The organism is Lachnospira hominis (ex Hitch et al. 2025) (genome assembly GCF_040096395.1).
In the GTDB taxonomy this organism is placed as follows: Bacteria; Bacillota; Clostridia; order Lachnospirales; family Lachnospiraceae; genus Lachnospira; species Lachnospira hominis.
This window is the reverse complement of sequence record NZ_JBBMES010000002.1, coordinates 228,557-343,899: the sequence shown is the minus strand read 5'-3', so window position 1 is coordinate 343,899 and position 115,343 is coordinate 228,557. Positions and strand designations below refer to the sequence as shown.

At 36.0% G+C, this 115,343-nt stretch carries 101 protein-coding genes, 1 tRNA gene, 3 pseudogenes and 2 riboswitches (2 of these 107 running past the window's edge); of the genes and pseudogenes, 9 read left to right on the top strand and 96 right to left on the bottom strand.

Annotation, left to right across the window (positions count from 1 at the left end; genetic code table 11):
* The 13 genes and pseudogenes from WMO38_RS03600 to WMO38_RS03540 form a co-directional block, all read right to left on the bottom strand.
* Positions 1-138 carry the 5' end (the start) of a lipopolysaccharide biosynthesis protein gene (locus WMO38_RS03600; RefSeq protein WP_349161496.1) on the bottom strand. It extends 1,275 nt beyond the left edge of the window, so the window shows 138 of its 1,413 coding nt (coding positions 1-138); it begins with the start codon at positions 136-138; its stop codon lies beyond the left edge, outside the window.
* A 33-nt stretch (positions 139-171) separates the two neighbouring features.
* Positions 172-1,110 (bottom strand): GT-D fold domain-containing glycosyltransferase, encoded by a 939-nt coding sequence (locus WMO38_RS03595; RefSeq protein WP_349161494.1) that lies wholly within the window; start codon positions 1,108-1,110, stop codon positions 172-174.
* On the bottom strand, positions 1,103-2,206 hold the full coding sequence (locus WMO38_RS03590; protein ID WP_349161493.1) for a polysialyltransferase family glycosyltransferase: 1,104 nt from the start codon (positions 2,204-2,206) through the stop codon (positions 1,103-1,105). The genes WMO38_RS03595 and WMO38_RS03590 overlap by 8 nt, the downstream gene beginning before the upstream one ends.
* 307 nt (positions 2,207-2,513) lie before the next feature.
* A pseudogene (locus WMO38_RS15285) lies at positions 2,514-2,666 on the bottom strand (DapH/DapD/GlmU-related protein); the annotation flags it as partial.
* Positions 2,667-2,940: 274 nt separating this feature from the next.
* Entirely contained in the window at positions 2,941-4,176 is a 1,236-nt protein-coding gene (locus WMO38_RS03580) for an O-antigen ligase family protein (RefSeq protein ID WP_349161490.1), read from the bottom strand.
* 34 nt (positions 4,177-4,210) lie between these two features.
* Positions 4,211-5,242: a glycosyltransferase gene (locus WMO38_RS03575; RefSeq protein WP_349161488.1), complete on the bottom strand. Its 1,032-nt coding sequence runs from the start codon at positions 5,240-5,242 to the stop codon at positions 4,211-4,213.
* A complete protein-coding gene (locus WMO38_RS03570; protein WP_349161487.1) occupies positions 5,223-6,191 on the bottom strand; it encodes a glycosyltransferase family 2 protein in 969 nt (322 codons plus the stop codon). The genes WMO38_RS03575 and WMO38_RS03570 overlap by 20 nt, the downstream gene beginning before the upstream one ends.
* Positions 6,184-7,461 (bottom strand): beta 1-4 rhamnosyltransferase Cps2T, encoded by a 1,278-nt coding sequence (gene cps2T / locus WMO38_RS03565; protein WP_349161486.1) that lies wholly within the window; start codon positions 7,459-7,461, stop codon positions 6,184-6,186. Before cps2T ends, WMO38_RS03570 begins: the two co-directional genes overlap by 8 nt.
* Positions 7,461-8,909 carry a sugar transferase gene (locus tag WMO38_RS03560; protein WP_349161484.1) on the bottom strand — a complete coding sequence of 483 codons (1,449 nt, stop codon included), beginning with the start codon at positions 8,907-8,909 and terminating at the stop codon, positions 7,461-7,463. Before WMO38_RS03560 ends, cps2T begins: the two co-directional genes overlap by 1 nt.
* Before the next feature lie 157 nt (positions 8,910-9,066).
* Positions 9,067-9,783 (bottom strand): polysaccharide biosynthesis tyrosine autokinase, encoded by a 717-nt coding sequence (locus WMO38_RS03555; RefSeq protein ID WP_186835788.1) that lies wholly within the window; start codon positions 9,781-9,783, stop codon positions 9,067-9,069.
* A 24-nt stretch (positions 9,784-9,807) separates the two neighbouring features.
* Positions 9,808-10,794, bottom strand: coding sequence for a YveK family protein (locus WMO38_RS03550; protein ID WP_349161482.1), 987 nt, complete (start codon positions 10,792-10,794; stop codon positions 9,808-9,810).
* 57 nt (positions 10,795-10,851) lie between these two features.
* Positions 10,852-11,598, bottom strand: coding sequence for a CpsB/CapC family capsule biosynthesis tyrosine phosphatase (locus WMO38_RS03545; RefSeq protein WP_349161481.1), 747 nt, complete (start codon positions 11,596-11,598; stop codon positions 10,852-10,854).
* A gap of 294 nt (positions 11,599-11,892) precedes the next feature.
* Positions 11,893-12,042, bottom strand: a pseudogene (locus WMO38_RS03540) (MATE family efflux transporter); the annotation flags it as partial.
* Positions 12,043-12,312: 270 nt separating this feature from the next.
* On the opposite strand from WMO38_RS03540, the gene WMO38_RS03535 reads away from it, so the two are divergent.
* Entirely contained in the window at positions 12,313-13,500 is a 1,188-nt protein-coding gene (locus WMO38_RS03535; RefSeq protein WP_349161480.1) for an iron-containing alcohol dehydrogenase, read from the top strand.
* A 254-nt stretch (positions 13,501-13,754) separates the two neighbouring features.
* Here WMO38_RS03535 and WMO38_RS03530 read toward each other — a convergent pair whose 3' ends face one another.
* The 10 genes from WMO38_RS03530 to WMO38_RS03485 all read right to left on the bottom strand — a co-directional run bounded on the left by WMO38_RS03530 (position 13,755) and on the right by WMO38_RS03485 (position 25,764).
* A complete protein-coding gene (locus WMO38_RS03530; RefSeq protein ID WP_349161479.1) occupies positions 13,755-13,928 on the bottom strand; it encodes a hypothetical protein in 174 nt (57 codons plus the stop codon).
* Between the two features lie 305 nt (positions 13,929-14,233).
* Positions 14,234-15,013, bottom strand: coding sequence for a protein-ADP-ribose hydrolase (locus WMO38_RS03525; protein WP_349161478.1), 780 nt, complete (start codon positions 15,011-15,013; stop codon positions 14,234-14,236).
* Positions 15,014-15,073: 60 nt separating this feature from the next.
* The gene (locus WMO38_RS03520; RefSeq protein ID WP_349161477.1) at positions 15,074-16,420 is read right to left on the bottom strand and encodes an ATP-binding protein; all 1,347 of its coding nucleotides are present in this window, start codon (positions 16,418-16,420) and stop codon (positions 15,074-15,076) included.
* 183 nt (positions 16,421-16,603) lie between these two features.
* The gene (locus WMO38_RS03515) at positions 16,604-16,918 is read right to left on the bottom strand and encodes a PAS domain-containing protein (protein WP_349161476.1); all 315 of its coding nucleotides are present in this window, start codon (positions 16,916-16,918) and stop codon (positions 16,604-16,606) included.
* 54 nt (positions 16,919-16,972) lie between these two features.
* Positions 16,973-17,542, bottom strand: coding sequence for a YecA family protein (locus tag WMO38_RS03510; RefSeq protein ID WP_349161474.1), 570 nt, complete (start codon positions 17,540-17,542; stop codon positions 16,973-16,975).
* A gap of 128 nt (positions 17,543-17,670) precedes the next feature.
* Positions 17,671-18,102, bottom strand: coding sequence for an Rrf2 family transcriptional regulator (locus WMO38_RS03505; RefSeq protein ID WP_349161473.1), 432 nt, complete (start codon positions 18,100-18,102; stop codon positions 17,671-17,673).
* Between the two features lie 134 nt (positions 18,103-18,236).
* Positions 18,237-19,544 (bottom strand): phosphomethylpyrimidine synthase ThiC, encoded by a 1,308-nt coding sequence (thiC, locus tag WMO38_RS03500; RefSeq protein WP_349161471.1) that lies wholly within the window; start codon positions 19,542-19,544, stop codon positions 18,237-18,239.
* A 106-nt stretch (positions 19,545-19,650) separates the two neighbouring features.
* A riboswitch (TPP riboswitch) is annotated at positions 19,651-19,756 on the bottom strand.
* 33 nt (positions 19,757-19,789) lie between these two features.
* The gene (locus WMO38_RS03495; RefSeq protein WP_349161470.1) at positions 19,790-21,508 is read right to left on the bottom strand and encodes a methyl-accepting chemotaxis protein; all 1,719 of its coding nucleotides are present in this window, start codon (positions 21,506-21,508) and stop codon (positions 19,790-19,792) included.
* Positions 21,509-21,597: 89 nt separating this feature from the next.
* A complete protein-coding gene (gene nrdD, locus WMO38_RS03490) occupies positions 21,598-23,760 on the bottom strand; it encodes an anaerobic ribonucleoside-triphosphate reductase (RefSeq protein ID WP_021866928.1) in 2,163 nt (720 codons plus the stop codon).
* Positions 23,761-23,910: 150 nt separating this feature from the next.
* The gene (locus tag WMO38_RS03485; protein ID WP_349161469.1) at positions 23,911-25,764 is read right to left on the bottom strand and encodes a GGDEF domain-containing protein; all 1,854 of its coding nucleotides are present in this window, start codon (positions 25,762-25,764) and stop codon (positions 23,911-23,913) included.
* A gap of 324 nt (positions 25,765-26,088) precedes the next feature.
* On the opposite strand from WMO38_RS03485, the gene WMO38_RS03480 reads away from it, so the two are divergent.
* Positions 26,089-26,250 carry a hypothetical protein gene (locus WMO38_RS03480; RefSeq protein WP_021866926.1) on the top strand — a complete coding sequence of 54 codons (162 nt, stop codon included), beginning with the start codon at positions 26,089-26,091 and terminating at the stop codon, positions 26,248-26,250.
* A gap of 84 nt (positions 26,251-26,334) precedes the next feature.
* Here WMO38_RS03480 and WMO38_RS03475 read toward each other — a convergent pair whose 3' ends face one another.
* The 8 genes from WMO38_RS03475 to WMO38_RS03440 form a co-directional block, all read right to left on the bottom strand.
* Positions 26,335-27,024 carry a potassium channel family protein gene (locus WMO38_RS03475; RefSeq protein ID WP_349161507.1) on the bottom strand — a complete coding sequence of 230 codons (690 nt, stop codon included), beginning with the start codon at positions 27,022-27,024 and terminating at the stop codon, positions 26,335-26,337.
* A gap of 35 nt (positions 27,025-27,059) precedes the next feature.
* Positions 27,060-28,001 carry a magnesium transporter CorA family protein gene (locus WMO38_RS03470; RefSeq protein ID WP_021866924.1) on the bottom strand — a complete coding sequence of 314 codons (942 nt, stop codon included), beginning with the start codon at positions 27,999-28,001 and terminating at the stop codon, positions 27,060-27,062.
* 5 nt (positions 28,002-28,006) lie between these two features.
* Positions 28,007-28,189: a FeoB-associated Cys-rich membrane protein gene (locus WMO38_RS03465; RefSeq protein WP_349161467.1), complete on the bottom strand. Its 183-nt coding sequence runs from the start codon at positions 28,187-28,189 to the stop codon at positions 28,007-28,009.
* A 51-nt stretch (positions 28,190-28,240) separates the two neighbouring features.
* Positions 28,241-30,595 (bottom strand): ferrous iron transport protein B, encoded by a 2,355-nt coding sequence (feoB, locus tag WMO38_RS03460; RefSeq protein ID WP_349161466.1) that lies wholly within the window; start codon positions 30,593-30,595, stop codon positions 28,241-28,243.
* Positions 30,596-30,657: 62 nt separating this feature from the next.
* Entirely contained in the window at positions 30,658-31,770 is a 1,113-nt protein-coding gene (locus WMO38_RS03455) for a DUF2974 domain-containing protein (protein ID WP_349161464.1), read from the bottom strand.
* Positions 31,771-31,888: 118 nt separating this feature from the next.
* A tRNA-Gly gene (locus WMO38_RS03450) sits at positions 31,889-31,960 on the bottom strand.
* A gap of 92 nt (positions 31,961-32,052) precedes the next feature.
* The gene (pepF, locus tag WMO38_RS03445) at positions 32,053-33,828 is read right to left on the bottom strand and encodes an oligoendopeptidase F (RefSeq protein WP_349161462.1); all 1,776 of its coding nucleotides are present in this window, start codon (positions 33,826-33,828) and stop codon (positions 32,053-32,055) included.
* A 29-nt stretch (positions 33,829-33,857) separates the two neighbouring features.
* Positions 33,858-34,733, bottom strand: coding sequence for a DegV family protein (locus tag WMO38_RS03440; RefSeq protein WP_349161461.1), 876 nt, complete (start codon positions 34,731-34,733; stop codon positions 33,858-33,860).
* Between the two features lie 130 nt (positions 34,734-34,863).
* Here WMO38_RS03440 and WMO38_RS03435 point away from each other — a divergent pair, with 130 nt between their 5' ends.
* Positions 34,864-35,571 (top strand): GNAT family N-acetyltransferase, encoded by a 708-nt coding sequence (locus WMO38_RS03435; RefSeq protein WP_349161459.1) that lies wholly within the window; start codon positions 34,864-34,866, stop codon positions 35,569-35,571.
* 25 nt (positions 35,572-35,596) lie between these two features.
* Here the strand turns inward: WMO38_RS03435 and dapB are convergent, their stop codons facing one another.
* From dapB to WMO38_RS03420, 3 genes are all read right to left on the bottom strand, one after another.
* A complete protein-coding gene (gene dapB / locus WMO38_RS03430) occupies positions 35,597-36,358 on the bottom strand; it encodes a 4-hydroxy-tetrahydrodipicolinate reductase (protein ID WP_021866912.1) in 762 nt (253 codons plus the stop codon).
* Positions 36,359-36,426: 68 nt separating this feature from the next.
* Positions 36,427-37,314 carry a 4-hydroxy-tetrahydrodipicolinate synthase gene (gene dapA / locus WMO38_RS03425; RefSeq protein WP_021866911.1) on the bottom strand — a complete coding sequence of 296 codons (888 nt, stop codon included), beginning with the start codon at positions 37,312-37,314 and terminating at the stop codon, positions 36,427-36,429.
* A 102-nt stretch (positions 37,315-37,416) separates the two neighbouring features.
* Positions 37,417-37,590, bottom strand: a riboswitch (Lysine riboswitch).
* Positions 37,591-37,667: 77 nt separating this feature from the next.
* On the bottom strand, positions 37,668-38,312 hold the full coding sequence (locus WMO38_RS03420) for a single-stranded DNA-binding protein (RefSeq protein ID WP_021866910.1): 645 nt from the start codon (positions 38,310-38,312) through the stop codon (positions 37,668-37,670).
* Positions 38,313-38,660: 348 nt separating this feature from the next.
* Here WMO38_RS03420 and typA point away from each other — a divergent pair, with 348 nt between their 5' ends.
* Complete coding sequence (gene typA, locus WMO38_RS03415) at positions 38,661-40,490, top strand: translational GTPase TypA (protein WP_349161456.1); 1,830 nt, start codon at positions 38,661-38,663, stop codon at positions 40,488-40,490.
* A 133-nt stretch (positions 40,491-40,623) separates the two neighbouring features.
* Positions 40,624-40,947 (top strand): helix-turn-helix domain-containing protein, encoded by a 324-nt coding sequence (locus WMO38_RS03410; RefSeq protein ID WP_021866908.1) that lies wholly within the window; start codon positions 40,624-40,626, stop codon positions 40,945-40,947.
* Between the two features lie 61 nt (positions 40,948-41,008).
* On the opposite strand, the gene WMO38_RS03405 is transcribed toward WMO38_RS03410, so the two are convergent.
* From WMO38_RS03405 to WMO38_RS03370, 8 genes are all read right to left on the bottom strand, one after another.
* Positions 41,009-42,799 carry an ABC transporter ATP-binding protein gene (locus tag WMO38_RS03405; protein WP_021866907.1) on the bottom strand — a complete coding sequence of 597 codons (1,791 nt, stop codon included), beginning with the start codon at positions 42,797-42,799 and terminating at the stop codon, positions 41,009-41,011.
* A gap of 12 nt (positions 42,800-42,811) precedes the next feature.
* Complete coding sequence (locus tag WMO38_RS03400) at positions 42,812-44,365, bottom strand: glycoside hydrolase family 28 protein (RefSeq protein ID WP_186835803.1); 1,554 nt, start codon at positions 44,363-44,365, stop codon at positions 42,812-42,814.
* The gene (locus WMO38_RS03395; protein WP_349161455.1) at positions 44,356-45,276 is read right to left on the bottom strand and encodes a hypothetical protein; all 921 of its coding nucleotides are present in this window, start codon (positions 45,274-45,276) and stop codon (positions 44,356-44,358) included. Before WMO38_RS03395 ends, WMO38_RS03400 begins: the two co-directional genes overlap by 10 nt.
* A gap of 12 nt (positions 45,277-45,288) precedes the next feature.
* Positions 45,289-47,241 carry a family 43 glycosylhydrolase gene (locus tag WMO38_RS03390; RefSeq protein ID WP_349161453.1) on the bottom strand — a complete coding sequence of 651 codons (1,953 nt, stop codon included), beginning with the start codon at positions 47,239-47,241 and terminating at the stop codon, positions 45,289-45,291.
* Between the two features lie 165 nt (positions 47,242-47,406).
* A complete protein-coding gene (locus tag WMO38_RS03385) occupies positions 47,407-48,270 on the bottom strand; it encodes a carbohydrate ABC transporter permease (RefSeq protein WP_349161451.1) in 864 nt (287 codons plus the stop codon).
* A gap of 13 nt (positions 48,271-48,283) precedes the next feature.
* Positions 48,284-49,756, bottom strand: a complete 1,473-nt coding sequence (locus WMO38_RS03380; RefSeq protein WP_349161450.1) for an ABC transporter permease subunit — start codon at positions 49,754-49,756, stop codon at positions 48,284-48,286.
* Between the two features lie 167 nt (positions 49,757-49,923).
* On the bottom strand, positions 49,924-51,513 hold the full coding sequence (locus WMO38_RS03375; RefSeq protein ID WP_349161448.1) for an ABC transporter substrate-binding protein: 1,590 nt from the start codon (positions 51,511-51,513) through the stop codon (positions 49,924-49,926).
* Between the two features lie 385 nt (positions 51,514-51,898).
* Entirely contained in the window at positions 51,899-52,549 is a 651-nt protein-coding gene (locus WMO38_RS03370) for a YigZ family protein (protein WP_021866900.1), read from the bottom strand.
* 172 nt (positions 52,550-52,721) lie between these two features.
* Between WMO38_RS03370 and WMO38_RS03365 the strand changes: the two genes are divergently transcribed.
* On the top strand, positions 52,722-55,400 hold the full coding sequence (locus tag WMO38_RS03365) for a transglycosylase domain-containing protein (RefSeq protein WP_349161446.1): 2,679 nt from the start codon (positions 52,722-52,724) through the stop codon (positions 55,398-55,400).
* A 33-nt stretch (positions 55,401-55,433) separates the two neighbouring features.
* Here WMO38_RS03365 and WMO38_RS03360 read toward each other — a convergent pair whose 3' ends face one another.
* From WMO38_RS03360 to gdhA, 13 genes are all read right to left on the bottom strand, one after another.
* Entirely contained in the window at positions 55,434-55,793 is a 360-nt protein-coding gene (locus WMO38_RS03360; RefSeq protein ID WP_021866898.1) for a SpoVA/SpoVAEb family sporulation membrane protein, read from the bottom strand.
* Between the two features lie 49 nt (positions 55,794-55,842).
* Positions 55,843-56,868 carry a stage V sporulation protein AD gene (gene spoVAD / locus WMO38_RS03355; RefSeq protein ID WP_349161444.1) on the bottom strand — a complete coding sequence of 342 codons (1,026 nt, stop codon included), beginning with the start codon at positions 56,866-56,868 and terminating at the stop codon, positions 55,843-55,845.
* Positions 56,859-57,317 (bottom strand): SpoVA/SpoVAEb family sporulation membrane protein, encoded by a 459-nt coding sequence (locus WMO38_RS03350; protein ID WP_349161442.1) that lies wholly within the window; start codon positions 57,315-57,317, stop codon positions 56,859-56,861. The genes spoVAD and WMO38_RS03350 overlap by 10 nt, the downstream gene beginning before the upstream one ends.
* 41 nt (positions 57,318-57,358) lie before the next feature.
* Positions 57,359-57,766, bottom strand: a complete 408-nt coding sequence (locus WMO38_RS03345; RefSeq protein ID WP_021866895.1) for a stage V sporulation protein AB — start codon at positions 57,764-57,766, stop codon at positions 57,359-57,361.
* A complete protein-coding gene (locus WMO38_RS03340; protein WP_349161440.1) occupies positions 57,763-58,404 on the bottom strand; it encodes a stage V sporulation protein AA in 642 nt (213 codons plus the stop codon). Before WMO38_RS03340 ends, WMO38_RS03345 begins: the two co-directional genes overlap by 4 nt.
* Positions 58,405-58,450: 46 nt before the next feature.
* Positions 58,451-59,164 (bottom strand): RNA polymerase sporulation sigma factor SigF, encoded by a 714-nt coding sequence (gene sigF, locus WMO38_RS03335; RefSeq protein WP_349161439.1) that lies wholly within the window; start codon positions 59,162-59,164, stop codon positions 58,451-58,453.
* An 18-nt stretch (positions 59,165-59,182) separates the two neighbouring features.
* Entirely contained in the window at positions 59,183-59,617 is a 435-nt protein-coding gene (spoIIAB, locus tag WMO38_RS03330; protein WP_021866892.1) for an anti-sigma F factor, read from the bottom strand.
* A 1-nt stretch (position 59,618) separates the two neighbouring features.
* Positions 59,619-60,023, bottom strand: coding sequence for an anti-sigma factor antagonist (locus WMO38_RS03325; protein WP_021866891.1), 405 nt, complete (start codon positions 60,021-60,023; stop codon positions 59,619-59,621).
* Positions 60,024-60,126: 103 nt separating this feature from the next.
* Entirely contained in the window at positions 60,127-61,515 is a 1,389-nt protein-coding gene (locus WMO38_RS03320) for a tetratricopeptide repeat protein (RefSeq protein WP_021866890.1), read from the bottom strand.
* Between the two features lie 10 nt (positions 61,516-61,525).
* A complete protein-coding gene (locus WMO38_RS03315) occupies positions 61,526-61,666 on the bottom strand; it encodes a hypothetical protein (protein WP_021866889.1) in 141 nt (46 codons plus the stop codon).
* Positions 61,667-61,678: 12 nt separating this feature from the next.
* On the bottom strand, positions 61,679-62,983 hold the full coding sequence (locus WMO38_RS03310; RefSeq protein WP_349161438.1) for a bifunctional folylpolyglutamate synthase/dihydrofolate synthase: 1,305 nt from the start codon (positions 62,981-62,983) through the stop codon (positions 61,679-61,681).
* A gap of 3 nt (positions 62,984-62,986) precedes the next feature.
* Positions 62,987-64,516 (bottom strand): hypothetical protein, encoded by a 1,530-nt coding sequence (locus WMO38_RS03305; protein ID WP_349161436.1) that lies wholly within the window; start codon positions 64,514-64,516, stop codon positions 62,987-62,989.
* Between the two features lie 173 nt (positions 64,517-64,689).
* Positions 64,690-66,036, bottom strand: a complete 1,347-nt coding sequence (gene gdhA / locus WMO38_RS03300; RefSeq protein WP_349161435.1) for an NADP-specific glutamate dehydrogenase — start codon at positions 66,034-66,036, stop codon at positions 64,690-64,692.
* A gap of 394 nt (positions 66,037-66,430) precedes the next feature.
* Here gdhA and WMO38_RS03295 point away from each other — a divergent pair, with 394 nt between their 5' ends.
* A complete protein-coding gene (locus WMO38_RS03295; protein WP_349161434.1) occupies positions 66,431-68,020 on the top strand; it encodes an LCP family protein in 1,590 nt (529 codons plus the stop codon).
* Positions 68,021-68,104: 84 nt separating this feature from the next.
* On the opposite strand, the gene WMO38_RS03290 is transcribed toward WMO38_RS03295, so the two are convergent.
* From WMO38_RS03290 to WMO38_RS03195, 21 genes and pseudogenes are all read right to left on the bottom strand, one after another.
* Entirely contained in the window at positions 68,105-68,929 is an 825-nt protein-coding gene (locus WMO38_RS03290; RefSeq protein WP_021866884.1) for a Cof-type HAD-IIB family hydrolase, read from the bottom strand.
* A gap of 103 nt (positions 68,930-69,032) precedes the next feature.
* Positions 69,033-70,793, bottom strand: a complete 1,761-nt coding sequence (locus tag WMO38_RS03285) for a S8 family peptidase (RefSeq protein WP_349161433.1) — start codon at positions 70,791-70,793, stop codon at positions 69,033-69,035.
* Positions 70,794-70,845: 52 nt separating this feature from the next.
* Positions 70,846-72,309, bottom strand: coding sequence for an ATP-dependent Clp protease ATP-binding subunit ClpX (clpX, locus tag WMO38_RS03280; protein WP_021866882.1), 1,464 nt, complete (start codon positions 72,307-72,309; stop codon positions 70,846-70,848).
* Between the two features lie 205 nt (positions 72,310-72,514).
* A complete protein-coding gene (locus WMO38_RS03275) occupies positions 72,515-73,966 on the bottom strand; it encodes a S1C family serine protease (RefSeq protein WP_186835820.1) in 1,452 nt (483 codons plus the stop codon).
* Between the two features lie 140 nt (positions 73,967-74,106).
* Positions 74,107-75,834, bottom strand: a complete 1,728-nt coding sequence (locus tag WMO38_RS03270; protein ID WP_021866880.1) for a phospho-sugar mutase — start codon at positions 75,832-75,834, stop codon at positions 74,107-74,109.
* 27 nt (positions 75,835-75,861) lie between these two features.
* Entirely contained in the window at positions 75,862-76,131 is a 270-nt protein-coding gene (locus WMO38_RS03265; RefSeq protein ID WP_021866879.1) for an HPr family phosphocarrier protein, read from the bottom strand.
* A gap of 29 nt (positions 76,132-76,160) precedes the next feature.
* A complete protein-coding gene (locus WMO38_RS03260) occupies positions 76,161-77,432 on the bottom strand; it encodes a CdaR family protein (RefSeq protein ID WP_349161431.1) in 1,272 nt (423 codons plus the stop codon).
* Complete coding sequence (gene cdaA, locus WMO38_RS03255; RefSeq protein ID WP_021866877.1) at positions 77,413-78,291, bottom strand: diadenylate cyclase CdaA; 879 nt, start codon at positions 78,289-78,291, stop codon at positions 77,413-77,415. The genes WMO38_RS03260 and cdaA overlap by 20 nt, the downstream gene beginning before the upstream one ends.
* A gap of 37 nt (positions 78,292-78,328) precedes the next feature.
* A complete protein-coding gene (locus WMO38_RS03250; RefSeq protein WP_349161430.1) occupies positions 78,329-79,360 on the bottom strand; it encodes a hypothetical protein in 1,032 nt (343 codons plus the stop codon).
* Between the two features lie 10 nt (positions 79,361-79,370).
* Positions 79,371-79,772 (bottom strand): hypothetical protein, encoded by a 402-nt coding sequence (locus WMO38_RS03245; RefSeq protein ID WP_349161429.1) that lies wholly within the window; start codon positions 79,770-79,772, stop codon positions 79,371-79,373.
* Between the two features lie 67 nt (positions 79,773-79,839).
* Complete coding sequence (locus WMO38_RS03240; protein ID WP_349161428.1) at positions 79,840-80,970, bottom strand: Ig-like domain-containing protein; 1,131 nt, start codon at positions 80,968-80,970, stop codon at positions 79,840-79,842.
* Between the two features lie 63 nt (positions 80,971-81,033).
* On the bottom strand, positions 81,034-81,351 hold the full coding sequence (locus WMO38_RS15280) for a methyl-accepting chemotaxis protein (RefSeq protein ID WP_435390971.1): 318 nt from the start codon (positions 81,349-81,351) through the stop codon (positions 81,034-81,036).
* Positions 81,352-81,393: 42 nt separating this feature from the next.
* Positions 81,394-81,762: pseudogene (locus WMO38_RS15275) on the bottom strand (PocR ligand-binding domain-containing protein); the annotation flags it as partial.
* Positions 81,763-81,906: 144 nt separating this feature from the next.
* Positions 81,907-83,961 carry an aminopeptidase gene (locus WMO38_RS03230; protein ID WP_349161426.1) on the bottom strand — a complete coding sequence of 685 codons (2,055 nt, stop codon included), beginning with the start codon at positions 83,959-83,961 and terminating at the stop codon, positions 81,907-81,909.
* A gap of 28 nt (positions 83,962-83,989) precedes the next feature.
* Positions 83,990-84,310 carry a DUF6142 family protein gene (locus WMO38_RS03225; protein WP_021866871.1) on the bottom strand — a complete coding sequence of 107 codons (321 nt, stop codon included), beginning with the start codon at positions 84,308-84,310 and terminating at the stop codon, positions 83,990-83,992.
* A gap of 4 nt (positions 84,311-84,314) precedes the next feature.
* Complete coding sequence (locus WMO38_RS03220; protein ID WP_349161424.1) at positions 84,315-84,791, bottom strand: VanZ family protein; 477 nt, start codon at positions 84,789-84,791, stop codon at positions 84,315-84,317.
* Positions 84,792-84,801: 10 nt separating this feature from the next.
* Positions 84,802-84,954 carry a hypothetical protein gene (locus tag WMO38_RS03215; RefSeq protein ID WP_349161423.1) on the bottom strand — a complete coding sequence of 51 codons (153 nt, stop codon included), beginning with the start codon at positions 84,952-84,954 and terminating at the stop codon, positions 84,802-84,804.
* A gap of 87 nt (positions 84,955-85,041) precedes the next feature.
* A complete protein-coding gene (gene pyrE, locus WMO38_RS03210; RefSeq protein WP_021866868.1) occupies positions 85,042-85,722 on the bottom strand; it encodes an orotate phosphoribosyltransferase in 681 nt (226 codons plus the stop codon).
* A gap of 448 nt (positions 85,723-86,170) precedes the next feature.
* Positions 86,171-86,395 (bottom strand): acyl carrier protein, encoded by a 225-nt coding sequence (locus WMO38_RS03205; RefSeq protein WP_349161421.1) that lies wholly within the window; start codon positions 86,393-86,395, stop codon positions 86,171-86,173.
* Positions 86,392-88,029 (bottom strand): AMP-binding protein, encoded by a 1,638-nt coding sequence (locus WMO38_RS03200; protein WP_349161420.1) that lies wholly within the window; start codon positions 88,027-88,029, stop codon positions 86,392-86,394. The genes WMO38_RS03205 and WMO38_RS03200 overlap by 4 nt, the downstream gene beginning before the upstream one ends.
* 1 nt (position 88,030) lies before the next feature.
* Positions 88,031-95,323, bottom strand: coding sequence for a non-ribosomal peptide synthetase (locus WMO38_RS03195; protein WP_349161419.1), 7,293 nt, complete (start codon positions 95,321-95,323; stop codon positions 88,031-88,033).
* Positions 95,324-95,460: 137 nt separating this feature from the next.
* On the opposite strand from WMO38_RS03195, the gene WMO38_RS03190 reads away from it, so the two are divergent.
* Positions 95,461-95,718, top strand: a complete 258-nt coding sequence (locus WMO38_RS03190) for a helix-turn-helix domain-containing protein (RefSeq protein ID WP_349161506.1) — start codon at positions 95,461-95,463, stop codon at positions 95,716-95,718.
* Positions 95,719-95,934: 216 nt separating this feature from the next.
* Here WMO38_RS03190 and WMO38_RS03185 read toward each other — a convergent pair whose 3' ends face one another.
* The 11 genes from WMO38_RS03185 to WMO38_RS03135 form a co-directional block, all read right to left on the bottom strand.
* Complete coding sequence (locus tag WMO38_RS03185; RefSeq protein WP_349161418.1) at positions 95,935-97,059, bottom strand: RES domain-containing protein; 1,125 nt, start codon at positions 97,057-97,059, stop codon at positions 95,935-95,937.
* Between the two features lie 148 nt (positions 97,060-97,207).
* Positions 97,208-97,492 carry a hypothetical protein gene (locus WMO38_RS03180; RefSeq protein ID WP_349161417.1) on the bottom strand — a complete coding sequence of 95 codons (285 nt, stop codon included), beginning with the start codon at positions 97,490-97,492 and terminating at the stop codon, positions 97,208-97,210.
* 75 nt (positions 97,493-97,567) lie between these two features.
* The gene (locus WMO38_RS03175; RefSeq protein WP_349161416.1) at positions 97,568-97,807 is read right to left on the bottom strand and encodes a hypothetical protein; all 240 of its coding nucleotides are present in this window, start codon (positions 97,805-97,807) and stop codon (positions 97,568-97,570) included.
* Positions 97,808-97,909: 102 nt separating this feature from the next.
* The gene (locus tag WMO38_RS03170) at positions 97,910-98,491 is read right to left on the bottom strand and encodes a hypothetical protein (RefSeq protein WP_349161414.1); all 582 of its coding nucleotides are present in this window, start codon (positions 98,489-98,491) and stop codon (positions 97,910-97,912) included.
* Positions 98,492-98,593: 102 nt separating this feature from the next.
* Positions 98,594-98,992 carry a putative toxin-antitoxin system toxin component, PIN family gene (locus WMO38_RS03165; RefSeq protein ID WP_349161412.1) on the bottom strand — a complete coding sequence of 133 codons (399 nt, stop codon included), beginning with the start codon at positions 98,990-98,992 and terminating at the stop codon, positions 98,594-98,596.
* Entirely contained in the window at positions 98,993-99,250 is a 258-nt protein-coding gene (locus tag WMO38_RS03160) for an AbrB/MazE/SpoVT family DNA-binding domain-containing protein (protein WP_349161411.1), read from the bottom strand.
* Between the two features lie 174 nt (positions 99,251-99,424).
* A complete protein-coding gene (locus WMO38_RS03155) occupies positions 99,425-100,342 on the bottom strand; it encodes a dihydroorotate dehydrogenase (RefSeq protein WP_349161410.1) in 918 nt (305 codons plus the stop codon).
* Positions 100,342-101,109 (bottom strand): dihydroorotate dehydrogenase electron transfer subunit, encoded by a 768-nt coding sequence (locus WMO38_RS03150; protein ID WP_349161408.1) that lies wholly within the window; start codon positions 101,107-101,109, stop codon positions 100,342-100,344. Before WMO38_RS03150 ends, WMO38_RS03155 begins: the two co-directional genes overlap by 1 nt.
* Positions 101,110-101,128: 19 nt before the next feature.
* On the bottom strand, positions 101,129-102,055 hold the full coding sequence (gene pyrF, locus WMO38_RS03145; RefSeq protein ID WP_021866865.1) for an orotidine-5'-phosphate decarboxylase: 927 nt from the start codon (positions 102,053-102,055) through the stop codon (positions 101,129-101,131).
* A gap of 26 nt (positions 102,056-102,081) precedes the next feature.
* Entirely contained in the window at positions 102,082-103,401 is a 1,320-nt protein-coding gene (locus tag WMO38_RS03140; protein WP_021866864.1) for a dihydroorotase, read from the bottom strand.
* A 36-nt stretch (positions 103,402-103,437) separates the two neighbouring features.
* Positions 103,438-105,582 (bottom strand): sensor domain-containing phosphodiesterase, encoded by a 2,145-nt coding sequence (locus WMO38_RS03135; protein ID WP_349161405.1) that lies wholly within the window; start codon positions 105,580-105,582, stop codon positions 103,438-103,440.
* A gap of 211 nt (positions 105,583-105,793) precedes the next feature.
* On the opposite strand from WMO38_RS03135, the gene WMO38_RS03130 reads away from it, so the two are divergent.
* A complete protein-coding gene (locus tag WMO38_RS03130) occupies positions 105,794-106,315 on the top strand; it encodes a hypothetical protein (RefSeq protein ID WP_021866862.1) in 522 nt (173 codons plus the stop codon).
* A gap of 81 nt (positions 106,316-106,396) precedes the next feature.
* Here WMO38_RS03130 and kduD read toward each other — a convergent pair whose 3' ends face one another.
* From kduD to groL, 9 genes are all read right to left on the bottom strand, one after another.
* Positions 106,397-107,158: a 2-dehydro-3-deoxy-D-gluconate 5-dehydrogenase KduD gene (kduD, locus tag WMO38_RS03125; protein WP_021866861.1), complete on the bottom strand. Its 762-nt coding sequence runs from the start codon at positions 107,156-107,158 to the stop codon at positions 106,397-106,399.
* Positions 107,159-107,185: 27 nt separating this feature from the next.
* Entirely contained in the window at positions 107,186-108,202 is a 1,017-nt protein-coding gene (locus WMO38_RS03120; protein ID WP_186835832.1) for a glycosyltransferase family 2 protein, read from the bottom strand.
* 45 nt (positions 108,203-108,247) lie between these two features.
* Positions 108,248-110,014, bottom strand: a complete 1,767-nt coding sequence (argS, locus tag WMO38_RS03115) for an arginine--tRNA ligase (RefSeq protein ID WP_349161404.1) — start codon at positions 110,012-110,014, stop codon at positions 108,248-108,250.
* Positions 110,015-110,020: 6 nt separating this feature from the next.
* Positions 110,021-110,767 (bottom strand): tRNA pseudouridine(38-40) synthase TruA, encoded by a 747-nt coding sequence (gene truA / locus WMO38_RS03110; RefSeq protein ID WP_349161403.1) that lies wholly within the window; start codon positions 110,765-110,767, stop codon positions 110,021-110,023.
* 8 nt (positions 110,768-110,775) lie between these two features.
* Complete coding sequence (locus WMO38_RS03105; RefSeq protein WP_349161402.1) at positions 110,776-111,138, bottom strand: response regulator; 363 nt, start codon at positions 111,136-111,138, stop codon at positions 110,776-110,778.
* A gap of 18 nt (positions 111,139-111,156) precedes the next feature.
* The gene (locus tag WMO38_RS03100; protein ID WP_349161401.1) at positions 111,157-111,759 is read right to left on the bottom strand and encodes a chemotaxis protein CheX; all 603 of its coding nucleotides are present in this window, start codon (positions 111,757-111,759) and stop codon (positions 111,157-111,159) included.
* A gap of 151 nt (positions 111,760-111,910) precedes the next feature.
* A complete protein-coding gene (gene guaB, locus WMO38_RS03095) occupies positions 111,911-113,371 on the bottom strand; it encodes an IMP dehydrogenase (protein WP_021866855.1) in 1,461 nt (486 codons plus the stop codon).
* A gap of 210 nt (positions 113,372-113,581) precedes the next feature.
* The gene (locus WMO38_RS03090) at positions 113,582-114,085 is read right to left on the bottom strand and encodes a DUF6106 family protein (RefSeq protein WP_349161399.1); all 504 of its coding nucleotides are present in this window, start codon (positions 114,083-114,085) and stop codon (positions 113,582-113,584) included.
* A 3-nt stretch (positions 114,086-114,088) separates the two neighbouring features.
* On the bottom strand, positions 114,089-115,343 hold the 3' portion of the coding sequence (groL, locus tag WMO38_RS03085; protein ID WP_021866853.1) for a chaperonin GroEL. It continues 368 nt past the right edge of the window; only the last 1,255 of its 1,623 coding nucleotides appear in the window; the start codon falls outside the window, past its right edge; it ends in the stop codon at positions 114,089-114,091.

Here is a 115,343-nt window from a genome sequence, read left to right as displayed (position 1 = left end):
ATCAACAGTACCATAATCTGCTGTTGATAATACAGATGTATATAACGGAACCAATAAAAATGCAAGTATTTTTTGCCCAAACGAACTAATTGAAAATAACAATATATTTTTTGACAAATAACTATACTTATTTTTCACATTAAATACCTCTTTAAAATATACTTACTTAACTTAATTGATTTCACATATAATAGAATTTAAATAAATTTTATCGTTATCGTAAACATTAGAACAATCTCTGTTTCCACTTTCATTTACAGATTTTCCCTCTATAGGTTCCCTTAATATAGCTCTATGCAAATACCACATATATTCAACATCAATATGTCCTATATCAACCATCTGATAACCATTATCACACATATCTGATGCTAAAATCGTAGCGGTCGGTCCCAAAGCTGCAAGCATAAGAGTGTTCTTTGATACATTTTTTTTAATAGACTCTTCTATCTTTTCCAAACTTTCAAATGCATTTTCTGCCGGACATATTATTCTTTTTATTGACAACGCATTGTCAAACAAATCATTTCCTATGCCCAGTTTTGTTTTCTTTCCTTCTACTATAACAATATTTTTGTTATCCCAAATTCTTTTTAAATTTTCAAACTTATGCCTGCTAAATTCTATATCACAATAATCAATATAAGGTCTTGTTATACTTGCATCACAATATGTTTGACTTTCATCCAAGAACTTTGCTATATCATAAAAATAATTTGCCCTGATAATTGTCCAATGCATTCTTGCAAACAAATTACATTTATGTGAATCAATAATTCCTTTAGGAAATCCTATAAGCAACTTTTCATTCTTTGATTTCATTGTATTTATAAGCCGCTTCTCTAGTTCTGGTGAGTATTTCTGAAATGAATTTAATTTTTGACCACACATCCATAAGAATTCGCCATCCCCAAAACGTGAAAGAGACATATTTTTATTAATAATACAATCTACTGTTTCTTCATCTGACATCATCTTAAATTCAGGTATACTAATCTTTGCTGCTTTATGCTTTGAACGTATATACTGAGGTAATATCTGAATAATTCTATAATCATATATTAATTTATCCGGAAGAATTTTTTTAATTATTTTCTTAATATTACTCATTTTTATTATCCAACCATTCAAATAATTTATTTTTTGCTTCTTTAACAGTACCTGCTATAAAGAACTTATTTTTATCATCATACATCTGCTTTTGACTACTCAATTTTTTCTTTCTTTCTTCCGTAAAATATTTTGATTTATCATATGTATCAATTACTTTATCCTCTATAATAGGAAATAAAAGAAGAGAATATGATTCTTCACCAAACATAAATTTTCCTGATGTCATTGTTGCACATGATAAAGATATTAATATTTTATCTTTCATCGGACAGTTAAGAATATAAACTTCCCATGGTATCCCCTGTGACTTAATAACATTAAATGTATTTTCAAATCTATTTGTCTTTGATCTAGGATGTAACTTAACAACTGAATTAAATTTTTTATCAATGTCAATAACCTGCTTAAACAATTCTATATCTTCATTCTTTATCAATCCATCATTAGAATAACATTCTTCCATTAATATTACATCTGCATTTTGCAAATCAACATCTTCTTTGTATTCAAATACATAATTAATTGTTTGACACATTTTTTTATTTTGTCTTGAAACCATAGGCAATTTTTGTTTTTTTCCGTTTTTGAACGGAGACATGCTTTCAGGTGAGCTAAACCACCAGCAATTAATATTTCTTATTGATGATTTTAAATTGAATATTTTAAATAAATATTTAATACATTTATTTTCTTTATATTGTATTCCATATACAGTTGGAGCATCCTCCACAACATTATACTTTAAATCAATATTATTTTTCTTTAAAACATTATAACCAACCTCGTTAAACGGTCCATAAATATTATATGTAAACAATTCTCTATATTTTTTCTCTGATAAGATTTTCTTAAACTCTGATTTTATAACACATGCTTTAAGATCAACCAAATGTCTTCCTTTCATATATGTGCTATCATCAATATAATATACATTTTCAAAAATATTTATTTTTTTCAATCTTTGCACAATATTACTTGCTCCATTAAATGACGAAAAAACATAAACATCAACTTTCTCTTTCTCAAACATTTCATATTTTAACTGAATTGTTCTAAATATATGTATAGGTGTTCTGCAAAAAAAAGCTATCATTTTTTCTCCTTTATACCAAAGATTTACACTTTTCTATAAACTCATCAAATGAAGCATATCTAGGATTCTGTCTTATTAATTTTAGATTTTTCATACAATCTTCGTAATTTCCCAGCAATTCCATTTCGTATTTATATCTCGGTATTTTTTCATAGTCTTTATCATCATTCCATAACCAAAAATAATCATAAAATATAGTATTATCAGGCCACTTTTTATATCTATTATAATAACCGACAGCCAAATCAATAGCTTCTTTCTCCTGTCTGTCAGAATATTTTTTTAAATAACTATTGTCAATCTTATGAATAACTTTTGCCGGATTTCCAACAGCTACGGAATTAGCCGGTATATCTTTAGCAACAACACTTCCAGCACCAATTATGGAATTTTCACCAATAGTTACGCCCTTCAATATTACAGTATTTACTCCAATAAAAACATTATCTTTAATAACAACATTTCCGGATGCACCATATAATCTTGAATATTTTTTCTTAACTACACTCCAATCATAACTATGTGTCAATATTATAACACCTCTAGTTATTTGAACATCATTACCAATTTCAACCATCCAAGGATATTGTTCATCAATAAATGTTTCTCTCGGAGAAAAAATCACAGTTCTTTCACCAATTTTTACTCCCAATCCTTTCAGATATTTAATATAGGTTTCTGATGAATATCTATTGCCATATAATATTTTTTTTACAAATTCTTTAATAAGCATATCAATCACCAACTTTTTTAATTGTATTATCCGTTATTTCACTCATAGCTAAAGGTATAATAACATATATTAATGTAAATATATAATATTCAAAAACATTATCAGTAAGATACAATACAAAAGAATATACAGTAAACATTAAATATATTGCTGCAACTTTATCTGAAAATTCATTCTTGAATTTTATTGTTTTAATCTTTATGACATATATTATCCAAGCAATAAAACCAATAAATCCTAATTCTATATATTTCTTTAAGGTATCACTATGCATTCCCGACAATAGCATCCAGCCTTTGTATAATGTTCCTCTAGTTCTAAGTTCTTCTATAAGTTTATCAACATATGACAAACCGTGCCCCATAAATGTAGGTTTAAATTCAAAATATCTTGTCATAAATTCATAAGTATACAATCGACCCATAAAATTAACATTATATTTTTCTGCCAATATTGAAAGTAATCCACTTGATGCCAAAAAAACATATATCAATGATACTGCCAAAACAACTCCTGTTATTACTGTTGTTTTAAAAGATAATTCTTTTCTTTTTCTACCTATGAAAATAAATAAAATAAATGTTATCGCTATTGCTGCAAATTCAATTCGTTTATATCCCCAAATAACATACAATATCGATATAATTATCTTGCTATATAAATGTTTTATATTCTCCTTTTTGCCAAAATACACAAAATATATAAGGAAAAATCCCATTGCAAATGTCAAGTCATGAACTTCAAATATTTTTGTAATTTGCACCGTATCTTTAAGTGTAAACATATATCTTAAAGTATCAACAGGACTTCCAAAAAACGCCATACAAATAGATCCGATAAAATATGATATAATTAATGAATACCATGTATAATCTATTATTTTTTTACCTAAAACTATATATGATATACAAGCATATAATATACAAATTCCAAGATAACCAACTGTGCTTATAAGACGTGTTACGTAACGTATATTTTCAACGCGTGATATACCTGTAATCCACAAAAAAATTGTATATATAAACATAGCTGCTAATGGTATAATCGCATATTTAAAATGAATTTTTGCTATTTTATTCTCTTTTTTCTTTTTAAATATATATGGTATTGTATACGCAATCCATAGAAGTGATAAAATATATTTTAAAATAGGTTTTACAGTAACTCCGTTAAATTTGAAAGTTACATTTAACGTAGTTATTATGATATATATTAATACATTTAACTTGATTTTCATTTTAAAATTCTTCCTAATATCATAAATAAATATTTTAATGGTATCTTAATCGCATTAAAATATAAATCATTCTTGAGTTAGTTTTCAACATTAATTTCTTCAATATTTTTAAGCTTAATGAATCAGCATATGTTATCTTTAATAAAACTCCATTTACATCTTCATCTTTACATATTTTTTTTATTTCAGACAATTTATTTCTTTTATTCATTCCTGAGCTTAAACTTATATGTTTAAAACAAACAAGCATATTTATTAAGAAATTATTATCCATTCTTAATATTTCATTATTGGTCAGCTTATATTTTTCAGCAATTTTGTGCATTTCTTTATACAAAACAACAGCTTTTTTATATCTGTCACTTCTGTAGGAATTAGTAAGTGATTGTTCATTATCGCAATAATAATAAATTGTTTTATCATAAAAGCAAATAACATTTGCTTTTGCACATACCTCGGCAGAAAAAATATAATCTTCACTTAATATCTCACGTTCCGATTTAAACTTTATATTTTTTTCTTGTAAAAACTTTCTGTTATATATGGCTTTCCATGCAGGTCCAATTTCAAACAAATCTTTTTTTAATGGTTCACCCAAGCATAACCCTATCAATTCATTTGTATTGCATTTACTGTCAAAAATTTCTTGAGACTCCTTAACCACACCATTTTTCAAATATTTTGCCCTATGGAAAAAACAAACATCAGAATTATTTTTCTTGACGTATTGATATAAACCAAACAAACAATTTTTTTCAATATAGTCATCAGAATCAACAAACATTATATATTGCCCTTTTGAATTATCAATACCTACATTTCTTGTCAATCCCAATCCCTCATTTTTTTTATGTATTACTTTAACATTAAAATATTCCTGACTATATTTATCACATATCAAACCTGAATTATCCGTTGCTCCATCATCAACTAATATAATCTCATAATTTTCTATATTTTGATTCAATAAAGAATCCATACATCTGTCAAGATATTTTTGAACATTATATACAGGAACTACTATACTCAACAAAAAATTTTTTTCATCATTTCCATCTATCAACATGTTTGTACACCTTTATCATCATTTTTTTTGAACATGCAAACATAATAATTGCAATTTTTGCTTTTCTTCTTACATTTTTATCTAGTAAGACTTTATATGAATTTGTTTTAATAATATCTTCACTTTTTTTAATTTCATCATTAAATTGATTATTTCTAGGTGCATTTAAATATATTCTAAATGCTGCGGACATTTGATAAGCCAATGATGCTGCAATTAAATCATGATCTTTTTTTCTATCCATATATGCTACAATCTCATCACAAATATACAAAATATCACAATCAGCCTTTGAAAATTTTTTGGTTGTAATGCTGTTTTCTCTGTGCATATATCCATATAGTTTCGCATCACCATATACTATTCTGTCTGCACATTCAAAAATCTTATAAATTGTTGCACTGTCTTCGAACAACATTCCTACAGGAAATTTTATATTATCAAAATATTCTTTTCTATATATTTTTGCACACGCAGAAACCAAAAACGATTTTTGATATAACATTTCTTTTACAGCTTCATCAGCACTAAATACCTTGTGAAATTTCTCTTCCTCAAATACAATGTTTTCCTCCGGATAACAATGCAATGGGTCACATATTGAAATATCAGAATTTGTTTCATAAATTAATTTCATCAAATATTCCACAATATATTCAGAAATTATGTCATCACTGTCAACAAACATTACATATTTCCCCTCGGCAAATTTCACTCCGTAATTTCTTGCATCAGACAATCCACCATTATCTTTATGTTTTGTAATTATTCTTCTATCCCTTTGCCCCCACAAATCGCATAATTTTCCACTGTTATCTTTAGAACCGTCATCAACCAAAATTATCTGTAAATTGTCATATGTTTGATTAATTATACTTTTAACACATTTGTCTAAATATTTTTCAACATTATATACAGGAACTACTATGCTTATCAACTCTTTATTCATTAAATGTCTCCTTTAAAAAAACATGTTCATACAATGCACAAATATGTTCCCACGTATACGCTTCCTTAACTCTTTTTTTTGCTTTATCTCCATATTTTTCTATTTCATTTTGAGTAAGTCTGTCCGCTTTATCTATTAAGTCTGCCAGATATCCATCTTCTCTTTTCCAATACATAGCACAGTCTTTTGCAACCTCTCTGTTAAAGCCAACATCAACTAACAAATTTAAATCTGTACTACTCAAAGCTTCGATTAAACTTGGATTTGTTCCTCCAACTGTATGTCCATGGAAATATGCATATGCGTTTTCTCTTATTTTCTTTAACAGTTCTTTATCATAAACTGTTCCTACAAATTTTATTCTTTTATCAGATTTAAAATGTAATTTTCTTTCTAATTCATTTAAAAATTTATCATTCACATTTGTTATAATTGCAAAATCACGTTTTGAATTTGATTTCATAAATTCTCGTATCATAATTTCAAATGAATTTTCAGGCACAAAACGACCAACGACAAGATAGTATTCTTTTTTGGATAATCCCTTTTCTGCATACCATTTTACAAGTCTTTCATCATTATCCGCAAGCTTACTCATAGTCATATCTGCACCATATGCTATATAAGTTGTTTGAGGATTCCTTCCTTTAATACATTTTCCATCATAGCTTTGATGAATATATTTTTCAATATTTATAGAATCACATATAACAATATCTGAATATTTTACCATCATTTTTTCAGAAATTTTCCAATATTTACGTATCGGTGCACTCCATTTTGCACGCATCCATTCATGTCCATCGGGATTCAAATATACTTTTCCTCCAAGTTTATGAATTTTTTTATAAAAATGTTTTGCAAATGGTCCAATTCTACACGCCATTATATATACTATAGGATTTTTTATTTTATTTTTTTTAATATATTCACAAGATTTTTTTAAAGCAGCAACATCATAATATATTGCCTGAGCAGGTCCGATATTTGGTATATTAATTTTAAAGCATATTGCGTTATGATATGTAAATTCATTATCAGAATTTCTTTTTATATCTGTAAGTTTTTTTTCATCTATACAACCATCGCCATTGGCTTTACATGCAACATAATACTTAATGGATGTATTATTTTGATGATATTCCGTCAATTTATCAACAAATGTCTCATATCCGCCATAATTACCTAAACTTTTAGCCCCCACAAGAAATACACTTTGTTTTTTTGACTGTAGCATATCATTACTCCGTTCATTCACATATTCTCCCATCACATTGCACCATCTTTCCTAAACAGCACTCCTACTGTCTTCACCAAAATCTTAATATCCAGCCCGATGCTCCACTTCTCGATATACTGTGTGTCGAGTTTTACAATTTCCTCAAAATCTGTGATTTTGCTGCGGCCGCTGACCTGCCACATGCCGGTTATGCCGGGTTTGGTAGCGAGGCGGGCACGGTGGTGAAGGTCGTACTTTTCAACTTCATCCTCCGTTGGGGGACGTGTGCCGACAAGTGACATGTCACCTTTAAGCACATTAAAAAACTGCGGAAATTCATCGAGTGATGTAACACGGATGAAGTGACCGATGCCTGTTTTTTTTGTGCCGTCAGGAAGGATTTTGTTGCCGATGATTCGCGGATCAAAGTCCATCTTGAACATCATGCCGTCTTTGACGCGGTTTTGTGCCATAAGTTCTTTTTTGCGTTCCTCAGCATCCATGTACATGCTACGGAATTTGTAGATTTTAAATCGTTTGCCATTCTGACCTACTCTTGTCTGTGAGAAAAAGATAGGTCCCGGCGAGCTTATATATATAACAGGTGCTATAAATATAAAGATGATTCCGGTTAAGATACATCCGACTATACCGCCTGCAATATCCATTGTTCGTTTTGCAAAGGCCTGCTTGTTTGTCGCATAGTTCATGCTTGATGTAAGAACTGTATAATTACCGAGTCTTTCAACTGCATGTCTGTTTCCTGCAACATTTTCGATATTATAAAGATTAAAATGAACAACAACGCCCATTTCAACGAGGTCGTCAACGAGTTCATGCGGATATTCCATTCTTGATTCCATGTTGATAAATACTTCATCTACCCAGTTCTTTAATATGTATTTACTGACATTCTGCATATTGGCAACAACTTTTACGCCGCCTATTGTTCTGCCTGTCATATCAGAATCAGAGATTACAAGTCCGCTTATATTGAACATGTCATAATTCTCAGCACGCACATTCTTTATAACATCCTCGGCAGATGCTCTTGTTGTCACTATTAAAAGAGAACGCTTGCCGCCCTCTTCCATTTTCTTTTTAAGGTGGTTTTTCCACAAGACTCTTGTTATATAAGAAAATTCAAGATAAAAAGCCCCCATCAGATAGAGCACTATACGCGAAAATCCGCCACTCTTTATTGTAAACAGATACATACTTGATATTAATTCAATAAATATCATCTGCTTTAATACTGACATGAATTCGTTGTAATATCCTCTCCTTAGGACACCCTTGTACTGTTCGAGCATAAAGATAACTATCAAATCGGCAATTTCTATCATCAATGCCATATTTCTGTATAACTCAACTTCATAAAGGTTCGTCAATCCATGACGGAAAAAGTATGCCAGTACATATGAAAACTGGACACATAATAAATCAATTATTATAAAATCGAAATGTTTGAACCATCCATTTGACTTTTTCCTATACATTCGTTATCCCTCATACTTTCCGTTGGAGCAATACTGCATTTTGTATTTTTTCCCCCCCCCACCTTATTTTTCGTAAATATTATAACATTATCTTTGGTAGACTTATTTTTCTATATGTGATGAACATATAACCCTTACGGATTATATGTTCATCAGATTAATTGTCTTCATTGCTGTAATTGCCATAGTATTTCCCGTAATATTTACCATAATACTTGCCATAGTATTTGCCATAATAGCTGTTGCTTGAAAAATTAACTTTGTTAAGTACACAGCCTAGTATTTTGCAGCCTGCAAGTTCAAGCTGTTCTTTTGACTTTCTTGCATATCTGTAACTTATATCGCCACATCCGATTACAAGGATACCTCCGTCACAGAACTTAGATACTACTGCCGCATCAATGACACTTCCGATAGGAGGTGTATCAACGATTACTATATCAAACATCTTTCTTGATGCTTCTATCATATTCTTAAATCTGTCATTGCCGAGAAGTTCACTTGGGTTTGGTGGCACCGGACCTGCAAATATCATGTAGAAATTATCTACATCACTTACACACAGTGCATTCTCAAATGTTGTCTTTCCTGAAAGATAATGTGTAAGTCCATACTTTACTTTACCTTTCTTACCTCTTGATTTCATAACTGATTTTCTGAGATCGGCATCTATAAGAAGTGTTTTCATTCCATTCTGTGCAAATGACTGTGCAAGTTCAAATGAAACTGTACTCTTACCTTCATTAGGTGTTGTACTGGTAAGAAATATTACCTTTGTATCCTCACCGGAAAATTCTATGTTAGTTCTTAATGTCTTAAATGCTTCTTTGCTTCTATAATCAAGTATTGTCTGCTTTATTGTAAATTCCTGCATTGTTTAATCCCTTTCAACTTTTGCTCAATCATCAATAAGTTCTATTCCATCATCAAGATATTTCTTTGCTGCTTCAGATGTCTTAACTTTTCTTGATGTTGAAGAATTGTTAAGTTCAACTTTCTGCTTTATCTGATTCTTTGAATTAGAAGCATTTACTCTCTGGTTATTTGGCTTTGCTGCCGGTGATGATGCCTGTCCTGATGTACGTCTGCCTGAAGGTGCTTTTACAGTTTCTTTGTTAACACCGCTTTCTTCCTCAGTTCTGGCACTTCTTCTCTCGCTGCCTCTTCTGTCACCTTTCTTAGAAAGTTCTTCTCCTGTATTAAGAGGTATCAGGGCAAGTGTGCTAAGTCCAAGATATTTTTCAATATCTTCTGATGACTTAATTGTATCATCAAGAAGATAGCATATAACAATAATTATCGCACTAAGCACGATACCGATTGCTGCCGCAAGCACTGTGTACTTTGTAATAGATGGTGCGGCAGGTGATAATGGAAGATTAGCCTCATCAACAACATTGACAGCTTCTATATCCATAACTGACTTAATGTGGCTTGCAGATACTGTTCTTATAGCATTAGCGATTGTCTGTGCTGCCTGTGGACTTTCATCACGCACTGTTATAGAAATAATACGCGTATCTGTTGTATTGGCAACTGTAACACGGCTAAGAAGTGTTCCATATGATTCATTAAGTCCGCACTGCTTTATAACTGTCTCTAATACATAACGGCTCTTTACGAGTTCTGTGTAGTCCTTTGTAAGCTGTGAAGCAAGCTGTGTATCACTTAATGTAAGATTATTATTATTCTGCCTGTTAAGTATGTAAATCTTTGTTGTCGAATCATACTTTGGTGTAATGATAAAACTGCTTACGATAAATCCTATAATGCCGCATGCAATGCCACATAAAAGGATGAGCCAGAGTCTGTGAAGTAACAGACCGAATATTTCTCCTAAGTCAATTTCGATTTCATCAGTATTTTCTTTGTTCTGCTGATTCATTTTCTGTATTTCTCCTCATTTCTTAAATATATAAATAATCGCATTTCAATGTGCTGCTTACTGTATAATTCTGTCCATTGCATTGCCATATAATATGGAGTCAACATATTTCTCATCATATTTTCTGTATAGAATATTGCTGCATTCACGTATATTGGGAACGCGGCTGCCTTCACATCTGTGTGCATCTGTTCCTATATAATCAACGAGCTGCTCTTTTAGCAGGCTGTGAACAAACTTTTTAACATTCTTTCCGCCACCGCCTGTAACACTCGAAGCATTAATCTGTATATCCGCTCCCATATTGCGGATTGTTCTTACATTTTCAATGTTGGAAGCCATGCATTCATATCTCTCAACATGTGCAACTATCGGAACACATCCCGTACTCAGCACATCATCTACCGCATTGCGGATATAACTGAATCTGTCGGTTGGAAGAAATTCTGTAAGAACGTAATCTCCATAATTCATTTTGCAAAAGCTCTTATTTTCGAGGTACTCATCAAATTCATTAAAAAATAAAACTTCATTTCCCTGATAAATAACTATCGGGATGTTATTTTTACTGGCTTCTGCCTGAACCGCATCTATAAGTTCGTCAACTTGTCCGGGTGTCGCATTATTATGTTCAAGCTTGTAGTGAGGTGTTGCAATAACATGTGTTATTCCCTCATCTGCAGCAATACGAAGCATCTTCAATGTCTCCTCCATGCTTCTTGAACCATCATCAATTCCCGGAAGAATATGACAGTGCACATCAACTATGTACTCTGCCTGCTTAGCTTTTCTACTAAATATCATATCTATCCTTCTACCATTGTATTCATACACTTAAAATGTACTTAAAAACACAATACTACAAAACATAATGCACCATCTAGTAGTTTATCATCTGTATTTTTGTTAGTCAACATATTGTATGTTTTTTTGTCGAAACAGAAAACTTCCGAAAATTATATAATTCCCAGAAGTTTTATAATATAATTATTTAATTTATATAAGATTAAATGCTTTGGCTCTTCTTGTTTCCTCAAGCAGCACGCTGATATCAGTATCCATGCAGATGGATTTGCCAGCTATCTCGGCGGGTGCGTATGCCTCGCTCCGCTGTCTCATGTTTCCAACGAAGGCACTATCCACAATATTGTAAACCGCCTGCAAAGCCATGGATAATATCATTGGTATTCCCATCTGAATCATAAGCTTATTAACCGGCATATCCTTCATTTTGTTACTTTCCGCCATAATAATCCTCCTTTTTCTGCATAAAAAAACGGGTAGCAAACTGGATTTACGCTAGTTCGCTACTCGTTCATGGTTTATTATATTTTTCTTTTTTTAAATTGTCAAATGTCAATTTTCCCTTAGCACGATATTATTTCTGTTTTTCTTTATTATCCTTGGTATTAATAATTAAATTTTACATTATTACAGTTTTATCTCATTGAATTCCTTGTATCAAAATGCTAAACTTTTTAATATTCAAATATTTTCAATAAAGGAGACCAGCTAATTATGAATAATTTTATTTATGATACACCAACAAAGGTTTATTTTGGAAAAGATGAAGAATTGAAGATAGGAAAGATTATATCTGAATATCACCCATCAAAGGTTTTGATACATTTTGGCGGAGCTTCTGCAAGAAAGAGCGGATTGCTTGAACGTGTTGAGAATTGCCTGAAAGAAGAAAATATCAGCTTCGTAGAGCTTGGCGGCGTGGTCGCCAACCCTGAATTGTCTCTGGTAAGAGAGGGTATCGCCCTTGGTAAAAGGGAGGGCGTTGATTTTGTACTGGCAGTCGGTGGCGGTTCCGTACTGGACTCATCGAAAGCCATTGCTAATGGTCTTGCTAATCCAGATGTAGATGTGTGGGATTTCTCTCTCGGAAAAGCTGCTCCTGCAAGGACACTTCCAAAAGGTGCCATCCTCACTCTGGCTGCTGCCGGTTCTGAGATGAGTTCCTCATGTGTTATTACCAATGCAGCAACTGGTGAAAAACGAGGCTACAACAGCAGCTTCAACCGTATGAATTTTGCCATTGAGAATCCTGTTCTTACATACACAGTAAATCCTTACCAGACTGCCTGTGGTGCCGTAGATATTGCAATGCACACTATCGAGCGCTATTTCTGCCCTGGCGAAGACACTTACCTCACAGACTCAATCGCTGAGGCTGTAATTAAAAGCACAAGAAAAGCTGCTTTTGACTGCATGAAGAATCCCGATGATTACACTGCCAGAGCTAATATGATGTGGGCATCATCCCTGGCTCATAATGGTCTTACCCAGTGTGGCAGAGAATTCCAATTAGTTGTCCACCAGTTTGAACATGAATTATCCGGTATGTATCCAAAGATTGCACATGGTGCCGGTCTTGCCGCCCTATGGTGCAGCTGGGCAAGATATGTCTATAAAGCCAACATCAGCCGCTGGCTGCAGTATTCTGCAAATGTATGGAATCTCGATATTGATTACGAACACCCTGAAAAGACCATTGAAGAAGCAATTAATCTTCAGGAACAGTATTATGTTTCACTAGGCATGCCAATCGGTCTTAAAGCCCTCGGCGTTGAAGAAGCATCACTTACAAAACTGGCTCTTAACTGCTCACGAAACAAAACCCGTACTCTTACAGGCTATAAGCCTTTAGCTTATGATGACATCCTTGCAATATATCAGATGGCTTACGAGCGTGGATAATGTATGAAGCAACACCCAATCAATCAGAAAAAGCAGAGGCACCCATACAAACATTTTACCCGGATGAAACCGCTTTGGTCGCATCCGGGTAAATTTATCACCTTGTAAATTTACTATCTTATAAATTCTTCACCTGAAAATCCGTCTTGCAAAATTATACAATCCTTGCTGTCAGACAGCAGCCTCATGGTCTCCCGGCATTTCGTAGTACATGTACTAGACATTATATTTGTCAAATAGCTGCTTGAATTCCCTTACTCCATCAATGTATGGGTCTTCTGTGCCAACCTGATATAACAGCAGTTTACAAATGACAATCCTTCCTCTGAATCGTATTTAGCCGATGTTAATACTGTCGGGCTCACCACTATCATGTCTGGTGTGTTGTAGTCATAATGTGCATTCTGTACAATATACTTAGCACCCATGCCTCCCCTCAATCTCACCTGTATACCCGTCAGGCACAGCATAATTCGTATCTGCATATGCATCATATTCTTTGGTATCAGCGTCTGGATTCACCTGCTGGCTTGACTGCTCATACTTGTATCCGCTTGTTGTATTTTCTTCAGAATCTGCTTTTTATACAAAAGCATTCAAAATATACCTATAAATTATTATAAATTCATCATTTTATAGGTAATCGCCAGCTACAGACGCTATTTTCATAATGAAGTAATGTTCTGTACGCCCACAATACCGTAAAATGTCTCTCTATGACTCTTGCATACCCTTAATCCAATATCTCCCTGTATATTTCCAGGTCTTCATCCTTGAATACATTGAATATTACTTTCATCTGGCTGTCAGTGTCTTCATAATATTTCTTTACTGTCTGGGTTGCAATTCTGGCAGCCTCCTGCTGTGGAAAACGGAATACTCCTGTTGATAAGCAGCAGAACGCTATAGAAGTCACGCCAGTTTGGTCAGCCAGTTTAAGGCATTCCTTGTAACAGCTTGCCAGCAATTCTTCATCTTCTCTGGTAACTTCCCACTGTATTATTGGGCCTACTGTGTGAAGTATGTATTTTGCTGGCAGGTTATATGCTGATGTAATCTTGGCCTTGCCTGTCTCTTCTTCATGTCCCTGCTTCTGCATAATTTCATACATTTTAAGACGGAGCTCAACTCCGGCATAAGTGTGAATAAAGTTGTCAATACATGCATGCATCGGGGCAAAACAGCCGAGCATCTGGGAATTACAGGCATTTACTATGGCATCACATTTTAATGTGGTGATATCTCCCTGCCAGATGTACATTCTTTCATCCGATGAAACCGGCTTTAAATCTGCAATATCTGTAATGCCGCGTTCTGCATTTCTTTCCTTAAGATATTCATCCTGAACCTTAAGAAATTCCTCACTTGCCGGTTTTGGCATCCTGACATTCATAAGTGAACGAAGGAGATTCTCCTGCCCCTCTTTGTCAGACGGCATTTTCTGCCTGAATATTTTTCTTTCTTCTTTTAACAGGTATTCAATCAAATATTCTCTTCTCTCACTCTGTGTCATATAAGTCTCCTGAACTTTTATTTATTGTTGTAATATTCATTGTTACACCACCTGTACCTCCTATAACCCGTCTGTATCCAGTTCAACTATCATCTTTCCAATCTTTTTTTCTTTTAAAAGATAGCACATATAAATTGGAAGATATGTTATATTACCATCTGTTTCGACATTTTCGACTGAAAACACATATGCTTTATTAAGGTGATAATCCGTTATATTCATAAAATTATCCAGTGCTTTATGTGACTTATATGCTTTCCCTGATTTAACCTCTATAGGAATTACTTTACCACTCATTTCTATTGCAAAATCCATCTCTCCGATATTCTTCTTTTTGCAGAAATACGGTTCGAAACCATTAGCTGTCAGTTGCTGGGCAACTGCATTTTCAAAATGTGCACCATTATTTACTTCTGCATTCTTATTGATTAGTTCTATCTTGGTTTCTGCTGGATATGCACTGGTAAGAAGTCCAATATCACTTGAAAAAAGCCTGAATACATTACTGCTTTTACTTGTCATATGCGGAATAACAGGTGCATCAACATTATAAACCGGCAAAACTACTCCTGCGTCTTTCAGCCACAAAAAACTGTTTTCATACCTGTCAAATTTCAATTCCTTATCTAACATGGTGAAAATGAATCTTTTATTCTGCTTATTTAATTCAGCTGGGATAATATCGTATATAGATTTCAGTTTTAGCTTTTTATCTTCCTGCTCATATTGTGAAAAATCTTCTTTATAAAGCGTTGTTATATCCCGTTGTATCTTATCCACCTCGCGAATATCCTTTGTTGCAATGTAAGTTTTTACAGCATCTGGCATTCCACCGACTATAAGATATACGAAGAACATTGATAAAAGCTTCTGATGTATAAATTCATCCACCGGACTGTTTGTTTCATATTTTTCTTTTAGCATATCAAGAGTAGCGGCAGATACATTATTTGCTACCATAAATTCCTCAAAATCCATTGGATACATTCTTAAAATTGTTAAATATCCTACAGGTGCTGAAGCTATTCCTTTAAGTTCTATTCCCAACAATGAGCCGCTCATTGCATACTTAAAACTCCCCTCATCTACAAGGAATTTTATTTTAGTTACTATTTCAGGACATTTCTGAATTTCATCAAAAAAAACAACTGTCTTATGTGGCTTACAGTTTTCTGGCATAATAAGTTTTAATTTTAGCAGAAAATCCTCTGCACTCATCTCTGCATTCAAATACTCAATCATATCTGGCTGGTCAATAAAATTCACTTCGAACTTAATGTAGCCACTCTTTTTAATTTCTTCTCTTATAAGCCAGGTTTTACCTATCTGTCTTGCACCAGTGACTAATAATGCCTTGTTAGAATTATTAATCCAATCTGCTATAAATGCTGCATCTCTTCTATACATAATACATACCTCCTAATATACAATACACTATCTGCCCCGTTTTTTCAATTGTATATTGGATATTTTGCCCCGTTTTTCTGCAATTATATTTGGATATTTTGCCCCGTTTTTTGCAATTGTATTTTGATATTCTGCACCGCTTTTAAAGTTTCTAGATTAGTTATCAATGCATAGATTACTCTTTCATATATCCGCTATAACAGCTTCCCGTTTATCCACACTAATGATATTACGGAAACTTCTTTTTGTATATTCAAGCAGTTCATCCATGTTCTTACAGCCTGCAAATCTGATAAATTTGCGGTTTGCAAAAAGAATTTCATCATCATTCTTATCTGCTTTGTAAATGATAAATGCTCCTGGAAGATTTTCAGAAATATCTTTTTTTGTGAATTCCTCAAGTTTTTCCTTAACATCTGCACATATGCAGTCTGGCAGGAAAATACAGAATTCATCAAAACCATTTCGTCCTAAAACTACATTTTTATCAAATTTCATTCGCTCCAAACTGCTGTAACTATACAGGCGTACTCAAGAATAAAGTCCAATTTACTATTTACCACAGCATTTTTTATACTTTTTCCCAAAACCACATGGACAAGGATCATTTCTCCCGATTTTAGGTTCTTTGCATACATACGGCTGAATTATCTCTTCAGGATATGACCAGCCCCAGTCCACATTATCTTGAACAGCTGGCGTTCTATAGATGTTTTCCAGTTTTTCTGCCTCTTTTTTAGCATGTGCAGAACTCCGTTTTAATTCAGCGATTAATCTGTCAGCTATATCTTCCTCTCCGTTCTTCATGTACATTTCAGCTAATATATAGATAAATTCTTCTGAACATATACCATGTTCTTTCTTATAATCGTATAATTTCTGTAATGCTTTTCCCGTTTCCTCAGCATACTGTTCCCTGCTTCTGCCCTTTAGCATAGGCAGCTTAAGTCCCTGAATTAAGCCCCATATATCACACCAGATTTCTGTTTCTGCCTCCAGATTATGTGGCATTACACCCTCTTCATAAAATGAATTCATAATCGTATTAATTGCATATCTATTGGAAACACATTCTATGATAAAATAAAGCCAGTCCTGCACTTCTTCTTCCGTCCAGTGCATAAATACACCATAGATGAAAATAGTATATCTACCCAGTCACTGCAATTAAATAGTTACATCAAAATTTTTACAAAAAATTTTCATTCAAAAAGGACAGCCTCTCACTGACTGCCCTTAACATGATTATTTTATTTTTCTATACACATAGTGACATCATTCTTTATATCTGCCAGCGTCATCTGTGCAAGCTTATCTTCCATTGCCTTCTGAACCTGTAACAGCCTGTCATCAAGCACACGGTGAATATTCTTTCCTACAGGACATTGCTGGTTAGGATTCTCATGAAAATGAAACAGCTGCTCATCTGGTGCACATTCCACAGCCTTATATATATCCAGAAATGTTATCTCGTCAAGCGGTCTTGTTATTGTTACACCACCTGTACCTCTTGAGACTTCAATAATCCCCGCAGCTTTTAACTGCTGCAGCAGCTTTCTTATGATAACAGGATTCGTTCCTATACTTGCCGCCATGAAATCACTTGTCATCTTCTGGTCTGAAAATGCATCTATACATGCAAACATATGAATTGCCATTGTAAATCTGCTTGAAATCTGCATTATCTTATACCTCCATAATTCTTTCTACAGCAGCATGATAGCAAACAAATGTTGTAATTACAACGGTTACAGTCGTTCATAGGAAAAGTCCACTATAGCAGGAATTCTCTAAAAAATATTTATTTTCTCATTTATCATTCATCAAAGATGCTTACGATTTCGCCATCAAGGATTCTGTTCATATTCTTAACTGCACAGAAGTTACCACACATTGAACATGTGTCTTCCTTTTCCGGCTTCGCTGATTCTCTGTATCTTCTTGCCTTCTCAGGGTCAATAGCAACGTCAAACATCGCCTCCCAGTCAAGCTTCTTTCTTGCAAGGCTCATCTTGTAATCCCATTCATCCGCACCTGGAACACCCTTTGCTATATCAGCCGCATGTGCAGCAATTCTTGAAGCAATAATTCCTTCCTTAACATCTTCAAGGTCCGGAAGACGAAGATGTTCTGCAGGTGTTACATAGCAGAGGAATGAAGCACCATAAGTTGCAGCAATTGCACCACCGATTGCTGCTGTTATATGATCATATCCCGGAGCTACATCTGTAACGAGAGGTCCCAATACATAGAAAGGAGCTCCCTTGCAGATTGTCTGCTGGATTTCCATATTTGCCTTAATCTGGTTAAGCGGCATATGTCCCGGACCTTCGACCATTACCTGTACATCTTTTTCCCATGCTCTCTTTGTGAGTTCACCAAGTGTTACAAGTTCCTCAATCTGTGATATGTCAGAAGCATCTGCTATACATCCCGGACGGCACGCATCACCTAAGCTCATTGTGACATCATACTTTCTGCAGATATCAAGAATCCAGTCATAATGTTCATAGAACGGATTTTCATTTCCTGTCATTTCCATCCATGCAAATATTATAGAACCGCCTCTTGAAACAATATTTGTAAGACGTTTTGCATCCTTAAATCTTTTTGCTGTAGCCTTATTGATTCCGCAGTGGATTGTCATAAAGTCCACGCCATCTTTTGCATGCATCTCAACGATGTCAAGCCATTCCTGTGTTGTAATATCCTTTAATGCTTTGTGATAATATACAACAGCATCATAGATAGGAACTGTTCCTATTATTGCAGGACATTCAGATGTAAGCTTTCTTCTAAACTTCTGTGTGTCGCCAAATGAGCTGAGATCCATAATTGCTTCCGCTCCCATAGCAACTGCATTATTAACTTTTTCAAGCTCCATATTCAAATCAACGCAATCTCTTGATGTTCCAAGATTTACATTGATTTTTGTACGGAGCTTTGAACCTATACCGTTAGGGCTTAAGCACTTATGATTCTTGTTTGCAGGAATTATAACCTGACCTTTAGCCATAAGTGACATAAGCTCCTTAACGTCAATATTTTCTTTTTCGGCAACTACTTTCATTTCTTCTGTTACAATGCCCTGACGTGCTGCGTCCATCTGTGTTGTGTAACTCATACTTTAATCTCCTTTATTGTTAAATTTGAGATACTCATAATACCGCAACGCAGTAAACAAAAACATTGCAGGAAATGTACTAAATAATCGCAAAAATCATTTATACAAATCCATATGATAAGTTTCCTACGACGGCATTATCCGTATCAGGTTTTCGGGTCGGAATCATGTTCCCTCTCAGCTGTCGAACTTTAGCTCCCCGTTTTATTTTTTGTTTTATATGGAAATCTTTAAAGATTACCTAACTAAAAATTCTTGAATACATCTGTCTGTGCTTTTAATTCACCGACTGTATTCCTGCTTTCTGACATCTCTTTATCTATGCTGTTCATCTGCTCAACAAGCTGAGATGTACTTACTGCTGACGACGTTACAGCATTAGCACTCTGCTCTACACCGCTTGAAATTCCTTCAATTGACTCAACTGTATTTTTCATAAGTTCTTTAAGTTTTTCTGTCTTTTCTGCGAATTCCTGCATTGTCTCGCTTATGTAACATGCGTCTTCATTATATTGTGCACCTGCTTGTACGAATGAATCGTAATCTGCAAGTATTGTCTCTTCTATGTACTTGATAATTTTATTAGAATTATCAATAAGCTGGTATACAGCACTTGTTACATGCTCATTTATTGCCTGAATGTTATTAGCTGTATCCCTGCTTGAATCAGCAAGCTGTCTTATCTCATCAGCTACAACCGCAAAGCCTTTACCGGCTTCACCGGCTCTTGCAGCCTCGATTGAAGCATTAAGTGCCAAAAGATTAGTCTGGCTTGAAATATTAAGGATTTCGCCTGTAAGTTCATTTACCCGCTCAACACTCTTGCTGTCTTCAATTGCTTTTTTAAGTGTTCCTACAATATTACCAATCATCTCATCAGTTGTACGTTTATTTTCATCAGCTGACTTTGCAAGCGAATCCGCACGTTCACGCATATCCTGTGAATAATTGTTAATCTGTTCCGTCTTATCAGCTATATCAACAACATTTTTTCCAACTGACTCTGTATTATCGTTCACTGTCTGTATTGTTGCCGCAATTTCCTGCATTGTTGCAGAAAGCTCTTCCATAGCAGATGATACATCCTGTGCATTATCATTAGATACTGTAACATTCTCACCTACAGAATTAATCATATTATCAAGATTCTTAGAACCTTCTACAATCTTTCCGATTGTATTCTGGAGTATATCAAGGAACTGGTTGATTCCCTGTGCAAGCTGTCCAATTTCATCTGATGACTTAACATTAACTCTCTTAGTAAGATCGCCATTATTGTCATTGATAAGTGTGCTTATTTCTTTAAGCTCTTTATTAGTTTTTACTATTGGATTTACAACTTTTCTTGTACTTACCAAGAATGCCACAATGAGTGCACCAATTGCAACTACAAGACAGACACCGCCCGTAGTCTTTGCAAATGCCGATAACGCATGCATCTGTCTCATTGCATGATCCGCTGCCTCAACTTCACTATTGGTCATATTATCAAGTGCTGATTCAAGACTGTTACATACATCAACAAGATTATTATTGGCCAACTTGGATGCATTGACTGTCTGATTAGTATCTACATATTTCTCAAGTACCGCAAACTGTGTAAGAAACTGGGAATAATAATTCTTATATGATGAATATGCAGTCTCTTCATTTTCATCAAGCGTCTGCTCATAATCTTTCATATATCCGTCTATCTCTGACTTTAAACTTTCTATATTATCTTTAACACTCTTTTTTGCTGCATCTCCTTCAGCAACTATGTAGCTGTATGCTGATCTTGTAAGCTTCTGTGTACTCTCTGACAGATAACCTACATTTTCAATGGTTACAAGATAATTATTTGCTATATCATCGCCTTTTTTACTGATGCTGTCTGCATTCATAATACTAAGAATACTTGTTGCAACAGCTATAACCGCAAGCAGAAGAACCGGTATCATAATTTTATTTTTTACTGAATTCATAATCTATGTCCCTTTCTTTCACATTTTTAGTTAATAATATAACAATTTATTTTTTTTCACAACTAAAAAATTGCTTTCTGGTACTTATTTTACAGATGAAGTACTCTTTCTTTGATTTCCTGGGTACGCCCCTGATTCCAGAACTGTGTTCCGATATAGCCGCATGTTCTTCTTGCAACATTCATCTTGTCCTGATCACGGTTGCCACAGTTAGGGCATTCCCATACAAGTTTTCCGTCATCATCTGTTATAATCTGTATCTGTCCGTTATAACCGCATACCTGGCAATAGTCGCTCTTTGTATTAAGTTCAGCATACATGATATTGTCATAAATGTATTGCATGACAGAAATTACAGCAGGAATGTTATTTTCCATATCCGGTACTTCAACATAACTTATGGCACCGCCTGGTGAAAGTTCCTGGAACTGGCTTTCAAATTTCAATTTATCAAACGCACTGATATTTTCTGTTACATGAACATGATAGCTGTTAGTGATATAATTCTTGTCGGTAACACCCGGAATCTTACCAAATCTCTTCTGAAGAGCCTTGGCAAATTTATATGTTGTTGATTCAAGTGGTGTTCCATAAAGGCTGAAATCAATATTGGTCTCTTCAGCCCACTTTTTGCATGTATCTGTCAGATAATGCATAACTTCAAGTGCGAATTCTGTTCCTCCCGGTTGTGTATGCGAAACACCTTTCATGTATCTTGTACATTCACAAAGTCCTGCATATCCGAGTGAAATTGTTGAATATCCACCATAAAGAAGTTTATCAATTGTCTCGCCTTTTTTAAGACGTGCAAGTGCACCATTCTGCCAAAGAATCGGTGCAACATCTGACGGAGTACCCTTTAAGCGGTAATGTCTGCACATAAGGGCACGTTTACACAAATCAAGTCTCTCATCAAGAATTTTCCAGAATTTATCCACATCTTTTCCTGACGAACATGCAACATCAACAAGATTCAATGTTACAACACCCTGATTGAATCTTCCGTAGAATTTAGGCTTATCATTCTCATCTTTGTATACAGTAAGGAATGAACGGCAGCCCATGCATGGATAACAGTTACCATCTTTTAACTTCTTCATAATTTTCTCTGAAATATAGTCAGGAACCATACGTTTTGCAGTACACTGTGCTGCGAGTTTTGTAAGCTCCCAATATTTTGAACCTTCTCTTATATTGTCTTCCTCAAGAACATATATAAGCTTCGGGAATGCCGGTGTTATCCATACACCTTTTTCATTTTTAACGCCCTGGATACGCTGTTTTAACACTTCTTCCGTGACGAGTGCAAGGTCATCTCTTGTTCTTCCTTCCGGCACTTCATCAAGATACATAAATACAGTTACAAATGGAGCCTGTCCGTTTGTTGTCATAAGTGTTATGACCTGATACTGAATCATCTGGACACCATTTTTAATCTCATCACGCACACGCATTTCTGCAACTTCACGTACTTTTTCTTCTGTATAATCGATTCCTGCCTTTTCAAATTCTTCACGCACTTTTCTGATAAACTTTTCACGGCTTATCTGTACAAATGGTGCAAGATGTGCAAGGCTTATGCTCTGTCCGCCATACTGTGAACTTGCAATCTGGGCAATTGCCTGTGTGGCAATATTACATGCAGTAGAAAAACTATGTGGCTTTTCAAGCATTGTCTCGCTGATTACTGTTCCATTCTGAAGCATATCTTCAAGGTTGACAAGACAGCAGTTGTGCATATGCTGTGCAAAATAATCTGCATCATGGAAATGAATAAGTCCCTGCTCATGTGCATCTACTATATCCTGTGGAAGAAGAAGTCTCTTTGTTATATCCTTGCTGACTTCACCTGCCATATAATCACGCTGGACACTGTTGACTGTAGGATTCTTGTTTGAATTTTCCTGTTTTACTTCTTCATTATTGCACTCAAGAAGACTTAAAATCTGCTCATCTGTTGAATTAGACTTTCTTACAAGTGCTCTCTTATAGCGGTATGTTATATACTTTCTCGCTACTGCAAATGCACGAAGGTTCATTATCTGATTCTCAACCAGATCCTGAATCTCTTCAACACTCAATGAGCGGTTCATCTCCTGACATATGTCTTCAACATTTTTGCTTATCATCTCAATCTGTTCATCTGATAATCTTTCGCTGTGTACCACTTCATTATTGGCTTTTGAGACTGCCGCCATTATCTTATCAATATCAAATGTAACTTCTGTTCCGCTTCTTTTAATAATTTTCATACTTTCCCCATTCCTTACTATCAAGCTAAATCTTATACTATCTAAAATTTTGCCGCAATAATTGTAATTGCGGCAAAATGACCTTGTTCAATCTTATCTCGTGAACAAGGTCAATTATACAATATATAGGGTATACAGTCAACAATACTATCAATATATAGCACAGTCATCTGTCACAATATCATTTAATGCCATAGAGCTTAATACAGCTGCAAATATTCTCGCACAGTCAATCTCATAATTAGCCCACTGGGAAGCCTCCCTGCATTTATTAAATGTAACAAGCCCCTTTATATTTCTCTTATCTCCGATATAACACTGTATCGTGGATGCAATTCTTTCTGCCTTCATGCGTCCGCAAAAATCAGGTGTTATATCTGAAAATGTATCAGCAAAACCTATCTGCAGGAATCTTTCATTCTCGCCCATAAGTTCCTGAAATTCTTCTGAAAATACATACATTGCATCTTGTGCTTCCGGAATATCCGAACCAAATGAATATACCTTTTTCATTCCTTCACCATAGTAAATATTAATATTATCTATTCCGAATGTATCTTTCATATGTCTCATGGCATCAAGGACTGCTTTACGGCTGTCAGTCACTGCACTTTCCATAAACGAAGCGATATTTTTTAATTCTCTTATCTCTCTTGGATTATTCATTGCATTAAGCTGGCTCTTGTTAAGCATAGCCTCATATGACGCTCTGTGCATCTCATCCCTAAAAAATACATATCTGTCTCTACCCTTTTCTTTTGCTATATAAAGACAGCAGTCAGCTTTTTTGAATAAACTTTCATAGTCTCTACCGTTGACAGGGAATATAGACGCACCGATGGAACATGTAATGGAAAGATTCTCAAAATCTTCTGCAAATTCCCACTTAATCTGCGTTCTTATTGCTCTGAGCATTCCGCGGAGCACCTGGTCATCATCAAGTCCATTAAATACAATCATAAATTCATCGCCGCCGATTCTGCCTATCACACCATCCTCGCCGACAATCTCCTTTAATCTTCCGCCAACTCTTGCAAGCACTTTATCACCATAAAGATGTCCAAATGTATCATTGACCGATTTAAAGTTGTCAACATCAAGAATTGCTATTACAATCCTCTTCTCTTTTTCTTCAGCTATCCTCTTCTTTGCATACTCTGTGATTGTCTTTTTATTATATACACCTGTAAGTGAATCGTACTGGAGTTCGTTCATTATCTCCATAGCAGTGCTGGCATGTCCGACCGACTCATCTGATACAACTCTTCCGACTATAATTTTATTGCCGCTGCTCTCATTATGTACAGTTCCAATGAATCTGACAGCTTCAAATATATCACTCTGCGTTCTTATTGCACAATTCATCTTTATCGAAAAACTGTCAGCATATGTTTTCATATTAAGCACAAGTGTATCGAGCATAGCTTTCTCATCATATTTTACATAACTCTTTGAAAGCATTTCTCTCTTCCACTGGTCTATATCCATATCATAAAGAATAATCCTGTTAAATCTGTCATACTTGAACATCTTAAACATATTAGTCTCTTTGTCATATATAAATGCAAATTCATCAGTGAGACTCATAAGAAGCCTTACTCTTGAAAGGCTGTCCATTGCGGTTTCATAATCACCAACAGATTCATCTATATCAATTATCTCAACACCTATATTGCGTCTGTTCTCAATCATACCTTTTTCTGTATGGATTCTCATAATATTGTAACGCCACTCATTATTTTTCTTTTTCAGGCGGAAAACTTCTTCACCCCCCGTAAAAGACTTATCTTCAACAAACTTCTTAAATGATTCAACATCATCCGGATGAATATAATCCGTAATCTTAAAGCTTCTCAGTGCTTCACTCCCAAGATAACTTGTAAATCTTTTGTTAGAGACAAAAATATTATATTTATCATCAAATGATGCCAGTCTCCTTTCAAGCCTGCTGCCCTCATGATTTTCGACACTAATGTCAAAATCTCCACTTTGATTATCAGCCATGACAATATTCCCTTCCTGATTGTAAAATTTCGACGGTGTGCTGCCGTCATCCCGCACAATTACAGTTTTTATTATATGATTTTAGTCCTGTCTTTGCAAGTTTATTTATACAATTTAAACAAATTCTACAAAATATGACATAATTTTTTGGGTATATTCACACATTAATATATTAACTTTTGCAATCTGGAGCTTTGGTACCAATACACTATATTGTATTTGTTTTTTAACTGCCTTATGTTATAATACAACATGTTGTTGGTCTTACACTATTTATGATTTGACCAGAGCGTGAATTTATCATTATTATGAGGAGGTTTTTACATGGAACGCGTGAAAATGAGCAAAGTAGAGGTATCACACGGAAACACGGCAAAGAAGTTTCCAGTATACGAAATTTATCTTGATGGGGTTATTGTTACAAAGGTATCTGATGAATCAGATGCAATGGAGATGGTTTCACGCTGGCAGGAAATTTACAAATAAAGCAAAGCAGGTATTTAAGTCTTATGGAATTGTTTCCCGGCAAACTTAAATACCTGCTTATTTTTTTCTTGATTAACATTAAAATCATTCTTTTTCCGGAATTTCTTTAAGAAGCTTCGCAACATCTTCTTTGCTTCCTATTATCTTTACATGGTCTGCTTCCTGTAAGGCATAGTCAACCTTAGGCATGACCATGACATTGCCGTCACTCTGTATAATCGCAATAACATTTACATTATATACAGCACGCACATCTATCTCTTTGAGGCTTTTTCCAACCCATGACGGAACTATGGGAATTTCATATATTGAATACTCATCTGAAATCGATATGTAGTCATATACATTATGTGCCGTACAACGCTCCGCAAGATTAACAGCAACATCCCTGTCAGGATAGATAACCTCATCTGCACCGTTTTTTAATAAAAACTTTGCCTGAATATCGCGACATGCCATGCTTATGACATATTTTGCACCCATCTCCTTTACAAGGCTTGTCACTTCAAGGCTGCTCTGGAAATCCTGTGCAATGCAAACTATAACAAGGTCAAAATTTGCAAGACCTACTGACTTTAAAACATCAGGATTGGTACAATCACCGACTCTCGCTGTCGTAACAAGCGGAAACATGTCTCTTATGCTGTCCTCTTCCTTATCTACAACCATAACTTTATTATCTAACTCTATAAGTCTGTTCACAAGGTGATGCCCAAATCTTCCAACACCTATAACAAGTATTGATTTCACTTTACGCCTCCAAAATAATAATATCTTTTACAAATATATCATAACATACATTTCACAATCTATAACATCTTCTTTTTGTGAAGTATCCAAAGTGTTATAACACATATAATTACAATTATGCCACATACTATCTCAAATCCGAATGGCACTTTCGCAAACGGAACCCATCTCTCATCAAGATTCATGCCATATATTCCCGATATAATTGTGGGAATTGTTGTTACAAGTGTTATAGATGTAAGATATTTCATTACTGTATTCAGTCTGTTATCCATAACCGATGCAAGAAGTTCTCTTGTACCGTCAATAATATCCCTGTAAATAGTTGTCATCTCGATAGCCTGCTGGAATTCGACCATTGCATCTTCAAGAAGCTCCATATCTTCAGGATATTGCTCTATTCTTTTATATCTTCTCAATCTTTCAAGGACTATGCTGTTAGACCGTAATGATGTTGCAAAGTATACAAGAGTTGATTCAAGTTCGTGAAGTTCTATTATATCGCCGTCTTTTGTATTTTCACCGGCACGCTCTTCTATCTCGATTCTTTTCTTGTCTATTCCTCTAAGATATGCCTGATACATGGTCGCAGAACGCAGTAGAATCTGATATATGAAACGCATCTTCTTCTTTGTGCTGAAATCCTTCATTTTATTTAATATAAAATAGTCAACAACAGGCGTATTCTCACGACATACTGTTATAATCGCATTCTGCTTCAGGATTATGCCAAGCGGGATTGTTGTATACATCTTTTTCTCATGTCTTACTTCCGGAGAAGGAATATCAACAAGAATCAAAGTGTAACCATCTTCAAGACTGATACGTGAACTTTCTTCATCATCCATTGCAGTCGCAAGATCATCAAGTTCTATTTCATATTGCTCTGCTACTCTTGACAATTCGTTACTCGTCGGGTCAACCATCTGGACCCATACGCCGTCACGAAAATCAGTAAGTTTATTTAAAACACGCTCATCAGTCCTGTAAATATTAAGCATACAATCTATTCTCCCGCTTTTTTGTCATCACAGTCATTGCCATGATGCATGGTACAGGCTGAGCAATTGCCATCACATCCGCCGTTACCGCCAATTTTTTTATTTCTCATATAAGTGACTGCAACATAGATTCCTATAACGATTACAAGAAGGATTGCACCACTTATTATATTTGACATACCAGCCATGATTTCTCCTTTTCAGACATTTATTAAATCTTTATCATGCAGTAAAATTATTTATATTAACTTTAACACTAAATGCACTAAAAATGCAACACTCCATGCAATTAAACATTGAATTGCCGCAACCATAAACGCTGCTTTTTTTGTGCCCATCTCTCTTCTTACTGAAGCAATAGCTGCAACACATGGTGTGTAGAGCAATGTAAACACAAGAAATACAAGTGCTGTCTTTGTTGAAAACATTGTTCCAAGAAGTGCTGTGTCTCCTCCAAGAAGCACTGTAAGAGTGCTGACAACGCTCTCTTTAGCTGTAAATCCCGTAATAAGTGCTGTAGAAATTCTCCAGTCATTAAATCCGAGCGGTGCGAAAACAGGTGCAATTAATCCGCCAATAAGTGCAAGAAGGCTGTCTTTTGAATCTGTCACAACATTAAGCCTTACATCAAATGTCTGTAAGAACCATATAACAATAGTTGCAAGGAATATTATTGTAAATGCTTTTGTTATAAAATCTTTTGCTTTTTCCCATATAAGCTGCATTACGCTTTTAGGGCTGGGAAGCCTGTAATTTGGAAGTTCCATTACAAAAGGAACCGGCTCACCTTTAAATGCTGTTTTTTTCAAAACAAGTGCATACAGGATACCTGTAATTATTCCCATAAAATACAATCCAATCATAACAAGCACTTTATATTTTGGAAAAAATGCGTATGTAAACAATGCATATATCGGAAGCTTTGCCGAACAGCTCATAAACGGTGTGAGAAGAATTGTCATCTTTCTATCACGTTCTGATGCAAGTGTTCTTGTTGACATTATCGCAGGAACCGAACAGCCGAAGCCTATAAGCATAGGAACAAAACTTCTGCCTGAGAGACCTATTTTTCTAAGCAGCTTGTCCATAACGAATGCAATTCTCGCCATATATCCGCTGTCTTCAAGAATTGATAAAAAGAAGAACAGCACAACTATTACAGGCAGGAATGACAGAACACTTCCCACACCTGCAAATATACCATCAATCACAAGTGAATGTACTACCGGATTGATTCCAAATGCTGTAAGTCCGGCATCACATACGCCTGTGAACCAGTCGATTGCCATGCTTAGCAGATCTGAAAGTCCGGCACCTATAACGCCGAATGTAAGCCAGAAAACAAGTGCCATAATTCCTGCAAAAGCCGGAAGTGCAGTATACTTTCCTGTAAGAAAACGGTCAATTTTTACACTTCTTGCATGTGCCTTGCTCTCCACAGGCTTTACAACTGTACTTGAGCAGACTTTCTCTATAAAGTTAAAACGCATATCAGCAAGTGCCGCCTCACGGTCTTTGCCACACTCATTTTCCATCTCTGAAATGATATGCTCCAGAAGTTCTTTTTCATTTTCATCAAGTGCGAGCTGGGTCATTATCAGCTTATCGCCTTCCATAAGCTTTGTGGCTGCGAATCTTACAGGAATTTTTGCCTTTGCAGCATGGTCTTCTATAAGATGTACAACTGCATGTATTCCACGATGTACAGCTGCAAGACCATTTTCTGCATTAGCATCACAAAAATCAAGCCTTCCGGGACATTCATCATATCTTGCAACATGTACAGCATGCTCTATAAGCTCGTTTATACCCTCATTTTTTGCTGCTGAAATCGGTACAACCGGAATACCAAGCGTATTTTCAAGTTCATTAATTCTTATTGTTCCACCATTTTCTCTTACTTCATCCATCATATTAAGTGCAAGCACCATAGGAATATCCATCTCTATAAGCTGCATTGTCAGATAAAGATTTCTCTCTATATTAGTTGCATCAACAATGTTGATAATTCCACGAGGATGATTTTTCAAAAGAAAATCTCTTGTAACAATCTCTTCACTCGTATAAGGTGAAAGCGAATAAATACCCGGTAAATCTGTAACAGAAGCCTCCGGATGATTTCTTATCGTTCCATCTTTTCTGTCAACTGTAACACCCGGGAAATTGCCTACGTGCTGGTTGGAACCTGTAAGCTGGTTGAAAAGTGTCGTTTTTCCGCAATTCTGGTTGCCGATAAGCCCGAATGTAAGAGGCTCTCCCTCTTTTAGTTCATCGCCCGACTTTCTTACATGATATATTCCCATCTCGCCTACCTGCGGATGTGGAATATCCTTCTCATGCTTATGCTGTCTCTCAACATAATCACTGTCATGTATATCCTGTATCTCAATTCTTGCTGCATCAGCTTTTCTTAACGTAAGCTCATATCCTCTTATTCTTAACTCGACAGGGTCACCCATAGGTGCAACCTTCATAAGAGTGACTTCCGTTCCCGGTATAAGCCCCATATCAAGAAAATGGCGTCGTAATGCTCCTTCTCCGCCAACGCTCTGTATAACTGCGTCCTTGCCAACCTGAAGTTCATCTAATGTCATGCTTTTTCTCCAAATCATTAATTTTTATTTGAGAATAAATTATTGAAAATTTTTCTCATTAGTTATTTGGATTTATTATTAATCATCTTCCTCGCTTTGTCAAACTCTCCTGTCAATGATTTTAACATTCTTCTAAGCATAATCTTTGTTTCTCTGTCAAGTGAGCTATACATCTTTAATGCGGAACCTGCAAAATTGAACCTGTCTGCCGACAAATCGGACAGATTAACTGCACCGCTCGACGTTATAATTGCAAAAAGCGTCTCTACAAATTCACTTCTCTGCGTACGTGAAAGCCCATTAATCCAGTTACTCAACGCTTCATTAAGCATTCTGCTCGTCCTGTCAACACTCTTTACTGTCTCAAATCTGTTACCACATACCTGCCACGACATTGCATCATGCTGCATTATTCCTGTCTGGGAACTTTTTACTATCATATACTTCTCTTCATGTTCCAAAAGCATGCCAACCACAGAATGTTCAGGTACTATTGTCTTAATCTTTGGTAACATCTGCCTGTATTCTTCACTCTCTATCATTTCACGGTCAAAACCCGGTCCGTCATTATTGTATACAGCTATAATTCTTCTTTTCAGTGACGGCTTTGCTTTCACTGCTGCATATATCGCAAGATTTCCACCTTTTGAATGACCTCCGAGTCTTATTTTGCGTCTTGAATACTTTATCGTCTCATTGACATATTCCGCTGCTTCAAGCTGTGACGGTATAGGCCGGATGAAACTCATGTTAAAATCTTCTTTCCATCCGATAAGCGAATCATCTGTCCCCATAAACGAAACATATATCGAGCCGTCTCCGGGTTCTGCCGTAAACGCACCGAACTGTACCTGTTTTTCCTCATTATTGTGAAGTGCATAATTGCCAAGCAGCATATCTGCAAATCTTTTTGTATGTGCCATTTTTTTCATAAAAAACGGAGCATACCATATAAATGATTTCACAAGTTTTAATTCTTCTTCATCATGCAGTTCAAAAAAATCATCACATGCCTGTTTAAGTGTTACTTTTTCACCGCTGCCAGCAGCCGGAATTATGTCTTTAAAATCGACATATGCAAGCTCTGCAAGAATCAGGTTATCAACAAGATTGAATTCATCCTGCTCAAAAGTCAAATCACCACGCCATAAAAGATAGTCCTCAATATTAGCCATATGTCCCTCCTCCCTGTTATGCGGGCATCCGCCAAATTTCCATACAATCACATACTTTGGCACGTTGCCCGTATAAAACAAAAAAGAAGCCAGCATTCAACTGACTTCTTAAAACAAGAGCGCGAGACGGGGATCGAACCCGCGACCCCCTCCTTGGCAAGGAGGTGCTCCACCACTGAGCCACTCGCGCATATATTCACTTGCGTTCTTTTCTCTAATGACGAACGCAAGTGTTATTCTACATGCTTTTACTTAACTTGTCAATAGAATTTTTGAATTTTTTTATATTTTTTTAAAATCTTCAATCAGGCTGCCAAATACATTCAATGCATCCTGTATAACATCCGGCTTTGACATGTCAATTTTACAAAGTGAAAGAAGCTCAATCGGATGCATGCTGCTTCCTCCTTTAAGAAATTCCCTGTAACCATGAAGAACTTCTTTATCACCATTTATAATCTTTGTAGCTATGTCAACTGCTGCCGAAAATCCTGTTGCATACTGATATACATAAAATGGCGTATAAAAATGAGGTATTCTGGCCCACTCATATGCAATCTCTTCATCTATAACCATATCTTTGCCGAAATATTTTTCATTAAGTTTTTTATATGTGCCACAGAGCGATTCTGCATTGAGAACTTCTCCATCCTGTGCCATGCGGTGTGTAATCATCTCAAACTCTGCAAACATTGTCTGTCTGAAAAGTGTACCTTTAAACTGCTCAAGATAATGTCCGTAAAGATACTTTTTCTCCTCATCCGACCGGCTGTGTTTCAAAAGATAATCTATAAGTATTACCTCATTGCATGTCGATGCAACTTCCGCAACAAATATCTTATATCCTGCATAAGTATATGGCTGTGTCTCATTTGAATAATACGTATGCATTGCATGGCCTGTCTCATGGATAAGTGTAAATATGTCATTGAGCGTCTCTGTATAATTGAGAAATATATAAGGATGTGTTCCATATGCTCCCCACGAAAATGCACCGCTTCTCTTGCCGTCATTTTCGTATACATCTACCCATCCGCTCTCATATCCTTTTTTTACCTGTGAAACATAATCATCACCGAGTATTTTAAGTGCATCAAGAACAATCTCTTTTGCATTTTCATATGAAACTTTTACCGTATAATCAGATGTGAGCGGTGCGTATATATCATAAAAATGAAGCTCATCGACACCAAGTGTCTTTTTTCTTAATGATACATAATCATGCATTTTATCAAGATTATTATTGACTGTATCTATAAGATTGGTATACACACTCTCCGGTATAAATGAACCTGACAGATACATCTGAAGTGTAGACTCATAATTTCTTGCATTTGCAAAAAATACTGCCTGCTTCACGTTGCCATAGTATGACGCTGCCAGCGTATTAATATATGACTTGTACTGTCTGTAAAGTGCATAAAAAGCCTCTTTTCTTACATTTCTGTTCCTGCTTTCCATAAATACAGAAAACCCTGCACTTGTAAGCTCCTTCTCATCGCCATGCTCATCATGTACTTTTCCAAACTTTACATCTGCATTATTAAATTTTGAAAAAATATCAGAAGGACTGTCAGCCATCTGTGATGCCATTGCAAGCAGCTTTTCCTCTTTTTGTGAACATGTATGCTCTTTTTTAGCAAGCATATCACAAAGAAGATGCCTGTATGGCTTTATCTTGTCACTGTCAAGAAATCGTGCGACTTTGTCATCATCAGCTGCCATTATCTCCGGAACAAGAAACGAATATTTTTCACTCATCTTTACTGCGAGCATCTGTGCTTTGCCGGACATCTGCTGATAAGTGCCATCAGATGTATCTTCATAATACCTCATAAATGCATATACATACAGTCTCTCAGTTATATAATCGTCTTTTTCAGATTCTGAAAGTGCATCCGCAAGTGTATCGGCACTGTCCATCACACATCCTTCAAAGCTGCTCTTTTCCTGTGTGCTTTTCAATGCTTTTTCATAATCATTATTCCACAGTTCATCACTGCTATACAAATCTTTGACACTCCATTTGTATTCGTCTGATATTTCACTTCTTTTCAATTATGCCACACTCCATATCTTTTATTTATCTATTTATCCTCCGGAAGATATACCGAACAAGCTATTGCCAGTGCTCCATATCCAATATGGCATGCAACACTTAAAGACAGCGGATCCATATGAAAATCAAGCTGTTGGTATTCTTCCTTAACAATCTCTGCCCATTCTTCTGCCTCTTCACGGTTGCCTGCATATGCAGCCTCCATATGTACTCTTCCTTTTTTGAAGCTGTCAGCAAATCTTTTTTCCATATCATCTGCCATTGCTTTTAACATAATCTTCTTAGCTGATGCCTTTCCTCTTGCTTTTGCATAAGCATCAAGCTTTTCTCCCTGTATCTGTAATACAGGATTAAGTCTTAAAACTGTTCCTATTGCTGCAGCGGCTGGCGTAATTCTTCCGCCTTTTTTAAGATATTTTAATGTGTCAAGTGTTATATATATGCTTGATTCCATCTTTTCTCTTTCAAGAATCTCTTTTATCTCAAGAGCACTGTAACCCTTTTTTGCAAGATTAAGTGCATCAATTACTGACTGTCTCTGCGTAACTGATATTCTCTGGTTATTGACTACATGAACCTTTCTGTCATACTCATCAGCAAGCATTGTAGCTGTCTGGCATGTTCCTGAAAGTCCGCTTGACATCGGTATGAATACTATCTCATCATAATCTTTCAAAAGCTTGTCAAAATATTCCTGAAGTTCCCCGACTGAAGGCTGCGATGTTGAAATATCAGCATCTTCCTGCAGTTTTTTGTAAAACTCTTCCTGTGTAAGATTGATATCTTCAAAATATTGCTCACCATCAATAAAAAACGGCATAGGAATTACCGTAACTCCCATTTCTTTAGATTGTGCCTGTGTTATGCCGCTATTGCTGTCTGTAAGTATTGCGACTTTGCTCATATTTGCTTTACCCCTTTATTTATAATAATCTTCATAGTAATCAATTTATCTTGTATATTGTACCTTACTTTTTATTTTGCTACAATACATTTATTCAAATTTTCAACATAAAAGCAGGGGAATTGGTAATATGACACAGATTATAAATGATTTTATAGATAAAAACGGATTTGATACTCCTTATGACATTGATGATACATGTATTACATCCTGTACCTTTGACAACGGCTGTCTTATCGGCTTTTGTGCAATCCGCGGAAATGAGCTGACCGGCTTTGTTGCAGATTCTTACAGACATCATGGAATATTCAGCCGTCTTGTCAGAACCGCCGCTGACAAGTTTTTTGCCAAAAACAGCGACAGTTTTTTGTACTTTGAAGCACCTTCATTTTATGAATCACTCATTAAAAAACACGACAATATAAAATATTATTACAGTGAATATCTTATGGAACTGGATTTTAATGATTATACACGTTTAAAATGTGCTGTTCCTGAGGGATTGCATGAATATGAATCGTTTTTTTCAGATGATAATACTGATTATCTTTTATACATGAATGATGATGCGGCCGAGCCATGTGCGGTTTGTTCCATTGACTATGGCGAAAAACAGACCTGCATATATGATGTATATGTTGATGAAGATATGCGTAATAAAGGGGTTGGAACTTTTTTTATTGCCAATCTTTTAAATGATTATTTTGAAAGCAATAAAAATCCGCTTGTTTTACAGGTCAGCAGCAAAAATGCCGCAGCCGTGAAGTTATACAAAAAAGCCGGATTTAATATAACTGAACAGCTTGATTACTGTGCGTTATACAAAAACCCGGCTTAATACTTTTAGATAATATCCAGATTGCCTATTTTGACGCAATTACGTCTGTCATATCATACATTCCTGCCGGCTTTCCTGCAAGGAACTTGGCAGCTTCTATAGCACCTTTGGCAAATACTGATTTTGAATATGCCGTGTGAGTGAATTCTATAACTTCATCCTCACCGGCAAATATTACATCATGAACACCTACGATTGTTCCGCCACGGACTGCACTGATTCCGATTTCTTTAGGGTCACGCTTTTTATGTTCCTGGCTTCTGTCATATTTATAATAGTATTCGTCTCCGGCAACCTCTTTGATTGCATCTGCGAGTGCAAGTGCTGTACCGCTCGGTGCATCAAGTTTCTGGTTGTGGTGTCTTTCAACTATCTCTACGTCATAACCTGATGGTATAAATACCTTTGCGGCATCCTGTAAAAGTTTGAAAAGTGTATTGATACCAAGTGACATGTTAGCTGATTTTAATACAGCAACTTTACATGCACTCTCTCTTACTTTGTCAAGCTGTTCCTTTGAAAGACCTGTAGTACATACAACAACAGGAATCTGTTTTTCCACACAATAGTCAAGAAGTGCATCTTCTGCTTTAGCAGATGCAAAATCAATGACTGCGTCTGCCTTTACATCGCAGTCTTTAATTGACGCAAATACAGGATATGTGTTATGTCCGTCATCAAACGGGTCAATTCCTGCTACTATTTCTATATCATCATCTTTACTTACAAGGTCTGTTATAACTCTGCCCATATGGCCGTTACAGCCATGCATTATTACTCTGGTCATCTGTCTGCTCCTTATTTTCTGCTGTTTATATTATATTTTAATTATAACTGCTGCATTTTATTTGCTGTTTATGCAAGAATGCCATAATTTTTCATTGCTTTTTTAAGTCTTTCAAGATTTGCATCTTCCATTGGGCAAAGAGGCATTCTAAGTGGTCCTACTTCCATTCCCATAAGGTTAAGTGCATGCTTTACAGGAATCGGATTAACTTCACAGAACAGAGCATCTACAAGTTCAAGTACCTCAAACTGCATCTTTGCACTTCCTGCAACATCACCTGCAAAAAACTTTGCACATATATCATGTGTCTGCTTTGGTGCAACATTTGACAATACTGAAATTACACCCTTTGCACCGATTGACATAAGCGGAACGATAAGTCCGTCCTCGCCTGAATACATATCAAGGCATCCTTCTGCAAGTGCCATGGTCTTTGTCTCCTGTGCAAGATTGCCTGTTGCAGCCTTGATTGCAACGATATTATCTACTTCCTTTGCAAGCTTTACTGCTGTCTCCGGCTGGATATTACAGCCTGTTCTTCCCGGAACATTATACATTATAATCGGAAGGTCGATTGACTTTGCTACTGCTGTGTAATGCTCTATAAGACCTTTCTGTGTTGCTTTGTTATAGTAAGGTGTAACAACAAGACACGCATCTACTCCTGCTTTCTGTGCTTCCTGTGAAAGGTATATTGCTGTTTCTGTACAGTTTGAACCTGTACCTGCAATAACAGGAACTCTCTTTTTAACATAATCAGCAGTAAATCGGATTGTCTCTATGTGCTCCTCATGTGTGAGTGTTGAAGCTTCACCTGTTGTTCCGCATACAACAATGGCATCAGTTGAATTATTTATCTGATAATCAAGGAGTTCTCCCATTTTATCATAATTTACCTCACCGTTTTCTTTCATAGGTGTTACTATCGCAACGCCTGCACCTGTAAATATTGCCATCTTTTCCTTCTTTCTGCTGTAATACAGCTTTTCAAAACATAATTCAGAACAAAAAAGCCGGTCACGCAATGGACCAGCTTTTGATTATCATATAGATTATAATCTGTACGTAGCTCTCCATCTGCTGATGACAGTCGCAAAGCTATTGACTTTACGCCCAGCAAAACATCTGCGGCCGACATTTTACTTCGGCATCGTTTCCTTTCTTCCCTGCTTCAACTGCCTGCCGCGGCATCCATAGGAATACTGATAAACAATGCGACCTCTACTTAAATTATCTGACTTATGTTGACTATATCACTTAACACTTTTGATGTCAACTTATGGCGTTAAATAATCTTTATGAATTTATTCTATTCTTCGTCTTCAACAAAATCAATCTTACTTACAGACACTTCATAAGCAACTCGCTTCTCTGTCTCTTCCTCGTTGATTTTTTTCGTGTATTCACGGCTCTGGACTCTTCCCTGAACCTGAAGATGGCCTCCAACTTCTATTGTTGATGCGAATCTCGCATTTCGTCCCCATGCGATACATGGTATGTAATCTGATTTGCCATACGGACGATTGACTGCGATTAATATATCGGCTATTTCTCTTCCGAGCGGAGTTTTCCTGTAAATCGGCGGCTTGCATACATATCCGTCAAGATATATCTGATTTGATTTTGACTGTTCCTGCGGCATGTCGTCATCTTCTACAAACTGAAGTTCTCTTACAAATATTGATAGTATCAGTTTGTTTTTAAGTCCCTCATGTCTGTTATAAGAACGGAACTGTCCTGATACTTCAATCTTCATGCCTCTGTAATCTTTTGTCACATCAATAAGCCTTTCAGAAATCATAAGCGGTATGATATCAACCATATCACTAAGTCTGTCAACCGATACATTCACAAGGTAAAAGCCCTCTCCAAATACCTCATGGCTGAATTGAAACTCTGAGACCACCTCTCCAATAATACTAACCCTGTTGTTTTCAATCACCTTATCAAGCATAATGTATTTCTCCCTTCTTTTCCGGATACATCCCCGGTATTGTGCTTTAATTTTGTGTTCTTAAAATGTATATGTATCAGTGATTCAGATTATTACAAAAAAATATGAATTTTTTATGTCCATTTTCACGTTCAGAACACATTTTATAATTTTTTCATATTTTCACAATATAATTTAATAAAATTGTTCCTATAAATATACAATCACTTTTATATGTTCACTATTGTAATTTGGTAATATTGTGATAGAATATAAAAGTTGCTAATTATATCTTACCCGCTATATTCTCTTTTTATTTGGGAATCCTTATATACGGAGATATTGCAGAACTAAGAAAGGACTATAATTATGAAGACAAAGCGTGAAGACATACGTAACATTGCTATTATCGCTCACGTTGACCACGGTAAGACAACACTGGTTGACGAACTTTTAAAGCAGAGCGGTACTTTCCGTGAGAATCAGGAAGTTGCAGAACGTGTGATGGACTCTAATGATATTGAAAGGGAACGTGGTATCACTATTCTTTCAAAAAATACAGCCATCACTTATAAAGACACAAAAATCAATATCATTGATACACCGGGCCATGCCGATTTCGGCGGAGAAGTTGAGCGAGTTCTCAAGATGGTAAATGGTGTTATTCTTGTTGTTGATGCTTTTGAGGGTGTAATGCCTCAGACTAAGTTCGTACTCCAGAAGGCTCTTGACCTTGACCTGTCAGTTATCGTTTGTATCAACAAGATTGACCGTCCCGAAGCAAGACCTAATGAAGTTATCGACGAAATACTTGAACTTTTCATTGACCTTGATGCCAATGAAGACCAGCTCGACTGCCCATTTATCTTTGCATCAGCAAAATCAGGTTATGCTATGGCAGACCTTAATGATGAAAGAAAAGACATGCAGCCATTATTTGAATGTATCGTTAATAACATTCCGGCACCTGAAGGTGACCCTGATGCTGACACACAGATGCTTATATCTACTATTGATTACAACGAATTCATCGGCCGTATCGGTGTAGGTAAGATTGATAACGGCAGCCTCAAGGTTAATCAGGAAGTTATGATTGTAAACCATCATGACACTTCTGTTAAGAAGAGAGTACGTGTAACAAAGCTCTATACTTTCAACGGACTTAACAAAGTTGAGGTAAACGAGGCATCATTTGGTGATATCGTAGCTGTATCAGGTATCGCAGATATCCATATCGGTGATACACTCTGTTCAGTTGACAATCCTGTTGCCATTCCGTTCCAGAAGATTTCAGAGCCTACTCTCTCTATGGACTTTATGGTTAATGACAGCCCTCTTGCCGGCAAGGAAGGCAAGTTTGTAACATCAAGACATATCCGTGACAGACTTTTCAGGGAATTAAATACTGATGTCAGCCTTCGTGTCGAGGATAATCCGGGTTCTGAAAATTCATTCAAGGTTTCAGGACGAGGCGAACTTCATCTTTCTGTTCTTATTGAAAATATGAGACGTGAAGGATATGAATTTGCCGTAAGTAAAGCAGAAGTTTTATATCATACTGATGAGCGTGGCAGAAAGCTTGAGCCAATGGAACTTGCTTATATTGATGTTCCTGACGAATTCTCAGGTTCTGTAATCCAGAAGCTCAGCCAGAGAAAGGGTGAACTTCTTGGAATGACACCTATCAATGGTGGTTATACAAGATTACAGTTCTCTATCCCTTCAAGAGGACTTATCGGTTACCGTGGCGAATTCCTTACAGATACTAAAGGTAATGGTATCATCAATACTTCATTTGAAGGATATGAACCATATAAGGGTGATATTTCATACAGAAAGACCGGTTCCCTTATTGCATATGAAGATGGTGAAGCTGTAACTTACGGTCTTTTCAACGCACAGGACCGCGGTACTCTTTTCATCGGACCGGGTGAGAAGGTTTATGCCGGTATGATTGTCGGCGAAAACCCACGTACAGAGGATATTGAGGTAAACGTATGTAAGACAAAGCACCTTACTAACACACGTTCTTCAAGTGCCGATGAAGCATTAAGACTCGTTCCGCCTAAGATTTTAAGTCTTGAGCAGGCTCTTGATTATATTGATACAGATGAACTTCTCGAAGTTACACCTAATCATTTAAGAATCCGTAAAAAGATTCTTGATTCAACATTAAGATACAGAGCAAATAAAAAATAAAAAAATTTTTAAAATACCACTTTTCAAGGCAATGTTTTTATTGTATAATGCAAATAAATAAAAAACATTCCGTTGATAAAATCCACTGTGATTTTGTCTGGTGAAAATACGCATTACTGGAGGTTATAAGATAATGGAAAGCGATTTAGGAGCAAAAGTTAAAAAGTTAAGAATTTCTCACGGATTAACACAGGAAGATGTTGCAAAGGCACTCGATGTTACTCCTGGATACATCAGCAATGTTGAAAATGGAAGAAACCTTATGACATTAAGAATGTTATCATATTATGCTGAACTTACAGGTGTATCTCTTGATTACCTTGCAGGCAGTGTTGATAAGAGCTATCAGAATACAGCTCTTGACAATGAGATTATGCAGATTGTCCAGAAGCTTGATGCTGATACAAAGGAGAAGCTTATCTCAACTCTTAGAATCTGGGAAAAGAAAGAAGCTTAATTTATCTTTTATAATATTAATGGCTGTGCAGATATTGCACAGCCATTTTTTTCTGAATTTATTAACTCTGGATTTTTTTCATTCTGTAAAACTCACCTTTTAATTCCATAAGTTCATCAAATGTTCCGTATTCAACACAGTGTCCCTCACTTATTACTGCTATTTTATCTGCATCTTTTATTGTTGAGAGTCTGTGTGCAACTATAAATGTCGTCCTGTCTTTTGTAAGATTGTTGAGTGCTTCCTGTATAAGCTTTTCTGATATACTGTCAAGTGCCGACGTCGCCTCATCAAGGACAATTACTCTTGGATTTCTTATAAGTGCCCTTGCTATTGAAACACGCTGTCTCTGTCCACCTGACAATTTACCGCCGTGTTCCCCGACTTCCGTATCAAGTCCGTCAGGCAGGCTCTCAACCAGATCAGTAAGATTTGCCGCCTTAACAGCCTCATTCAGGGCTTTTTCATCAACATTGTCAACTCCATACGTTATGTTGTCTCTGAGCGTTCCTGAGAACAATATGGACGTCTGAGGCACAACTGCAAGGTACTTACGATATGTTCTTAAATCTATATCTTTCATATCATTGCCGTCAAGGAGTACCTGTCCGCTGTCTGCAATGTTAAATCCTATCGCAAGATTAAGTATTGTCGATTTTCCGGAACCCGATTCACCTACGAGTGCTATTGTCTCTCCCGGTGTAACATGAAGGTTAAAATTGTTAAGAACGTGTGCCTCTGAATTATTGTATCTGAAGCATACATTTTTGAAATCAAATTCGCCCTTTACACCGCCAAGCTTCTTCTTTCCTTCGTTATGTTCAATATCATCAGCAAGAAGGACTTCACCAATAGAATTTACTGACTCAACGCCCTTCGCTATTGTCGGTATGAGTGTTATAAATGCAGATACCTGATTTACTATTGTTGCAAAATAACTCTGGTAAAGCGTTATATCACCGGCAAGTATGTTTCCTTTTAATGCAAGAATTCCTGTAAATGCAAGACATAATACCTGGAATATCTGGAATATTGCCCAGCCTACAGAACCAAACAGCGACTGGATAACATCAAGTTTGTAACCTTTTTCAGCAACCGTAAACAGCTGGTTGCTCATTCTTTGTATCTCTTTTTCTTCAAGTGCATGTGCCCTCGTAACCGGAATAAGTTCAACCATTTCCATTACCTGGGCGGATGTCTCTTCCATTTCATGCCTGAACTCATAATTACGCTTTCTCATTATATTCCTGAAAAATACCATTGTAAGTGCCGCAAGCGGTGTTGTTACAAGGAAGAACAAAAATACAACAAGACTTTTTGAAATTGTAACCGCCAATGCCACCGATATATTGAGTGCAATATTGAGCGTGCTGATTAAAAGCTGTGTTGAAAGCATCTCAACCGCTTCAACATCACGCATTATCTTCGACTGCAGTCGTCCTGACTGTGTCTCTTTGTGATATGAAATTGAAAGCTGCTGGAGTTTTCTTACAAGTGCTTTTCTAAGTCCCGTCTCAGCGTAACGCGTTGCAAGTGACTTGTACCTTGTATACATATAATTGGTTGGTACATTAAGTATTATAAGTCCTATCATTATTATTGAATAGAATATAGTGTTCTGGTATGTATCGGGACTGTGCGTTGTCACATCGTTAATTATATTGGCTGTTACAATAGGCAGCACCCATACAGGGCAGTGCTTTATGAAAAAGAAAAACACTGCCGCAGCAAATTTGTGATAGTTGCCTTTATAAAGCCGTATGAGTATTATAAGCGGATGCTTTTTATGTTTTTTGTAACATTCGATAAACCAGTTATCAACATCAATTCCTTTAGGTGCATGTAAATTCATTTTTTTCACCACTTATTTTATAATTTTGTCAACATTTCCAGTTACTACAGGTTCACCTTCACATCCTGTAATATTTACATTTTTAAGTATAAGTTCTTTGGCATTATTTATTATAAGCCCCTGTTTTACTGCCTCATCACATCCAAGCATCATCGCAGCGACACCCGGTTTTGCATCCTTAGCATATGTAAAATCAATATTTTCAAATGTAAGCTTTTCAATCTTGCTTTCAGGTAATCCATAAATATAAGCTCCTGCTACATGGCAGTTTGATGCTTTTATATTCCTGAATGTAAGACGCTTGATTGACGGTGTTCTGTCATCGACAGGAAGCGGCTCTTTTGAACCAACATAATTAGTCTTTCCGTCAGGATCACAGAAATAAAAACTGTTTACAACAAATGGCGTCATTACATTATCCATATCAATATTTTCAAATGAAATATCATCAAGAACTGATAATTTGCCTCTGCCTCGTCTTGTCTTTACACGGAGACCTCTGTCTGTATTCATAAACAGGCAGTCCGTAATATGAACATTCTTTACACCGGCAGCAATCTCACTTCCGACTGTTACGGCACCGTGTCCGTCTCTCATGCAACACTGTCTTACAGTCATGTCTGATGTCGGAATCTCGTATTTGCGTGCCTGATATATCTTTCCTGATTTTATAGCAATACAGTCATCACCAACTGAGATATATGTACCGAGTACAAGTACATCCTGGCAGCTCTCAGGATCAAGTCCGTCTGTGTTATGTGAATTGGCAGGATTCTTAATCTTTACATCTATGAATTTGAGGTGGTTGCTGAAATATGGATGTATTGTCCATGATGGAGAATTCTGTACTGTTATTCCGTGCATCATTACATTATTGCAATGGTTGATGAAAAATAATCTCGGTCTCCATGCTGTATTTCTTATTTTGCAGTTATTCCACCAGTTTTCAAATGTCGTATTGCCATCAATTGTACCTTCACCTGTAATAACTACATTTTCTGCATTAATTCCGCAAAGAATTGCCGAAAAACAGTCAAGCGGATTTCCTTCCCATGAACCAAGATTATATTCTTCTTTCTCATCATATGATTCAATAACACCCGGAAGTATCGGGAATTTGTCTCTTTCTGTAAATGCAGATAATACCGCTCCTTTTGCAAGTTCAAGTGTTAAATCGCTTTTTAAAAATACACTTGAAACCTTATATTCACCTTCCGGAACAAGGACTCTTGAATCCTTAGGGCATGCCATAATTGCACACTGGATTGCATTTGTATCATCATGCACACCATCGCCCAATGCACCAAAATCGCGTACATTTAATGTTACAAATTCATATTTTGTATGAATATTTACCTCGTTTGTTTTCTGACCATTGTATACAGCATACACATTGTAATCTGTGTCAGGTTTTAAATCAAAAAGTGATGTTATAACCTTATTACTTTCCATATATTTTTCGTCATTGACATATATATCATACTGCGATTCTGTATAAAATTTTCCTGATTCAGTAAGCTCTAAAACAGCACTTCTTGCTGTATTTGTAACTAATTTTAACTCCATAATCTGCCTCCGTTATTACGTCCATAATCCTGATAATCTCTGTTCCTTACTACCTCGCTGTAGCACAATGCAAATTCAGCTGCATCTTTTTCTGACACATCACTATATTTTTCATATATTGCAAGTGCTGCATCTTCATATTTTTCTGTCAGAACCGCTTTCATACGGCAGCCTTTGAGCAATGCATATGCAAATACAAGTTCATATGGAGCTTTTGCAGGATTTTTTTCTGCACCGGAAATACCTGTTGCAAGAACATCTTTTACTGTCTCTTTATAATAATCCATAAGCTGTCTGTATATCTCATAGAGTGCCTGATCCATGACTTCCATTGTATCAATAAGTGCTGCACTGTAATAACATAATGCTTCAAGTGCATCACTGTCCTTGAATGCTTTGCTGGATGTATTTTTATACAAATCTTCATGAATTACATTATACTGTGCAATTATGTCATTATAATGTTCTTTTCCATCATCTCTTGTCTCATAATTCATATAGAATACCTGACTTGCATACGTCTGGCAAAGACATGCTTTTCCGTCAACATCCGTAAAATATCCTTTTTCACTTCTCTTCTGTGAATTAAGCTGTGCTGCCATCTTTATTGCAGCCTTTTCATATTCATCTTTTCCTGTGTAATCTTTTGCTGCATATAATACATTGGCCAGCAACAGATTAGTCAAATCATTATCATTTCCTGCAAATCCTTCTTCGATACCGCAGTCACAGCATTTATCAATGCCTTTTACAAGAAACTCTCCAAACTTCTCGTTTTTTGTGGCAAAATAAACTTTTGCAGCACTGTTTAAAATCATTGCCTTATTCCAGTTATCAGTTTTTTTCAAATCAACTGACGACATTTTTTCAAGCAGGCTGTCTTCTAATTTTTCATTTCTTTCTATTGTCATGTCCTGTCTCCTTTATAATGTTTTATAATTAAAGAAATCAAATTCGCCATATATTACATCGCTTCCGTGATTTCCTGCATCATCTGTGTATTCCTGTCCAAATGAACCGGCATATGCGTACATTCCAATCATTGCACCAGTAAAACGCTTGCCTTTCTTTAACCCTTCATCGCAGAGATAATATACATTATCAAGCACATCAACAGTAGTATAATTTAATCCGTCATAGCTGTATGAAAATGTTCTTGTAAGATAATTTGTCTCTGTTTTCAGATACACATATTCTTTACTGAAATCAAGTTCCCTAGATTTACCTTCTTTATATCCGTCTATATATTCTGCGACTTTTACAAGCAGTCTTGGATTTTCTTCTTTTGTTGCAAATATACCAAATTTCAAAAATGTATTTTCGTCATAATAGCATGTCATTCCAACATCCTGTCCCGGATAAATCTGCGGCATTCTTAACTTACATACTGCCTCAAACCTGAAGTTCTGCTGTCTTCTTAACAGAATATTTTTTGCATACATTGAATTGAGGTCATAACGGCTTCCTTTAACTTTGACATATGAATTCTCAAGAACTATTCCATCAAACTCCGGTGCTCTTGGAAACATCCAGTCTGAACTTAACCAGTCATTGTCAAAATCATCATCAAGACTGGATTCCCATATACACTCAGGTAAATCCGGTTTTATCTGCAATGTCGAAGGTCCATTAAGTGAGTTGACAACCGGCCATCCGTCCGCAGTCCACTCAATCGGGTCAATTGCCGTCTCTCTTCCAAGCAGGCTGTAGCCATCACCTATTTTTCTTCCACACAGATAGACCATATACCACTGTCCTTTCTGCGTGCATACAGGCTTACCATGTCCGCACCTTTGAATTATTGCATTTTCATCATTCTGACGCATTATCGGGTTATATGGGCATGGCTTATATCTGCCCATCAGTTCGCGGCTTCTTGAAACAGTAATTCTATGTCCCGGTCCTGTTCCACCCTCTGCTTCAAACAGATAATAATATCCGTCTTTCTTTAAAAGATGCGGTCCTTCCGGTGCTCTTTTATTATCACCATAATAAAGAAGATGTGCTTCTCCAATCTGGCGTGTCGCATCATCACTTAAAGGCAGTATTCTTGCACCTCTATTTAAAAGCATATATCTTTTCCCATCATCATCTGTAAAGATTGATGGGTCTATTCCGTCTTCATCTATTATCGCAGGCTTGCTATATGGACCTTCAGGCTTATCTGAGCTTACAACTATCTGTTTTCTGTATATAGTTCCGTCGTCATTAAGACGATATGTTGCTGTTATATAAAACTTTCCATTATAATACGAAATATCCGGTGCCCAATATCCTCTTCCACCTTCAAGATTATCAAGTGCTGCCCATTCCGGATTAGTAATCGCATATCCTATTATTCTCCAGTGTATCAAATCTTTTGATTCTGATACCGGTATACACGGAAAATAGATAAATGAAGAATTAACCATATAATATGTATCTTCGACCCTCACTATCGATGGGTCAGGATAAAATCCTGTTCTTATCGGATTGCGGTATAAATCATTATACTTTGCTCCTATTTCTTCTTCAAAATAACTCTGCAGGTCAAAGAACTTATTATTTACCGCTATGTCTATTGGCGTTACAAGATTATTATCACCTGTGAGCGGTGACAATCCAACTCTTTCCACAAGATAACGGCAGACCTCAACGCTTCCTGAAAGTGCTGCATAATGAAGCATATTCTTATGTTCATTGTCTGTAATATCCATACTTGCTCTCGAATACTCGACTATGTATCTTACAAGTGCAAGATTTCCGGTCTTCGCCGCAAGCAGTGCCATAAGCACACCATTCTCATCTTTTTCATCTATAAGATTTGGCTCTTCTTCAAGAATACGCTTTACTTCGCTTATATTCTCAAGATAAATGGCATCTCTGATTGTACCCATACTCCGCCTCCTTTTTAAATATGTAATTCAACTAGTTATTTAAGTATACCGCATAAATACAGTATTTTCTACATATTAATATTAATTTATATACTCTTTTACAGAAAAAAAAGGCGAACCTGCATTAACAGATTCGCCTTTAAAAAATCTTAAATAAACCGGGAATTACTCCTTAACGGCACCGATATTAACACCCTGTACGAAGTATTTCTGGCAGAATGGGTAAATAATTGCGAATGGTAAAATCGCAACAATAACCGAAGCACTAGAAATTGTATTAGGGTCAACAGCGTCATCATTAGGAATATCACTATCCATAACCATGTTACGAAGTTTAATCTGGAAGTTGAATAACTTATCCTTGTTGATGTAAATCTTGAAGTTAGTATAATCGTTCCAGAACTGTACAGCAAACATCAAACCGATTGAAGCAAGAGCTGCCTTTGAAAGAGGAAGTACAATCTTAAAGAAGATACCCATTGGAGAGCAGCCATCAATCTTGGCGGCCTCAAATAGAGCCTCTGGAATACCTTCAAAGAAGTTCCTCATAAGTACCAGGTTATATACGTTGATTGACAATGGTAAAATAACTGACCAGAGTGTATTAAGCAAATGTAACTGCTTCATAACGAGGTACTTAGGAATCATACCACCATCGAAAATCATTGTGAAAAGTAACATATATGCGAAGAAATTTCTTCCTGGCATTTCCCACTGAATTAATACATAACCACCTAATGTTACAAGTAACAAACCGAGGAATGTACCAACGATTGTAACGATACATGAGATACCGAATGGTCTATATAAAGCAACTCGGGTAACGATAGCTCTATAACCACCCCATGTAAACATTGTTGGAACCCACTTAAAACCATAAGCAGATCTTGCATCAAATGAATCAATGATTACCTTCCAGATAGGTAACATGATTGCTAATGAAATCAAAATAAAAATCAAACCATTTACAAGTGGGAAGATTTTGAATTTTTTCTTTTTCTTTGTAACTACAACTGAATTATCACTCATTATCTATCCCTCCTTATACAATACCACGTCCGCGGACTTTCTTACTAGCGTAGTTACAGCTAAGTACGAGAATCATTCCGACAAACGATTTAAATAAACCTACCGCAGTAGTATAACCATAATCTGAGTTACCACTTGAGAATGTCTTACGGTATACATATGTCTGTAATACTTCGGCAACATCCAATACGGCATTGTTCATAGTAACGAAAACAGATTCAAAAAGGTTCATAACCTTAGCAAGGTTAAGAATGAATACTGTAATGATTGTGTTTGCTAATGCAGGAAGTGTAATATAGATAAGTCTCTTCCAACGGTTAGCACCATCAATCTGGGCTGCTTCATATAAATCAGGGCTGATACCTGACAATGTAGCAAGGAAAAGGATTGTTCCCCAACCTGTATCTTTCCAAACATTCATTACATAGAATGTTCCTCTCCAATACTTAGAGTCACCAAGGAAATAGATTGGTTCATTAATCATATTAGCTTTAAGTAAAAGGCTGTTTACAACACCTGTTACGTTAGGATCAAGAATCATCTTGAAAACTGATGCAACTACAACCCATGACATGAAGTGAGGCAGATAAACGATTGTCTGTACTGTCTTCTTAAATCCGAGTGAAACAATCTCATTTAAAAGAAGTGAGATAATAACAGCTGCACCTGTATTTAAAATCAACTTAATAATCGAAAGAATTAATGTGTTTCTAAATGCTGTCCAGAAATAAAGGTCATTAGTGAACATCTGAACGAAATGCTTGAGACCTACATAGTAAGGTCCTGCAATAACATATTTTGTGAATGCATAACGGCATCCAGCCATTGGCCAGTAATTAAAGAGAATAATCATGATTAATACTGGTAAGAACATGATATAGAAGCCACGGTAATAATACATTGTCTTCCATACACTCTTGTTAATTGAGTTAGAAAGATATCTTGAATCAACGCCAAGATCTTTCTTGAAATACTTCATAATATCAATGAAGCAGCCAGCGATTGCAAGAATATAACCTACAATCAATACGTAGACACCTAAACCTAAAACGTATTTAGCGTCATCTGAACCATTACCAGATGATAAAAGATTAGTAAGAGAATAAATATCATATTTATTTCTTCCGTAGTAACCTCTGAAGTTAACTGCAACTAAAGAGATAACAAATATAACTGCTGAAATTGCTGTCGGTATAATTGAGAACATATCCTTCTTTAAAACAAGAAGAATAATAGCAGCTATAATAGCAATCATGAACAGATACCACATAACAGGGGCATCAATATTCATAAAACTGTAGGCATCAGAAATATCACTTGAATTCTGAACGAAAGGCAAAAGCCCGCCTATAAAAGCAATTACTAAACCTATTATAGCAATTACCTTGAGGTTGCCTGATTTCTTACCTACTAATGCACCACATCTCGGGCACACTTTTGCATGCTTTGGTAATTCTGTGTTACAAGACTTACATTGCATCTTCATACCTTCTTTCCTAATATTTTTGTTTAATTCCAAGCCTACATCTGTATGATTAATAAGCTAAAAATCAGAATCCGACCTTCCGGATGAACCAATGCCACCCGGAAGTGGATTCTTAAAGGTTGGTAATTAAATTACCTATATAATATCTTTTAAAATATTATCTTAAATTATTTAGACTTCTTTGTCTCATTTAATGACTTAAGAACAGCTTCTACTGCTGTACCAACTCTATCCTTGTAGAGCTTCATACCTTCTTCAACAGTCATGTTACCAAGTGCAACTTCTGAAATAACCTTATTTCTTGTTGTATTGATATCTGTGCTGTTTTCACCAAGTATCTCTGTCATAGGAAGTGGAGTAGCAACTGTAGAGTTCTTAGCGAAGAATTCACCATTTTTCTTAGCTGCTTCAGTCATCTTAGCCTCACCAGGATCAGCTGTCTTGAACTTAGCAAGAGAAAGGATTGGATCAATGTGGTTCTTAGACATTAATGTTCCTGGCTTTTCTGGAGATGGAAGGAAGTGGAACTCGCCTTCTTTGTACTCAAATGTACCCTTATTATCAGCAAGTGTTACTGTCTCAGCCTTGTCATTCCAATGAGTACCCTTAGCACCGTAAGTCCAAGCTGTCTGGATGTCGCCACCATCAAGCATTGTGTCGATGAAGTACTTGAAGATACCTTCTGGATTCTTAGCACTTGTTGTGATACACCAAGCTGGTGCAATTCTTTCTACGTATGTACCAAGTTCCTTAATAGGATTGATAGCAATAAGATCTGTAGGAAGACCCTTAGACTTAAGGTTTGTCATTAATGTGTTAGCCCATGTACCAGCCCAGTATGAGAATACACCAGATTCTGAAGAAGCATCTGTTGAAAAGAACTTGTTACGAGCATCTGTTGTCTTCTGACCAAGTGTAGCCTTATCAATTACGCCATCTTTAACAGCATTCTGAATTCTCTGAAGAGCATCCTGCATAGCTTTTTCTGAGAAACCATCTACATACTTTCCTGAAGAATCTTTGTAGAATGTGTAGTTAGCCTGCTGATAGAATTCTGGAAGGTAGTTTGTGTAAGGAGCTTCTGTTGAAATGAAGTCAGGAGCTGAAATTACATAATGACCTTTCTTAGCAGCTAACTGCTTTAAGATACCATAGTATGTGTTGAAGTCCATAGTAACGCCGTCAACCTTTGATACATCAATGCCAGCATCATCAAGCCAAGCTTTCTTGAGGTATGTACAGCAACCATTACCACGGTATGGAGAGAAACCATACATAGCCTTTGTTCCGTCTTCGCCATTAACAAGTAATGCTGAAAGAACGTTCTCAGCTGTATCGATAAGTCTGCCTGACTTCTTTGTCTCTGAAGAGTTCCAAGCATCTGTCATGTTCCAAAGGAAACCGTTAGCTGCATAAAGAGCATAGTAATCAGATGAAAGAAGAACTACATCAGGAATGCTATCACTGTTGAATGCATTAGAAACTGCATCATAGTAATTACTGTGGTCAGGACGTACCCATTCGATTTCAAGGCCTGTTAATTCGCCAAGATATTTGTAGAATGCCTGTCCACCGTTAGCTTCTGTAACGACTGTAGAGTCGCACATAACTGTAAATTTGTCTGGCTTTGTTACTTCTTTGTTTGAAGAAGCGTTGTTGTTTGAACCACCATTGTTGCTGTTACCACATGCAACAAGGCTCATTACTGATGTAAGAGTAAGACCTACAGCAGTAAGTTTCTTAACTGTTTTTTTCATAAACCTATAAACCCTCCTTATTGGTTTTATGGGGCAAGCCCCACGGTCAATTTTTTTGACAAAAGTATAATAGCATTTTTGTACTATTTTAACAAGAGGATTTTGAACAATTATTGTATTTTTTTTGTACATTTTGTGAAAACCCAGCATTCATGCGGCTTTCCACGTTCATATTTTTTTCATATTTTTTAATTTTTTATGTACAAATTGCCCAAAATATACTTCATGTAATGTTTTTTAACCAGTCGGCATTGTATTTTTTATGTAAATTTTGCACTATCATAACTCTCTTTTATGATTTTTTTACATCAATTTTACAACAAAGTGCCCAAATTTTATTAATTTAATTTCTGTTTTGTGCTTTATTACCATTGTTAACCCAATATTAATTATTGCTTGTCAATATTTGCACCATTCCGTCATAAATACCAAAAATCACATTGTCATTTTTAACAATTTCAAGGCGTCCGGCAAATGCGTCCGCCACAGCTTTCTGAAAATGTGCATACTCAGACTCTTCTATAATCATATTTATATGGACATTTTCACCATACTCGGTGTCCGTTATTATTATATTTCTTTCCATACACATGTACTGTATTTTTCCGAAACTGTTATAGTCAGCATCTATCTGTGCCTGTATGCCTTTTTTAACTTCCATGATGCCTGATGCTTCTATTCCCGATTTGGCTGCTTCTGAATATGCCCTTATCAGGCCGCCTGTTCCCAGAAGTGTTCCGCCAAAGTATCTTGTCACAATTATAAGGCAGTTTGCTATACCACTTTTATCAAGTACATCGAGTATTGGTTTTCCTGCTGTTCCTGAAGGTTCTCCATCATCACTGAATCTTTTTATTTCGTTATTATTTCCTATTATATATGCGTAACAGTGATGCCTTGCATCCCAATACTTCTTTTTGGTTTCATTTATATAATATAATGCATCTTCTTCATTTTCTATATTATATACGTCACCAATAAACCGGGATTTTTTTTCTGTTATCTGTGCACTTCCGTCTTTATGTACTCTTTTCAAAATTGCTCTCCTTTTGCAAGATGCAGTATTTTCTATTCAGATTATGCCTGTACTTATTTCTTTTGTCAAACTATTAATAATTCGTGATAAATCATTTTACTTGAGACATTTTATAATTATATGGTATAATGAATCCAAACAACACTTTTTTGTGCAGAAATTGGAGGTAAATATGAATTTTGGCAAACAAGGCATAATACAAAAGAAAAAACGGCTGAATTCTTCCGGTTCGCGTCTCGGCACAAAGCTGGGCGTTACTGTCGTAAAGCTTTTGTTCATAGCTGTCATTGCTGTTATAGTTGCAGGCTCCTGCCTGGCATTAGGGGCTACAGAAGGCATTATTGCCAGTGCACCTGACGTATCAACAATTGATGTGTCACCTGAGGGTTATGCAACAAAAATTTATGACGATGGTGGTAATGAAATACAGACATTATCAACAAGCGGTTCCAACCGTATATATGTGGACGTTGAAGATATTCCTATCACATTGCAGCATGCTTTTATTGCAATTGAAGATGAGCGTTTCTATGAACATAACGGTATTGATATCAAAGGTATCTTTCGTGCCGGAACGGTTTTTCTTTCTACAGGACGCATGTCAGAAGGTGCAAGTACAATCACACAGCAGCTTCTTAAAAATAATGTTTTCAAAGCATATAATGAAAGTACCGTTGAAAAAATCAAGAGAAAAATCCAGGAACAGTATCTCGCCGTAAAGCTTGAAACTGTCATGGACAAGCAGACTATAATAGGTAACTATCTTAATACAATCAACTTAGGAAATGGTTATTACGGCGTTCAGACTGCTGCACAGGGTTATTTTGGCAAAGATGTATCTGAGCTTTCTTTAAGCGAATGTGCTGTAATTGCTTCAATAACACAGAGTCCGTCTTCACTCAATCCTGTTAAGTACCCTGCTGAAAACCAGAAGCGCCAGTTAAAGGTTCTTAATAATATGCGTAACCAGGGATATATCTCACAGGCAGAATATGACGAGGCAGTTTCTGATGATGTGTATGCAAGAATACAGGACAAAAAGATTGAAGTTGCAAGTTCAACATATTCTTACTTTGTTGATGCTCTTATTGACCAGCTTATAAAGGATCTTATGGAGCAGAAAGGATATACTGAGACACAGGCAACCAACATGATTTACAAGAATGGTCTTCAGGTCTATTCTACACAGAATATGTCAATGCAGCAGATAGCTGATAACGTTATTAACGACCCTGACTATTATCCTGACAATACTGAGCTTTCTATTTCATATTCGCTTGCTGTAAAAGATACAAAAGGCAATGTCAATTACTACTCTCATTATGGTCTTTTGGATTATTACAAAAAAGACAAAGGTCAGAGTAATTTCACTCTCATCTTTAAAGACAAAGATGATGCACAGACTTATATTGATGAATACAAAAATTCTATACTTGCAAATGGAGGAGAAGTTGTTTCTGAGAGCGTTTCTTATATAGTACAGCCTCAGATGTCATTTACAATTATGGACCAGCATACAGGCCAGGTTAAGGTAATCGTTGGAGGCCGCGGTGAAAAGAGCGGCAACCGTACTCTTAACAGAGCCGTTGATACTATGCGTCAGCCGGGTTCATCAATAAAACCTCTCGCTGATTATGGTCCTGCACTTGATACAGGTGCTATTACTCTTGCAACAGCTATTGATGATGCACCTTACTATTATCCGGGTGAAAATTCAAAGCTTGTAAAGAATTATTTTGTGGGTGAATACAGAGGTCTTATGTCTGTAAGAACAGCTTTAAAACTCTCCGAAAACGTACCTGCTGTCAAGGTACTTGCTCAGATTACTCCTCAGGTTGGTTTTAACTACCTTCTGAAATTCGGTTTTTCAACACTTATTTCACCTAAGGAAGCTGTCAACGGCAACCATGATGTTGTCCCTTCACTCGCACTCGGCGGTCTGACATATGGTGTACACAATATTGAAATGTGCGCTGCATACGCAGCTATCGCAAATCAGGGAACTTATACGCAGCCTGTTTATTATACACAGGTCAAAGATAAAGACGGCAATGTTATCCTTGACAATACACAGCCTCTTACACATACTGTTTTGAAGAAATCAACTTCATGGCTTTTAACTAACGCACTTGAATCAGTTACTGCTGCCGGTACTGCTGAAGCTGCTGCTTTAAGCAATCAGCCTACAGCCGGAAAAACAGGTACTACACAGAATGTAACAGATAAATGGTTCTGCGGTTATACACCTTATTATACAGCTGCTATATGGCTCGGATATGATGATAACTCAAAGGAACTTTCAGGATATATTGACCACAGAAAAATGTGGCGTACAATAATGCAGGAAATTCACGATAATCTTCCTACCGGTTCTTTTGAAAAACCGGATGATATAGTAGAAACAGAGGTATGCTCACAGTCAGGAAAGCTTCCTGTAGCAGGCTTATGCGACCAGGATCCAAGAGGTTCACAGCTTGTGACAGAATATTTCTCTAAGGATAATAATCCGACCGATACATGTGATGTTCATATTAAAGTAACTATCTGTGATGACACAGGCGAAATCGCATCTGCAAACTGTCCTCACAAGACTACTAAGATTATGATTAAAAAAGCTGCGATTGTTAAGAATCCTTCAAATGAAGATGAGACAACTTATACTACATGGGATCAGGAATATGCAATTACAGAGGAACAGCTTTCAAAGGTATGTACTGCACACGGCGGTTCATCATCAGGAAGCACAAGCTCAGGCAATTCTTCAGGAACCACACATAGTACAACTGCTCCGTCTTCTACAAAGCCTACAACATCCAGCCATAGCAATACGTCAGGTACAACGAGACGATAACAGAAAGCGGATGGGAAATCACTTCCCATCCGCTTATTTTTTCTTCATATGAGGTTTAAATATCCATGACGAAATATATCCGAATATCAATGCCGATGATACACCTACGGCACATGCGGTAAACCCGCCTTTGAAAAGCCCAAGAAAACCAGATTCGTCAACTGCCTGTTTAATTCCTTTCCATAAAACATTACCAAATCCAAGAAGTGGCACTGATGCCCCAGCTCCCGCAAATTCAAGAATCGGTTCATATAAACCGACAGCCCCCAGAACTACGCCGGAGCATACAAGAAGAACCATTATCCTGCCCGGCATCAGCTTGGTTTTTTCCATAAGAATCTGTACTGCGGCACATATAAGACCGCCTATGACAAATGCCTTTACAAATACCATTCTGCCTCCCTATACACATTTAATAATTTCCACATACTGTATATTATTTTTATACATGTTCAACAATCACTCCGTGTGCAATTCCGGGAACACTCTGCCCTTCATTATAACTTACTGTTGACAGTAATGCCCCTGTCGGAATAAATAAAATTCTTTTCCATTTTCCATCTCTTACATTGTCAATTATATATGAGCTAAACACCACCGCACTGCAGCCGCATCCACTTCCGCCCGCATGTGTTCCCTGTTTTTGCGGGTCAAATATTTCAATTCCGCAGTCCATATGAATCTGTGAAATATCATAACCTTTTTCTTTTACAAGATTTATAAGTATTTCTCTTCCTACCGTTCCTAAATCTCCGGTTATGATTCTGTCATAATATTTTTCATCCGTCTCAAAATCCTTAAAATTTGCCACAATCAGGTCTGCAGCTGCCGGTGCCATGCAGGCACCCATATTCATTGAATCTTTGACACCATAATCTATGATTTTTCCCGTTGTAATACCTGTAATGGCTGCAGGCTGCCTCTCGTTTGTAATAACTGCCGCTCCGCTTCCCGTGACAGTCCAGGTGGAAGCCTTAGGACGCTGGTTTCCATATTCAAGAGGAAAACGGAACTGTTTTTCCGCACTTGCGAAATGGCTTGATGCCATACATATGAGTCTGTCGGCCGCACCCGCAGAGATTATAAGTGCCCCAAGTGATAACGCTTCTCCAAATGTCGAACATGCACCATATATTCCGAAATGCGGAATTTCATATTTACTTATTCCAAAAGACGTCGCTATAAGCTGCCCTAACAAATCTCCCGATAATATATATCTTATCTGTTCTTTTTTGTATGATGTTTTCATAAGAAGCTTGTCTACTACAGCTTCCTGCAAGGCACTTTCTGCCTGCTCCCAGTTATCTTTTCCTGACATTGGGTCTTTTATCACAACATCAAACATTCTGCCAAGCGGACCTTCACTCTCTTTTTCGCCCACTACCGATGCGGTTTGTTCAATGTATACAGGTATATCAAACTTAAAGCTCTGACTTCCTTTTTGCACACTATCACCTCCTACATCCATAATTTTGCAAGCAGATATAATAGCCCGACTATCCATGATGAAAATATTCCATAAAGAATAACCGGTCCGGCTATCGTAAATATTTTGCATCCGATTCCAAATACTTCTCCCTCAGCCTTATATTCTATCGCAGGTGCTGCAACACTGTTTGCAAATCCTGTTATCGGAACGAGACTTCCCGCACCGCCCCATGTCGTTATCAGAGGATAAATATTAAGACCTGTAAGAATATTACTTGCAAGAACAAGGCAAATCGTCGTCCAAAGTGACGCCTCATCTTTTGCCATCCCTGCATTTTTAAATAGTTCTATAAGAATCTGGCCAAAAAGGCATATTGCACCACCTGTAATAAATGCTTTAATACAATTTTTAAGACAGCTGGCCTTTGGCGTTACCTGCTCAACATATGCGTTATAATTTTTATTTCTTTTTTCTACATCACGAATCATTCTGCCGCCTCCTACATAGGTTAGATTAATGGTATACCGGATTAATAAAGGAAAAAATAATAAATTATATGACCTGCTGCTTTTCCAAGACCAATCATAAGAATTATGATGCCAAGCCCGGAACCGATTCTTACACGCCTTATAAATATAGGCAGTGCTTTCAGTGTCTCTGCAAGGCTTACAACAAGCAGTCCTATAAACATTCCTGAAAATACTCCATACATCACAATACCTGCTGTGCCAATATCTATACTGATATTAAACATTGACAGGCAGTTTCCTGTTACAACTCCAAATAGCAGACATTCTTCATAAAAAAATATACTTTTTGTTGTTCCTGTTGATGCTGCTGCCCTGTTTATCATTCCAACGCTTGTTATAAGTGCAAAATATCCTGCTGCTGTAACCGCACCTGCTGCCAGTCCAAAAAAAGCCAGAAATACTGTCATGCTTTCTTTCCTTTCTGTTCTGTTTTGGATTTTCTGTCAATAAGCGTATCATCAACATCTTTTTCATATTTATCCATTTCAACTTCTATAGGTGTAGGTTCCCCTGACAGCCTCACCCCGGCAAAATGGTTATAGAAAATTATAATTCCAAGTGCAAGACCGACAGCATACATTATTTCCAGCAGTTTTACCTGTTGTGCATTGTCTGCTCCAAATATCTCATACACTTTCTCAAATATTTCAATGGTACTTACATCATTGTTGTATGCCATAATTGCGTACATGCTCCCGACAAATGTAAATGCAGCCACAAATGCTATTAATAATCCCTGCAGAAACTTTGAATGTTTCTTTTCCAAAATGTAATCCACAATAAAATCATTTTCACCAAGATTATTCACATCGGCATCAGGATATTTTTTTGCAACAGCTTTTACAATATCCATAAATGAAAGACATACTCTCTTTTTCTTTATTTTATTCACGCCAACTTCATCGAGTATAATAAGGCATATATGTTTTATATCATTTTCCATCTTTTTATCGTTGCAATATACATCAGCAACATCTCCAATTAATACCATGCGTTTTGAAACTTCGATGTTTTTGTCTGTTTTTATATATACCGTTTCACTCATTTTGACATCATCTCCTCGTTTTTAGCATGGCTTTCCAACAGGACATTTATTCACCGGATTTCATTTTTTTTAGTATTTTTTTCTCAAGCCTTGATACCTGAACCTGCGAAACGCCAAGAATTCCAGCTATTTCCGTCTGCGTTTTATCCTGATAATAACGCATATAAATAAGCTGGCGTTCTTTTTTATCAAGCTTTGAGAGCATCTCTTCCAGCACCATGCGGTTCATCATATCTTCACATGGGTCGTCTTCACACGGAAGCTTGTCCATAAGTGAAATATCACTTCCATCCCCCTGATAAATCACTTTGTGGAGTGACTCTATCTGTGCCGATGCATCAAATGCCTGTGCAAGTTCCTCTGATGTAACTCCGATTTCTGCCGCTATCTCAGTAAGTGTTGGCTCTCTTTTAAGTTTTTCCTCCATTTTCTCCCTCGCAATATAAGCTTTGTATGCGGTCTCTTTCATCGAACGGCTTACTTTTATCATTCCGTCATCTCTTAAAAAACGCTTGATTTCTCCCGAAATCATTGGTACAGCATATGTCGAAAACTGTACATCAAATGATGTGTCAAACTTATCAACAGCTTTTATAAGTCCAATGCTGCCTATCTGGAATAAATCTTCCTGTTCATAGCCACGTCCCGCGAATCGCTTTACTATGCTCCATATCAGTCCCATATTTTCAACAATCAGTTTCTCTCTGGCTGCTTTATCTCCTCCATGTGCCATTTCTATCAGTTCCTTAGTATGATTCATATAACCACACCCAATCCACTAATTATTTACTCCTATTTTTTTCTTCATCATCACGGTTGTACCGCTGTGCTTTCCTGATTTGACATGTAACTCATCCATAAATGCCTCCATAAATGAAAATCCCATTCCTGAACGCTCAAGCTGTGGCTTTGATGTATACATTGGCTCCATTGCTCTTTCTATGTCATCTATTCCAACTCCGTCATCATGTACTTCTATTGTCAGTTCATTATCATTAAGCTCACATTTCAGGCTTATTTTGCCTTCTCTTCCCTCATATCCATGGACTATACAGTTTGTTACCGCTTCCGATACAGCAGTTTTTATATCAGAGATTTCTTCTAATGTCGGATCTAATCTTGTACAAAATGCCGCAACAACAACTCTTGCAAAACTTTCATTTTCGGATTTTGAATCAAATATAATTTCAAAGCTGTTACTATTTTTATTCATTTCAATTTCCCCTTTTACCTTCTAATATTTTCTTCGCTGCATCATTTACATCACTGCTTACAACTACAAGCTTATGAAGTCCCGAAATAAGGAGTATTCTTGATATTCCTTCCCCTGCACCGGCAACATATATCCGGCCTTTTTCATGGATTTTTCTGTACCGTCCCATTATGAGACCTATTCCGGCACTATCCATAAAATTTATTCTGCTGAAATCAAATATTATATCTTCTACGCCTCTTACATCAATGACATCATCAATCACTTCTCTCATTTCATCCGCAAGATGATGGTCAAGTTCCGCTATCATGCTTATAACAAGCATTTTATCCGACACCATGTAAATATAATCTGTGTGCCTTACTTCATTTTCTCCGTCTGCAACAGCAACATGTTCTTCCTGCATTCCTGTCAACCTCCATTTGATTATAACTATATTTTTCCGTAACAAAAAACCTGACAGGCTTTCATTCCTGTCAGGTCTTCTCTTTTACGTATATTTTTCAACATCAGTGTGACTGTACATAAGCCTGTGCTTCTGTTACATATCCGCTGCTCTTGAATTCATCTGCTATAATTTGATAGTATTTTTTAGCATTATCCGGCTGATTAAGTGCAACATAACTCTTTGCCGCATAGAAAACTGCATCGGCTTTTGTCTTGTCACACTTATAAGCTCTCACAAGCAAATCTGCTGCCGTTGTGTAGTCAGCCTTGTTATATGCCGTCATTCCTCTGTTATACAAATCATTTGCCGCATTCATCATTGTAGCACCTGATATTGTATTATAAAGTGTCTTTGCTTCTTCAACTGGGAGTGAACTTACATCAACATCAGCAATAGCCTCTGCCGCACCTGTTGAATCATTTGAAATGTATAAGTTAGCTGCTTTTATAACAGCAGTCAACAGCTTATTATTGCCGTCTGCACCGCTTACCTGTGACAGACGTGTCTCTAACGATTCTTTTTCTTTCTTTACAGAATCGAGCTGGTTTTGAAGCGAATTAAGCTCTACATTGCCAGATGAGAGCTGTTCGCTGTATTCCTGAAGGCTCTTATTATATTCTGATGTAAGCCCCCTGTATCTTGACGGTATGATAAGAAACCATATCAATGCTGCTCCTATTGCAACACCAACAAGTATATTTATAATCGTTATGGCACCATTGCTTGGCTCTTTATATGATGAACGCGGAAGGATTACATCATTACCGCTTAACGGCTTTCTATCATCATCTTTATTTCTCTTCTTCAATGATGACTGTGATTCTTTCTTTTTAGATGATAATTCTTCATCAATAGCCTGCATATAAAGCTGTGCAAGTGTATTATTTCTATCAACTCTCAATACAGAAGCAAGACATTTTCTGGCTTTGCTGTATTCCTTTTCTTTTATATAAATAAGAGCAAGAAGCTGCTGTGCCTTTAAAAGTCTTGGATTCTGTGAAACCACCTTTTTGAGCTGAATCTGTGCCATATCGGTATTGCCTTCTTTGGCATATCTGAGAGACAGATTATATTTCTTAATTGTTGAAGTAACAAGCTCAAATTTATTCTGGTTTGACTGGATGTCAGTTATATAATCTTCTGCACAGTTATTATCAGGCTGGATATTTTTACTTATAACCCATTCGCTTAATGCTTCAACAACATCGCCCATCTCACAATATACAAGTCCTAAAAGATTTCTTGCATCTATATTTTTTTTATTTATTGTTATACTCATCTTCAGGCTTTCTACTGCACCGGACAAATCTCTTACTTTTGCTTTTGAAAGTCCGAGATTATAATATGCATTTGAAGCCATAACAGCTTTCTTATACATAGAAACGTCAATGCCGCAGTTCGGGCAGTGGCTTTCTTTTGTAAGAACTTCATTACATTTAAAGCATCTCATTATTTTTCTCCTACTTGTCTGATAAATCCTCAACAATTTTATTAATAAGATCTGTTATATCAGGAACATCATTATTATAAATCGCATCTTCTGCGTCTTCTACTTCAAGGCTTGGCTTGAATTTTTTAATCTCTTCATCAAAATCTATCATATTGTTCCTCCATTATTTAATAATACTCATTATCTCACCGACAAGATATAATGAACCTGTGCAAAAAAGCACGCCATCAATATCACGCCGCAGTGCAGCTGCACTCTCATATGCATCTTTTATATTTATTTTGTCAATCACAGGCTTGTCCGTATATTTCTTAAATGTATCACTTATACAGCTGTCATCCAGGCACCTTTTTCCCTGTATCCCTGCGATAACAAAATAATCAAACATATTACTGTCACATATGCTCTTTATCATTCTGTCATAATCTTTATCATTGACAACAGAAAAGAGCAGTATCGTCTTTCTGCCGCAGGTAATCGGGCTTACTGAACAAATAAGTGCTTCTATGCCTTCAGGATTGTGTGCTCCATCAACATATATGTTATCTGCTATCTGTTCCATACGGCCATGCCATTGTACTTTTTTGACAGCCTTATGGACTGCATTGCTCTCAAGTTTTACAACTCCTGTTTTTTTAAGCACTTCAGCTGCCGTAAGTGCCAGTGAACAATTCTGGACCTGATATACGGCACCGGTTGTAATTGTAAAGCAATCATTCTTATAATACATATTGTTTAGCGAAAAATCAATACAATAGCCGTAGTTTTTAATTATTTGAAAATCTTTTTGTGTCACACCATATGCTTCACAATTATTATCCTCTGCTTTTTTTTCTATTATATCTGTCACGCTTTTTTTATCTTTTATAAATACAACAGGAACATTATTTTTTATTATGCCAGACTTTTCTTTTGCTATCTTTTCTATTGTATTGCCAAGTATCGCTGTATGCTCAAGACTGATTGTTGCTATTATATCAAGAACAGGATTTTTAACTGCATTGGTCGCATCAAGTCTTCCACCTAATCCCGTTTCTATGACGCAGATATCAACATTTTGTTTCAGGAAAACAATAAATGCTATGCCTAAGAAATAATCAAAATATGCAAGGCTTCCTTTTCCAAGTTCATCTTCCACCGCTTTTACCCTGGCATATGCCTCAGCAAATTCTTCTTTTGTTATCATCATTCCATTAATTCTTATGCGTTCACGTTCGTCTATCAGATGCGGAGATGTAAACAGCCCGGTCTTATAGCCGTTTTCCTGTAAAATACCTGCAAGATAGGCACATACAGAACCTTTGCCATTGCTTCCTGCAACATGTATTACTTTGAGCTTATCCTGTGGATTGCCGAGCCTTTCCAGAAGTTTTTCCGCTCTTTCACATCCTGTTCCCGCTACAAACTGGCTTAACGAATTAATATATTCAATTGCTTTTTCATAACTTTTACCATCAATTATATTCATTTATTATTTTCCTATTTTAGTTATGTGTGTACCTTCGTGATATAACTTTACCTGACCATCAGCCACTGTATCACATATAATGCATCCGGATGACGAGGGTGTATCAAATGCCTGACTGTCAGGTGTATCATGAAATTCTTTCATCATTCTTTCAACTGCAATTCTTCCGTCAAGTGTAAGAAGTCTCACAGCCTGTACAAATACTTCATCTTCAAATGTTATTTTATAATAAAATGCACCCCATTTGTTTTTTATAATCTCAGAAAGTTCATGTTCCCGCAATTCTGCCTCTTTTGCCATTCTCTCTGACTCTTTTGCAGCATTTTCCTTGTTATTTTCACACTCGCCTGTTGATATATCAAGTTCTTTCATTTTCTGCTCAAGTTTTGAAACAGACTGCTCATATTGTCCAATGCGTCTGTTTGTATTATTTACTTCCGAATAATATAGTTTCGTGTCACTCTCAGAATGTTTCCCTGCATTGTACTCATCTTTTTGTGATGCAAGTTTATCAAATTGCACACGTTCTTTTTCAAGTAAATCTTTTTCACTCTGAAGTTTTTCACCTGTCTTTGAAACCTGCTCATAAAGCCTGTCCAGTTTTTTATCATACTCTTCAACTGCAGCCTTCTGTGTCTGTATCTCTTTTAGCATTGCATGAAAATCCGTAATTTCTTTTCGCTGCATCGCCCCATTTTCTTCCGTAGTATATGATGGCAGAGATTTTTCATTGACGCCAAATCCTGTACCATATGCATTTTTTGCCTTCCATACAAGCTGTGCCATAAGTGCACATGATATTCTTTTGAAACTTTTAAGTACATTGACGCTTGCTGTAACATATGCAGCTATCTCATCAAAAACCTGTACTCCAAGTATCTGTATGACATCCTTTAAATACGTCGTTTTTTTCTCTAATCTCAGTATTCTTCCAATGCCTTTACCCGAAAATTCTTTAGGCATAAGTCTTTTATGTAATTCTCTCTTATCTTCTATAGATATTTCATCTATTCTTTTCTGTATTCTCAAATCAGTATCTGCAACATCCTTTGCATCCTGACGCACAAGACACTGATGTAATGCCGCAATAAATGCTTCGTTATAGTATATGCTGACATTTTCTATTTTATTAGCAGGAGTATCATATTTTGTAATATTATACAATTTTGCCGCTTCAGCTGCTGCCAGAAATGAAAGTCTTTCCTCACTTACTGTCAATGATTCCTGTGCTGTCAGCCCACATTTTTGTGCAATGAGTTCTTTAAGCCGTATTTCAAGTTCACTTCTTGTATCAGCATGAAGCTGTATTATATTTTTTCGTACCATATCTGAAACACGCACTATCTGATAATCTATAGACTTAGATGAAGCGAACGCCTGCATAAATGAATTGGCTGCATCTGCAAGCGAGTTAACCAGCTTATTACCGGTCTCTTTTGCAGCATTAAGAAGATTAGTCTGTGTAATCAGGGCTATTTCAAGCCTGACATCTTCGTCTGACATTTTTCGTATTCCATCAAATATATTAGGCATCAACAATCACTCCTCTCTAATCAAAAAGCTCTTTACCCATTGCAATAACTATAATAAAAGTCCCATAAACATTTGTCAAATCTCAGATTTGAATTTGTCTACGGGACTTTTATGTATTTTAAAATTTTATATCCTGGCTGATACTGACAGCCTCTTAATCAGATATTAAAGAATTAGTAAACACCCTGAGCTAACATAGCATCTACAACCTTCTCGAAACCTGCAATGTTAGCACCTGCTACATAGTTTCCTTCCATGTTGTATCTCTTAGCTGCATCATCAATGTTATGATAGATATTTACCATGATTGTCTTTAACTTAGCATCAACTTCTTCAAATGTCCAGCTGAGTCTCTCGCTGTTCTGGCTCATCTCAAGAGCTGAAGTTGCAACACCACCGGCATTAGAAGCCTTACCGCAAACGAATAATACTCCGCTATCCTGTAAATACTTTGTTGCTTCAAGTGTTGTAGGCATGTTAGCACCCTCACAAACAACCTTAACACCGTTAGCTACTAACTGCTTAGCATCTTCAATATCAAGTTCGTTCTGTGTAGCACATGGAAGAGCTACATCACACTTAACTGTCCATACGCCATGTTCGCCGTTCTTCTTCTCATGATACTGAGCTGACTTTCTTGCTGCTGCGTACTCTGTAAGTCTTGCTCTCTTAACTTCCTTAACTTCTTTAAGAAGAGCTACATCAATACCGTCTTCATCATAAATCCAGCCTGTTGAATCAGAACATGTAACAACCTTAGCACCAAGCTGCTGAGCTTTTTCAATTGCATAGATAGCAACGTTACCGGCACCTGATACAGCAATTGTCTTGCCTTCAAGTGATTCACCATGACACTTCATAAGTTCTTCTGTTAAGTATAAGAGACCATAACCTGTAGCTTCTGTTCTGGCAAGTGAACCGCCGTATGAAAGACCCTTACCTGTAAGAACGCCTTCGTACATACCTCTGATTCTCTTGTACTGACCGAACATGAAACCAATCTCTCTTGCACCTGTACCGATATCACCAGCAGGAACATCGACATCAGCACCGATGTACTTGCAAAGTTCTGTCATGAAGCTCTGGCAGAATGCCATAATTTCTCTGTCTGACTTACCCTTAGGATCGAAGTCAGAACCACCTTTACCACCACCAATAGGAAGGCTTGTAAGTGAGTTCTTAAATACCTGCTCAAAACCTAAGAACTTAATAATACCAAGGTTTACAGATGGATGTAAACGTAAACCACCCTTGTAAGGTCCGATAGAGTTATTGAACTGTACTCTGAAACCTCTGTTTACCTGTACCTGGCCCTTGTCATCTACCCAAGGTACACGGAACATAATAACTCTGTCCGGTTCTGTAATTCTTTCAAGAATTGCATTCTTTCTGTAAAGTTCCTCGTTAGCATCGATAAACGGTCTTAATGACTCAAGAACCTCATTTACTGCCTGTAAAAATTCTGGCTGATCTGCATTTTTCTTAGATACTTTTTCTAAGACTTCATCAACATAACCCATAATATCTTTTACTCCTTTTCTTAACGCCGCAGCGAAATATTATGGTGTTATTATATTAAATATGCTTAATTTTTGCAAGTTTTTTATGTTGTATACTTAATTTTTTGCCGTTTTTATTAAATAATTAATTATTTTAATTAGTTTTTTATACATGTCCTATTATTTCACTTAATAATATTAAGTGTGTAATACTATGAAAATATAATATATTCTTACCACGTTTCCGGGTGTTTTCACACTGTAATCAAACCTTAATGTTATAATGTAAAAAAGCCATAAAATTTAGTTTATTTTTATTGTTATTTGTATTTTTTGTTGTATAATTAAATTTATCTATGCCGATTATTACCAGCTAAGATTTTTAAAATTCTTTCTATTGATAAAGGGGATTGTTATGGCAAACTTTTTCACAAAGACCAATAAAGATATGAAATATATCTTTAAAAAAAGTACAAATCTGAACAAAAAGGAAAAAAGAAGAAAAAAACGTGGCGTTATGGCTCTTATCGGATTGCTTCTCGTTCTTGTTGAGCTTGTTATATCCGGCCTTTTCCTGTTTGAGATTTTTAAACTGGATATTTTTCCTACAAAATACTTTATAATGATGATTGTTATACTTGTTCTTATTCTGTTATACAACTTTACATCACAGTTTACCAAAGCTCACTACTTCGGTAAGTTTTTATCGGTTCTTATGTCAGTCATTTTAGTTTTTGGATACCTTGTAGGTTCAAAAGTAAACTGGGCTTTTGGCAATATTACAAATACGAAGATTGAGACTGATGTTGTCGATGTTATCGTACTTAAACATGACTCTGCTTCTTCTATAAAAGATGCTCTTTCATATACTTTTGGATATAACGGTTCTATTGAGGAGACGCTTTCGACAAAAGCAGCAGAACAGATTAATTCAGAAAATAATGCCAGCATTTCAACAAAGAAATATACATCATGGGATAATCTGCTTGAGGCTCTTTATTCAAATAAAGATATTAAAGCAATATTTATGACTGAGTCGATGCGTGCTTCCATGTCTGAAGAAGATACGGATTTTGCATCAAAGACAAAAGTTCTTGGCAACATAAAGATTATTACAAAGACTACTGTAAACACAGCTGCAAAGAAATCAAAGGGTGAACCTTTTGTTGTATATATATCAGGAAATGACGGATATGGCGATATATCTGATGTAGGCCGAAGTGATGTTAATATTCTCGCAGTGATTAATCCTGAGACAAGACAGGTTCTTCTTATTTCTACACCTCGTGATTATTATATTACGATAAGTGATGCAAACGGAAGAAAAGGCATTGATAAACTTACACATGCAGGTAATGCCGGAACTCAGGGTTCTATTGATGCACTTTACGACCTTTATGGTTTTAAAGCTGATTACTTTATGAAACTTAACTTTGACGGATGTGTCAAGATTGTCGATGCACTCGGAGGCATTACAATTGATTCTGAAGTGGAATTTACCAACGGTAATGATGCTGCTCCTGAAAATTATCATTTCGTTAAAGGCTTAAATGAATGTGACGGTGCAATGACTCTTGCATTTGTACGTGAGAGACAGTGCTTTATGAATGGCGATTTCCAGCGAGGAAGAAACCAGCAGGCAGCTATTTCAGGTATTATCAACAAAGCTACTTCACCTTCTATACTTACAAGTTATTCATCAGTGCTTGAGGCTGCAACAGAAGTTTTATATACCAACATGCCAACAAGCATGATTACCGGTCTTATAAAAGACCAGCTTGCTGATTCGACACCTTGGAATGTCCAGTCTTATGCAGTAAGCGGAAGAACACAGTCTAACTATTGTAACTTATATGGATTCTATGCATCAACTGTTGTTCCTGATTATGACACGGTTAATATAGCAATCAAACTTATGAACATGATTTACAATGATGAAACAGTCAATGTTGATGAGTATGTTGAAAGTCTTGAAAATGAGACTGCAACAGGTAGTGCACAGTAAATCTTATATTTAACTTACTATATAAAAAGACGATTCTGGTTTACAATTCAGAATCGTCTTTTTTATAATCTTTAAATGACATATTTATTGCTCGTTAATTATAAATCTGTTGATAACATCTGCCACAGCATTTTCATCATTATTAAGATCTGTTACCATATCTGCATTATTTTTCACTTCGTCATATGCATTTTTCATTGCTATCCCTAATCCTGCATATTTTATCATTGAAATATCATTAAGTCCATCGCCACAGGCAATAAGCTCTTCTCTTTTAATCCCAAGCTGCGAAAGAAGCTCTGCAAGTGATGCATCTTTTCCTACATTCTTTGGTACAACTTCAAGAAAATAATCTTCTGAGAAAAACAATTCAAGTATGTCGGAATATTTATTCTCCAGCTTTTCTTTTACAGGAAGAAGCTTTTTGTGTTCTCCTACAACAAGAACTTTTGAAACAGGATAATCTACAAATTCAGGTATGTTGTCAACCTGCATTATGCTTGCACTGTTACAAAATGCCTCTTTTATTACATATTCATCATCCGCTCTCTCAGATATAACTTTGTCTTTGTAATATGTCAATGGTGCAACATCACACTCTCTTGCAGCAATGCATATATCCTCAATGCACTGCTTAGGAACATATCTTTCATATACAAGTTTTCCTGTCTTACAATCCAATATATTGCCACCGTTATATGCAAGCACATAGCCTCCGCGTTTCTCCAGTTCAAGCATACGTGCAACAGGAAGTACGCCAAACATCGGCCTGCCTGATGCAAGAATAACTGCCGTACCCACATCAATCGCTTCCCAGACAGCCTTTTTATTAACATCTGATAATTCCTTATTACTGTCCATCAAAGTTCCATCCAGGTCAAGTGCAAGTGCTTTGTATTTTTTTTCCATTATGCTCTCCATTTCCGCATTCTTATTTTTTATCGTAAGCCCGCTTTATCGCAAAACTTTTCATTTATTATATTATTACAATTAGCAGATTTAGTAAACAGCTTTATGTCACACGGAGTTCCAGAAACGAATTTATCAGATTAAGTCTGCCATATCCCCATATGTTATTTGGAAACTCTTCACTGCCGGAAGATGATACACTCTCATCCCTTACTGCTCCACGAATAAGAATATATTTCACGTCATTTGTTCCAAGATATTTTGCATTGCCGTAATATACGCCCCATGTAAGTAACAGTGCTGCTGCTCCTGCAGCATGTGCCGCCGCAATGCTGGTTCCGCTTCTATATGTGTATCCTCCTCCGATGCGTGGGCCATATACATTAACACCAGGAGCTGCAAGTTCAGGTTTTACAACATTATCTGCACTGTATCCCCTGCCTGACTCTATACTTATAGCACCTGTCAGATGATTATATGATGCAATGCTTATAATTCTTGATTCTGCAGCTGGTTCTGTCAATGTTGTATCTGGCGTAGAATTCAGAAAAAATGTGTCTGACTGCAGGAAATTATTAATCGGAAGCCATCCATTAAAACTCCCCTTTATATTTGTAAGGCTGTATACATTAATTTTCCATACACCCTGTGCCGGATTAATAAATCTGAAAAATATCACTTCATATCCTGATAATGTATCTACCACTCTGTAATCTACTTCTACCTGTGAATTTTCAAATATAAACTTTAACACATTTGTCATGCCTGTTCTTGCAGATAATCTTGGCACACTCTCGCCCGACGGAGATATTACTGAAACTGACAGCACATCGAGCGTATTTGCCCATATTTCCATTGAAAATCCTTTTTCTTTTTTACCTACATTTAATTCTATTGTATATGGTGATACAGATGAAAGTGCCTCACCTGATATATGTGTTCTTCCTGCAGCTTCATTACCCATACAAGAAACAACTACTACATTTGTTCTTATTGCAACCAAACTAAGCATACTTGCCAATGGCGTTGCACCTGTTCTTGGACCGCTTCCTGTTCCAAGTCCGAAGCATATCACAAGCGGCATTTTCCTTTTAGCAGCATAATCAAGCAGAAACCGTACACCAAGCATTATATCTGTCTCTTCAAATACTGCTGTCTCTCTGTTTACAAGAAAATATTCTTTAAGATAATCTTTTGCCTCTTTAAGTTTAACGACTGCCAGTTCACACTCCGGTGCTGCTCCACAGAATTCATCTGTCTGGCTTCCTGCTGCAATACCGGCTATAAAAGTGCCATGACCGTCAGTATCTTTTTCTGGAACATATTCATAAGGATTCCCGCCGTCAGACTGTGCTTTGAGTGCTGCATTTATCTCTTCATTAGTAAACACTCTCCCATATTTGTATACACTGCTAACATAATCGCTTCTGCTCTCTTGACTTTCTGTATTATTCCACTCACCCGTCTGGTCCCATATTACAGCTATACGGCTGACATTTGGGCTTTTCTTGAATGCTTCATGTGTATAATCTATTCCGGTATCAACAATTCCCATAATTACACCCTGTCCGCGGACATTAAGAAACGGCTGGTTTAACGAAGACGTAATACCAGCCGCATCCATACTTGATGTATCCATTATTCCATATAGCTTAGGTATTGTCTGATATCCAAGATTGCTTATGCTCATTTTCATATCACCTGAAAGCTTTCCATATCCAATTGAAAAGTTCTCATCCACTTCAATTACGCATGCGTTTTCTATTTTATCTGACGGATTATAATTATAGTACCATGGATTGTTATATATGATAAAATCCATAATTTCCTGTGATTTAATAAGTGCGTCACATGTCATATCCATATATCCGGCCGCTATATATAATTTAATCTATTATATTCATATATCCCTGTTATTATTCATGTGATTCTATCAGCGGTGTTTCGTATCCACGCATCTGTATAACCGGGGCACCCTTTTTTAATATATAATCTCCTGTTATAACAACTTTTCCTATGTTATTATCTTTAGGTATTTCATACATTATATCGAGCATATAATCTTCTATTATTGAACGCAGTGCTCTGGCACCTGTCTTTTTCTCCATAGCTTTATCTGCAATGGCATTAAGTGCAGCATCATCAAACTCAAGCTTGACTTCATCAAGTTCAAGAAGCTTCTCATACTGCTTTAATATTGCATTTTTAGGTTCTCTCATTATCTCAATAAGCATAGGTTTTGTAAGACTTTCAAGTGCAAATACCACAGGCAGTCTGCCAAGGAATTCCGGAATCATGCCATAATTTCTTAAATCGTCTACTGTTACCTGCTGGCAGAGATTGCTGTCATTATCGTACTTATCCTTCAAATCAGCAGTAAATCCTATTGACCCCTGATGATTGAGTCTTTCTTTTATTATATCTTCAAGGTCAGGGAATGCACCTCCACAAATGAATAAAATATTTTTTGTATTGACTGTAACGAGTGGAACCATCGCATTCTTGCTTGTCGCTCCAACAGGAACTTCTATATCACTTCCCTCGAGAAGTTTGAGCATTCCCTGCTGTACTGATTCACCGCTTACATCACGACTTCTTGTCTCTTTTTTCTTTGCTATCTTATCAATCTCATCGATAAAGATTATACCATGTTCTGCTCTCTCAACATCATTATCTGCCGCCGCAAGAAGTTTTGAAACAACACTTTCTATATCATCACCAATATAACCTGCCTCTGTAAGTGATGTAGCATCTGCAATGGCAAGCGGCACTGAAAGAAGCTTTGCGAGTGTTTTTACAAGATAAGTCTTTCCTGAACCTGTCGGTCCTATCATAAGCATGTTTGACTTTTCAATCTCAACATCTGTATCCTTGCATGCTACTCTCTTATAGTGATTGTATACAGCAACAGACATTACTTTTTTGGCATGTTCCTGTCCTACCACATACTGGTCGAGCATCTCTTTTATCACATGCGGTGCCGGAATATTTTTTAAATCAATATCTTCTTTTTTATCTTTGTCATCTTTATTATTCTTCTTTTTTATCTTCTGTTTCTGGCTTATATTATCATTCATATCACCAGACATAAATCCATTCATTCCGGGAATATTGCCCATTCCGGGAATATTTTTCATCATATCATCATAATTAATACCACTGTTATAAATAGCATCAAATGAACGCTGCATACAGTCAGGGCATATGTATATATTATTGCCCATATTTATCATCTTGCCTGCCCGGCTTTCTGTACGATGACATACATAACATACTTTTTCATACTCATCCTTTTTTTCTGTTGTGGATGTATCTGTAGAATTATCTGCATTTTTATTATCTATATCATTAACATTGTTATTATCTTTATTATCCTGCATAATATTGTCCTCCCGATTTCTTATGTATATTATAAAGTATACATTTTGCTTCTATATATATCAATAAAATCTTTCTAAAATAAAAGTTAAAAGAAGAAGGATACATGCCCTGCACCGCATATATGCCTGCCGGTTGATGTATCCTTCTTATTCTTTATTCTTTATTTTTGATTTTTAACCATTTCCTGTAGACGGATGTATTTTATCAGTTTTTCTTTCCAAGTGTAACATCTACAGATTTTAATACGTACTGAGTGCCTTCAGGATGATAATATTTTATTGTAACTGTTTCACCAGCTTTATAATATTGCATTGTATTCTGGAGTTCTGACATTGATGATATTGACTCATCATCAAAGCTTACAATTATATCATACTGACCAAGACCAGCCTTTTCTGCTGCAGAACCTGATGCAACTGAACGAATCTGTACTCCCTGTGGATACTTGTAATACTGTGAAATTGTACTTGTTATATCAACGCCTGAAATGCCAAGATATGATGCTTCAGAATCAGCAACCTTTGTTCTTGTCTCTCTGTTCATAAGTGAATTTATAAGGTCTTTTACATTTGAAACAGGAATTGAATATGCCATGCCTTCAACACCATCTTCTGATGTCTTTGCAAAGTTAATACCAATTACACGTCCGTCTGCATTAAGTAATGCACCGCCACTGTTTCCTGAGTTAATTGCTGCATTTGTCATGAAAAGGCCATCAAATGTTACATTATTAACTGTTATTGAACGATTCATGGCACTTATTATACCATTTGTTACTGATTGGCCTTCACCAAGTGCATTACCGATGGCTACAACCTCCTGACCCAGTGTAACATCATCAGAATCACCAAGTTCAGCAATTGAAATCTGATTGATTGTTGAACTCTTTATATCACTGAGATTAACTGCAACTACTGCAATATCTTTATCTGATTTAGAGCCTTTTACTGTACAGTTTACTGATTCACCATCCACAAATGTACACTTTAAGTTGCTTACACCATCTATTACATGTGCATTTGTAAGAAGAAGCAGTTCTGTATCACTTTTACCAACAATTATACCTGTTCCACTTGTTGTTGCCTCATAACTCTGTCCATATCCGAATATTGATGATGAGTTGCCTGAAACTGTTGTTGTACCCTGTAATGCAACCATTGCCGGCATTGCTGCATTAGCGACTGCTGCAACATCCATCTTTACATCGTATGCCGAACTTTCATCGTTAACTGTTCCTGATGTTGATGATACACTGCTTGATACTATTGGTATTTCTACATTAGAATTATTATTGACAGGGTTTATTTTATTAGCCGCATAGTTGACGCCATACATTGTACCACCGGCAATTACACCAAATAAAACTGCTGACAATGCAATTGCTGCAATTCTCTTTCCGATTCCTTTTTTGTCTGTCTTGTTTTTCTTTTTATTATAATTAGTGTTGCCTGTAGTATTTGAATAGTTAGTATTTGAATAATAACCGCCATTATTGGAAGTCCATGCATTGTTATTATATGATGAATTGTATGAATTATCATTGTATGGCATGCTTCCTGACGTATATCTATATTCTGTACTTTCCTGCGAATTCTGTGATTCGCTTCCTGTTACACCTGATGATGTATTATTATTATCTAAATCATTATCGTACATTTTACCTTACTCCTTCCTTTAAAATATGTTCTGTATAATACATGTAATTATATAAGAAGAACACATTTCCTTGTCTGTATATGTATACTAACAACGAAATGTGTTCATATTGTGTTTTACTTGTTAAAAATTTCTGAACTTTACTGTCCTATTTTTTCCATAACTGCTTTTGTAAGTTCGTCAAGCATGCTCTGAGCATCCTCAAGGCTTGAACCTTTTACGCCCATATAGAACTTAATCTTAGGCTCTGTACCTGAAGGTCTTGCACAACACCATGCATTATCTGATAAATCATAATATAATACATTAGAATTAGGAAGACCTGTGCTGTGTTTCTCACCAGTTGCAAGAACTATGCACTCATCATTCTTATAATCTCTTGTCTCAAGAACATCCCATCTGCCAAATTTCTTTGGTGGGTTATTTCTTAAATCATCCATCATCTTGGCAATATGAGCGGCACCTTCAGCACCTTTCATTGTGATTGCCTTCTGGCCTTCTTTATAATATCCATATTTTTCAAAGATATTAATCATCTGATCCCAGAGTGTAAGACCTTTTGTCTTATAATAAGCAGCTGCTTCACAAAGTGCCATAACAGCAACTACGGCATCTTTATCTCTTGCATGTGTACCTACAAGGCAGCCATAACTTTCCTCAAAACCAAATTCATACTCATATGTATGCTGCTGTTCAAAGAATTTAATCTGTTCACCGATAAACTTAAATCCTGTAAGAACCTCTATAAGCTTTACATTGTATTCTTTTGCAATTGCATCAGCCATATTTGTTGAAACAATAGTCTTAACAAATGCACCATTTTTATGGATAAGACCGCGTTCTTTTCTCTGTGAAAGAAGATATTCTGCAATAAGCATACCTGACATGTTACCTGTAAATGACTTGTATTCACCACTCTTAACATCTTTAGAATATACACCAAGTCTGTCTGCATCAGGGTCTGTTGCAAGAATAATATCTGCATCAACTTCTTTTGCAAGCTTTAATGCATATGTAAAAGCCTTAGGATCTTCAGGGTTAGGATATTCAAGTGTTGTAAAGTTTGGATCAGGTTTTTCCTGTTCAGGAACAACGTATACATTCTTAAATCCAAGCTCCCTTAAAATTCTTCTTACAGGCACATTACCTGTACCATTAAATGGAGTGTATACAATCTTGATATCATCTGCAACCTGCTTGATAATATCTCCATTAAGGCTCATCTTTTTAAGTGCAGCCATGTAATTATCATCCATATCATATCCGATTACATTGTAAAGACCTGCAACTCTTGCAGCATCAATATCCATTGTCTTTACTGTATTATAATCTGTAACTGCTTTAACTTCTGATATAATCTGTGAATCCTTAGGTGCTGTAATCTGTGCACCATCTTCCCAATATACTTTGTATCCATTATATTCAGGAGGATTGTGGCTTGCTGTAACAACAATACCAGCTATGCAATGAAGCTCTCTTAATGCAAATGAAAGCTCTGGTGTAGGTCTTAATGTAGGGAATATGTATGCTTTGATACCATTTGCATTAAGGCAGAGTGCTGCTTCGTCTGCAAATTCCTTTGACATTCTTCTTGAATCGTATGCAATAGCCACACCTCTGTCTGCTGCATTATCCTTTATAATAAAATTAGCAAGTCCCTGTGTTGCCTTTCTTACAGTATAAACATTCATTCTGTTTGTACCATTTCCAATTACACCTCTAAGACCGCCTGTACCAAATTCAAGATCTTTATAAAAACGATCTTCTATCTCCGCTTCATTACCAGCTATAGATTTTAATTCATCTCTTGTTGCCTCATCAAAATATTCATTATCGCACCAAGACTTATAAGTTTCCATATAGCCCATTTTATTATCCTCCATTCTTAATTATTATTAATCATTTTTGAGTGATTCTTTAAATGCCTGTGCTACAGCATTTATTGCTTCTTCTTCATCTTCGCCGTCAGCTTCAAGCACAATTTCCTGCCCACATTTGACACTTGAAGCAAGTATTGATATTACGCTTTTTGCATTCGCAGTTTTGCCATCGCCATAATTAAATGAAATCTTCGATTTATATTTAATCGCCTGATCACACATTGCTGTAGCCGGACGCAGATGAATTCCCAAAGGACTGTCTACTAATATAGTCTGCTTTAACATTTTTCAACCTCCTGTATACATATACCGCATTAATTTGAAGCAGCAGATGTTGTTTCCTGCTGTTTGTCTGCTTCTATAAGAACCTGTATCTTATATTCTCCTACAACTTTACAACCATCCGGTACTGTAAAGTTAACAAAAACAGTATGTCTTCCCGCCGATAAAGCCGTAAGGTTTGTTGTTCCTTTTATATTATCTCCTGAAATCGAATCAAGAACACTGCCCTCACCGCTTATGACTATTGACATAACAGAATCATCATCTATTGTAACATGATATCCTGTCTTTATATTATTAAATGTAATCTTCGATGTGTCAAATGAAAACTCGCGGCTGTTTAAATCAGCCACTTTAACTTTAATATTTAGCTTGTTTTCAGATTTTACTTTTAAATCCTGACTTATATAGTCAGAAAGCCATACCGTATAGTTTCTTGACGAATCAATATTATCAACATTAATTGCACTCTCAGGTATAACTATCTCAGAAATGTTGTTAAGTGTATTAGCATCACCGATAAGTTCAGCCTTATCTGTGCTAAGTTCAATTCCCATAATCATATATCCGTCTTTAACTGTTCCGGTTGTACCTGCACATCTCACATTAACTATCTTATGGGCACTTATCAGTGCTGTATAATCTACATCGCTTTTTGAAAATGAAAAAACTTCCTCATTTATCTGGCTTCCATCTGCCGCATATGCCGTAAGCTTAGCTGTACTGTTAACATTGGAATATGCACCACTAATATCACACACAGCCTTAACTTTGTCAATATTTTCTACAATTGATGACGGTCCTGTAACTTTTACAGTTGTAGGTGTAACACTTACTGATGTAAGCACATATCCGTCTGCAGGCATTCCTTCAGTATCTGTCTCAATTGTATATTCCTTTGTAAGCCTGTTCTCAATATCAAGCTTTACGGCCGTTGTTCTTGGTGTAACTTCAATTCCTGTAACTTCTTTGCCATCTTTTACTACTTTTACATCAATGTCAACATAATCGGCAAATGATGATATTTTACTCAAATCTGCAGTTGCAACTATATCACTTGACTTAATGTCAGTAATTACACTTTTAGGTCCGCTAAGATATACTGATATTTTGCTTCCGTCCACAACTTCATAGGTATAATCCTTATCAGTAAGACTTTGTGCATTGATAAGTTCTACATTCACATTACTTATTGTAACACTCGTTGTCGGGTCATATATATTGACTATAACAGCCCACAAAACGATTGCACATAACACTGAAAGGATTTTAAGAGAAAAGTTGTTAAATATTTTTTCCTTCATTCTTTATTCTTCCTCTCCATATTTTGAAAGACTTTACATCTATTGTCCTCTTTCTTAAATATTCCAGTTTGTTACGCAGTGAATGTTCATCTATATCTCTTATAAGTTCTCCTCCGACAGCTACTGATACAGCACCTGTTTCTTCTGAGACAATAATTGTCATGCTGTCTGTCACTTCACTTATTCCGACTCCAGCCCTGTGTCTTGTTCCAAGCTCTTTACTAAGATTAACATTATCAGAAAGCGGAAGATAACATGTTGCCGCCACAACCCTGTTTCCTCTAATAATAACAGCACCATCATGAAGCGGTGTATTATGTTCAAAAATATTTATAAGAAGCTGGCTCGTCACAATTCCGTCAACATTTATGCCCGTTCTTACATATTCATCAAGCATCATATCCTGTTCTATAACAATAAGAGCACCTGTCTTTACTGCTCCCATTTCATATGCAGCACGGACAATCTCATCTGCTGTCTTTGAGCTATATCTTTCATCTTTTTCATGACTGTCGCCAAAATTAAAGAAATTAAGCACAAGTTTTTTTCTTCCCAGCTGTTCCAGAGCACGCCTTAATTCAGGCTGGAATATAATTACAAGTGCTATAATACCAACACTTATTGTCTTTCCTGCTATCCACAGAATCGTTCTGAGATTAAGAATATATGCAAAAAGAGCGAAAAGTACGACAATTATAATACCCTTTAATAACGCCCATGCTTTTGTATTCTTAATCCATACAAGAAAGCTGTACAGAACAAATGCTATAATAAAAATCTCTATTATATCTGTCCATGTAATACGGGGTATATACAGGTTAGACAAATAATTTTGTATAAAATTATTAACCGCTGTCATATCTTCACTCCCTTCGCTTTTATTATTCTGTTAAATATTATTTATCATAAAATGTTATATCGTCATCATCAGTTTCCAATGTAGCTGCATTCTTATCTGCTGCTCTTCTTATATCACTTAAATCACTTGTTTTTCTTGTCTTTCTTGCATTAATCTGCTTAACTTTGACATTTTCATTAACGAGGCTGATTTTTGGAACTGCTTTTACATAATAATAGTATTCATCATCTTCATACTGCACATATTCAGTTCTCTTATAATCAACACTAAAAAATACAATCTTACAGATATATGCAGCAACTGCTCCAATAATAATACCTATGATCATAAATACAATATTAATCTTTGCATTTAATGCAAGGCTTCCAACTATCAATATTATAAATTCTGAAACTGTACCAACTGCAATTGCATATGTCCATGCATTGTCAACTGAAAGTCTCTTAATTATATACGTAATGATTATTGCAACTGTAAATGCAATTACAAAAATAAGACAGCTTTTGTTATTGAAAAAACTTTCTACAATATAAGATATCTGCTGCATGCTGTCTGCCACAGATGAATTAGTTATTGCTGTTTCATAAGCACTTGCTGTCTTGATTATATAATATATAATAACGCCAAACGAAACAGGTATGAATGATGTAAGTCCGGCTCCAAGAGCTACCGCAACAGGAATTGCTTCCGGAATCTTACACCAGCATAAAATAACTGTGAATATGAGAATGTATCCCTGTTTAGGTGCAAATCTGAAATAGAGAAGATACATAACAAGTACAATACATAATGAAATTACCGCAAATTCTGCTGATATGGCATACAGGTGTGCAAGCATAAATATTGAAAGTGCAACAACTGTAAATCCGCTTGGGAGAAATGCACATATTATTGACACAGCAAGTGCAATAAGAGGATTTTTTAATACTGTCATATATCCTATCTGCACATTAAGAAGCAGAAATGATATAAATGCCACTACAAATTTAAGTGCAGGGACAAGATATACATTATGTTTATTGTAAAATTTGTTGATATTATCCTTTAACTCCAATAAAAAAGTCATCATGGGTCCTCCGTTACTTTCTGTTTTTTTGTCCGTTATAGAATCTTTCAAGTTTGTTAAGTCTTGAAAAATATTTCTTCATTCCACTGCGTGAACGGTCGTACTTATATGCACTGACTGCACCAGAAATAACAGCGAACACAACAAGCATAATTACATAATATAAAGCCATCTTCTTTCCCATGGCTGCATAATCAAGACTGTTAATATCTGCGACAAGTTTTTCGACATCACACAATATATACATTAAAAAAACTATTATATATGCAAATGTCGTTGCTATTGTACTTTTCAATACGCTTAATGCAATATAATCGCCTTTATAATATCTGGCATTCTTTAACATCTGCCTGCCCTGATTTTTTTCATATATTGCCATTTTTGTCATCATTTTTATTTTATTTTCGTTTAACACCAAATACCTCCATACTCACATTTCTGTGATTTTTGGTTTTACTTTCGACATTATAACACACCACCAGCTAATTGTATATTACAATTTGCGAATGGCCGCCGCCCTTAGGCATTACTATTCTTATTTTTCTGTCATTTATTGTAAATGTTTTATCTGTTGTTGCTGTAGAATAGTTGTTCCAGATTTGCGATGCTCCTCCCGGAACAAGTCTTTGAAGTACCTGATTTATAACATTATCAAATCCCGAACTTCTCTGCATAATATATATAATTGCAACATTAGGCTGGGTTATTACCTCGCCGTAATAGTTGTTTCCTTCTTCATAAACGTATACATTACTCATCATATGGTTAAAACCAAGTGCCGGAAGACTCTCACCTATTGTGCTGCTTGTCTGTCCACCTGATGAGCCGTTATCTGTATTACCTGAATCCTGACTGCCTGAATTATTATTACCTCCGTTGTCCTGATTCTGATTGCCTGAATTATTACTGCCAGAATTATCTGACCATGCATTTCCTGATGAATCCGTATAGTCAGAGCCTGAATTTTGTCCGCCAGAAGCCGTCTGTCCACCTGATGTACCTGAAGTTCCCTGATAGCTGCTGCCATTTTCTGAACTGCCCTGATATGAAGATGAACCGCTGCCTGTTGCCTGTGTGCCTGTCCTGTTACCGGATGAACCTGACACAGTATATGAAGAATCATATGAATCAGCTATGAATACAGGAAGATTTTCTGATGAGCCTGTGGCAGCGTCTGTTATTCCTTCGATAACAACCGCATCCGATACTGTTCCCACAGTTGCCGTAAGAACTGCATTACCCGTGCCTTTTACTGTTACAATTCCATTTTCATCAACTGAAAAAACAGAATCATCACTACTGCTCCAAAGTAATGCTTTATCTGTATCTGATGGTGTAACAATGGCTGTCACTTTAAATCTTGTTCCGACAAGAACTGCACTGTCTTCAAATTCAATCTCTACCGTAGATGCAACACGTCCTCCATCTGATGATGCAGATGATTGACTTTTAACTTTTTTGTCAGAATCTTCAACGCTTACATCTGTTGTCGGTTTTTTATCATTTTTTGCACTATTAATACTATATGCCGTTAATATCAATATAATTACTAAAATTCCCGAAATACCGGCTATAATATATTTTTTCTTGTCTTTACTAATCTTTCCAGCCATTGTTCTCCATCCGATTATAAGTTTAACTGATTATTATTAAAACATATTGTACTTATGTACTTATCACTGATTAAGTTTATTAATCGTCTGTGTAACCTCATCAAGAGCTTTTCTGATATTAACACTTACTACAGACATACCCTGTGCAAGTTTCTGTACTTCCTCTGCAACTACAGCAAATCCCTTACCTGCTTCGCCTGCTCTTGCAGCCTCTATACTTGCATTAAGGGCAAGTATCTTCTGTTTATGTCCAAATGACTCTATCTGTTTCGTATTATCATTGGCAACTTCAATCTGTTCTGCAGCCTCTTTGATACCATTCTTCAGATTATCAAGTATTCTCTCACTGCGTGCTGATGAATAACAGGCTCTCACATACATGTTAATTACATCACCGAGAAGGTTAGCTGCCGCTTCAATCTCTTCTCTTGTCTTTACATTAACTTTTCCAAGTGCCTCAATGTACTTGTCCTGGTCAACGCCGATTTCATCAGCGACTTTTCTGAACTTATCCTCATCCGGATGTTCCGGGAGAACCTGTCCGCCTATTACGCTTCCAAGTACAGTTCCGTCATCAAGTGTAATCGGAATACCAAAATCAATAAGACCTGCATGACACGGATATACGCCTTTTCCTTCGCGGTCACACTTTTCACATCTTCTACGTCCTTCATTGCTTCCTCTTGTGAGTTTAATACAAAAGTCAGTAAAATTATAACACTCACTTATATACTTGCCGTCATCTCCGACTGCAACCGTCGCAAGTCCTGTGCTTTTCGCCCAATTACTCATAATTTCTTCAAATTTCTTCATGTCACAAAAATCTTGAATTCTCATAAAATCACCCCATTGGATTTATATTTTATTGTTATATTATAACTCTCTATTAATATAAACGCAACTTTTTGCTTAATCACTTATTATAAAACTACAGTTTTATTTTTCAAACGGACGATTCAATTCTTCACATCCTTCAAGTACAAATCTTCCGTTTCTGATTATATCGGTTCTTTTGCCGTCAATTTCAACCGCTGTTATGCTTCCAATTTCCTCATAAGGGATTGTTATATCAGTATGGCAGTTAAAATACGCTTTTTCCGGCTGTGTTTTTCTTAATGATGAAATCTCATTTTCTTTTGAAATAATTTCTTTTCCGTCAGGATTGTAAACCTTTATATCTTCAGCCCTTGAATAACATGTATCACCAAGTGCAAAATGCGGCCCCATCTTCTCTACTATAAGAATCGGAAGCTTATATACAATATCATATTTGTTTGCCATTACATATGCTGTTGTATTTGTTCCAATTGCGAACTCGCCTATTGGCAGTGTCTCATGGTTATACAATACATTTTCCTTAAAAAACTCCCTGTTTTTTTCTTCGTCAGCAAAATTATCACATGTATAATCTGCGACCATTCCGTCTTTTAATGTAACTGAAAGATTTTTAAATTTTAAATCATTAAGATACACTTCACTTACATTGATTACGCCATTTGTTTTTGCAAGCACTGGTGAGGTAAACACTTCTCCAAGCGGTATATTTACATCAGCAAGGCAGTTTTCAAATACTGTCTGCTTTTCAGCGTTCGTCTTTTTCATAAGATTGACACATATATCTGTCTTATTGCCATTCATGCCTTTAACTTCTACATAATCAGCCTTATCGAGTGCATCAATAATATTTTTCTGGATTTTACAATACACATCATAGTCAAGTGTATTTATTTTAACAGTCTCATCAAATATTTTTTCGTAATCATTTCCTATTTCAGGAATCGGATATGCAATTATTGTAAAACTGCGTTCCTCTCCTTTTATATAATTATTGACTATCTCTGAAGATTCCCTGTCATATTTTACTGATAATGCACGCTGTTTATCATCAAGTGTCATACACTCCGTCCTGTTTTCAGGTTCAAACGGCTCTTCCCCGAAAACTTCCATAACAGCAGGACCGCCGAATACTGATGCTTTCTCTTTATTTTTCTCATAGGCAAACTTTAATGCACCAAGCTTTCTTTCTATAAATGCAGCATCCAGATATATTCCGTTATCAAACCTATGATCATATTCCATCTGTTTATTCGGACTTGTTCCATAATATCCTATTTTTATATGCATACGCTTGTTTATTGTATTAACTGCGGCACGGTATATTGTTGTTTTAAGCCCAATTTCTTCAAACTGCTTAATTTCCTCACGCACAAGACGCTCAAATCCCAGACAGTATCTTATATTAACTGTTTTCTTCCTGCTTATGTCTTTGCCAGTAAGCTCAAAACCTTTGCGGTATCCCTCTGTAAATGTATGTGCCATCGCACTAATCTTTTCGTCAGGAAGACTGTTAAGATATGTTGCAGTCATAATTTCATTATCTGTGATATATTCGCCAAATTTATAGAGATATCTTATGTCATCAAGATTTTCATTCATTATAATATCCGTTGCAAATGACAGTGAAGTATCTATCTGCTCACGGACTCTGTACTCAACAAAATCATCACTGTAATCACTTACATACCAGTATATTATATCTCTTAGCGATGTGCTGTCAGGTGTCTCTGATTCAAATGAACAGTAAATCTCAACAAAAAGCTCCATAAGCACTGTCATCTCTGCAATTCTTAATTCATATGCATATGCAATCATTCCTCTTAATTCAACATAAAGAAATGACAGCATCCTGCCATATTCAAGTCCCATCACCTTTACGGCATAAACAGGATTTGCATAGCTTTTGTCATAATTTTTTTCAAGTATATCTTCATATAATGATTTATTAAACTCTGAAAGCTGATTAAATGTATAATCTTCAAATTCATTATTTTTAACTTTGCCAAAAAGTTCCGTCATCGAAATAATAAACTCCGACATTTTGCAGAAATAATCGCTGAATCTGCCATCACTGCACGCACCGCCTGCTGTTTTTATCTCTTTAATTCTTTCAGATGCCAATTCAAAACGTTCGATGAGATTATCGTCAAACAACTTTTACTGCCTCCTTAATGCATTTACTTTAAAAACCAAGACCCATGACAAATACTGCCATCATAAATACCGCTATGATACCGCATAACATTGAACCGATTTTTGATAATGTATAAAATTTATCATATTCTTTAAAACTTAATAATCCGATTACTGTCCCAATTACTGACAGCATAAGAGCCATAAGTCCAAGACTTCCCACTTCAAGTCCGGCTTCACCGCTCTTTTTAAATGCTACAAAAACACCGTAAAGCAGGCAGCTTAATGCAGCGACCCCCATTACGGTTGAAATTGTACCGCCAAGTGTCTGGCTCTTATCGGAAAATTTGTATTTATTAAATAATTTCATTCTTTTACCTTTTTCCCTGTTCTTTACTTTTTTTGTATGCTCTATTCATATTTTTATATATGCAGAAACACCAATACCCCAGAAGACCACCAAGCGTATTAAGTATAAGGTCGTCAACATCACAGCTGCCAACCTTCGATATAAGCTGGATAAGTTCTATTGACAGACTAAGAGAAAATGCAGTTATAAAAACCTTGAAAAACTTTATCTTATGTTCTGAAACAAGCGGCAGAAAAAATCCAAATGGCATAAATGCCACTACATTTCCTGCTAGATTGAGAACAACCGCATTAATCCCTATTTGTCTGTAATATATGATAAATCTTTTTATTTCCTTAAACGGTACAAGATTGTACCTGTAATTAACAGGTACATCTGCCCTTCCAAGCATCTCTGCAAAAAACACAAAATAAATAAGTGCCACAATATAGATTAAAAATGCACTCCATTTAAAAATACTTTTTATTTTTCTGTTTTTCATGCAGACCTCTTTATATAAGGCTGTCGGATTTGTGTGCAAGAAGTCTTGCACCGTTAACTATAAGCATAACTCCTGCTGTAATACCAAACACAAGTGTGATAATTCCAAATGCAAGATTTGATGCTCCTATTCCTTTTACTTTTTTATATAACTTTTCGTCCATAACACTCCTCCTTGTTTTGCGGAGCAAAATCCGAACCCTTTGGTGAGGAGAGGATTTGCCTCCTTGTTTTGCGAAGCAAAATCCTGCTTATTTTACTCCGTACTCTTCATAATATTTGTCTATTGCAGCTTTGATGTCATCATTAATAACAATTTCACCATTGCAAGGCTTGTTATAAAGATGCTCAACTACATCCGCCATGCTTACAATAGCACTTGTCTCAAATCCGTATCTTTCTTTGATTTCATCAAGTGCACTTACTTTGCCGCCAAGTCCTACTTCCATACGGTTAAGAGAAACCATAAGTCCGATAATTGTTACATCTGCTGCACCACGAACCTTAGGAACTGTCTCTTCCATTGACTTTCCTGATGTTGTAACATCTTCTATCATAATGACTCTGTCGCCATCCTGCAGCTTGCTTCCGAGGAAGCCCCCCTTATCAGCTCCATGGTCTTTTTCTTCTTTACGGTCAGAGCAATAACGCACTTCTTTTCCATAAAGTTTTGCATATGCAACTGCTGTTACAACACTGATTGGAATTCCTTTGTATGCAGGTCCGAAAAGCACATCAAAATCATCACCATATGTCTCATGAATTGCCTTTGCATAGTATTCACCAAGCTTCATAAGCTGTGTTCCTGTAACATATGCTCCCGCATTCATAAAAAATGGGGATTTTCTTCCGCTCTTTAATGTAAAATCGCCAAATTTTAAAACATGGCAATCAACCATAAAATCTATAAATTCCTGCTTATACTGCTCCATTGTATCTTAAACCTCCTGTTTACGTGAATTCTTTATTATTAATAAATTTTCCCATTTGCTTTTATTTTACCATAAAAATTTATTGGTTTCAATGTGTATTTATATTGTCCACACCTCTTGCAGGATATATATATTTGCATATGATAAAGTTCATCTGATTTTCAAGGGGCAAAAAGTTACAGAACATACGTTCATTATACAGTATAATATTTATAAACATTTTAGACATACTCTTATGCCGCAATTAAAATACCGTTTGGTACAATAAAATTTTAACAGTATATTATTAACAGTAGTTGTGCTACGAAAACTTGCGATGTCAGTAGCCAGTGGAGTCTCATGTATTGGCTCCACTTTTTACTTATTTAAACAATATATTTTGATATTCTAATCATATTTTATAGTAAAAACTTCTATTACTACTTCTTTCTGACGAAATAAACATGTCTTATATATTTTTCTCAAGATATTCCACAATATCACCCACCGTCACTAATTCCTTTATTTTCTGGTCTGGTATTTCTATATCAAATTCATCTTCAAATGCTACTACGACATTAATAACATCCAAAGAGCTCAATCCCAAATCCGTTACAAGACTCGATTTTTCTGTAATCATATTCTTTTCAAGCGTTGTAAAATTAACCAATATATCTATTACTTTTTCTATCATTTTGTATCTTCCTTTCTATTGTATCTCAATATTTTTTTACTTGTATTCTTCTCAAACTCAGAATCTCTTAGTCTTACTTTTCCAACCTGTTTATATAATGGTCGCTTACTATTTATTTCTTTGCAGATTTTATCAAAATACTCTTGCAAGTTTTCTTCACCAATCTTCTTTCGATATTCCTCGTCCGGATAAATTTCTGTAATTATGATTCCATTTTCCTCATATACAAGTACTTCCTGTACCTCTTCATATTTCAGGAAATCTGCTTCCAGCTCTTCCGGTGATACATTTTCTCCATTGCTAAGAATTATTAAATTCTTGCACCTACCTGTAAGCGTAAGGAAACCTTCATCATCCAAATACCCTAAGTCACCTGTTTTATACCAGCCATTATTAATAACTTCTTTAGTTGCTCTGTCATCTTTGTAATATCCTTGCATAACTATTGATCCTTTTACCAACACTTCACCAGAATCACTAATTTTCACATCTATGTCAGGTACTGCAATACCTACAGTTCCATCTTTATGATAAAAATTTCTATTAACTGCCGCACAAGGTGAACACTCTGTCGTCCCATATCCATTAAGTATTTCAATTCCAAAACTGCGAAATTCCTCTATATAATGTGTGCCAAGTAAAGCTCCTCCACATATGATATACTCCGTCTCTCCACCAAACGCATTTCTAACAGATGTAAATATTTTCTTTCTCACATCAATTCCGCATTTTAGTAGAAAATCACTAATTTTTATCATTCTATGAAGCAACTTCTCTTTCCCATCTTTTTTAGCATTCATCCATATTTGTTTATGAAATGTTTCTACAAATAAGGGAACCAGAAACATTGTCTGTGGCTTTGCCATCTGCAAATCTCTCTGAATTGTTTTCAAACTTCTGTTGATATATACTGTATATCCATAATTGAATACCATAAAAACTGCAACTATTAATCCGAATGCATGATGAAACGGTAACACCGCTATGGTATTTCCTTTCAAAACAAATAATTTACAACTGCTATTAATATCTTCTGCAATATTTTCATGGCTTAACATAACTCCCTTACTGCTTCCAGAAGTACCAGAGGTAAACATAATGCAGCATAACTGTTTTCTGTCGATTTTGTATTCTAAAAATGAATTTTCCCCTAATCTAAGCTCCTCTTTTCCTATATCAATATATTCCTGCATATCTGACATACAATATATACTAATCTGTTTTTTTAATATCTCTACTGCATTTGAAACTGGTTCACGATATGATTTTGAGTAAAAAATAACCTCCACATCCGCTTTATCCAGTAATCTTGCGATTTCATTTTCCGGCAGTTCCTTATCAATTGGAACTGCCACATTACCACCACATGTAATAGCAAAGAAAGCTACAAGCCATTCATATGAATTTTCTCCAATAACAGCAATATGTTTTCTATGAAAATCCTTTGAACACAACCATGTACCAAGTGAACACACGTCATCAAAAACATCTGCATATGTTTTTGAAACAATATTTTTGCCTTTAGAAAAGGAAAATGCTATCTTATCTGGATTTGCTTTTTTCTTTTGCAATATCATATCTTTTAAATCATCAATTTGTGGAAGTTCATACAAAGCATATGGTCTATTCTTCATGCTACACCTCCAAATATCCTATCTTGCGGAAATAATCGACATAACCACTAATATACTCCATATCTGTTTCATTCCACTCAAATCCAACCTTCTCTAAGAACCAAAGTGTAAAATCATTTTTGATACGAATATTACTGTCATATACCAATTTCCCCTGTTCATCCATATCATTCTGGAATGCTTCAAATATGTACTCTGTATTACTTTTTTTAATTGTCTCCTGTAATGCTCTGTTGAACTCTGCTCCACTTACAACCTCCATAGATATTCCGAGCTTATGAACCACCTCAAGGAAACGCTCAAAATATATAACCTTATTACTGTTTAAGTGGAATACACACTGCTTGTCTGCATACTGGGCAATCTTTACAATTCCCTCAGCCGTCTTATCTATTGGTGAAAACTCTGCATACAGGTTCATAAGATAATCCGGGAATAAACCAAACTCCAATATTGCTTTTACTCTTGTAAGAAATGCATTTGATGTATAGTTTGGCTGGAACATATAATCACTTGCACGATTTGTAAGATTTCCTACTCTAATTACCTTTGCATTTAATCCTTCTAACATTGCATCATATACTTTTCGTTCAGCTTCAAATTTGCTATGAATGTATACATTATCTAAAGGTTGTCCAATGTATAGCGATGTTTCATAAAAGAATTTTTCCTCATCAGAATGATATACACTAAAATCATCTGCCATACTATTACCACTAACACTTAAAGTTGATATATGTATAAGATTTGCCCCTATCTTTTTAGCATACTCCACAACATGTGCTGTTCCCTCTGTATTTATTCTGTTAAAATAACTATATGAGCCATAATGTTTTACACTAGCCGCCGTATGTATTACAGTCTGCACATCTGTAGGTATTTCATCTGATAATCCTTTTTGTTCAATATCACCTATAATTGGAATAATTCTCTTGTTTATTTCAGATTCATACCTGTCTCCAAAATAATACTTAAGAATTTCTCTTAATCTTCCACGCCTATCATCTGCCTTATTACTTCTAACAAGACAATATATCTTACCGATTTCTTTTTGCATTAATTCATTAAGTATATGAGCACCTAGAAATCCAGTTGCACCTGTAAGAAGCACATTACCAAGTGATTTCTTTTCAAATTTTTCACCTTCCTTAATAACATTTCTATCAAAGAGTTCTTTATATTTATCAAAATCGGTTTCTTTATATTGTACTTTTTCTTTCTTTTCACCCTGTAAGAAATCACATAAACTTCTGACAGTTGGATAATCAAATACATTCTGTAAAGACATTTCAACGCCCATTCCATGTGCCTTTGCAACATATTCTATCGCTCCAAGACTATCCCCACCATATTCAAAGAAATCATCTTCTACGCCAACTTTTTCTATATGTAAAATCTCACCTAACAACTTACATAAATTAGTTTCCATTTCTGTGGCAGGTGCTACATAATCTTTTTCCATCGTTGTGAAATCTGGTACAGGCAGATTCTTTCTGTCAATCTTACCACTTGCTGTCATAGGCATAGTATCAAGCCTCATAAAATAGTTAGGTATCATATACTTTGCAAGCTTTGACGATAAATGGATTCTTAATTTCTTTTCATCAATTTCCTGTTCTGATGTATAATATCCAACCAGATACTGATGGTTATTCTCATCCCGCTTGTCTGCTACTGCTGTAAGCTGAATTCCTGCAAAACCACTCATTACATTTTCAATTTCACCAAGTTCAATACGCAGCCCTCTGATTTTAACCTGTGTATCAATTCTTCCAAGATATTCAATCTCTCCATCTGCCCTCCAGCAAGCTAAATCACCTGTATGATACATAATTTTCCCATGATGATTTTCTTCTGTTGCAAATGGATTAGTCACAAATTTCTCTGCTGTAAGTTCAGGTCGATTAAGATACCCCTTGCCAACTCCTTCTCCTGCAATACAAAGTTCGCCCGGTACGCCTATTGGAAGTGGTTTATTATTCTTATCCAGAATGTAGATTTGAGTATTTGCTATTGGTGAACCGATAGTGACACCTGTTTTAAAGTCTCCTCCTACATTCCAAACACTACATTCACTTGGTCCAAGAGGATTAAATACCTTTGCATCACAAATATCTCTTATATGCTTAAGAAGCTCTTCCGTAAGTGCTTCACCAGAAGTAACAACTAATTGTATCTGTTGGAAATAACTATCTTCCTTTTCATTTTTTGTATATATTTCTAATCTTGTAGGTGTTGTTTCAATAATATTAACTCTATGTTTTCTTATAAGTTCTTCAAATAAATCTTTATGTGTGCTTTCTTCTTCACTTGCAATAACAACTGTCCATCCATGTACCAATGGTAATAATGTTTCCGCAATAAAGTAATCAAATGAAATCGTATTAACACTAACAACAGTTTGATGTGACAACGTTTCTGCATATGGGACAATATTATTGTTAGCGCAGAAATTTGCTAATCCCTTATGCATGAGCACACAACCTTTCGGTTTTCCTGTACTTCCCGAAGTATAAATTATATAGCAGGCATCATCCGAGTTATTAACTACTTTGGTATGTAAAACGTCATCAAAATCATAATTATCCAAATTAAGATATTCTACATTCCATTCATTATTCAATTCTTTATCTGTCAGTATCAATTTAACAGCGCAGTCATTCAGCATATAATCTATTCTGTCTTTAGGATAACGATGATCTATTGGCAGAAAAACTCCACCAGCTTTTAATACAGCAATCTGTGATATTACTGTATAAGCTGTCCTGTCAAGATATGTACCCACAACATCCTGTTCTCTAATGCCTAAATTAATCATCTTTTGTGCAAGTGCATCCGATTTTTCATTAATTTCCCGATAAGTGTACTTTTTATTTCCAGCAATAAGTGCAATCTTATCAGGTGTTTTCTTTGCCTGCTCTGCAAACAATTCTTGGACACATTTTTCTCTTGGATATTCCACATAGGTATCATTGAATTCTTCTATAACCTTATGATATTCCTCCGGCGACATTACTTCTATATCTACCATATTCTCTTTATCCAATTGCTCTAGAATTCTTTCATAAGCAGCTATTAATCTGTCCATTAGCGCTTCATCATATTTTCCACCATCAAATTCCATCCTGACCTTCAATCCGTTTTGAACAGGTGTAAGTTCCATCATAAGATCAAACTTTGAAGCATTAGTAGATATCGGCTCCGGAATCAGAGTTTCCTTCCCAATAGAAAAACTCTTATCTCCATCTGCCTGATACACAAAAGATGTATTAATTACACTTTTATCTTTTATGCCGACAGTATCTGCAATTAATGCAAATGGCAATTCCTGATGTTCAAACAATCCCAATATCTGATTTTTTATCCTCTGCATATAATCATTTACCGAACCAGAAACACCTATATACACTGGTAGTGTATTTACAAACATTCCTGCCATATCTTTTGTATCTGCATAAATACGGTTTTTAAGTACAATACTGCTTAATACATCGCTTTTCCCACTATATTTTGATAAAAGAATTCCATATGCCCCAAAGCATACCATTGTATCTGTCATGTTATGCTTTCTTGCATAATTTTTAGCCACAGATATAGTTGATTCCGATATTTCATATACTTTTGAACAGCCCTTTTCTACAGGAGTCTTTGTAAGTTGAAGTACAACAGACTCAAAATCACATTTTAACTGTTTCTTAAAATATTCCTTATGCCTTGTCATATCCTGCTTATAAAAATATTCTGCATAATCACCATAAGTTATTTTCTCATCACAGACATTTTTTCCATCATATTCTCCAAGTATATCTTTAAGAATAATATTGAGAGTCTCTCCATCCGCGACAATATGATGCATGTCAAAAAGTATTTCATTTTCTGTAATTCCAACTCTGACTAAAGGTGATTTTGACAAATCAAATGGTCTTACAAAATTATCAATTTCATTTTTATCATACTGTTCAAACACAAGTTCAACATCATTATCATATACACCAATTAATTCATTTCCGTCTGATTCTATGTGACTAAATAAAATTTTATGATGTCTGACTGCCTTTATAATACTATCCTTTAATCTATTTATATTAATTCCATTAGGTATACGTATTCTTGCCGGCATATTATATGCTAACGACTGTGTATTCTTACTATATGTGACATATAAAGCTTTTTGCTGTGGAAGAAGTTTGTATTTATCACTATTATTAGCTTTTATCCTCACAATACTATCAGCATTTTCAATACATTTTGCAAGATTCTCTAAAACAGAATTTTCCATTATATCTTTTATTGATATTTGCACACCAAACGCTTCTTCTATCTCAGAAATCATTGAAATAGCAAGCAGACTATCACCACCACATTCAAAAAAATCGTCAGTTTTACCTATTTTATCTAGTTGTAAATATTTCTCCCAGATATTTGCAAGTTTTTTCTCTGTTAAGCTTTCCGGTTCTACATACTCTCTTTCCTGCATTGTAAAATCAGGTACTGGCAAATTCTTTCTATCTGTCTTACCGCTTGCTGTCATAGGCATAGTATCAAGCCTCATAAAATAGTTTGGTATCATGTACTTCGGCAGTTTGGATGATAAATGACTTCTTAATTCTTTTTCATCAATATTCTGTTCTGATGTATAATAGCCAACCAGATACTGACGGTTATTCTCATCTCTCTTATCTGCTACTGCCGTAAGCTGAATTCCTGCAAAACCACTCATTACATTTTCAATCTCTCCAAGTTCAATACGCAAACCTCTGATTTTAACCTGTGTATCTATTCTTCCAAGATATTCAATCTCTCCATCTGTTCTCCAGCAAGCTAAATCACCTGTATGATACATAATCTTTCCATGATGATTTTCTTCTGTTACAAATGGATTAGGCACAAATTTCTCTGCTGTAAGTTCTGGTCGATTAAGATACCCCTTGCCAACTCCTTCTCCTGCAATACAAAGTTCGCCCGGTACTCCTATTGGAAGTGGTTTATTATTCTTATCCAGAATGTAGATTTGAGTATTTGCTATTGGTGAACCGATAGTTATATCTGTTTTAAAATCTCCTCCTACATTCCACACACTACATTCACTTGGTCCAAGAGGATTAAATACTTTCGCATCACAAATATTTCTTATCTTCTGGAGAAGTACTTCAGTAAGTGCTTCTCCAGAAGATACAACTTGTTGTATCTGCTGGAAATAACTATCCCTTCCATCTTCATCTTTTGTATATAATTCCAAACGTGTCGGAGTAGTCTCTATGATATTTACATTATTATCTTTTACAAGTTCTTTAAATAGCTCCTTATTGTTGCTTCCCTCCTCACTTGCAAGAACTACTGTCCAGCCATGTACCAATGGCAGTAATGTTTCTGCAATAAAGAAGTCAAATGAAATCGTATTAACGCTAACCACCGTTTGATGTTGTAATGTTTCTGCATATGGAACAATATTGTTGTTAGCACAAAAATTAGCAAGACCTTTTTGCATAAGTACACAGCCCTTTGGTTTTCCTGTACTTCCCGAAGTGTAAATAATATAACAGGCATCATCTCGGTTATTAACTGCTTTGGTATGTAAAATGTCATCAAAATCATAATTATTCAGATTAAGATACTCTACATTCCATTCACTGTTCAATTCTTTATCTGTGATTATCATTTTAACAGTGCAGTCATTCAGCATATAATCTATTCTGTCTTTAGGATAACGATGATCTATTGGCAAAAAAACTCCACCAGCTTTTAATACAGCAATCTGTGATATTACTGTATAAGCTGTTCTGTCAAGATATACACCTACCACTTCCTGATTTTCAATTCCAAGTTCGATAAGCTTCTGTGCAAGTGCATCCGATTTCCTATCCAATTCACAATATGTTAAATGTTCTTCCCCCGCGATAAGAGCCACCTTATCCGGAGTTTTCTTTGCCTGTTCAGTAAATAGTTCGTGAACACACTTTTCTCTTGGATATTGCACATAAGTATCATTGAATTGTTCCAATACAAGATTCTTTTCTTCCTGTGGAATAATATCAATCCCTTTAATGTCAGTTGAAGCTTCATATACAATCTGAGCAATAATGTATTCCAGACGGCTGACTATATATTCAACTTCTCTTTCATCTTTAAATACAGCCGTCTGGTAATCAACATTTATTGTATGCGTACTTTTCCCATCACGATTATCAATATGAACAACAAACGGAACTTCGCTGTATCCGTTTGAATACCACTTTGTTTCAGCCTCTGTATCTGTTTTTGCATTCTGGTAACTAATCATGACATCATATAGGTTTCCTGAAAAATTCTGCTTTTCCCTGAGATATTTCAATATATCTGAATAAGGATATTTCTGGTGTCTGAATATCTCCATATGCCCTTTACTAATTTGCTGTGCTAGTTCAGTTATAGTCATATTTTCTATTACTTGCACTGTAAGAGGCATAGTAGATACAAACATACCTGCAATCTTCTTTTCTTTGGCATTGCTACGATTTAAAACCGGTATTCCAATTGTTATTGTTTGATTCTCTCCATTTATTTTCGCTAAATATGTGATAAGTGCTGTTTCAAATAATACTGCTTGTGTTACTTGATTATTGCTACAGTATTTATTAATCTTATTTTCTAATTTCTCCGACAGACATTTTGTAAATCTTTTTGCTTCAATACTATCAGATTTTGCTGGCAACATTTTTATTATGCTTTTTTCCGGCTGTGCTGTATATTTACTTTCCCAATATGATTTATCTTTCTTATAGCGTTCTGATATAAAATAATCCTTCTCTGTCTGCACATATTCCGTATAATCAGCCTGCCATATATCATAATCCGCACCATCTTCAAGATTATGATATATCTCATCTACCTGTCCGGCTATAAAAGAAAATGTCCATGCATCAGATATAAGATGGCTCAAAGCTGCCAAAATCCCACTACGATCTCCAATCTGAAAAACGACAAAACGATACATAACTTTATCATTAAGTCCAATAGGATTTTTTGCAAAATTCTCTGCAAAATCATCAAACTTATCCATTGTGGCAAAGCTCATTACCGGAATATCTTCCAATTCTTTAGCGATATACTGAACCGGCTCTTCTTTTTCTACGAAACGCAGACGCAATCCACTTTGACTATCAATAATATGATATATTGCCTTTTTTAATAAATTATTATCCCGTTTTTCTTTATAAAATATAGCTCCGCATTGGTTTCCTATTGCTGTATCTCCATAGTATTTCTGAAGATTCCATATATTCTTCTGAGGTGTTGTTAAATTATAATACTTCATTTTTGTCCTCCGTAACTAAATTTCTATATTTAAGTTCAATTTTGCAATCTATGCATTGCAATTATATTCTCAAAACAAACTAAAATCAACTTAGTTGCAATTTATTTATTGCAATACATTTAATTGGAGTTGAATTAATTATGCAGAAAATCAAGCAGGATATCTCTCTAGGTAATAATATCCGTACATTACGAAAGCAATCTCATCTTACACAGGAACAAATTGTTGCCCGTATGCAGTTACAAGGCATTGAGATTTCCAGAAGCAGTTATTCACAAATTGAATGTGGCACCTATAATATTCGTGTGTCCGAACTAATTGCTCTTGCTAATATATTTAATGTTGATTTCAATGCTTTTTTTGTTAATCTACAAAACAAAAACACCCAACAGTAGAAATAGTACGAAAACGCACTATCCCTACTGCTGGGTGTTTTATATATGTTATGATCACATTAGTTATTCTGCTCTGCTCTGCTCTGCTCTGCTCTGCTCTGCTCTGCTCTGCTCTGCTCTGCTAAGAATTATCTTTCCTTCCATTATCGTTGTCAACTCCTGTTTGATATCTTTATGATATATTATACTGCTAAACCTCTATCTTAACAATTACTTTTAATTTCTATACTTCTCAAGTGTAATTTTACGTAAGTATCTGTCAAATTCATAAAAATAAGTTTCACTATATGGTATCTGTTCTTCAAAATTCCCAATAGCTATCGGCTGTCGCTTTAACTCATATGGTAACGGATCATACGAAAGATTTAAAGGAGCTAATTTTAACTTATTAAAGTAAGCATAGTTAACTGGATTTCCTATCTTCATCTCTGAAGCCATATTTTTTGAATATTTTACTCCCTGCTCATAAGGAATGAATAGAGCCAAATTCATACATATATTATGCCCAAATTTATTTGATGAAACTCTCTTACTTATATATGAAATGCCATCAATATGATTGGACTTACATGCAAGCGTTATTAACTGGGAAATTATATACTCTGACTTAAAATTCCGCCCTTCTTCCTTAATAACAAAGGATGTCACCTGTGATAATAAATATGCTTTAAACATCAACTTCTTGTCTCTTTGTTCCTTTAAACATTCAATTGCACTTAATAAAACCCATATATCTGTTGACAAATTAAGGATTCTGTAATCTTTATTTAAAAATACACATCCTGCATTAAAATCTCTATCCGCTGGTTTTCCCATTTCAATCCAGCAATCATAAGATGTGCTTCCTAAATATAAGCATGGCTGTCCGGGGATACTAAATCTGTTACTTCCAATCTTTGATATCTTATCAAATGGAGTATGCTTTAATGCATCTTCCTTTTTTTCTTTTGATATATCTCCAAATCTTGCTCTATAAAATAAAAAATACTCCCATTTCTTATTTTCTTTAACGTAATAGTTAAATGAATAACTTTTTGAAATGCTGGATATAATTATATTGCTATTTTGATATTCTTTTATTAATTGCTCTATTTTATTATACGCAGCGATTATTTCTCCTGAATAATATTTTTTCAACACTTCCTCAATAATAGTTCTATAATTTTCGGATATTTCTATAAAATCCCTATCAATATTATTATCCCTTAAATCCTCAATTAATGTGTCTAAAAAATTAAGAACTGCTAAAAAATACTCATTATCATTATTCAGTATCTTAGGAAAATTATAATTTTCTTTAACTCCTTTGTCACTATAAAAAACATTTATCCATTTATCCATAAATATCTCCTTGTTACATATCAATATATCATAATTATTATCTAACAATTTCTTATAAAACTATATCACAATATTTATAATTCTTCACCTATAGCAGGAAAATGAATTAAGACTTATAATAAATACAATTATAATATAATTCATAATTTTAACGAGAAATATCATTTGACCGCATTTCTTTCTTATTAAAAATGCTATTACAGTTTGACGCGTCAAACTGCTTATTAATGCACTGTTCTAACCAATCCTTATAATCTTCTTCATATCTTGTCTTTTCTTCACGAGCCTTAAATAACTCTGTATAAAACTCTTTAGCATTTTTATATCCATATTTAAGTAATATTTCAGATATATTTCCCTTCGTATTATTTATTTTTATATCAAGTATATCTATCTGCGTTTGTAATTCTTCATATTTGCCTGATTTCAGCATACCTTTACAATCTAATAACTCTATTTCAAGATTACTGCGTTGTTGTTGATATTCAAAAATTGTATTGTTAATTTTTTACAACTCCATATTTATATCGGTTAGCTGCTGAAATTTAGCAACCAGAAATGGCATCTTAGGTTTTAATAGTTTTACATTATTAAATGATTTCCATTTATCTATAGCGGCAGTATCAACAATCTTTTCAGCCGTACCAACCGCTGCAAACATAATACGATTAATAAGTAGTTCCAGCACAGCAATGGCAAGCTTTATAATACTTGCAAGAAGGTTCGGTCTGTCTCCATATAAATCCATGGAATTTCTCACCTTTTCTGTTATTTCATTTTTCTTTATCCTTGAGATATCCTCTTCTTGCACACCGCTTACAATTACTCTGTCAACAGTCCTGTTCCATTCCTACCGCACCTCATTGTCAGCCTTTATTTGTTCTTCCATTGGATTATTTTTGCCTATTTTTTTAGTAGCAAGATACGGACTATTCTTATCAAAGACTTTAAGTTTATCCTCTTCATGCAGCACAAGCTGATTTATTTCGTTTGTAAAAAACACCTTTGCCTCATCAAGAAATGAATCCTGTTTAAATCTATCGTCTTTTATAGAAAACTCTTTTTTCTCATAGACCTCGCCTTTTCTGATAATCTTACAGCCATTACGGATGTTGCCACTTGCATCCATTATTTCTTTCTTAGTACGCACATGCTTTCCGCTTTCATCATAGAACATGTTTCTTGATGCTACCTTTATAACCGGCTTTTCCAGCTTCGTCCTCTCCGCAAATGCATCTTCTTTTTCCCTTGTTTCCAGATATGGATCTTCCTGCATACGCATAACCCTCTCATAATAATAGTTGATTTCCTCAATCACAAACCGGTTTTGTGACTTAAATTTTTCTCCTACCTCATTGCTGTGAAGACTCTCCCAAGCCTTAATATCTGATTCTTTTTCCATACTAAAACGTTTATTCTGATTTTTATTCATATAATCACCTGTTCCTTTCTTTTTTCTCCAAATTTAAACATAAAAAAATCCATGTATCTGCTTAATTACAAACACATGGATTTTTTAAGTTCTCTGAGATTCTTATAAAAATCTTTCCATAAACTGTGCAGGAGACATTATCTCAGGCTTCTCAACATCTATATCTGAAAAATCCTTATCTCCTGTTACAAGAATATCAACATCTTCAATAATTGCTGTGTAAAGAACCGGGTAGTCCTTTACATCCCTAATATCAAAGAGTCCGCTTTCTATCGTCTCCGGCGTATAAACATATTCAAAACTCATCATCATAAGTAATTTGTTAATTGCAAGCTCCTTACTAGGAAACTTTCTCCTTATGACACTCTTTAATTCATCTACAACATAAGATGACAATACAAGCTGATGGTGTGTGAATATATAATTCATCATCGCATTCATTTTAGCTCCAGGAAAAAGCAATACTGATATCAGTACATTAGTGTCAAGCATAATTCTCATCTACTTCACCACGCTTTCTTCCCTGAGTTCCTTTATCATTGCCATCACATCATCATCATCTTTAAGTCCAAGCCTTTCTGCCTCTCCTGCAAATGCTTTCTGTGCTTCCATAAGTGCATCCATCGAAGAATTCATCATATATATTCTTCCAGACTCCTCTACAAACAATATCTTATCACCATTCTTAATTCCAAGCTTTTTTCTAATTTCAATAGGTATAGTAATCTGACCTTTTGATGTTACTTTTGCTAATTCCATATAAAAACCTCCATTCTCAAGTAATATATTCCTTACTTTCCTTACAATATAATTATATCCAGTTTTCATAATTTTATCAACCTTAATCATATATATTCCGAAAGATAGATACTTCAAAATCCAATATAAAAAAATCCATGTATTTGCTTAATTACAAACACATGGATTAGTTACTTATTTTACACAGCCTGTTATTTCCGCTATATCTTTAATTCCATTTTTTTCCATAAATGACTGTATTCCTTCAATCACCTTGATGGTTGTCATAGGGTCGTTGAAATTGGCTGTTCCAACTGCAACCATCGTTGCACCTGCCATTATGAACTCTAATGCATCTTCGGCACTTGCAATTCCACCCATTCCAATTATCGGAATGTTTACCGCATTGGCAACCTGATATACCATTCTTACGGCAACCGGCTTAATTGCAGGACCTGAAAGACCGCCTGTTTTATTAGCAACCGCAAATGTACGTCTGTTGATATCAATCTTCATGCCTGTAAGCGTATTTATAAGTGATACAGCATCCGCACCGCCGGCTTCAACAGCCTTTGCCATCTCTGTAATATCTGTTACATTAGGACTTAATTTCATTATTATAGGTTTTTTTGATACCCTTTTAACAGCACTTGTTATCTCCATTGCTGACTCAGCTCTCTGTCCAAATGCAATTCCGCCCTCTTTTACATTTGGGCATGATATATTAATTTCAAGCATGTCAACAGGTGCTTCTGAAAGTTTTTCAACAGCATCAATGTAATCTTCTTTGCTCTTTCCGCAGACATTTACAATGATTTTCGTATCATATTTTTTAAGAAATGGAATGTCTCTTGTTAAAAATGTATCAAGCCCCGGATTCTGAAGTCCGATTGCATTAATCATCCCACCGTACGTTTCTGCTATTCGTGGAGTTGGATTGCCAGGCCATGGCACATTAGCAACACCTTTTGTTGTCACAGCACCAAGTCTGTTAAGGTCAACATATTCACTGTATTCCATGCCTGAACCAAATGTTCCGGAAGCAACCGTAACCGGATTTTTAAATGTAACACCGGCAATATTTACTGACATATTTACTGATTCTGCTGGCATTATATCTCCACCTCCTTAGCATTAAATACAGGACCTTCTTTGCAAACCCTCTTATTATGGACTTTTGAATGGTCATCAATATCTTTTGATTTGCATACACATGCAAGACATGCACCGATTCCGCATGCCATTTTTTCTTCTAATGAAATATAACACTCAATATTATTTTCGAGAGCATAGGCTTTTATTGCACGAAGCATAGGCATTGGTCCGCAGGCGTATATAACATCACCCTTAATATTATGTGCTTTCACAGCATCAAGAACATTTCCTTTTGTTCCACAGCTTCCGTCTTCTGTCGCAATTGTAACTGTTCCGTATTTTTCAAATTCTTCATTAAGAAACAGCTCATCTTTGTATCCAAGAACTATCTGTTTTTTGCAGTTCAACTGTTTTGCAAGTTCAAGCATAGGCGGAATTCCGATACCACCACCGAAAATTATTGCATCTTTTGAAGCATATGTGGCATTGACATCATATCCATTGCCAAGAGGTCCCTGAATTGAGAGGCTCTCTCCTTCTTTCATTGATGAAAATTCTTTTGTTCCCGCACCAACTGTTCTATATACAATTCTTAACTTGTTATCGACTATTGCACATATACTGATTGGACGTGGAAGAAGCCTTGAACCGTCAGTGCTGTATACCGATATAAACTGTCCCGGTTTTGCTGCCTTTGCAATATCTGATGTCTCAAACCATATCTCATATACCCCGGTCCCAAGACAGCCTGTTTTTATTATCTTAGCATTTTCTCTAAATGACATAAGAAATTCTCCTCATTAATTATCTTTTATTTAAAGCTCCATTAATATCATTAATCATGTCTATTGCTGCCTGTCTTGAAGCATCAGCAAAGTTTGCCTCACCAAACTTAGCATATTCTTCTTTTGCATATGCTGCAATAATTCCTCTTGAGCTGTTTACTATGGCACCGAGACCGTCTTCATTAAAGAAATGCACTAAATCTTCTGCCTTTCCACCCTGGGCACCATATCCTGGAACGAGGATGAATGACTTAGGCATGACTTTTCTTAAAACTTTACCCATCTCAGGATATGTAGCTCCTACAACTGCTCCTACATAGCTGTAATCATCGCCCATGCACTGCATAGCCCACTCATTTACTTTTTCACCGACATGTTCATAAAGAGGTCTGCCATCGATAAGTCTGTCCTGAAATTCTCCACTTGAAGGATTTGATGTCTTAACAAGTATAAATATTCCTTTTTTCTCCTCCTTGCATACTTTGAGGAAAGGATTAATTCCATCTGAACCAAGATATGGATTAACTGTTGCAAAGTCTTCATCAAATGCAGCTATCTCTTTATTTCCAACCTTAACTTTGCCAAGATGAGCAACAGCATATGCCTCTGATGTTGAGCCGATATCCCCCCTCTTGACATCACCGATTACAACCATATCTTTTTCATGGCAGTAATCTACAGTCTTCTTAAATGCAATCATTCCCGGAATACCAAACTGCTCATACATTGCAACCTGTGGTTTTACAGCAGGAACTATATCATATATATTATCAATGATAGCTTTGTTGAACTGCCATATAGCTTCTGCTGCGCCCTCAAGTGTCTCTCCATATTCTTTAAACGCAGCGTCCTGAAGATGTTTTGGAACAAATTTCATCATAGGATCAAGTCCCACTACTACAGGTGCATTCTGCTTCTTAATCTTGTCTACTAACTTGTTAATCATCGTCTAATAAATCCTTTCAATATATATTAAAGTTTAGGAACATCTTTATCTACAATACATTCACAGCCCGGTCTGTAAGAATATACTGTCTTTCCACCGGCTATTGTATAACGTACCCTTCCTTTTACAGTCTTTCCGTTAAATGGTGTATTTTTACCCATTGAAGCAAACATTGAACTGTCAATAACATATTCGTCTGCAGGGTCGATAATTGTTATATCTGCCGGTCTTCCCTCAAGAAGCGTTCCCCTGTCACTCTTTATAATCTGAGCCGGTGTGTAACTCATTCTTTCAGCCATCTGAAGCGGCGTCAAAACGCCTTTATCAACAAGCTCTGTGATTGTAAGTGCTACAGATGTCTCAAGTCCTGTAATTCCAAATGGTGCATCGACAAATGAACGCTCTTTTTCAGTCTTGTGATGTGGTGCATGGTCTGTTGAAATGCAATCCATTATTCCTGATGATAATCCCTCTTTTAACTCATCCACATCTTCCTGTTTTCTGAGTGGCGGATTCATCTTAAAATTAGCATCATCGCTTGTAATTGCGTCTTCTGTAAGCGTAAAATGATGTGGTGTAACCTCAGCTGTTACCTGAAGTCCCTCTTTCTTTGCAAGTTCAACCATTCTTACACTGTCTTTTGTTGAGCAATGGCATAAATGCAATCTGGCACCTGTATTTTTTGCAAGAAGAATATCTCTTGCAACAATTACATCCTCAACAGCATTCATAATGCCATAAAATCCCATCTCTTTTGCTTTCTCACCGGCATTCATGACGCCTCTTGCAACAAGATTCTTATCCTCACAGTGGGCAAACACAGGTATGTCAACTTCTGCGGCAAGTCTCATAGCTTGTCTTGCAACTCTGGCATTCATAACAGACTTGCCATCCTCACTTACAGCAACAGCTCCGTTTTCTTTGAGTTTTTCAAAGTCTGTAATATATTCTCCATCCTGTCCGGCTGTTATTGCAGCAATCGGAAGTACATTAATATCTGTAACTTCTTTTGCCTTATCAATTATATATCTTACCATCTCAACGCTGTCAATAGCAGGCTTAGTATTAGGCATGGCACAAACCGTTGTAAATCCACCTCTTGCAGCTGCTCTCGCACCTGTACGGATTGTCTCTTTATGCTCAAAACCAGGCTCCCTGAAATGGACATGTAAATCTATAAGTCCCGGCATTACAAACATCCCGTCTGCGTCAATAACATTTTCTGCATCATCTGTAATATTTTCTGCCACTTTAAGGATAACACCATCCTCAAAAAGAACATCCTTTACAGCATCTGTTTTGCTGGCAGGGTCTAATACCCTTCCTCCCTTAATTAACGTTTTCATTATCCTCTCCTTCCCGACACAACAATCTATTGTATCCTATTTATTATCATTCAGTACTTTTCCAAGATATTCAAATTCAAACTGGTTTGCCGGAACCGGCTTGCCAAAGTAATATCCCTGAATATAATTAACACCTATCTCCTTTAAAAGATTATATTGTTCAATATCCTCGATACCCTCAACAACAATCTGTGTTCCGATTGTCTTTGACAAATCAACAATAAGCTTTACAAAAGCCTGTGCATATTCATCTTCAACTATATCATCAATAAATGTTTTATCCACTTTTATAATATTGAGCGGAAGCTGTTTTATATAATTAAGCGATGAATATCCTGTTCCGAAATCATCAAGTGCAATTCTTGGACCGAGTGCCTTTAAACCGGAAATAATTTTAAGGACTCTTTCCATATCATTTATTGCAAATGACTCTGTTATCTCAAGAACTATATTTCTCGGATTAACACCTGTCCTGCTTAATATACGTCCGACATTCTCAACAACATTCTGCTGAAGTAGCTGTACTACGGACAGATTGACATTAATATGAAAATCCTTGTATCCTTTGTCATTCCATATCTTACACTGCCTGCATGCTTCTTCCAGCACATAATCTCCTATATCTGTTATAAGTCCGAGGTATTCAGCAAGCGGTATAAAATCCCCTGGTCCCATAAATCCGAGTGCTTTACTGTCCCATCGTACAAGTGCCTCACATGACATACATTTTTTGGTAACAGTATCAACAACCGGCTGGTAAAATACTACAAATTCATGAATCTGTGACGCAACCGCCTGCCTCATATTATTTTCTATATCAAGTCTCTGGACCGTATTGTGATTCTTGCTTCCGTCATAGAAATTATATCTGTTCTTTCCGCTTCTCTTGGCATCATACATTGCCATATCTGCCATTTTAACTATTTCATGCACGTCATCGCTGTTATCAGGAAATGTTGCAACACCCATGCTCATTGTACAGAAATATTCCGTTCCTCTCAGATACCATGGCCTGTTAAATAATGCAACGACATTTTTTATGATTTTGGAAATTCCGATAAACTGTTCAGGCTTTACTATTACAACAAATTCATCTCCGCCCATTCTGTAACAGTGTCCACGAAGCCCTGGAATTCCCTGCAATCCGGCTGCTATCTGCTGTAATAACAAATCGCCATACTGGTGTCCCAACCCGTCATTGATATGTTTAAAATCATCAAGGTCAATAAACATTAATGCACCTTTCTGATTGGAACATACTGCATCACGGATAATATTTCTCAGGTCAAGTTCACACTTCATTCTGTTATAAAGTCCTGTGAGAAAATCATTATTTGCCTGATATTCTATCTTCTGCTGATTCTTCTTTTTCTGCGTTATATCAACAGCTGTGCATACAATAACAGCACTTCCGTCTATCCATGTCAGGTCAGAAAACTTAATTTCAAACCACAGACCTGATTCCGGATCATAATGTTCTATCGGTCTTTCTGTCTCAGTCTCTTCATCGTTTTCCGGCTTCTTGGCATTATCCTGTCTTATAACTCTTTCTTTTACGCACTTTTGTATTGTACGTCTTACTTCATCAGTCTTTCTTGCCACGTCATTTTCAAAATAAATCTCATCGCCGTGCTTATCAAAGACCATTATTCCGGAGCCGATACTGCTCAAAATATCCCTTAATACTTCGTAAGATGACAATAACGAATTATTAGTAACCTTCTTTTGTGCTATGCTCTGTATTATCCTTGATACATCCCTGATAAACTGCATTCTCACTTTATCGAAGCAAAGCTCATTACGGACATCAAATACAGCAAAATACATGGCACACGAATCATTGATAAATATAGGTACTACTACGCTTGACCTTACTCCGAATGCCTCAAGTGCATATTTTTCTTCTTCACTACATCTGCCTGTTGCACAACATTTTAACTCATCACTGCCTATCAAAAACTTTGATTTTGGTATATTGTTTATTTTAAGAGGCAGTTCGCCTTCACCGGCATAACTTATAACTGTATTAATCAGTTTACCATCTGTGCTTACCTGAAGCACTGCCGCATGTGAAGTACAAAGATATCTCTCTGCTTCTCTGAGTATTTTTTCAACAATCTCTGCAAATGTCTCATCAGATTCAAGCAATGAAACTATATTTGTCATCACTTCATCCTTCATAATATAATTATCCACTATACTACACTCAAACCTTCTTTTTTAAATTATGTAAGCAACCAATGTCACCAACTATGGTTTCTGTATCTTATTATATATTATTTTATCATCTTTGCAAACACCTTGTATAAAATTAAATATAATGTTATTATATCAAAGTGCATTTTTATGGGCGTTATATATTACATTTCATTTATTAAAGGATGGTTTTTTCATGGATTATATAAAATATAAGACTACACTTAAAGCAAGCGGTGATGAATACAAAAAAATTGTTTTCTGGAACAGATTTGTAAGAAATCCTGTCGAGACTATTTTAACATGGACACCTGCCGCCATAACAATTGTTCTTATTGTACTGGGATTTCTCAATACGTACCTGGCAGTTATATATGCGGCATGCTGGGCATACCCGATTTATATATTTTTCTTCCAGTTCAAAAGCAGTGTTAATTATCACTTAAAAAACCGCGAGGCTTCTGAGAGTGCTCCATGTACAATTACACTTATGGATTCGGGAATTCTCGCTGAAATTCCTGACTATGACAAGACACTCAACTATGAATGGGATTCATTTACTACTATATATAAAAAATTCGGTTACTATATGCTTTTTGAAAATTCAAAAATGACTGTTATGCTTCGTGAAGCTGACATTCCTGAAAACCAGCGTAATGCAGCCTCTGATTTTATAAAAAGCCATGTTGATATGAATAAATGCAAAGTTTTATTTTAAAATTATATTGAAGACATGTTTTATTGAAACATGCAAAAAAACGGATTCATGCTTTATACATGCATGAATCCGTTTTTATATTTATCTTGCAAGCCAGCCGCCGTCAACAGCAACTGTGTAACCATTAACATAGTCAGAGGCTTTTGATGCAAGAAATACTGCTGCTCCCTGCATATCTTCAGGTGTTCCCCAGCGTCCTGCCGGTATTCTGTCAAGAATAGCCTCGCTTCTGTCTGTATCACTTCTAAGCTGTGATGTATTATTAGTTGCCATATATCCAGGTGCTATCGCATTTACCTGAATTCCTTTTGATGCCCATTCATTTGCGAGTGCTTTTGTAAGTCCCATAACCGCACTCTTACTTGCAGTATATGCCGGAACTCGTATTCCACCCTGAAATGAAAGCATTGAGCATACATTGATAATCTTACCACCATCGCCCTGTTTTACATATTGCTTTGCAAATGCCTGACAAAGTAAAAATACCATATTAAGATTGACATTAATCACTGAATCCCAGTCTTGCTTTGGCACATCAATCGCATCACATCTTTTTATTATTCCCGCATTATTAACAAGAATATCAACTCGTCCGAATGCATCAAGTGCACCTGAAAGAACTTGGTCAACACTCTCTGTCAATGATAAATCAGCAAGCACCTGTGCTGACTGTCCTCCAAATTCGTCAATTTTTGCCTGGGTTTCATCGCAATTTCTTCTTCCCACAAGAACAACTTTTGCACCAGCCTGTGCAAGAGCAATCGCCATTCCCTGTCCAAGTCCTGTATTGGCACCTGTAACAACAGCAACTTTACCATCAAGTTTAAATAAATCAAGAATCATATTTTATACATCTCCCATTATAAAATTCTAATTAAATCCAATAAGCTTATTCATAACTTTATATCCCATTCTTGAAAGCCATCTTCCGCTCTTTCCCGGAATATTTACAGAATTGCCAAGCACACTGTATCTAAGTGAACGATACAGCTTTGCATCACTTTTCTTTGCATAATTCCAAAGTTCTTCTTTCTTTTCAAAATTTTCTTTTGTGCCTGATAATATAAGAAATATTGATGATACTTCCATCATTATCCTCAAATAATTACGCATATACATCCTGCATTTTTTATTCTGTACGCCGCTTTTAATAAATGAATCAATCATACGCTTTGTGACACGTATCTGCTGGTCTATTCTTGAAATCATAACTGTTTCATTGACAGACTGGTCGTCTCTTCCGATAAAATATCTATAAAAATTAGTATTAATGTAATACATTTTCTTAACATATGGAAGCGGTTCAAATACAAATATGTTATCAACATAAAACGTATGCTTAGGAAGCTGTAACGCACAATCTTTTAAAAGCTGTGTCCTGTATATAACAGAATGCATGAGTATGTACTGGTCTATTTTAAACTTACCTATATCATCCCAGCCAAACATCTGCTCAACAGGAAATACATTATCATAATGAATCACCTTTTTTCTCTTAGCACCAACTTTATCATATACATAATTGGCAATAACCATATCCGGTTCTTCGCCTTCTACAAAGTTTTTTAAAGTTGTAAGAATCTTTTTGTAACTTCTGGCATCTACCCAGTCATCGCTGTCAACCACTTTAAAAAACTTTCCTGTGGCATGTGCAAGTCCTGTATTCACAGCCTGTCCATGTCCGCCATTTTCCTGATGAACAGCTTTTACTATAGTAGGATACATCTTGGCATATCTGTCTGCTATTTCTGCAGTATCATCCTTTGTCGAACCATCATCAACAATTATAACTTCTACATCCTCACCGCCAATAAGAACTGACTTAATACATTTTTCCATATAATCCGCTGAATTATAGCATGGAATGGCAAATGATAATAATTTCATATCTAAACATAAATCCAAGGTTGTGCCCCGGTTTATTCCTCCTTTTTACATCCTCTCAGGACATTCTATTCCAAGCAAATCTATACAGCTTAAAAGAATATCCTTCGTAAGTGAAATCAATGATATATAGCTTTCTTTTCTTTCTTTATCCTGCTCCGCAAGTATCTTTGTATCATGATAAAATCCATTAAAAACATTTGAAATCTCATAAATATACTGACAGATTTTATGAGGTGCTTTATCCATGTAAGCAGCTTCCATCACATCAAGATATTTTACAAGTGCCAGTTCAAGATTCTTCTCAGAAGCACTCACTGGTGGAAGCAATTTAAGATTGTCTGTCTTACCACCCTCTGCTGCATATTTTGCAAGAATTGATTTAATTCTTACTATTGTATAGAGAATATATGGACCTGTATTTCCCTCAAATGAAGTAAATCTTTCAACATCAAACACATAATCTTTTGAAGCCTGATTAGAAAGATCACCATACTTTAATGCTGCAAGCCCGACTATACGTGCAGTATCTCTGGCTTCTGCTTGATCCATTGTCCTGTTTTCAGTTATTTTTCCATAAACAGCATCCTGAATATCTGCTATAAGATTTTCAAGTCTCATAACACCACCAGAACGTGTCTTAAACGGCTTTCCATCGTTTCCGTTCATTGTGCCGAAGCCCAGAAATGTCATATCAGCGTCAGACTTTACAATTCCAGCCTTTTTCGCAACTCTGAACACCTGTGTAAAATGAAGCTCCTGACGTTTGTCTGCAAGGTAAATATATGAATCAGGATGATACAGTTTTTCTCTTTCTACAAGTGTGGCAAGGTCCGATGTCGCATAAAGTGCTGCACCATCTGACTTTCTTATGATACATGGAGGAAGTTCCTTCGTATCTGTGTCTTCCTGTATATCAACAACTGTCGCTCCCTGGCTTTCATATGCAAGTCCACTGTCTATCATTGACTGTATCATATCAGGAATGTATGGCTGTGCATCACTTTCACCTTTCCAAAGGTCAAAATGAACATTAAGATTATCATAATTTTTCTTCAAATCAGCCTTTGATACATTCATTATATGATGCCATATAGCAGTACATGCTTTATCGCCACTCTGAAGTTTCAATGTTGCTTCATGGGCCCTTGCAAGAAATGCTTCATCATCTTTTGACTTTGCACTTGCTGTCGGATATATTTCTTCAAGTTCTGATATTGTGAATGGTGGTTCAGCTGGGTATTCACCTGTGTAATTCTCATCAAAATACGGAAGCTCAGGCTTTCTGTCCCTTAACTCTTCTATAATAAGTCCCATCTGAAGACCCCAGTCTCCAAGATGTACATCTCCAATTACATTATTGCCTGCATATTTCTGAATTCTTTTAACACTCTCGCCGATTACTGCCGAACGAAGATGTCCAACATGAAGAGGTTTCGCCGCATTAGCTCCACCATAGTCAACTATTACAGTCTTATTAGTCACTTGTGGTTCATATCCGAATTTTTCTTTTTCAGACATGCTGTTCACAAAATCAGCAATATATCCTGCTGATATATTGATATTAATAAATCCAGGCTTTACACTCTCAACCTTTTCAAACATTGAGCTGCCTGATAATTTTTCTACTACCTCATCTGCAATCATAAATGGTGCTTTCTTGTATGCTTTTGCTGCCGCCATCGCACCATTGCACTGATATTCGCATAAATCAGGTCTGTTGGATATTGTAATCTTTGCATATGATGCGTCATATCCACATTCCTCAAACGCTTTGCTGACAACATCACCAATATGTTCTATAATTGTTTTCATATATAATTATGCCTCCTGGTATATGATTTTTTCAAGAAAAAGTGCGTAACTTTCTGCCGGAAGTGACATCTGTACATCTTTGCCATCCATAATATCTCTTACTGCTTCAGGCTTCTTTAATCCATTGCCAACATCAAGCAGCATACCAATCATATATCGTGCCATATTATGTAAAAAATCATTGGCAGATATTACTATCTTTACTTTATCGCCATTTTCCACTATATCAATTGAATTAATTGTACGTACAGTTGATTTACTCTTCTTAGCAGTTGTAAATGCTTTAAAATCATGCTCGCCGGCAAAATACCCGGCAGCTTTTCTCATCGCTTTAAAATCAGGCTTCTCAAATGTATTATATCTGTATCTTCTCTCAAATACATCAGCCACATCACCTGTGTCAAGCTGGTATACATACACCTTTCCTTTTGCATTAAGCTGACTGTGAAATCTTTCCGGCACAACCTCTGCTGATATAACAGCAATATCCCTTGGAAGGTATCTGTTGAGATAATTTTTCACTTCATAAGGTTTCTTTTGCTCATCAAGCTTGAAATTGATAACCTGACCTCTTGCATGGACACCTTTTTCTGTCCTGCATCCGCAAAATATCTGGATTTCCTCACCCGTCATCTTTCTTAATATCTCAGCAATCTTATATTCAATCGTATTGATGGACTCATCCTTTCCCATACGCTGCCATCCATCGTATCTTGTTCCATCATATTGTATTACCAGTTTATAATTATACATACTTATTCCTATTCTTCTAATACTTTCTGAACCACTTCAAGAATAACATCACTCTCGAATGGTTTCTGAATAAAGTCTGATGCACCTTTCTTTAATGCTTCAACCATATTGTTTTTCTGTCCTGCAGCTGTTACCATGATAACTTTAGCCTCTTTATCATAATCCATAATCTCGCCAACTGCATCTATTCCGTCAAGAACCGGCATTGTTATATCCATAGTGACTATATCAGGATGTAATTCTTTGTATTTATCAACGCCTTCTCTTCCATTAACTGCTTCATCTATAATTTCATGTCCAGCCTTTTCAAGCATATTTCTTAAAAATCTTCTTGATGTCTTTGAATCATCTACAATTAATATCTTTGCCATAACAAATCTCCCTCTGCATTAAACACAATTAGTTTTTATAGTTTTTAAACGTACCTTGTCAGATACTGACATAATCACATTAAACTCAGTTCCGTCAATTTCCATTGTCACAACATAAAATCCATTATCACCGGATATGCTGGCATCACCATAAAATACAGGCGGTCTTAATATCACCTCAATTTCCTGATCACTCAGCTTTGTTGCGAACATTCCGTTAGTACAGTTGATAAACTCGCATATTGCATCATATGCATCCGAATCAAATTCATCAAAATCAACTTGTGCAAATCTTGATGCAACCTTTATAAGTGCGTCATCGCTTCCGCCTATTGCAAAAAATACTTCTTCATCGCCATCCATCATCTGGCATCCGACAAAGTGCTCACGATGATTATCTTCAAGATTAACCTGCAAAAGACTTACATCTTCTCCCATATAGTATCTCATGCTCTTTAAAACGCACTGTAACTGCTGGACATATTTGTCGTTTTTCATAGGCACAAATATCGATACCATATTGTCAAGATTGCCCTCTTTTAATGCTTTTAATTCCGCATCGGTAAAATTAGCACCGTTGCGGTTCTTTGCTATATAACTGCTTAGTAAAATATCTCCCATAGGACCCCTCCAGGTTTCTAGTCTTTTCTTTTTCACGACTCCATTGAAAAATCAATATAACATAATAAGTATACCCTAAATAGTAAAAAAATCAAGAAAAAGAGAGTTCAAATTGAACCCTCTTTTTCACAATTACACAATAATTATTAATTTATTTATCTTCAACACTGTAGTTAGGAGCTTCCTTTGTGATATGAATATCATGTGGATGACTCTCTCTTAATGCTGCTGATGACATCTTAATAAACTGACCAGTCTCCTGAAGTACAGGAATTGTAGGTGCTCCACAATAGCCCATACCTGAACGGAGACCACCCATAAGCTGGAATATTGTATCTTCAACAAGTCCCTTATATGCAACTCGTCCTTCAACGCCTTCTGGAACCAGTTTCTTTGCACCTGTCTGGAAATATCTGTCTTTACTTCCGTTTTCCATAGCTGCGATAGAACCCATACCTCTGTATACTTTGTATTTTCTTCCCTGGAACAACTCAAATGTACCAGGTGCTTCATCACATCCTGCAAGAAGACTTCCGAGCATACATACATTACCGCCGGCTGCAATAGCCTTAACAATATCACCTGAATACTTGATACCACCATCAGCGATAACAGGAATTCCATACTTCTTAGCTTCTTCATATGCACTCATAACGGCTGTAACCTGAGGTACACCAATACCCGCTACAACTCTTGTTGTACAGATAGAACCAGGTCCGATACCAACTTTGACAGCATCTACACCAGCCTCACAGAGAGCTTTTGCAGCTGCTCCTGTTGCAATATTACCGGCAATAACCTGTAAATCAGGGAATGCTGACTTAATATTCTTTAATGTTGTAATAATATTCTTTGAATGACCATGTGCTGAGTCAATAACAATACAGTCAACCTTTGCATCAACAAGAGCCTGTACTCTGTCCATAACATTAGATGTTATGCCTACTGCGGCACCTGCAAGAAGTCTGCCCTGTGAATCATGTGCTGATGCCGGATACTTAATCTGCTTTTCAATATCCTTAATTGTGATAAGCCCTCTTAATTTGAAATCATTATCAACAATAGGAAGCTTTTCTTTTCTTGCCTTTGCAAGAATCTTCTTTGCTTCATCAAGTGTAATTCCAACTGGTGCAGTAATAAGATTCTCACTTGTCATACATTCACTGATTGGACGGTCAAAATTTTCTTCAAACTTTAAGTCTCTGTTTGTGATGATACCAACAAGCTTACCGTTATCATCTGTAATAGGAACACCTGAAATTCTGAACTTACCCATAAGGTCATTTGCATCTGCAAGTGTATTATCAGGATGAAGATAAAATGGGTCTGTGATTACACCGTTTTCTGAACGCTTAACCTTATCAACCTCTTCTGCCTGCTGCTCGATAGACATGTTTTTATGAATAATACCGATACCGCCCTGTCTTGCCATGGCAATTGCCATTCTATGTTCTGTTACTGTATCCATTCCCGCACTCATAAGCGGAATGTTAAGCTTAATATTCTTTGTAAGCTGTGTTGATAAGTCAATCATGTTAGGTGTTACTTCTGAATACTGTGGTACTAATAACACATCATCAAATGTAATTCCTTCGCCAATAATTTTACCCATTGTAATCTTTATCCTCGCTTTCTTTTATATTATCTTTATGTTGCAAAAATATCCGAATACTTATTCGTTTCGGATATCTCTTTCGGCGTACATCTTCGTCCGCCCTTGCTATAATATTATCAGACAATATAACAAATAGCAAATAGAAAGTCAAGAAATTTTTTCTCATCTTTCCATTTGCTATTGTATTAAAAAACATTGTATATTTTATCAGTCAACCTTATATGACTGCTTAGGGACTGTTTCTTTTACCGCTTCAAGCATTGACTCTGACGGTTCTATGAGTAGTCTCTCCATCTCATTATTTACATTAAATGTATAAATGACAACAGCTTCATTCCCTTCATTGGAAGTATAATCATGTGTTCTTAACTGTCTGTGTTCCATTCTCAAAGCATCCTGGCTTCCTGTCTTTGCAACAAGCTCAGCTTTACTTAAATCGTAGACACCACATCTTTTTCTTCTTGTTCTTGCCATAATCCTGTCTACTGTAAGTTCTCCGTCAACAAGTGAATACTCATATTCCGCATTGTAATATCTGAATACAAAAACAGTAAACACTACAAGTACAGCAAATAACAGAAGACCAAATGCATGTGTCTGTGGAATTGTTGTAACCGCAAGAATACATGCTATTATCATTATTATTTTAAAGATAAGTGCATTCTTAGGTGCTTTTACCTTTATTATCTGCTCTGTTGAAACATTATACATATTTTACATCATTCCCATTCCGGCACCACCTGCTGGCATTGCTGGAGTATCTTCTTTAATAGTTGCAACAACTGATTCTGTTGTAAGAAGTGTAGATGCAACACTTGTAGCATTCTGTAATGCACTTCTTGTAACCTTTGCAGGGTCAAGGATACCTGCATCAATCATATTTACATATGTTTCATTTAACGCATCAAAACCTGTACCCACTTCTGATTCTCTTACGTTGTTGATAATAACCGCACCTTCAAGACCGGCATTAGCTGCAATATGGAAGAGTGGAGCTTCAAGAGCCTTGAGAATAATCTCAGCACCAGTCTTTTCATCGCCAGAAAGTGTCTTAGTAAGTTTTTCAACTTCCTTAGATGCATGGATATATGCTGAACCACCACCTGAGATAACACCTTCTTCAACTGCTGCCTTTGTAGCTGCAAGAGCATCTTCAAGTCTTAACTTATTCTCTTTCATTTCTGTTTCTGTAGCTGCACCGACACGGATAACAGCAACACCGCCAGAAAGTTTTGCAAGTCTTTCCTGAAGTTTTTCTTTATCAAAATCAGATGTTGTCTCTTCAAGCTGAGCCTTAATCTGTGCAATTCTTGCCTGAATATCTTCCTTGTTGCCTTCGCCGTCAACGATTACAGTATTTTCCTTCTGAACCTTAACTGACTTAGCACGTCCAAGCATATCCATTGTTGTATCTTTAAGTTCAAGTCCAAGTTCTTCCGAAATAACCTGACCACCTGTAAGAATTGCAATATCCTTTAACATTTCTTTGCGTCTGTCACCATAGCCCGGAGCCTTAACACCGACAACATTGAATGTTCCTCTTAATTTATTAACAATAAGTGTTGTAAGTGCTTCACCTTCAATATCTTCAGCGATAATAAGAAGCTTTGCACCGCTCTGTACAATCTGTTCAAGAATTGGAAGAATTTCCTGAATGTTAGAAATCTTCTTATCTGTAATAAGGATATATGGGTCATCAAGATTTGCTTCCATCTTATCCATATCTGTTGCCATATATGCTGAAATATATCCTCTGTCGAACTGCATACCTTCAACAAGGTCAAGTTCTGTCTTCATTGTCTTAGACTCTTCAATTGTGATGACACCATCATTAGAAACCTTCTCCATTGCATCAGCAACAAGCTGTCCTACTTCCGGGTCACCTGCTGAAATTGAAGCTACCTTTGTAATCTGGTCTTTGCCAGTAACCTTCTGGCTCATCTTTGCAATTGCTTCCACTGCACAATCA

What these genes read in the sequence shown, in the direction of transcription:
- WMO38_RS03505 (WP_349161473.1), bottom strand. Translation starts at nt 18,102, where the DNA reads ATGCAGATTTCAAGCAGATTTACAATGGCAATTCATATGTTTGCATGT.
- dapA (WP_021866911.1), bottom strand. Translation starts at nt 37,314, where the DNA reads ATGGCAATATTTACAGGTGCAGGCGTTGCGATAGTAACACCTATGAAA.
- WMO38_RS03525 (WP_349161478.1), bottom strand. Translation starts at nt 15,013, where the DNA reads ATGACACAGAGTGAGAGAAGAGAATATTTGATTGAATACCTGTTAAAA.
- WMO38_RS03155 (WP_349161410.1), bottom strand. Translation starts at nt 100,342, where the DNA reads ATGCCAGCAGAATCAGTAAATATGTCAGTAAATATTGCCGGTGTTACA.
- WMO38_RS03380 (WP_349161450.1), bottom strand. Translation starts at nt 49,756, where the DNA reads ATGAAGATGCAATGTAAGTCTTGTAACACAGAATTACCAAAGCATGCA.
- kduD (WP_021866861.1), bottom strand. Translation starts at nt 107,158, where the DNA reads ATGATTCTTGATTTATTTAAACTTGATGGTAAAGTTGCTGTTGTTACA.
- WMO38_RS03545 (WP_349161481.1), bottom strand. Translation starts at nt 11,598, where the DNA reads ATGATATTTAGTAGAAAAGCTAAGCAGGCAGAGTACATAGTTGATGTG.
- WMO38_RS03100 (WP_349161401.1), bottom strand. Translation starts at nt 111,759, where the DNA reads ATGGGAGATATTTTACTAAGCAGTTATATAGCAAAGAACCGCAACGGT.
- WMO38_RS03135 (WP_349161405.1), bottom strand. Translation starts at nt 105,582, where the DNA reads ATGAAGGATGAAGTGATGACAAATATAGTTTCATTGCTTGAATCTGAT.
- WMO38_RS03480 (WP_021866926.1), top strand. Translation starts at nt 26,089, where the DNA reads ATGGAACGCGTGAAAATGAGCAAAGTAGAGGTATCACACGGAAACACG.
- WMO38_RS03590 (WP_349161493.1), bottom strand. Translation starts at nt 2,206, where the DNA reads ATGATAGCTTTTTTTTGCAGAACACCTATACATATATTTAGAACAATT.
- thiC (WP_349161471.1), bottom strand. Translation starts at nt 19,544, where the DNA reads ATGAGTTACACAACACAGATGGACGCAGCACGTCAGGGCATTGTAACA.
- pyrE (WP_021866868.1), bottom strand. Translation starts at nt 85,722, where the DNA reads ATGGAGCAGTATAAGCAGGAATTTATAGATTTTATGGTTGATTGCCAT.
- pyrF (WP_021866865.1), bottom strand. Translation starts at nt 102,055, where the DNA reads ATGATTAACAAGTTAGTAGACAAGATTAAGAAGCAGAATGCACCTGTA.
- WMO38_RS03385 (WP_349161451.1), bottom strand. Translation starts at nt 48,270, where the DNA reads ATGAGTGATAATTCAGTTGTAGTTACAAAGAAAAAGAAAAAATTCAAA.
- WMO38_RS03560 (WP_349161484.1), bottom strand. Translation starts at nt 8,909, where the DNA reads ATGTATAGGAAAAAGTCAAATGGATGGTTCAAACATTTCGATTTTATA.
- WMO38_RS03215 (WP_349161423.1), bottom strand. Translation starts at nt 84,954, where the DNA reads ATGGACGAAAAGTTATATAAAAAAGTAAAAGGAATAGGAGCATCAAAT.
- WMO38_RS03555 (WP_186835788.1), bottom strand. Translation starts at nt 9,783, where the DNA reads ATGCAGGAATTTACAATAAAGCAGACAATACTTGATTATAGAAGCAAA.
- WMO38_RS03120 (WP_186835832.1), bottom strand. Translation starts at nt 108,202, where the DNA reads ATGAAATTATTATCATTTGCCATTCCATGCTATAATTCAGCGGATTAT.
- WMO38_RS03160 (WP_349161411.1), bottom strand. Translation starts at nt 99,250, where the DNA reads ATGGAATTAGCAAAAGTAACATCAAAAGGTCAGATTACTATACCTATT.
- sigF (WP_349161439.1), bottom strand. Translation starts at nt 59,164, where the DNA reads ATGAATCATACTAAGGAACTGATAGAAATGGCACATGGAGGAGATAAA.
- WMO38_RS03275 (WP_186835820.1), bottom strand. Translation starts at nt 73,966, where the DNA reads ATGTACGATAATGATTTAGATAATAATAATACATCATCAGGTGTAACA.
- WMO38_RS03180 (WP_349161417.1), bottom strand. Translation starts at nt 97,492, where the DNA reads ATGCTGAAATCAGGCAAATATGAAGAATTACAAACGCAGATAGATATA.
- truA (WP_349161403.1), bottom strand. Translation starts at nt 110,767, where the DNA reads ATGTATAATTATAAACTGGTAATACAATATGATGGAACAAGATACGAT.
- WMO38_RS03345 (WP_021866895.1), bottom strand. Translation starts at nt 57,766, where the DNA reads ATGACAGTATTTCTGGCTTTTTTTGGACTGGCAGCAGGTGCGGTTACA.
- WMO38_RS03530 (WP_349161479.1), bottom strand. Translation starts at nt 13,928, where the DNA reads ATGGGTGCTAAGTATATTGTACAGAATGCACATTATGACTACAACACA.
- WMO38_RS03375 (WP_349161448.1), bottom strand. Translation starts at nt 51,513, where the DNA reads ATGAAAAAAACAGTTAAGAAACTTACTGCTGTAGGTCTTACTCTTACA.
- argS (WP_349161404.1), bottom strand. Translation starts at nt 110,014, where the DNA reads ATGAAAACAATTATAGAACATATTGGTGATGTTGTCAGCAAAGCGTTT.
- WMO38_RS03200 (WP_349161420.1), bottom strand. Translation starts at nt 88,029, where the DNA reads ATGAAGAATAGACCATATGCTTTGTATGAACTTCCACAAATTGATGAT.
- WMO38_RS03595 (WP_349161494.1), bottom strand. Translation starts at nt 1,110, where the DNA reads ATGAGTAATATTAAGAAAATAATTAAAAAAATTCTTCCGGATAAATTA.
- spoVAD (WP_349161444.1), bottom strand. Translation starts at nt 56,868, where the DNA reads ATGGATGTAGGAGGTGATAGTGTGCAAAAAGGAAGTCAGAGCTTTAAG.
- WMO38_RS03225 (WP_021866871.1), bottom strand. Translation starts at nt 84,310, where the DNA reads ATGAAATTATTTAATAAATACAAATTTTCCGATAAGAGCCAGACACTT.
- WMO38_RS03130 (WP_021866862.1), top strand. Translation starts at nt 105,794, where the DNA reads ATGGATTATATAAAATATAAGACTACACTTAAAGCAAGCGGTGATGAA.
- WMO38_RS03185 (WP_349161418.1), bottom strand. Translation starts at nt 97,059, where the DNA reads ATGGATAAATGGATAAATGTTTTTTATAGTGACAAAGGAGTTAAAGAA.
- WMO38_RS03365 (WP_349161446.1), top strand. Translation starts at nt 52,722, where the DNA reads ATGAATTTTGGCAAACAAGGCATAATACAAAAGAAAAAACGGCTGAAT.
- WMO38_RS03320 (WP_021866890.1), bottom strand. Translation starts at nt 61,515, where the DNA reads ATGAGATGCTTTAAATGTAATGAAGTTCTTACAAAAGAAAGCCACTGC.
- WMO38_RS03390 (WP_349161453.1), bottom strand. Translation starts at nt 47,241, where the DNA reads ATGGGTACAATCAGAGATGCCATTTATCTTGAGAATATAAGCGAAGTA.
- WMO38_RS03175 (WP_349161416.1), bottom strand. Translation starts at nt 97,807, where the DNA reads ATGGATTTATATGGAGACAGACCGAACCTTCTTGCAAGTATTATAAAG.
- WMO38_RS03220 (WP_349161424.1), bottom strand. Translation starts at nt 84,791, where the DNA reads ATGAAAAACAGAAAAATAAAAAGTATTTTTAAATGGAGTGCATTTTTA.
- typA (WP_349161456.1), top strand. Translation starts at nt 38,661, where the DNA reads ATGAAGACAAAGCGTGAAGACATACGTAACATTGCTATTATCGCTCAC.
- WMO38_RS15280 (WP_435390971.1), bottom strand. Translation starts at nt 81,351, where the DNA reads ATGTATGTGAGAGCCTGTTATTCATCAGCACGCAGTGAGAGAATACTT.
- WMO38_RS03455 (WP_349161464.1), bottom strand. Translation starts at nt 31,770, where the DNA reads ATGGCTAATATTGAGGACTATCTTTTATGGCGTGGTGATTTGACTTTT.
- WMO38_RS03310 (WP_349161438.1), bottom strand. Translation starts at nt 62,983, where the DNA reads ATGAATATAATTGATGGTAAAAGTTATGAAAAAGCAATTGAATATATT.
- WMO38_RS03535 (WP_349161480.1), top strand. Translation starts at nt 12,313, where the DNA reads ATGAATAATTTTATTTATGATACACCAACAAAGGTTTATTTTGGAAAA.
- nrdD (WP_021866928.1), bottom strand. Translation starts at nt 23,760, where the DNA reads ATGAAAATTATTAAAAGAAGCGGAACAGAAGTTACATTTGATATTGAT.
- WMO38_RS03340 (WP_349161440.1), bottom strand. Translation starts at nt 58,404, where the DNA reads ATGAGTGAAACGGTATATATAAAAACAGACAAAAACATCGAAGTTTCA.
- WMO38_RS03350 (WP_349161442.1), bottom strand. Translation starts at nt 57,317, where the DNA reads ATGATTCGTGATGTAGAAAAAAGAAATAAAAATTATAACGCATATGTT.
- WMO38_RS03360 (WP_021866898.1), bottom strand. Translation starts at nt 55,793, where the DNA reads ATGGTATTTGTAAAGGCATTTGTCATAGGCGGTCTTATATGTGCCGCA.
- spoIIAB (WP_021866892.1), bottom strand. Translation starts at nt 59,617, where the DNA reads ATGAATAAAAATAGTAACAGCTTTGAAATTATATTTGATTCAAAATCC.
- WMO38_RS03240 (WP_349161428.1), bottom strand. Translation starts at nt 80,970, where the DNA reads ATGGCTGGAAAGATTAGTAAAGACAAGAAAAAATATATTATAGCCGGT.
- WMO38_RS03205 (WP_349161421.1), bottom strand. Translation starts at nt 86,395, where the DNA reads ATGATAGAAAAAGTAATAGATATATTGGTTAATTTTACAACGCTTGAA.
- WMO38_RS03195 (WP_349161419.1), bottom strand. Translation starts at nt 95,323, where the DNA reads ATGAAGTATTATAATTTAACAACACCTCAGAAGAATATATGGAATCTT.
- dapB (WP_021866912.1), bottom strand. Translation starts at nt 36,358, where the DNA reads ATGACCAGAGTAATAATGCATGGCTGTAACGGCCATATGGGCAGAGTT.
- WMO38_RS03150 (WP_349161408.1), bottom strand. Translation starts at nt 101,109, where the DNA reads ATGTCATTTAGAGAAAATGCTAAGATAATAAAAACAGGCTGTCTTGGG.
- WMO38_RS03410 (WP_021866908.1), top strand. Translation starts at nt 40,624, where the DNA reads ATGGAAAGCGATTTAGGAGCAAAAGTTAAAAAGTTAAGAATTTCTCAC.
- gdhA (WP_349161435.1), bottom strand. Translation starts at nt 66,036, where the DNA reads ATGGGTTATGTTGATGAAGTCTTAGAAAAAGTATCTAAGAAAAATGCA.
- clpX (WP_021866882.1), bottom strand. Translation starts at nt 72,309, where the DNA reads ATGCAGGATAATAAAGATAATAACAATGTTAATGATATAGATAATAAA.
- WMO38_RS03550 (WP_349161482.1), bottom strand. Translation starts at nt 10,794, where the DNA reads ATGAATCAGCAGAACAAAGAAAATACTGATGAAATCGAAATTGACTTA.
- WMO38_RS03170 (WP_349161414.1), bottom strand. Translation starts at nt 98,491, where the DNA reads ATGAATAAAAATCAGAATAAACGTTTTAGTATGGAAAAAGAATCAGAT.
- WMO38_RS03435 (WP_349161459.1), top strand. Translation starts at nt 34,864, where the DNA reads ATGACACAGATTATAAATGATTTTATAGATAAAAACGGATTTGATACT.
- WMO38_RS03105 (WP_349161402.1), bottom strand. Translation starts at nt 111,138, where the DNA reads ATGGCAAAGATATTAATTGTAGATGATTCAAAGACATCAAGAAGATTT.
- WMO38_RS03395 (WP_349161455.1), bottom strand. Translation starts at nt 45,276, where the DNA reads ATGACAATAGAAAGAAATGAAAAATTAGAAGACAGCCTGCTTGAAAAA.
- WMO38_RS03305 (WP_349161436.1), bottom strand. Translation starts at nt 64,516, where the DNA reads ATGCCTAATATATTTGATGGAATACGAAAAATGTCAGACGAAGATGTC.
- WMO38_RS03420 (WP_021866910.1), bottom strand. Translation starts at nt 38,312, where the DNA reads ATGCTTGATAAGGTGATTGAAAACAACAGGGTTAGTATTATTGGAGAG.
- WMO38_RS03270 (WP_021866880.1), bottom strand. Translation starts at nt 75,834, where the DNA reads ATGGGCTATATGGAAACTTATAAGTCTTGGTGCGATAATGAATATTTT.
- WMO38_RS03265 (WP_021866879.1), bottom strand. Translation starts at nt 76,131, where the DNA reads ATGTTAAAGCAGACTATATTAGTAGACAGTCCTTTGGGAATTCATCTG.
- cps2T (WP_349161486.1), bottom strand. Translation starts at nt 7,461, where the DNA reads ATGGGAGAATATGTGAATGAACGGAGTAATGATATGCTACAGTCAAAA.
- WMO38_RS03260 (WP_349161431.1), bottom strand. Translation starts at nt 77,432, where the DNA reads ATGAAGGAAAAAATATTTAACAACTTTTCTCTTAAAATCCTTTCAGTG.
- WMO38_RS03400 (WP_186835803.1), bottom strand. Translation starts at nt 44,365, where the DNA reads ATGGAGTTAAAATTAGTTACAAATACAGCAAGAAGTGCTGTTTTAGAG.
- WMO38_RS03250 (WP_349161430.1), bottom strand. Translation starts at nt 79,360, where the DNA reads ATGATGACTTTTTTATTGGAGTTAAAGGATAATATCAACAAATTTTAC.
- WMO38_RS03520 (WP_349161477.1), bottom strand. Translation starts at nt 16,420, where the DNA reads ATGTATAGAAGAGATGCAGCATTTATAGCAGATTGGATTAATAATTCT.
- WMO38_RS03485 (WP_349161469.1), bottom strand. Translation starts at nt 25,764, where the DNA reads ATGGCTGATAATCAAAGTGGAGATTTTGACATTAGTGTCGAAAATCAT.
- WMO38_RS03575 (WP_349161488.1), bottom strand. Translation starts at nt 5,242, where the DNA reads ATGTTGATAGATGGAAATGATGAAAAAAATTTTTTGTTGAGTATAGTA.
- cdaA (WP_021866877.1), bottom strand. Translation starts at nt 78,291, where the DNA reads ATGACAGCGGTTAATAATTTTATACAAAATTATTTGTCTAACCTGTAT.
- WMO38_RS03090 (WP_349161399.1), bottom strand. Translation starts at nt 114,085, where the DNA reads ATGTATAATGTTTCAACAGAGCAGATAATAAAGGTAAAAGCACCTAAG.
- WMO38_RS03470 (WP_021866924.1), bottom strand. Translation starts at nt 28,001, where the DNA reads ATGCTTAATATTTACAGGACTGATGAGCGTGTTTTAAATAAACTTACT.
- WMO38_RS03315 (WP_021866889.1), bottom strand. Translation starts at nt 61,666, where the DNA reads ATGATAGATTTTGATGAAGAGATTAAAAAATTCAAGCCAAGCCTTGAA.
- WMO38_RS03570 (WP_349161487.1), bottom strand. Translation starts at nt 6,191, where the DNA reads ATGAATAAAGAGTTGATAAGCATAGTAGTTCCTGTATATAATGTTGAA.
- guaB (WP_021866855.1), bottom strand. Translation starts at nt 113,371, where the DNA reads ATGGGTAAAATTATTGGCGAAGGAATTACATTTGATGATGTGTTATTA.
- WMO38_RS03290 (WP_021866884.1), bottom strand. Translation starts at nt 68,929, where the DNA reads ATGGAAAAAAAATACAAAGCACTTGCACTTGACCTGGATGGAACTTTG.
- WMO38_RS03510 (WP_349161474.1), bottom strand. Translation starts at nt 17,542, where the DNA reads ATGCACTGGACGGAAGAAGAAGTGCAGGACTGGCTTTATTTTATCATA.
- WMO38_RS03515 (WP_349161476.1), bottom strand. Translation starts at nt 16,918, where the DNA reads ATGAAATTTGATAAAAATGTAGTTTTAGGACGAAATGGTTTTGATGAA.
- WMO38_RS03325 (WP_021866891.1), bottom strand. Translation starts at nt 60,023, where the DNA reads ATGCAGGAAGAACATGTTGCTGTTGCAGACGGAGAAAATGAAGTAAGG.
- WMO38_RS03140 (WP_021866864.1), bottom strand. Translation starts at nt 103,401, where the DNA reads ATGAAAACGTTAATTAAGGGAGGAAGGGTATTAGACCCTGCCAGCAAA.
- WMO38_RS03580 (WP_349161490.1), bottom strand. Translation starts at nt 4,176, where the DNA reads ATGAAAATCAAGTTAAATGTATTAATATATATCATAATAACTACGTTA.
- WMO38_RS03495 (WP_349161470.1), bottom strand. Translation starts at nt 21,508, where the DNA reads ATGAATTCAGTAAAAAATAAAATTATGATACCGGTTCTTCTGCTTGCG.
- WMO38_RS03285 (WP_349161433.1), bottom strand. Translation starts at nt 70,793, where the DNA reads ATGGATATGACATGTGACGCACTTATTAAATCACAGGAAATTATGGAT.
- WMO38_RS03295 (WP_349161434.1), top strand. Translation starts at nt 66,431, where the DNA reads ATGGCAAACTTTTTCACAAAGACCAATAAAGATATGAAATATATCTTT.
- WMO38_RS03405 (WP_021866907.1), bottom strand. Translation starts at nt 42,799, where the DNA reads ATGAATTTACATGCACCTAAAGGAATTGATGTTGATAACTGGTTTATC.
- WMO38_RS03165 (WP_349161412.1), bottom strand. Translation starts at nt 98,992, where the DNA reads ATGAGAATTATGCTTGACACTAATGTACTGATATCAGTATTGCTTTTT.
- WMO38_RS03440 (WP_349161461.1), bottom strand. Translation starts at nt 34,733, where the DNA reads ATGAGCAAAGTCGCAATACTTACAGACAGCAATAGCGGCATAACACAG.
- WMO38_RS03465 (WP_349161467.1), bottom strand. Translation starts at nt 28,189, where the DNA reads ATGGCTGGTATGTCAAATATAATAAGTGGTGCAATCCTTCTTGTAATC.
- feoB (WP_349161466.1), bottom strand. Translation starts at nt 30,595, where the DNA reads ATGACATTAGATGAACTTCAGGTTGGCAAGGACGCAGTTATACAGAGC.